General features: G+C 51.3%; 112 protein-coding genes and 1 pseudogene (1 of these 113 running past the window's edge). 53 read left to right on the plus strand and 60 right to left on the minus strand.

Annotation, left to right across the window (positions count from 1 at the left end; genetic code table 11):
* From DWX62_RS06475 to DWX62_RS06490, 4 genes are all read right to left on the minus strand, one after another.
* Nucleotides 1-1093: fimbrillin family protein (locus DWX62_RS06475; RefSeq protein ID WP_133303665.1), on the minus strand; the 1093-nt coding region annotated here is incomplete at its 3' end.
* Nucleotides 1094-1213: 120 nt separating this feature from the next.
* Nucleotides 1214-2245 (minus strand): fimbrillin family protein, encoded by a 1032-nt coding sequence (locus DWX62_RS06480; protein ID WP_004318997.1) that lies wholly within the window; start codon nucleotides 2243-2245, stop codon nucleotides 1214-1216.
* Nucleotides 2242-2946, minus strand: a complete 705-nt coding sequence (locus DWX62_RS06485; protein ID WP_243636249.1) for a hypothetical protein — start codon at nucleotides 2944-2946, stop codon at nucleotides 2242-2244. The genes DWX62_RS06480 and DWX62_RS06485 overlap by 4 nt, the downstream gene beginning before the upstream one ends.
* 3 nt (nucleotides 2947-2949) lie before the next feature.
* A complete protein-coding gene (locus DWX62_RS06490) occupies nucleotides 2950-3528 on the minus strand; it encodes a hypothetical protein (protein ID WP_009017588.1) in 579 nt (192 codons plus the stop codon).
* A gap of 298 nt (nucleotides 3529-3826) precedes the next feature.
* On the opposite strand from DWX62_RS06490, the gene DWX62_RS06495 reads away from it, so the two are divergent.
* Both DWX62_RS06495 and DWX62_RS06500 read left to right on the plus strand, forming a co-directional pair.
* On the plus strand, nucleotides 3827-5482 hold the full coding sequence (locus tag DWX62_RS06495; protein WP_228026201.1) for an AraC family transcriptional regulator: 1656 nt from the start codon (nucleotides 3827-3829) through the stop codon (nucleotides 5480-5482).
* 247 nt (nucleotides 5483-5729) lie between these two features.
* A pseudogene (locus tag DWX62_RS06500) lies at nucleotides 5730-6943 on the plus strand (transposase).
* A 13-nt stretch (nucleotides 6944-6956) separates the two neighbouring features.
* On the opposite strand, the gene DWX62_RS06505 reads toward DWX62_RS06500, so the two are convergent.
* The 3 genes from DWX62_RS06505 to DWX62_RS06515 are packed head-to-tail and all read right to left on the minus strand — an operon-like array spanning nucleotide 6957 to nucleotide 10636.
* On the minus strand, nucleotides 6957-9086 hold the full coding sequence (locus DWX62_RS06505; protein ID WP_009017585.1) for a C13 family peptidase: 2130 nt from the start codon (nucleotides 9084-9086) through the stop codon (nucleotides 6957-6959).
* Complete coding sequence (locus DWX62_RS06510; RefSeq protein ID WP_005832166.1) at nucleotides 9067-10086, minus strand: BMP family ABC transporter substrate-binding protein; 1020 nt, start codon at nucleotides 10084-10086, stop codon at nucleotides 9067-9069. The genes DWX62_RS06505 and DWX62_RS06510 overlap by 20 nt, the downstream gene beginning before the upstream one ends.
* A 1-nt stretch (nucleotide 10087) precedes the next feature.
* On the minus strand, nucleotides 10088-10636 hold the full coding sequence (locus tag DWX62_RS06515; RefSeq protein WP_009017583.1) for a hypothetical protein: 549 nt from the start codon (nucleotides 10634-10636) through the stop codon (nucleotides 10088-10090).
* 59 nt (nucleotides 10637-10695) lie between these two features.
* Between DWX62_RS06515 and DWX62_RS06520 the strand changes: the two genes are divergently transcribed.
* The 16 genes from DWX62_RS06520 (at nucleotide 10696) to DWX62_RS06595 (ending at nucleotide 32717) form a co-directional block, all read left to right on the plus strand.
* Nucleotides 10696-11676 carry an IS982 family transposase gene (locus DWX62_RS06520; RefSeq protein ID WP_034522583.1) on the plus strand — a complete coding sequence of 327 codons (981 nt, stop codon included), beginning with the start codon at nucleotides 10696-10698 and terminating at the stop codon, nucleotides 11674-11676.
* 92 nt (nucleotides 11677-11768) lie between these two features.
* Nucleotides 11769-12212, plus strand: a complete 444-nt coding sequence (locus tag DWX62_RS06525) for a hypothetical protein (protein WP_018665640.1) — start codon at nucleotides 11769-11771, stop codon at nucleotides 12210-12212.
* Nucleotides 12209-13036, plus strand: a complete 828-nt coding sequence (locus DWX62_RS06530; protein WP_009316582.1) for a hypothetical protein — start codon at nucleotides 12209-12211, stop codon at nucleotides 13034-13036. Before DWX62_RS06525 ends, DWX62_RS06530 begins: the two co-directional genes overlap by 4 nt.
* A gap of 135 nt (nucleotides 13037-13171) precedes the next feature.
* Nucleotides 13172-13765 carry a DUF2625 family protein gene (locus DWX62_RS06535; protein WP_009316581.1) on the plus strand — a complete coding sequence of 198 codons (594 nt, stop codon included), beginning with the start codon at nucleotides 13172-13174 and terminating at the stop codon, nucleotides 13763-13765.
* Nucleotides 13766-14035: 270 nt separating this feature from the next.
* Nucleotides 14036-19651, plus strand: a complete 5616-nt coding sequence (locus DWX62_RS06540) for a DUF4253 domain-containing protein (protein WP_117515205.1) — start codon at nucleotides 14036-14038, stop codon at nucleotides 19649-19651.
* A gap of 31 nt (nucleotides 19652-19682) precedes the next feature.
* The gene (locus DWX62_RS06545) at nucleotides 19683-20558 is read left to right on the plus strand and encodes a DUF4261 domain-containing protein (RefSeq protein ID WP_009316579.1); all 876 of its coding nucleotides are present in this window, start codon (nucleotides 19683-19685) and stop codon (nucleotides 20556-20558) included.
* Between the two features lie 29 nt (nucleotides 20559-20587).
* On the plus strand, nucleotides 20588-21919 hold the full coding sequence (locus tag DWX62_RS06550; protein WP_004328519.1) for an SWIM zinc finger family protein: 1332 nt from the start codon (nucleotides 20588-20590) through the stop codon (nucleotides 21917-21919).
* Nucleotides 21906-23381 carry a DUF5691 domain-containing protein gene (locus DWX62_RS06555; RefSeq protein ID WP_004328518.1) on the plus strand — a complete coding sequence of 492 codons (1476 nt, stop codon included), beginning with the start codon at nucleotides 21906-21908 and terminating at the stop codon, nucleotides 23379-23381. Before DWX62_RS06550 ends, DWX62_RS06555 begins: the two co-directional genes overlap by 14 nt.
* Nucleotides 23382-23395: 14 nt before the next feature.
* Nucleotides 23396-24475: an AAA family ATPase gene (locus tag DWX62_RS06560; RefSeq protein ID WP_004328517.1), complete on the plus strand. Its 1080-nt coding sequence runs from the start codon at nucleotides 23396-23398 to the stop codon at nucleotides 24473-24475.
* 28 nt (nucleotides 24476-24503) lie between these two features.
* Nucleotides 24504-26726 (plus strand): DUF5682 family protein, encoded by a 2223-nt coding sequence (locus DWX62_RS06565; protein WP_004328516.1) that lies wholly within the window; start codon nucleotides 24504-24506, stop codon nucleotides 26724-26726.
* 14 nt (nucleotides 26727-26740) lie between these two features.
* Nucleotides 26741-27871: a VWA domain-containing protein gene (locus DWX62_RS06570; protein ID WP_004328515.1), complete on the plus strand. Its 1131-nt coding sequence runs from the start codon at nucleotides 26741-26743 to the stop codon at nucleotides 27869-27871.
* A gap of 6 nt (nucleotides 27872-27877) precedes the next feature.
* Nucleotides 27878-28303, plus strand: coding sequence for a tetratricopeptide repeat protein (locus DWX62_RS06575; protein ID WP_004328514.1), 426 nt, complete (start codon nucleotides 27878-27880; stop codon nucleotides 28301-28303).
* Nucleotides 28304-28324: 21 nt separating this feature from the next.
* A complete protein-coding gene (locus DWX62_RS06580; RefSeq protein ID WP_004328513.1) occupies nucleotides 28325-28948 on the plus strand; it encodes a hypothetical protein in 624 nt (207 codons plus the stop codon).
* Nucleotides 28949-29104: 156 nt separating this feature from the next.
* Nucleotides 29105-29845, plus strand: a complete 741-nt coding sequence (locus tag DWX62_RS06585) for a hypothetical protein (RefSeq protein WP_004328512.1) — start codon at nucleotides 29105-29107, stop codon at nucleotides 29843-29845.
* A 6-nt stretch (nucleotides 29846-29851) separates the two neighbouring features.
* On the plus strand, nucleotides 29852-30784 hold the full coding sequence (locus DWX62_RS06590; protein WP_117515197.1) for a hypothetical protein: 933 nt from the start codon (nucleotides 29852-29854) through the stop codon (nucleotides 30782-30784).
* Nucleotides 30785-31358: 574 nt separating this feature from the next.
* Nucleotides 31359-32717, plus strand: a complete 1359-nt coding sequence (locus tag DWX62_RS06595) for a transposase (RefSeq protein ID WP_117677899.1) — start codon at nucleotides 31359-31361, stop codon at nucleotides 32715-32717.
* A 213-nt stretch (nucleotides 32718-32930) separates the two neighbouring features.
* Here DWX62_RS06595 and DWX62_RS06600 read toward each other — a convergent pair whose 3' ends face one another.
* Genes DWX62_RS06600 through DWX62_RS06610 form a run of 3 tightly spaced genes read right to left on the minus strand, consistent with a single transcriptional unit; the run spans nucleotide 32931 to nucleotide 36221 of the window.
* Nucleotides 32931-34040, minus strand: coding sequence for a fimbrillin family protein (locus DWX62_RS06600; RefSeq protein ID WP_117677900.1), 1110 nt, complete (start codon nucleotides 34038-34040; stop codon nucleotides 32931-32933).
* A gap of 43 nt (nucleotides 34041-34083) precedes the next feature.
* On the minus strand, nucleotides 34084-35004 hold the full coding sequence (locus tag DWX62_RS06605; protein ID WP_117677901.1) for a DUF5119 domain-containing protein: 921 nt from the start codon (nucleotides 35002-35004) through the stop codon (nucleotides 34084-34086).
* Nucleotides 35001-36221, minus strand: coding sequence for a DUF3575 domain-containing protein (locus tag DWX62_RS06610; protein ID WP_117677902.1), 1221 nt, complete (start codon nucleotides 36219-36221; stop codon nucleotides 35001-35003). The genes DWX62_RS06605 and DWX62_RS06610 overlap by 4 nt, the downstream gene beginning before the upstream one ends.
* A 304-nt stretch (nucleotides 36222-36525) precedes the next feature.
* Between DWX62_RS06610 and DWX62_RS06615 the strand changes: the two genes are divergently transcribed.
* Nucleotides 36526-37584 carry a LuxR C-terminal-related transcriptional regulator gene (locus DWX62_RS06615; protein ID WP_018665648.1) on the plus strand — a complete coding sequence of 353 codons (1059 nt, stop codon included), beginning with the start codon at nucleotides 36526-36528 and terminating at the stop codon, nucleotides 37582-37584.
* A gap of 288 nt (nucleotides 37585-37872) precedes the next feature.
* Here the strand turns inward: DWX62_RS06615 and DWX62_RS06620 are convergent, their stop codons facing one another.
* From DWX62_RS06620 to DWX62_RS06710, 19 genes are all read right to left on the minus strand, one after another.
* Entirely contained in the window at nucleotides 37873-38466 is a 594-nt protein-coding gene (locus tag DWX62_RS06620) for a DUF6549 family protein (RefSeq protein ID WP_008860767.1), read from the minus strand.
* Nucleotides 38459-38665 carry a hypothetical protein gene (locus DWX62_RS06625; protein ID WP_008860768.1) on the minus strand — a complete coding sequence of 69 codons (207 nt, stop codon included), beginning with the start codon at nucleotides 38663-38665 and terminating at the stop codon, nucleotides 38459-38461. Before DWX62_RS06625 ends, DWX62_RS06620 begins: the two co-directional genes overlap by 8 nt.
* A 22-nt stretch (nucleotides 38666-38687) precedes the next feature.
* Nucleotides 38688-38987: a hypothetical protein gene (locus DWX62_RS06630; RefSeq protein ID WP_004322861.1), complete on the minus strand. Its 300-nt coding sequence runs from the start codon at nucleotides 38985-38987 to the stop codon at nucleotides 38688-38690.
* Nucleotides 38988-38990: 3 nt separating this feature from the next.
* Nucleotides 38991-39149, minus strand: coding sequence for a hypothetical protein (locus tag DWX62_RS21900; RefSeq protein WP_008860769.1), 159 nt, complete (start codon nucleotides 39147-39149; stop codon nucleotides 38991-38993).
* The gene (locus DWX62_RS06635) at nucleotides 39130-39651 is read right to left on the minus strand and encodes a hypothetical protein (RefSeq protein ID WP_009316566.1); all 522 of its coding nucleotides are present in this window, start codon (nucleotides 39649-39651) and stop codon (nucleotides 39130-39132) included. The genes DWX62_RS21900 and DWX62_RS06635 overlap by 20 nt, the downstream gene beginning before the upstream one ends.
* Nucleotides 39620-39979 carry a hypothetical protein gene (locus tag DWX62_RS06640; RefSeq protein ID WP_009316565.1) on the minus strand — a complete coding sequence of 120 codons (360 nt, stop codon included), beginning with the start codon at nucleotides 39977-39979 and terminating at the stop codon, nucleotides 39620-39622. Before DWX62_RS06640 ends, DWX62_RS06635 begins: the two co-directional genes overlap by 32 nt.
* Entirely contained in the window at nucleotides 39976-40743 is a 768-nt protein-coding gene (locus tag DWX62_RS06645; RefSeq protein ID WP_008860772.1) for a 3'-5' exonuclease, read from the minus strand. The genes DWX62_RS06640 and DWX62_RS06645 overlap by 4 nt, the downstream gene beginning before the upstream one ends.
* A gap of 6 nt (nucleotides 40744-40749) precedes the next feature.
* Nucleotides 40750-42927 carry a DNA polymerase III subunit alpha gene (locus DWX62_RS06650; protein ID WP_009316564.1) on the minus strand — a complete coding sequence of 726 codons (2178 nt, stop codon included), beginning with the start codon at nucleotides 42925-42927 and terminating at the stop codon, nucleotides 40750-40752.
* The gene (locus DWX62_RS06655) at nucleotides 42924-43466 is read right to left on the minus strand and encodes an HNH endonuclease (RefSeq protein WP_004322855.1); all 543 of its coding nucleotides are present in this window, start codon (nucleotides 43464-43466) and stop codon (nucleotides 42924-42926) included. The genes DWX62_RS06650 and DWX62_RS06655 overlap by 4 nt, the downstream gene beginning before the upstream one ends.
* Nucleotides 43459-44226, minus strand: a complete 768-nt coding sequence (locus DWX62_RS06660) for a site-specific DNA-methyltransferase (RefSeq protein ID WP_009316563.1) — start codon at nucleotides 44224-44226, stop codon at nucleotides 43459-43461. The genes DWX62_RS06655 and DWX62_RS06660 overlap by 8 nt, the downstream gene beginning before the upstream one ends.
* Entirely contained in the window at nucleotides 44192-45949 is a 1758-nt protein-coding gene (locus tag DWX62_RS06665) for a PHP domain-containing protein (RefSeq protein ID WP_117677904.1), read from the minus strand. The genes DWX62_RS06660 and DWX62_RS06665 overlap by 35 nt, the downstream gene beginning before the upstream one ends.
* On the minus strand, nucleotides 45946-46986 hold the full coding sequence (locus tag DWX62_RS06670) for a toprim domain-containing protein (RefSeq protein WP_117677905.1): 1041 nt from the start codon (nucleotides 46984-46986) through the stop codon (nucleotides 45946-45948). Before DWX62_RS06670 ends, DWX62_RS06665 begins: the two co-directional genes overlap by 4 nt.
* Before the next feature lie 634 nt (nucleotides 46987-47620).
* Nucleotides 47621-48976, minus strand: a complete 1356-nt coding sequence (locus DWX62_RS06680) for a DnaB-like helicase C-terminal domain-containing protein (RefSeq protein ID WP_117677907.1) — start codon at nucleotides 48974-48976, stop codon at nucleotides 47621-47623.
* Nucleotides 48973-49590, minus strand: coding sequence for a hypothetical protein (locus tag DWX62_RS06685; protein WP_117677908.1), 618 nt, complete (start codon nucleotides 49588-49590; stop codon nucleotides 48973-48975). Before DWX62_RS06685 ends, DWX62_RS06680 begins: the two co-directional genes overlap by 4 nt.
* A complete protein-coding gene (locus tag DWX62_RS06690; RefSeq protein WP_008672743.1) occupies nucleotides 49568-50185 on the minus strand; it encodes an RNA polymerase sigma factor in 618 nt (205 codons plus the stop codon). Before DWX62_RS06690 ends, DWX62_RS06685 begins: the two co-directional genes overlap by 23 nt.
* Nucleotides 50186-50314: 129 nt before the next feature.
* Complete coding sequence (locus DWX62_RS06695; protein WP_117677909.1) at nucleotides 50315-50800, minus strand: hypothetical protein; 486 nt, start codon at nucleotides 50798-50800, stop codon at nucleotides 50315-50317.
* Entirely contained in the window at nucleotides 50775-53099 is a 2325-nt protein-coding gene (locus tag DWX62_RS06700; RefSeq protein ID WP_117677910.1) for an AAA family ATPase, read from the minus strand. The genes DWX62_RS06695 and DWX62_RS06700 overlap by 26 nt, the downstream gene beginning before the upstream one ends.
* A complete protein-coding gene (locus tag DWX62_RS06705) occupies nucleotides 53087-54154 on the minus strand; it encodes a phosphoesterase (protein WP_117677911.1) in 1068 nt (355 codons plus the stop codon). Before DWX62_RS06705 ends, DWX62_RS06700 begins: the two co-directional genes overlap by 13 nt.
* Nucleotides 54155-54228: 74 nt before the next feature.
* The gene (locus DWX62_RS06710; RefSeq protein ID WP_117677912.1) at nucleotides 54229-55488 is read right to left on the minus strand and encodes a hypothetical protein; all 1260 of its coding nucleotides are present in this window, start codon (nucleotides 55486-55488) and stop codon (nucleotides 54229-54231) included.
* Between the two features lie 14 nt (nucleotides 55489-55502).
* On the opposite strand from DWX62_RS06710, the gene DWX62_RS21905 reads away from it, so the two are divergent.
* On the plus strand, nucleotides 55503-55661 hold the full coding sequence (locus tag DWX62_RS21905; protein ID WP_004322843.1) for a hypothetical protein: 159 nt from the start codon (nucleotides 55503-55505) through the stop codon (nucleotides 55659-55661).
* 108 nt (nucleotides 55662-55769) lie between these two features.
* On the opposite strand, the gene DWX62_RS06715 is transcribed toward DWX62_RS21905, so the two are convergent.
* From DWX62_RS06715 to DWX62_RS06775, 13 genes are all read right to left on the minus strand, one after another.
* Nucleotides 55770-56264 carry a hypothetical protein gene (locus tag DWX62_RS06715; protein WP_117677913.1) on the minus strand — a complete coding sequence of 165 codons (495 nt, stop codon included), beginning with the start codon at nucleotides 56262-56264 and terminating at the stop codon, nucleotides 55770-55772.
* Nucleotides 56265-56378: 114 nt separating this feature from the next.
* Nucleotides 56379-58961: a hypothetical protein gene (locus tag DWX62_RS06720; protein ID WP_118261700.1), complete on the minus strand. Its 2583-nt coding sequence runs from the start codon at nucleotides 58959-58961 to the stop codon at nucleotides 56379-56381.
* Complete coding sequence (locus tag DWX62_RS06725) at nucleotides 58958-59524, minus strand: hypothetical protein (protein WP_008860779.1); 567 nt, start codon at nucleotides 59522-59524, stop codon at nucleotides 58958-58960. The genes DWX62_RS06720 and DWX62_RS06725 overlap by 4 nt, the downstream gene beginning before the upstream one ends.
* On the minus strand, nucleotides 59514-60407 hold the full coding sequence (locus tag DWX62_RS06730; protein WP_117677915.1) for a hypothetical protein: 894 nt from the start codon (nucleotides 60405-60407) through the stop codon (nucleotides 59514-59516). The genes DWX62_RS06725 and DWX62_RS06730 overlap by 11 nt, the downstream gene beginning before the upstream one ends.
* Nucleotides 60404-61336: a hypothetical protein gene (locus DWX62_RS06735; RefSeq protein WP_018665656.1), complete on the minus strand. Its 933-nt coding sequence runs from the start codon at nucleotides 61334-61336 to the stop codon at nucleotides 60404-60406. The genes DWX62_RS06730 and DWX62_RS06735 overlap by 4 nt, the downstream gene beginning before the upstream one ends.
* A complete protein-coding gene (locus tag DWX62_RS06740) occupies nucleotides 61329-62030 on the minus strand; it encodes a hypothetical protein (RefSeq protein WP_018665657.1) in 702 nt (233 codons plus the stop codon). Before DWX62_RS06740 ends, DWX62_RS06735 begins: the two co-directional genes overlap by 8 nt.
* Nucleotides 62031-62117: 87 nt before the next feature.
* The gene (locus DWX62_RS06745) at nucleotides 62118-62441 is read right to left on the minus strand and encodes a hypothetical protein (RefSeq protein ID WP_018665658.1); all 324 of its coding nucleotides are present in this window, start codon (nucleotides 62439-62441) and stop codon (nucleotides 62118-62120) included.
* On the minus strand, nucleotides 62441-62734 hold the full coding sequence (locus DWX62_RS06750; RefSeq protein ID WP_018665659.1) for a hypothetical protein: 294 nt from the start codon (nucleotides 62732-62734) through the stop codon (nucleotides 62441-62443). Before DWX62_RS06750 ends, DWX62_RS06745 begins: the two co-directional genes overlap by 1 nt.
* A gap of 49 nt (nucleotides 62735-62783) precedes the next feature.
* Complete coding sequence (locus DWX62_RS06755) at nucleotides 62784-67550, minus strand: hypothetical protein (protein ID WP_117677916.1); 4767 nt, start codon at nucleotides 67548-67550, stop codon at nucleotides 62784-62786.
* Nucleotides 67551-67685: 135 nt separating this feature from the next.
* Nucleotides 67686-68996 (minus strand): hypothetical protein, encoded by a 1311-nt coding sequence (locus DWX62_RS06760; RefSeq protein ID WP_018665661.1) that lies wholly within the window; start codon nucleotides 68994-68996, stop codon nucleotides 67686-67688.
* A gap of 4 nt (nucleotides 68997-69000) precedes the next feature.
* Nucleotides 69001-71271 (minus strand): hypothetical protein, encoded by a 2271-nt coding sequence (locus tag DWX62_RS06765; RefSeq protein WP_117677917.1) that lies wholly within the window; start codon nucleotides 71269-71271, stop codon nucleotides 69001-69003.
* Between the two features lie 3 nt (nucleotides 71272-71274).
* A complete protein-coding gene (locus DWX62_RS06770; protein WP_117677918.1) occupies nucleotides 71275-72963 on the minus strand; it encodes a hypothetical protein in 1689 nt (562 codons plus the stop codon).
* Nucleotides 72960-73850 carry a hypothetical protein gene (locus tag DWX62_RS06775; RefSeq protein WP_004293592.1) on the minus strand — a complete coding sequence of 297 codons (891 nt, stop codon included), beginning with the start codon at nucleotides 73848-73850 and terminating at the stop codon, nucleotides 72960-72962. Before DWX62_RS06775 ends, DWX62_RS06770 begins: the two co-directional genes overlap by 4 nt.
* Before the next feature lie 81 nt (nucleotides 73851-73931).
* Between DWX62_RS06775 and DWX62_RS06780 the strand changes: the two genes are divergently transcribed.
* Nucleotides 73932-75122, plus strand: a complete 1191-nt coding sequence (locus tag DWX62_RS06780; protein ID WP_224200102.1) for a toll/interleukin-1 receptor domain-containing protein — start codon at nucleotides 73932-73934, stop codon at nucleotides 75120-75122.
* Between the two features lie 9 nt (nucleotides 75123-75131).
* Here DWX62_RS06780 and DWX62_RS06785 read toward each other — a convergent pair whose 3' ends face one another.
* The 5 genes from DWX62_RS06785 to DWX62_RS06805 all read right to left on the minus strand — a co-directional run bounded on the left by DWX62_RS06785 (nucleotide 75132) and on the right by DWX62_RS06805 (nucleotide 81927).
* Nucleotides 75132-76457 carry a hypothetical protein gene (locus DWX62_RS06785; RefSeq protein WP_004293594.1) on the minus strand — a complete coding sequence of 442 codons (1326 nt, stop codon included), beginning with the start codon at nucleotides 76455-76457 and terminating at the stop codon, nucleotides 75132-75134.
* A complete protein-coding gene (locus tag DWX62_RS06790) occupies nucleotides 76448-77425 on the minus strand; it encodes a DUF6046 domain-containing protein (protein WP_004293595.1) in 978 nt (325 codons plus the stop codon). The genes DWX62_RS06785 and DWX62_RS06790 overlap by 10 nt, the downstream gene beginning before the upstream one ends.
* 12 nt (nucleotides 77426-77437) lie before the next feature.
* Entirely contained in the window at nucleotides 77438-81280 is a 3843-nt protein-coding gene (locus tag DWX62_RS06795) for a phage tail tape measure protein (protein WP_004293596.1), read from the minus strand.
* A 93-nt stretch (nucleotides 81281-81373) separates the two neighbouring features.
* Nucleotides 81374-81559, minus strand: coding sequence for a hypothetical protein (locus DWX62_RS06800; protein ID WP_004293597.1), 186 nt, complete (start codon nucleotides 81557-81559; stop codon nucleotides 81374-81376).
* A gap of 11 nt (nucleotides 81560-81570) precedes the next feature.
* Complete coding sequence (locus DWX62_RS06805) at nucleotides 81571-81927, minus strand: hypothetical protein (protein WP_008860783.1); 357 nt, start codon at nucleotides 81925-81927, stop codon at nucleotides 81571-81573.
* Nucleotides 81928-82151: 224 nt separating this feature from the next.
* On the opposite strand from DWX62_RS06805, the gene DWX62_RS06810 reads away from it, so the two are divergent.
* The 3 genes from DWX62_RS06810 to DWX62_RS06820 are packed head-to-tail and all read left to right on the plus strand — an operon-like array spanning nucleotide 82152 to nucleotide 84666.
* The gene (locus tag DWX62_RS06810; RefSeq protein WP_004303975.1) at nucleotides 82152-83129 is read left to right on the plus strand and encodes a hypothetical protein; all 978 of its coding nucleotides are present in this window, start codon (nucleotides 82152-82154) and stop codon (nucleotides 83127-83129) included.
* Nucleotides 83123-83905, plus strand: coding sequence for a hypothetical protein (locus DWX62_RS06815; protein WP_004293600.1), 783 nt, complete (start codon nucleotides 83123-83125; stop codon nucleotides 83903-83905). The genes DWX62_RS06810 and DWX62_RS06815 overlap by 7 nt, the downstream gene beginning before the upstream one ends.
* Nucleotides 83902-84666 carry a metallophosphoesterase gene (locus DWX62_RS06820; protein WP_004293601.1) on the plus strand — a complete coding sequence of 255 codons (765 nt, stop codon included), beginning with the start codon at nucleotides 83902-83904 and terminating at the stop codon, nucleotides 84664-84666. Before DWX62_RS06815 ends, DWX62_RS06820 begins: the two co-directional genes overlap by 4 nt.
* A gap of 84 nt (nucleotides 84667-84750) precedes the next feature.
* Here the strand turns inward: DWX62_RS06820 and DWX62_RS06825 are convergent, their stop codons facing one another.
* The 10 genes from DWX62_RS06825 to DWX62_RS06870 form a co-directional block, all read right to left on the minus strand.
* Nucleotides 84751-85242, minus strand: a complete 492-nt coding sequence (locus DWX62_RS06825; protein WP_004293602.1) for a DNA N-6-adenine-methyltransferase — start codon at nucleotides 85240-85242, stop codon at nucleotides 84751-84753.
* Between the two features lie 6 nt (nucleotides 85243-85248).
* Nucleotides 85249-85704, minus strand: a complete 456-nt coding sequence (locus DWX62_RS06830; RefSeq protein ID WP_004293603.1) for a hypothetical protein — start codon at nucleotides 85702-85704, stop codon at nucleotides 85249-85251.
* 3 nt (nucleotides 85705-85707) lie between these two features.
* Nucleotides 85708-87060, minus strand: coding sequence for a DUF2586 family protein (locus tag DWX62_RS06835; RefSeq protein WP_004303973.1), 1353 nt, complete (start codon nucleotides 87058-87060; stop codon nucleotides 85708-85710).
* Entirely contained in the window at nucleotides 87060-87407 is a 348-nt protein-coding gene (locus DWX62_RS06840) for a hypothetical protein (RefSeq protein ID WP_004293605.1), read from the minus strand. The genes DWX62_RS06835 and DWX62_RS06840 overlap by 1 nt, the downstream gene beginning before the upstream one ends.
* A gap of 75 nt (nucleotides 87408-87482) precedes the next feature.
* A complete protein-coding gene (locus tag DWX62_RS06845; RefSeq protein ID WP_004293606.1) occupies nucleotides 87483-88532 on the minus strand; it encodes a hypothetical protein in 1050 nt (349 codons plus the stop codon).
* A gap of 126 nt (nucleotides 88533-88658) precedes the next feature.
* Complete coding sequence (locus DWX62_RS06850; RefSeq protein WP_004293607.1) at nucleotides 88659-89897, minus strand: Clp protease ClpP; 1239 nt, start codon at nucleotides 89895-89897, stop codon at nucleotides 88659-88661.
* 283 nt (nucleotides 89898-90180) lie between these two features.
* Nucleotides 90181-90885 (minus strand): hypothetical protein, encoded by a 705-nt coding sequence (locus tag DWX62_RS06855; RefSeq protein ID WP_004293608.1) that lies wholly within the window; start codon nucleotides 90883-90885, stop codon nucleotides 90181-90183.
* A complete protein-coding gene (locus DWX62_RS06860) occupies nucleotides 90882-91460 on the minus strand; it encodes a hypothetical protein (RefSeq protein ID WP_008860784.1) in 579 nt (192 codons plus the stop codon). Before DWX62_RS06860 ends, DWX62_RS06855 begins: the two co-directional genes overlap by 4 nt.
* Nucleotides 91441-92076, minus strand: coding sequence for a phage minor head protein (locus DWX62_RS06865; RefSeq protein ID WP_008142943.1), 636 nt, complete (start codon nucleotides 92074-92076; stop codon nucleotides 91441-91443). The genes DWX62_RS06860 and DWX62_RS06865 overlap by 20 nt, the downstream gene beginning before the upstream one ends.
* Nucleotides 92077-92300: 224 nt before the next feature.
* A complete protein-coding gene (locus tag DWX62_RS06870) occupies nucleotides 92301-93623 on the minus strand; it encodes a DUF935 family protein (RefSeq protein WP_008142945.1) in 1323 nt (440 codons plus the stop codon).
* Between the two features lie 243 nt (nucleotides 93624-93866).
* On the opposite strand from DWX62_RS06870, the gene DWX62_RS06875 reads away from it, so the two are divergent.
* The 6 genes from DWX62_RS06875 (at nucleotide 93867) to DWX62_RS06900 (ending at nucleotide 97099) form a co-directional block, all read left to right on the plus strand.
* Nucleotides 93867-94364 (plus strand): hypothetical protein, encoded by a 498-nt coding sequence (locus DWX62_RS06875; RefSeq protein ID WP_004303968.1) that lies wholly within the window; start codon nucleotides 93867-93869, stop codon nucleotides 94362-94364.
* A gap of 10 nt (nucleotides 94365-94374) precedes the next feature.
* Complete coding sequence (locus DWX62_RS06880) at nucleotides 94375-94713, plus strand: hypothetical protein (protein WP_004303967.1); 339 nt, start codon at nucleotides 94375-94377, stop codon at nucleotides 94711-94713.
* Nucleotides 94700-95833, plus strand: a complete 1134-nt coding sequence (locus tag DWX62_RS06885) for a phage antirepressor KilAC domain-containing protein (RefSeq protein ID WP_004303966.1) — start codon at nucleotides 94700-94702, stop codon at nucleotides 95831-95833. The genes DWX62_RS06880 and DWX62_RS06885 overlap by 14 nt, the downstream gene beginning before the upstream one ends.
* Nucleotides 95834-95835: 2 nt before the next feature.
* Nucleotides 95836-96273: a hypothetical protein gene (locus tag DWX62_RS06890; protein WP_004293615.1), complete on the plus strand. Its 438-nt coding sequence runs from the start codon at nucleotides 95836-95838 to the stop codon at nucleotides 96271-96273.
* Nucleotides 96274-96429: 156 nt separating this feature from the next.
* Nucleotides 96430-96669 (plus strand): hypothetical protein, encoded by a 240-nt coding sequence (locus DWX62_RS06895; RefSeq protein ID WP_004293616.1) that lies wholly within the window; start codon nucleotides 96430-96432, stop codon nucleotides 96667-96669.
* Nucleotides 96656-97099 (plus strand): hypothetical protein, encoded by a 444-nt coding sequence (locus DWX62_RS06900; RefSeq protein WP_004293617.1) that lies wholly within the window; start codon nucleotides 96656-96658, stop codon nucleotides 97097-97099. The genes DWX62_RS06895 and DWX62_RS06900 overlap by 14 nt, the downstream gene beginning before the upstream one ends.
* Nucleotides 97100-97250: 151 nt before the next feature.
* Here the strand turns inward: DWX62_RS06900 and DWX62_RS06905 are convergent, their stop codons facing one another.
* The 3 genes from DWX62_RS06905 to DWX62_RS06915 all read right to left on the minus strand — a co-directional run bounded on the left by DWX62_RS06905 (nucleotide 97251) and on the right by DWX62_RS06915 (nucleotide 100431).
* On the minus strand, nucleotides 97251-97883 hold the full coding sequence (locus DWX62_RS06905) for an RloB family protein (RefSeq protein WP_004293618.1): 633 nt from the start codon (nucleotides 97881-97883) through the stop codon (nucleotides 97251-97253).
* On the minus strand, nucleotides 97858-99105 hold the full coding sequence (locus DWX62_RS06910; protein WP_004293619.1) for an ATP-binding protein: 1248 nt from the start codon (nucleotides 99103-99105) through the stop codon (nucleotides 97858-97860). The genes DWX62_RS06905 and DWX62_RS06910 overlap by 26 nt, the downstream gene beginning before the upstream one ends.
* A 534-nt stretch (nucleotides 99106-99639) precedes the next feature.
* Entirely contained in the window at nucleotides 99640-100431 is a 792-nt protein-coding gene (locus DWX62_RS06915; protein ID WP_004293621.1) for a hypothetical protein, read from the minus strand.
* Between the two features lie 1910 nt (nucleotides 100432-102341).
* On the opposite strand from DWX62_RS06915, the gene DWX62_RS06930 reads away from it, so the two are divergent.
* From DWX62_RS06930 to DWX62_RS07045, 23 genes are all read left to right on the plus strand, one after another.
* On the plus strand, nucleotides 102342-102914 hold the full coding sequence (locus tag DWX62_RS06930) for a hypothetical protein (RefSeq protein WP_004293623.1): 573 nt from the start codon (nucleotides 102342-102344) through the stop codon (nucleotides 102912-102914).
* A gap of 65 nt (nucleotides 102915-102979) precedes the next feature.
* A complete protein-coding gene (locus tag DWX62_RS06935; protein WP_004293624.1) occupies nucleotides 102980-103351 on the plus strand; it encodes a hypothetical protein in 372 nt (123 codons plus the stop codon).
* A 270-nt stretch (nucleotides 103352-103621) separates the two neighbouring features.
* On the plus strand, nucleotides 103622-104014 hold the full coding sequence (locus tag DWX62_RS06940; RefSeq protein WP_004303960.1) for a hypothetical protein: 393 nt from the start codon (nucleotides 103622-103624) through the stop codon (nucleotides 104012-104014).
* A gap of 16 nt (nucleotides 104015-104030) precedes the next feature.
* Nucleotides 104031-104288, plus strand: a complete 258-nt coding sequence (locus DWX62_RS06945; RefSeq protein WP_004303959.1) for a hypothetical protein — start codon at nucleotides 104031-104033, stop codon at nucleotides 104286-104288.
* A gap of 149 nt (nucleotides 104289-104437) precedes the next feature.
* Nucleotides 104438-104650, plus strand: a complete 213-nt coding sequence (locus DWX62_RS06950; RefSeq protein ID WP_004293628.1) for a hypothetical protein — start codon at nucleotides 104438-104440, stop codon at nucleotides 104648-104650.
* Nucleotides 104651-104654: 4 nt separating this feature from the next.
* Nucleotides 104655-104894 (plus strand): hypothetical protein, encoded by a 240-nt coding sequence (locus DWX62_RS06955; protein ID WP_004293629.1) that lies wholly within the window; start codon nucleotides 104655-104657, stop codon nucleotides 104892-104894.
* Between the two features lie 5 nt (nucleotides 104895-104899).
* Nucleotides 104900-105427, plus strand: coding sequence for a hypothetical protein (locus DWX62_RS06960; protein ID WP_004293630.1), 528 nt, complete (start codon nucleotides 104900-104902; stop codon nucleotides 105425-105427).
* A 40-nt stretch (nucleotides 105428-105467) separates the two neighbouring features.
* Nucleotides 105468-106565 (plus strand): hypothetical protein, encoded by a 1098-nt coding sequence (locus DWX62_RS06965; RefSeq protein WP_004293631.1) that lies wholly within the window; start codon nucleotides 105468-105470, stop codon nucleotides 106563-106565.
* A gap of 10 nt (nucleotides 106566-106575) precedes the next feature.
* Complete coding sequence (locus DWX62_RS06970; protein WP_008860787.1) at nucleotides 106576-107466, plus strand: hypothetical protein; 891 nt, start codon at nucleotides 106576-106578, stop codon at nucleotides 107464-107466.
* Nucleotides 107463-107921: a hypothetical protein gene (locus DWX62_RS06975; RefSeq protein WP_008143016.1), complete on the plus strand. Its 459-nt coding sequence runs from the start codon at nucleotides 107463-107465 to the stop codon at nucleotides 107919-107921. The genes DWX62_RS06970 and DWX62_RS06975 overlap by 4 nt, the downstream gene beginning before the upstream one ends.
* Nucleotides 107922-108014: 93 nt before the next feature.
* Nucleotides 108015-108212, plus strand: coding sequence for a DUF3846 domain-containing protein (locus DWX62_RS06980; RefSeq protein WP_229076194.1), 198 nt, complete (start codon nucleotides 108015-108017; stop codon nucleotides 108210-108212).
* A 4-nt stretch (nucleotides 108213-108216) separates the two neighbouring features.
* Complete coding sequence (locus DWX62_RS06985) at nucleotides 108217-108696, plus strand: hypothetical protein (RefSeq protein WP_120172661.1); 480 nt, start codon at nucleotides 108217-108219, stop codon at nucleotides 108694-108696.
* Nucleotides 108697-108701: 5 nt separating this feature from the next.
* Nucleotides 108702-109022, plus strand: coding sequence for a hypothetical protein (locus DWX62_RS06990; RefSeq protein WP_004303957.1), 321 nt, complete (start codon nucleotides 108702-108704; stop codon nucleotides 109020-109022).
* Between the two features lie 10 nt (nucleotides 109023-109032).
* Nucleotides 109033-109212 carry a hypothetical protein gene (locus DWX62_RS06995; protein ID WP_008143020.1) on the plus strand — a complete coding sequence of 60 codons (180 nt, stop codon included), beginning with the start codon at nucleotides 109033-109035 and terminating at the stop codon, nucleotides 109210-109212.
* Nucleotides 109213-109224: 12 nt separating this feature from the next.
* Entirely contained in the window at nucleotides 109225-109470 is a 246-nt protein-coding gene (locus DWX62_RS07000; RefSeq protein WP_004293638.1) for a hypothetical protein, read from the plus strand.
* Nucleotides 109471-109498: 28 nt separating this feature from the next.
* Nucleotides 109499-110146, plus strand: a complete 648-nt coding sequence (locus DWX62_RS07005) for a hypothetical protein (RefSeq protein ID WP_004293639.1) — start codon at nucleotides 109499-109501, stop codon at nucleotides 110144-110146.
* A 43-nt stretch (nucleotides 110147-110189) separates the two neighbouring features.
* Entirely contained in the window at nucleotides 110190-110828 is a 639-nt protein-coding gene (locus DWX62_RS07010) for a hypothetical protein (RefSeq protein WP_009316558.1), read from the plus strand.
* Nucleotides 110821-112083, plus strand: coding sequence for an RNA-directed DNA polymerase (locus DWX62_RS07015; protein WP_008143026.1), 1263 nt, complete (start codon nucleotides 110821-110823; stop codon nucleotides 112081-112083). Before DWX62_RS07010 ends, DWX62_RS07015 begins: the two co-directional genes overlap by 8 nt.
* 869 nt (nucleotides 112084-112952) lie before the next feature.
* Nucleotides 112953-113432: a hypothetical protein gene (locus DWX62_RS07025; RefSeq protein WP_004293642.1), complete on the plus strand. Its 480-nt coding sequence runs from the start codon at nucleotides 112953-112955 to the stop codon at nucleotides 113430-113432.
* The gene (locus DWX62_RS07030) at nucleotides 113429-114517 is read left to right on the plus strand and encodes a hypothetical protein (RefSeq protein ID WP_008143029.1); all 1089 of its coding nucleotides are present in this window, start codon (nucleotides 113429-113431) and stop codon (nucleotides 114515-114517) included. Before DWX62_RS07025 ends, DWX62_RS07030 begins: the two co-directional genes overlap by 4 nt.
* Nucleotides 114518-114719: 202 nt before the next feature.
* On the plus strand, nucleotides 114720-114905 hold the full coding sequence (locus DWX62_RS07035) for a hypothetical protein (RefSeq protein ID WP_008143031.1): 186 nt from the start codon (nucleotides 114720-114722) through the stop codon (nucleotides 114903-114905).
* 1 nt (nucleotide 114906) lies between these two features.
* Nucleotides 114907-115059, plus strand: a complete 153-nt coding sequence (locus DWX62_RS07040) for a hypothetical protein (RefSeq protein ID WP_009316556.1) — start codon at nucleotides 114907-114909, stop codon at nucleotides 115057-115059.
* Nucleotides 115060-115071: 12 nt separating this feature from the next.
* Nucleotides 115072-115343 carry the 5' portion of a hypothetical protein gene (locus DWX62_RS07045; protein WP_004322729.1) on the plus strand. Its footprint extends 16 nt past the window's final position, so the window shows 272 of its 288 coding nt (coding positions 1-272); its start codon is at nucleotides 115072-115074; the stop codon falls past the right edge of the window.

Genomic DNA, 115343 nt, shown 5'->3' on the forward strand with positions numbered 1-115343 from the left:
CGGAGTAATCGGAGGCATCGTTTTCGTGATGACCGGCATGGAACACGATGGCGATAACGTTCTTACCGTTCTCCGGCTGCGGCTTGGTCTCTGCCCACTCCATCGTGCCGTCGGCATAGAGCTTGCGCAGGCCACCGTCTCTCCAGGTGCCGTCGGAGTAGTAATAGTCGCCGATTTTCGGTTCTGTTTCCGTGCCGTCATAGGTGATGGTCACGCCCACATTCTCGCTGCCGCCGGCGTTCCACGTTCCGCCCTTGGCTGCGGTCACCTCTATGCCACTGGCTTTCACGGTGATGGTGTAGGCATACCGCTTGCCACCGAAAAACCCAAATTTGCCGGCAGCTTCTGTTTCGGGAGTGTAGGTAAAGTCATTGCTGCCTATGCTGATTCGGATGAGCGGCTTGCCCGTCATATCCTGCGGTGGCACTAACGCCTCGTATTTCTTCGTTGCGGCATCGTAATAGGGCTTTATCTCGCCGTCCGATTGGTCACCCGGTGATACCAAGCCGGCGGTTGAGTGCGTTAGCGGGTCTCCGAAAATGGTGACGGTCGCACCCTCCAACTCCTCTTCCGTAATGCCTTCGCCAGCTTTGAGAATTACTTCGATTTTCGCCATGCGGTGGATGAAACGGAGATTTATGGCTTGGTCATAACGCCCTATGGCACTGGCGTACAGGACATCGAAAGCGGCGTACCCGCCACTTTGGTCGGAAATATCCGTTTCCGATTCTATGTCCGGGGTCCATGCACTGACGCGGGCTTCATCGGTGTTCTTCCAATAGAAGGCATTATCGGCATCCTTCGGGCTTGCATTGCCCGATGCGTCCATCACGTATGTTTTGTTACCAAACACGCCTTCCAGTGACACTCTAATCTCCTCGCCGCCCGTCCACGCATCCTTACCTCCGGCGCGGGTCTGCGGCTGCGCCACCTCCGCCGTCAGTTGCAGCGGGTACTTGCCGTCGGGCAGGGGCGCGGTGCTTTCATCCTCACTGCTACAGGAAGCGAGCACCCCACAGATGAGCATCACAACCGGCAACCAGTCGCCGATGCGCGGCCACGGCCTTCTCGCTATGTTCCTTATTATTTTCATATTGTCTTTATTTATTTCGTTTTGTGCCACTGCCCGTTGCGACGCGGGCTGCCGCACCATTTATTATATATGGCGTGCCTCCGTCTTACGCCTGATGCACGGCAGTGGCTTTCAGACACACTACATTTTTGCATCACCCGCATGGCTACCACCGTCGTTCCAGTTTTCGATGGTGCTTCCGCTAAGGGTCAGCCCCGTCTTCTTCACCGTGATGGTGTAGGTATAAGAATAACCGGCCTCCAACGCGGGTTTGATCATGTCCTTGTTGGAGTAGCTCTGGTATTCCCCGTCATCGGGAGATATCTCAAGCACCAAAGCGTTGGCGAGTGTCTGCGGGAGCAGGATCATGGTGAAAGTCATCACGCCCGTGGCGGCGTCAAAGGTTGCCACGCACTTGTCCGTGGCCGTCTTCGGGGCACCGGTGCACTGGCGTAACATCCAGTCGCTCACAACGCTGCCCGCGGTCGCGGCGGTACCGGTCTTCACATCGAACGTTCCCTCGTGAACCAGGCCGCCCAGCTTGTAGTCGGCGAATTCCAGCACGGCAGTGTCGTCGAAACCGTCGGTGTTCGACACCTGCACCTTGAGGATAAGACGGGCCATCTTGTGCTTGAAGGAGCAGTCGCTGCCGCCCGCGGCGGTGTTGTCCGTGAAGCTGACGGTCGGGCTGTCTTTATCGGCCTTGGCTCCCGTGGCATGGATGTAGTCCACCTTCTCCTGTTCCGTGGTCGTGGGCTGGTTGCTTGTATTTACCGTAATCTTCCCGTCTGTACCAGGCAGGGTGGAGGCGTTTGCGCCCGATGCGTAAGGCGCGTAGGCGGCAAAAGTAAACTCGAGGAAAGCGTCCTCGAAGAAGATGCCGCCACCCGCCGTCATCGGGGTGAAGTCCGCGTTGGTGCCGGTACTCGTGGTTGCGTATCCCACGTTCTTGTACTTGCCGCCCATGGTCGTGGTCGTGCCAGGGGCATCCACCACCATCACGCCGATTCGGTCGGCGTTCCACCCGTTGTCCACAGCACGGGTCTTCGGCCCGCTCACGCCTGCCGTGATTCGTGCTTCCACCGGATTGTTCTGTACCTCGTTCTCTTGTGTACACGCAGCCAATAGCGTTGCCGCTGCTGCAATAATGAAAAACCTCATGTTCATTGTCATAATCTTGTTTTTTTTATTAAAAATTTATCGAAGAACCGATTTGGAAGATTTGGCATCAACTTATTGTTATTCGCTTTAATTAGGATTACAATTATAGAAAAAACTTTTATTGTGCCATAGATTGGATACTTGCGATTACAATATCCTCCTACGTAAGCTGACAACTTGCGCAAAGTAGAGGTAATCGCACTTTCCTCTGTTTCTATCCATGCAACATCTACGTCGGAAATCTTAAACATCGGACTAGCTATCACTTCCTCGGTTTGTGAATCTTTGAATTGCAGGGTAATTCCCACCATGGCTTTATAGTATGTGTTAACACCATTCTTGGTAGTAGTTATTGATTCCGTTTTAGTCGTGGTGGAAATGTTATTTATTGTTGCATCCACATAATAGTCAAAAGTGGCATTCGTTTGTTCACCAATATTCCCCATGTCGGTAGCGATTGTGCGAAAGCCGGAAGTCAATCCTCTCACAATAGCTGCCCTAACAGCATCCTTGTATTGTGGTTGTTGTGTAGTATTCTGCCCAGTAATCAAGACGTTCGCAATAGAGCCTAATGCGCTTCCAACCGTTTCCTTTCCCTCTTTCGGAGTATAGGTGAAGTTGCGCACGCCTAATGCGATGATACGATTGCGGTCTCCAGCCCAAGATACTCCGATTGATAGAAGAAGGACTAATGTGATGATGCTGCTTCTCATGTATTATTGCTTTAGATATTCGATGGTGAAATAACTATCTTGCGCATTCTTTTTCTTATCTAAAACATAAGAATAATAAGTATTAGAACTCTCTTTTTTGATATATTCTTCTACTTTGTCTTTTCCTACAGATAAATATGAATTAGTACTACCAGATGTAGCAGAATCAACAGTCTTTTTGTTTTGATCAAAGATAGCGACTGTGATTAATAGCGAATGACTACTAAATTGATAAGACTTCTTCTCTAATTCCACATTTGCTTTTAACGTACGTTTGATGGAAATCAATCCTTTGGCAGGCAAACTACTAAAATTGATTTGTTTTTTCCATTTTGTAGCAGTGATAGCTTCTGTCTTAGTCGCTCCATTCTCATCTGTGTACTCCGCAATCATGTCGCATATAGACAGTTCATCCTCCGTTGCTGCATACAAAAAAACAATAGCCCCTGTTGTTGGAACTTTAGTTTCCTCTACAGGGATATTTTTGTCATCATCATCACTGCTGCAACTGACTAAACCGGCAAATAACATAACTATCAAACCGAGCATCGAGGCTCTAAAAGTCATTTTCTTGTAATTCATAATTTGGAATTTTAAACGTTAATATTTAATGTATGTGTCTGCAAGAATAAATAACGCCAAATAAACAAGCAAGCGATTGTTTCGTTTAACAAACATAAGATAGATTTACTGAATTACTCAGAATACACTCTTTCGCTTTTTCAGCTGCCATTCCCGATTATTAATTTCCCTCCCAAATCTTCATAATCTTACCCAGATATTACCAAAAAAGAAGTAAAGCATCCTTAATTTTAGATATAAGTTGTACTTTTGATAATCATAACAACATAGTATAATGAAAAGGCATTTGCATAGAAAAATGAGAATATGGTTATGTTCGCTTGTTTGCGGATTGTGGGCGATGCCTTTGCTCGCCAACCGGTCAGCCTTGCCCGATAGCCTGATAACAGAAGATAAAGTGTACGAGTTTACTTTTTCGGACACACCTTTGGCTGAACGCATCATGATGGAACTACGGAAGAAGGGAAAGCAAGCTACTCATGAACTCGATATAACGGAAGGTGACTTGTATTATAACACCGGCCGCTTCATCATAGCTGCCAGCTTCTATAAAAACGCCCTTGCTGCAAAGGCGGTGAAGCGAGATGAGCAGATGACAATGAAGCTGCTTCATCGTTTGATTTCATGCTATGATGGCTTATATGATGAAAAGCGAAAAGCAGAGACGGTAAAGCTTTTAATGCAAAATGCCCAAGAAGCTGGAGACAGTGGTATGGAGTCGATTGCCCTATTTTATTTAGGCAAGAGCCTTCATGAACAAGGCACGAAAGAACGTGGTTATGTCTATATGTTGCAAGCCACAGAGATGATGGAGAAATCGCATTACGACAGGAAATATGACAATTTGCGTGCAAACTGCAACGATTTGCTTATCTGCTACGAGCGTGATAAAAGATACGGGGAAGCCCTTCAAGTACTTGATAAACTTGAGAAATACTTGTATGCCAAAACTCCAGGCGAGGCTGAAATGGAAGGACTCTATGAGCAAGAAAAATGCAAATGGCTTGCCCATCGTGCTGTCGTATGTTCCAAATTAGGGAAAGAAAAAGAAGCGAATGAGGCATATTCTGAATTTCAGAAGATGGGGCGTATCAATCGCCGGTACGCCTACTTGGTTGTGCCTTATCTCTTTGACTTGCATCGTTATGATGAAATCGTGGATATGTGCAAGCAACGTGAAACAGAGATGATGCATAAGAAAGATACTATCAACCTCTACATGTCTTCCACCTTAAAATTCTACGGCATGGCATATCAGGGATTGGAACAATATGACAAGGCGGCAAGCTATTTTGAGCGACTAAGCGTATTGCGGGACAGCCTGCGTGTAAGGGAGTTGCGCAGTTCCTCACAAGAGTTGTCCATCATCTACGATGTCAAAGACAAGGAGGCTCAAATCACTCACCAACGTTGGGAGCTTGTGATAGCCATCTGCATCTTGATTGCTTTAGCTATCATTGGTTGCGTGCTGGGATATAACAACCGCATCATCAGAAAGAAGAACATTTCTTTGGTTGCCAACGTGAAAGAGGCGATGAGATATAAGGAAGAGCTTGAGAAGTTAAACCGTAGTACTCTGTCCGAAAATATTGCATGGAATGACGATGAGGATCCAGACTTACTGCTGTTCGAGCAAATCAAAGTAAAAATCATTGATCAGAAATTCTTCCTCGACAACACTTTCTCCCGCAAGGCGCTCATGGGCGAATTCAATATTCCTGCTAACAAGTTCGCCGGCTTGTTCCGTCAGTTCACAGGTAAAAGTTTCAGCGAATATATCAACGATTTGCGCATCGAATATGTAGCGGAACTTTTGCTTTCGGGTAAATACGCCAGTGTAGAAGAACTATTGAAAGAATGCACTTTCATCTCCTCCACCTCGCTGTACCGTCTCTTTACAAAGAAATACGGCATGACTCCACAAAAGTTCTTGCGGAATGCACGGTTATGTTAAGCAGAAGAAAAAAGTAAGTAAAACAACGGTTGCTGTTTTTTGCTGAAAAATTAAAAGTTAAACAATAGAACCGGCAAAAGCTGGTTCGAAAACACTAAAGAGGTCATTGAAATGTTGTCAAAAACGAATGGTTAAGCATGAAGAAATGTACTGAAAAAAGAGTGCTAACCTGCTGATAATAAAGGTGGAAAGTATTGCATAATTCGTTGATTTTTAGTAAATTAGAAGTCTCCCAACTCTTCTGATTATGACTAAAGAAACACTCCTTATGCAATACCAATCCGAGTGCCTATCGGCTCTCAAATCAGTCGTGAATATACACAAACCTTTTGAAAAAACGTTCATGGATGCAATGAAATTATTCATGGCCATCCCTGATCGTATAAACTTCCTCCAATTGGGTAGGTATGGACGTTTTTCGGAACAGACCTACCGTAACCTTTTTGAGCATGAAACTTTCGACTGGTTTGCGTTCAACGGCTCTATCATCAGCAAGCATCTCACAGGTAAAAGAAAAGCCATCGCCATCGATCCTTCCTATATCCCCAAATCAGGCAAGAAGACACCTTGGATAGGTTACTTCTGGTCTGGTTGTGCAGGAGAGTACAAGCGTGGATTGGAAATCATGGGCATCGGTGTCATAGACATCGACAACCATGAATGCATGACTTTAGGTTCCATTCAGACACCGGATTGTAAAACCTTGGATAATATGGACAAGAACCTCGTTGACTGGTACAGCAGCTATCTTATCAGTAGAAAAGACAAGATACAGAGCATATCAAGAACGGTGGTTGCAGACGCATTCTTTTCCAAGGAAACATTCATAACGCCTATGTGTGAGAACGATTTCCATGTCATCAGCCGCTTTCGGAATGACGTAATCCTGTACTATCCGACATTGGAACAGAAAACAGGAAAACGTGGCCATCCAAAGTGGTTTGACGGAAGAATCGACTTTGCCAATCTGGATCTGACCCGGTGCAAGGAATACGAGGTGAACAAAGGAAAGCTATACGGATTGAGGGTATATGCAAAAGCTCTCAAAAGGTATGTTTCCTTAGCCATCTGGTATCCGATGGACGGGAGGACAGACAAGTGGCAGCTTTACTTCTCTACAGACGATTCGATGGATGGACGGGAGGTTCTGGATTATTACAGAACCAGGTTCCAATTGGAATTTTGAGAGATGGTAAGCAACATGCAGGAATCACCAACTGTCAGTCAACCGACTTCAGAAAGTTGGATTTTCACTTCAATGCATCGCTTGCTGCTGTCAACTTGGCCAAAGCGGCATGTAAGAGGCTCGGAATAACCTATTCCATATCCTCCTGCAAGTCTTTTATACACAATGCTTATATGCTTGAACGATTTATTTGCGTGTTCGGGATTAACCCAGACATGCAAGTTATTGACAAACTTTTCAAAGAACTCATTTTATTTACTGCCAGAGCCGCTTAGGCGTGGCTATTTTTTAACGAACTATTGAATTTATAAATTCTGACATATTGGCTGAATAAAGATTGCCATAGTTTTCAGCATTATACACCATAACATGGCTTCCGACAGTATTGATGAACAGCCGGTAATAGAGGTCGCGCATAGCCACCTCCTTGTTATCGGTTATTTGTTCGATAAAGGTGGAGGTGAAACGGTTGCTCATCCACACTTTCATCTCTGAGTTGAAGACATCAGCCTTGGATGTTTCGTCGCCGTTGGCCGCAGTGACGAACAGCATCCCGGGGATGCCCTCGCACTGCTTCATCACACCGCCCGAAAAACAAGCCTCCACCATCATGAGAAGTTTACGGTAACGCCTTTTGCGGTTCATATCCTCAAAAACAGAAGACAGTTTATCGCCTGTCATGGCGTAAGCTTCCTCATCCCAACACATGGCCCCCGGCACACCGTGTCCGCTCCAGAAAACGAACAGGTTGTCGTTCTCAGTAGATTCGATTACCGTGGGCAGTTTTTCGCTTTTTTCGCCACTGAGAATGGCAAGTATATCTTTTGTATTCAACGATGACATACGATAATCAATCTCTACATTTTCGTATACATTGTTTCCCCCGATAGTCACCTGTATGACTCCCTTGTTGGGATTTGATATATTATCGGCTATGTCATCCTCGACAATGAGAATGATACGGTCGTCGGTATATCCGGCTTGTCTGAGCTGCTGATAGATAGCGAGCACATCTGCCTGATGGCGGTAATTGGTCCATTCCTTGGAGGAAGCGACAAGGAGTGCCCAGTTGCCGGTATGTGCAGGGTAATTGAATTCTCCTGAATTGTCGAAATCCTGCATCCGGAAGGCTTTCCAGTTCCAACCGGCAAGTGTCGCATCCGTGCGGTTCCCCCCGTCGCTGGTGTTATAGTCAAGGATGATGTACTGTCCGTTGTAAACCTTGAAATTATAGTAAGTGGTGGCAAGTACATTGGTAAACACCTTGGCATCGAACCTTAAATGTCCTGACGCTCCACGGACATAGGGCGACTTTCCGGCAGCGAGCGCATCCACCACAAGCCCCATATCCTCACCTGTCCAGCTGCCCATGTTCAAGCCTTCACCCGAAACAACGGCCCTTAATGATTTCTGTAACGACAACTCCGGTCTGAACTGCTGGTACCATGCGGCATAGCCGATGAGCATAGCGGCATCGTAGAGCTGAGATTCTCCAAGAGTAGGCGTAGCATTGAAAAAGGTCCTGTAACTTACGTCAAACCCCGACTCAGGGTCGGCACCAAATGCGACTCCCTCTATGCCTTCGGCGGCATCACCGTGAATCTTGAGTACATCCGCACCGTAGGCGGTATCCGAAAACAACATCCGCGGTACACTGCGCCCGTTCAGACTTTGTGCTTTATGCGCTTCAAGCATCGGCTTCATCTCTTCTATTTCAGAGGGGATACATATCACATACTCTGCACCTGACTGCATGGCTTGGCGAGACACATCAGCTATATTGTCAGAGGTGTAAGCATAGCATCCCATGTTTTCCAAGCCCAGTTCGCGTGCTTGAAATGCGAACCAGTCAATGAACGTTTGTCCGTAACCGTCGTTCTCCTTGACCAAAAGTGCCACACTTTTACCCTCATAGTTAATCACCTTGGAGAGAAGCACCTCACATTGCGTAATGTCGGTCTCGGTCATCGCCCAAAGATAGCCTGTCGATGCGTATGCACGAACCAGTTGTTCGGCGGTGGCGAGAGTGAAGAATGTTTTGCCCACAATAGTCAGTTCCGCCGCGAGGATTGCCGCATTGGAAGAATACAGCCCGCCGATTACGGCATACACCTCGTCGTTGAATGCCAGCGACCGGGCAAGTTCCCGCACATCGGTCTTTGCCTCATCGTAGTATTCAAACTTTAACCTTATACCCGCTTCGTGGTTCTTGAATGCACGCTCAAAGTTGGTTGTAAACATTCCCAATGTCCTTTTCCAATGCACATCAAGCCCTTTCTCCATGGGAAGCACCACGGCAACAACCTTCTCTGTCCACTGCTTGTTGTCAGGAGACAGGGAAGGCTCATCGTCCGAACAGCTCCACAGACCAATCAGGCAGAGGAGCGGTGCAATAAGTTTAATAACCACTTGTTTCATAATACTCTTTCTCAAAAATCATAGCCTGAGGGCGCATTCCATTGACTAAGCTGCTGAAATCATTCACGTATCGGGGTGCGACCAGCCAGTCGGCATACCCGCTTTCAAGACCGTAAAGTTGGTTCTCCGGCATATCCCCTGTGACGACCCATTCCGTCAGATACCTGTAAATCAATTGGTCAATATGCTTAATGACCGAACCCGTAATCCGGTTGGAGAGGCTTGACTGATCGATGTCCATACCTGCAAGGTACGGTGAGACCTCAAATTCACGGGAGTAGCGGTATATACCGGCGTTGGAGCCACCTGCCACCGGAAAGATGAAGTCGTAATCAACCGCCCAATCGCTCATTTTCCGGTAAGCGAGCGAAGCCGACACATATCCCGTCCAATCATCCGCCAGATACTCCACATCGCAGTCGCTGCCATAGCCTGCAATAAAACCGTCCTTGGCTATGTTGATGGGGCTGTCGGTATTATTGGCAAGCAGCACCAGAGGTGTCATCTCAGAACATTTTCTTGCACATACTCCTGCAAGGTATGAAGCCCCGAACATCGAAATCTGGAAGGTATGGATGTTCTCGTCCTTATACTGTTTCCGGCTTTCAAAAAGCAGAATACTTTTGTTGGGTGTCAAGTCGTGTTCTGCCAGATAAAGTTCCGCCATTGGCTCATAATCACTGCTACCCAATACAAAAAGCACGGGTATGCTGCTTTGGGGACGTTCAAGCCAGTCCGCAAAAATTTTCTCAGCCTCTTGCAGGGATTCCGGGGAGTAGATATAGATGTCTATATCTCCGTTTTCCATCTTGAATCTCTGAACACCCTCAAGTATACGGTCATTATAGCTCATGTCACCCAATCCCCCCGGAGAGAAGAGAAAAACAATCTGTGGTGCCGGAGATTCCGGCTCCAACTCATCGGTATGATTACAGGATGACAACGCTCCTGTTACCAGGAACGTTGTCATTGCCAAGATAGCGCGGAAAGTATTGTGCATACTAATCAAACTTATGACCACATTCGGAGCATGTATATGGTCCGGATGCAAATGTTTTCCACTTATGACCACAATTGGGACATTTTTCAGTCCATCTTGCCGGGAAGTATTGGTCTATAGCAAGATTATCCCCGTCCATGTATTCCTCCGGAACGATTACGACTGTCATGTCCGGTTCTTTGAAATTCTTGAGAGCATTGAACGAAACGGTGTAAAAGATACTTTCGTCCGAACCGGGTGTGAGTGAGATTCTGCCGCAGTTGTCAGGGAGTTTGACAGTGCGTTGCTTTACGTCCCACTGATCGAGAATGAACTTCTCACACACTCCATGGGCAGCCTCCTTTGAGTCTGCTACCAATATAAACCGGGCAGCATCATCCTTTTTCTGATAGAGATTTCCGGCATCAGCTTGGTCGACTATTATCTTGTCGATATTCTCCAACATTTTTTCTCCAAACGGTCCTTGTGGCTCATCGTCGTTGCTGTAAGCAGTGAAAGCGAGCATTGCCATCACTGAAGCAAACATGATTGTTAAAAATTTCTTTACCATAACAAGTTGTTTTTTAATTGATTGTTACCCGTTGGCGGAATTAATTTAAGTTGATAAAGATGAGTAAAAAGTTGCACATATCGTTGATTTTTAGTAACTTAGCGACAATCAAAACATTAAGTTCAAACCATCGTATGTACAACCTTTATACAAAATTCGTCAAAATACTTGAGATATGCAAGCAATTCTCTGAAAATCTCGTCAATGAATCGGGTAATGTTCCACGCCGTGGTCCTGTTCCTAAGTTTTCTGACTTGGAAGTAGTGGCACTGTCCCTGACAGCAGAGACAGAGAGCATTGATAGTGAGAAGTGGTTGTTCGACTATAAATTGCAAGAGTACAAGGACTGCATTCCCAATCTCATATCAAGGAGACAGTTCAATGACCGCAGGAAGAAAACTGCAGGCTTGTGTGAGGAACTGCGCAAAAGGGTTGCCATGGAAATGGATGGTGGAGAGGAACAATTCTTTGTTGACTCCAAGCCAATAGAGGTCTGTAGGGTTGCAAGAGGGAAACGATGCAAGATGGGACGTACCGGTGATTTCTCGCAAGCTCCAGACTTCGGTTTCTGCGCTTCGCAGAACACGTATTATTTTGGTTATAAGTTACACGCTCTCTGTTGGTTATGTGGAGTTATCCATTCCTATGATCTCTCAAAGGCAAGTGCGGCTGATCTCCATTATATGAAGGATGTGAAACATGCTTATCACGACTGTAGCATCTATGGCGACAAAGGGTATATTGGAGCTGATGTACAGCTTGACTTGTTCGAAACCGCACACATAAGACTGGAGTGTCCGTATCGGCTCAACCAGAAGGACTGGAAGCCGACATTCATTCCGTTTGCAAAGGCAAGAAAGAGGATTGAGACAATATTCTCACAACTTACAGACCAGTTCTTGGCCATCAGAAACTATGCGAAAATAACGAATGGTTTGTTTGCCAGAATCATCGGCAAAATTAGTGCACTTACCATTCTGCAATACGTAAACTTCATCAACAACAAGCCCATTGGCAGAATTAAGTATGCACTAAATTAATTCCGCCAACGGGTTTATGATATATATTTGTAATTGAGCGAAATGAAAAGATTGCCATAAACAGCGATTGGCTGCCGAACATTATGTTTAGAATGAAGAAACAGGAATATAAAGAGCAAGAACGACATTATTATTTCTTCGACTATCTGTTTTGGTTGGGAGAAATAACATGGGAGCATTATCACAAGGTCAGTTTCAAACAACCCCGTGGGAGTGATATGCTGTGGGCCTGTATCACGTTTTTTATATTCATGCCGGTTCTGACCATAGGCGGTCATTTTCTGGATGACTTGGCATTCGAGGTGTTTGGAGCCGTTCTTCTAATCGTGTTCTCCGTTTCTGTCTTCATGACAGACCGTCTGTTCGGCAAAATATACCCGCCTTCCCGGCGGAAAGCGGTCATGCAGCATTATGCGGGACGCAAGTTCAGTCCCTTCCGGCGCAACCTGTTCTTTTTCCCTCTCTATTTGCTTCTTATTCCCGCAATGGTTTTATTAGGAACTGCTCTGAAATGGATAACTGAAATACTCAAATGACAAATAGAAGAAACATATTCAGCCGTTTTTTCCGCCTGTTGGTGATGCTGCATAAAATTTCCTACGCGCATTTCACGGAATGGAACAATAAAAGGAAGCGAAAGGCATTTGCTGCCGGAATATACTTCCTGAGCATCCTCCCGGAATTCGTCCTGTTGGCCGGCACATTTCTGGCGGCAAGGGGACAAGACGGGTATGTACATCTGGTAAACGTGCCACAAAAGGTTGTTTTCTACGGTCTGGCGAGTCTGGCGGTGCTGCTGTCAGCCATCCCTCTGGGATTTTTTGACGACAAGAAGATATGCAAGGAAGTCCGGCAGGAACTCCGTGAACGTCCCCGTTACTGGAAACGAGCAATAGCAGTCTATTGGGCAGTTATCGTGGCTATGGTGGTGGCGGCGAATATTGTGTTTCCCACTTTTTCGGACAAGACAATGCCGCCGGAGAATGAGCGGACTGAAGTACCGCAAAGGTGGAGGGATTACCTTTCACTACGTTTTGCCATAGTAGCCCGTCAGGAAACGCCCAATGAAGTCTTGCAGCGTCTGATCGACCAAGACGGGCGCACGACACGCTACGGGAAACCAGTCTATGCCATGCAAGTAAGAAAGGAGGACATGGCTGGAGAGTTCCGTGTAGGGTTGCTGAGCCATGCCACATTCGAGGAAATCAGAGACGGCAGACGAAAATTTGTAGAATGTACATGGGTTAAGGGATATACGCCTGACAGCATTAGGATATTGCTGACCGTTTGGTACGAAATGAAGAAAGTAGAGCTTTGTCCGGTGGACTCTTTGGAATGGACGGAGGATATGGAGTTTTAAGATTTACAGAAACATGAAAAAAGTAATAACGGCCTCCGGCAAATGCTATGGGTATAACGTTCAAGATAAATGTGCAATTTATTTTGAATGAGTATGATGAAAAGTAGAATTTTAAGCAGAAAAAAAATAAAGACTATGAACGATGAAATGTTTCAGAGAATACTTGATGAAATAAAAAGTTCGTCAAAAACGATAAATGTGCTGCCTCTGGATGAAGCAGCAAGGCAGGCAATGAAAGAGAAGTACCGGATCAAGAGCGGTAGCCTGATGGCTGCAATCCTTGAAAACACAGGTGGTATAGTCATTGACAACTGGATAAGGCTGTACGGTTCGGGAGAACTAAACTTTGTCACTAGAAACAGTCTGTTCCCGTTCAACGAGATAGTGATCGGCGAAGACATACTGGGAGGATTGTTCATCTGTCTTGACGACGGCAATATCGGCTATTTTGCCCCCGACTGTCTGGAGATGGAAGATATGGAGATAAAATTTGGACAATTCGTCTATTGGTGTCTGCATGGCGATACGGATAAGTTCTATACCGATTACAGATGGGACGGCTGGCAGAACGATGCTTCGAAACTGAAGAGCAGTGAGGGCGTAGCTTTTTATCCTTTCCTTTGGGCTGAGGCGGAAAGTCTGGAGAGCAGAGTCCGAAAAGTCGTTCCGATGGATGAAATCCTGAGACTTCAGTTTGCCTTTCTGGGCCAGAATGACAAGAATGAGTGAATTCATTGCTATCCTCTGACACAAAGCTGCAAATGCGCTTAAATTCCTCATGATTTTCATGGGAGGGGGATTTTTTGTGTTACGGAAGAACTTGTACCCCAATGTAGTGAACTGACAAAATGTTGCTAAACTATGATTAAAAGCATGGATTTCCATGTGGAAGGCGTATTGTATTACAATAGTGCCAAATTTCTGTTATTATTAACAAATTAAATGTGACCAGTTGGAATAAAATCGGTATCTTGCATTTATAAACAAAATAATGAAATTATGGGACTTGGATTCACCATTCACACTAAAATCAAGGATATTGAAAAGTTTCAACAGACTGTAGAAAGTCAGGCTGTTGAGTCCGGTTATAATGCAGAGCACGATGAATCATCTTCGACGGTAAGTTTTTGCAGGCTGGGCGACTTGTTCCTAAATTATCAACATGAGGGAGAAGGAAATACAGACAACGTCATTTCCGTAAACGGAGACTGCCAGACCAACATGCTTGGTCCCGGCTTCCACAAGGCAGCAATAGAGTTCATCGACAGACTTCAACAGGCGACCCGTACCCGGTTTGAGGTTGAAGACGAGACGGACTATTACACGGAAAGGGACTTTGAGGCCATGAAGAAGAAACATTTTCACAAGTGGCTGGCCAAACTGTTTGAAATCATCCAGGAGCAGAAGGACAAAGGCAGCACGTCTTTGTTATTCTGTTGGGATATCAATAAATATTACCCTCAATCAGACAACGGCATTGTCATTTCACCTTTGGGTTCTTTCTGTCTTTCAGAGGTCGTTAGGCGTATCCGGGAAGAAGGAATCGAATCTTTTGCCGATGATTTCTTCATCTGGAACAATTCGGAACGTGATGCACGTTTTCATAGAGGCATGGCCCTGAATGCCATGTGGGAGGACTGCTATTTCATGCCGTCAGAAAGAAGTGAAGAAGATGCCCGTATCAACGGGTACATCATAAGCGAGCTGGAAACGACAGCATCACTTGACCCGTCTCTTCCTTTCCCCAAAAAGGAATACGAGGAACTTTGCAGACTCCATGGTTGTGTTCCTGTCCCGACTGACGGGATACCGCCCTACGAAACGGAATTTGCCATCGGCTACCGGCGCGGAATTGTCAACCATAAGGTCGGGAAGATCAGGTTCAGCCTACCGGGCAGCTATCTCGAAGATACGGATGAAGGCACCCTCGTCTATTATGATGCGGCTGCAGACAACTGGCACACGGTTAGATGCACCGGATACTCTACCGATGGTGAGCCGGATTTCCTTGATGTGGAAGAGGAAATGATTGAAGAAAGGGAATTTGACGGCGGAAAATACCGCCTCTATGACATGGGTATCGACCAAGATTCAGAGGATGAAGAACCTTATCCCGTTTACAGCTGTCATGCACTGTGTCCCAACCAGTACACCCTCTTCACGTTGTGTGCCTCCCGGTTAGAGGACCTGAAAAAACTTTCAAGTGAATTCCTCCCGACTTTGGTTGCAGACCAGCCTATAGAACCGGAAAAAAAGCAAATCATATATACCGGAGAGAACATGAATGACGAATTGATGGAGCAGATAGACGAATGGCACAAGGCCGAAAAGCATCAGGAAATCATCGATGCACTGGAACAGATTCCGGAAGCCGAACGGGATTTTGAAACGACCGGCTTTCTTGCAAGGGCGTACAACAATATTGAGGAATATGCCAAAGCCGCGGAACTGCTCGAATCCGTCAGGGAGGAAGGCGCTGAAGATGAACGGTGGAATTTCAGAATGGGATATGCCCAGTATTTTCTGAACAATTATCGGGAGGCCCTGGATTATTTCAGCAAGGCAAGGGAACTTAATCCGGAAGATGAATACACCCTGAGTATCATCCGTCAGTGCAATATGCACTTGCCGTTAACCAGACGAGTGAAAGAATTCTGGAACTGGTTTGTAGAAAACGAAGAAAAGCTGTCTGGCATGATGAATCCGAAATCCATGGAGGAAGCTGATGCCTTCATGGAGTTTATCAGTAAAGGAACCAATCTGATATCGGAAGACATGCACTTCAATATCGGAGGTGACCATGAGTTCACGTTCTCGGTCGAAGGATGGCCGGATCTCTTCATCATCTATCCTTACATCATATCCTGTATGCCGGAGTGTCTGAAAGGCAAATGGAAGTTCTTCCCCTTCAACCCGGGCAAGGTCGGGTCTTTCGCATACCGTGTACACGATACCGATGTCGATATGGGCAAGATCATGGTAAAAGCATCCTATGACGAAAAAAGAGAAAACTTCAACATCAGGTATTACGACAAAAATCTTTGTGCCTTACCGGAAGAAAATAGTGACGGAAACTTTCATGTCATTTTGGAACTTGTACTGGGAGAAGGTGTCTCATTCAAATATGTCAATGGTATAGAAAGAGCGTCAGGCATTGAGGAAGGCATGATTGCCTTGTCCGGGTTGAGACAGCACATAGAGGAAACCGTGAAATCCCACGGCCATGAATTCTTCGAGAATCCGAAGGACGTTTATACGGGATATCAACTGACCCCGAAGGAAAGTGATGAACTGCGCTTCGATGTGATAGTAGGATCTACCTGTCTGAGCTCCATCGTAGCTGACTATTATCATGGTTCAACCGAGATATTTGACCATGCCAACGGTTTCGGTGCACAAGCTCTTTACATAGTCTTCCAGAATGGTGCTGGCGAAGATAATATATTGAACTTCCGTCATGATCTTGAAGACAGGATAACAGAAGAGATTCTTGAACCGGGCAATCTCGGTGTGATAACAGGGGGTGCAACCGGAACGGAATACAGCTATATCGACCTGTTTGTCTATAACCAGCAAGTATTTATCTCAACTTTGCTTCCTTTGCTTGATGAGTATCCTGAGTATTCTTTCTACCTTTCCGAATTCTGTAGGCAGGGTCAGTTATGTAGACTTTCAGACAGCGAACCATGGAAAGGAGAAAGTCCTGATGGCATTTCGTACAGTCCGGGAGATGATACATTCTTCAGTCAGATAGAAGAGTGGAATGAGAAGGACGAATACACGAAGTCTATCAGGGCTTTGGAGGCAATACCTGAAGAGCAACAAGACTACAGGATAAAAATGTTGCTTGTAAGTGCATATGAGAATTATGCCATTATCGGTGACAATGATGAAGGAACAGAACGCTGGAAAGGAGACAGAGTTCTACTAAAGGCAATAAGACTTATGGAGACCGTGCGTGACGAAGGTGAGAAAAATGCGAACTGGAACATGCGTATGGCATACGCATACCAATATCTTATGAGACAAGAAGAAAAAGCGATAGAATATGCCAAACGCTGGGCGGAACTTGATCCGGAGGACAGCAGTGCCAAGGAAGTCATCGAAGAGTGTATGGAGGAGATTTCGAAGCGGGAGAACAGTTCAAACGTGAAGGAATCCGATACAGTGGAGCCATGCGCCACAAGCAACACGCATATTGAAACAAGAGAGACTGAAAATATCGAACTAAGGGATAAGAATATGGACAACAGACAGAAAGAAGCAGCTCTGGCTGCAATGATAGCCTGGCTCTCGCACTCGCAGGAGTTGGGACATAAGCCAGCGGAGATCGAGTGTACGGGAACATTCGTACTGCACGATATGACCTACTACATTTTCAAATACAAGGATACCAAGGACAGTGAATGGCTGCTGGGCGTGAATGGTGGATACGAAGGAGACAGCTTGTCAGACTGCGGCCATACCTTCAGTGAGATGGAACCCTATGACGAAAAGACGGCTGTCAAGGATGCTACGGCCCTTGTCGAGATGGTGCGTTCCTACTGGATGGAACAGGCAAAGCAGGCCGAGGAACGTGAGAAAAAGGCCGGCACATTCGTGGGATTCGCCTTGCTCTCCGACAACAGCTGGGACAAGGAAAAATACATCAGAGATCTGAAAGAACAGTGGGACATCACCGCTGAAGAGAAATCTGACGAGGAACGGAACCCCGAGTCACTGGTCTTCGACGTGGGTGACATGATGGCGGCGGTAAGCCTGATGCCTGCCCCCGTACCTAATGGCGAAGCCGAAGAATGCGCGAAGAACAATTACATGTGGTCGGAGGCCGAAAAAACAGCCAAAGAGCATAAGGCTCACATCATGGTTGCCGTTATCGGCAAAGAGGAGTCCCTGATCGAAAGAGGTAAACTGTACGTGAAGCTGTTGTCTGTCTGCTGCCACCAGAAGAATATAACCGGTATCTATACCAGCGGTGTCGTTTTCCAGCCCCGTTTCTATGAAGGCTTTTCCGGAATGATGAAGGAGGATTCGCTGCCTATATACAACTGGATATGGTTCGGGCTTTACCGTACCGAAAAGGGAATCAGCGGCTACACCTATGGAATGGAGTGTTTCGGCAAGGACGAAATGGAGGTCCTTGACGTGGATGCCGACCCGTCAAAGGTGAGAGACTTCCTGGCCAGCATGGCAGGATATGTTCTGGAATACGATGCAGTTCTCAACGACGGAGAAACCATAGGCTTCTCTGCTGTCGATAAACATAGGATAACACGTGGACAGGGTGTTGCCCTTCCGGACAAAGTGACTCTGAAAATCTCATACGGCAGCGAAGACGATGCCGATGGCGGTCCCGATTTCCCGGATGACACGGATGAAGTGATGGACGATGCGGAAGGCCATCTGGAGAAGTTCAAAGAGAAGGATCTGCCGTTAGATACAATTACGGCCTACAATCATCTGGCAATATATCTACGCTGGTGCATGGTAAATGACCTTATGAGGGATGATTTTCTTGAACAGTTCGGAGACCTTGTGTCCCGGATCAAAAGCGGCTCGGCCGATGATGACCTGAGGGTGTTCATAAAGGACAACCTGAACGGGCAGCTTACAAGATTCCTGTTCAATAAACAGGGCCGTGCATTTGCCGACTACTATTATGGCAGTTACTATGGCGCCAACGAAACTCCATTTTATCCCGGAGACATTGACAACCACGCCCTGGATTATTTCGGTCCGGAAAGGTATCATTCCGATGAGTTCAAAGAGGAAGCATACCTGTTTGTCCCGTATGACGAGGATTATTACCAGGCAATGTCACAACGCATAGACAGACGCTTCGCCAACTGGCAGGGGCTGCATATAGACAAAGATACCGTTGAGCCAGACGAACTGGCCCGTGCCTTCATGGATTATCTTGATTGTGAATGCACCTATTTCCCATCCATGAGTGACGATGACCCTATCATGTCAGCCTATACCTATGCCCAACGGCTCGGCGTGCGGGAAGGCTTCATCCCCGTTCTGGTCAATGTCGATGAAGGTTTGTGGGAAAACATAATCGGGAACTCGGATCCTGACAGCGAAAGCTCGGATGATTACACATTCAACCGGGAAAAAGTCAATGAATTCCGCAGAAGGCTGCTTGAGGCTCCTGTCATGGACGGGAAATCCATCCTTGACAAGCTGACCGGGCAGGACAACGATGATATTGATGAAGAGCCTGAAGGCGGATTCGACAACAACCGTTATTCGAGCTACTGGAATACCGATACGAACATGACGCATCCGCTGATCCTTGCCCGTATTCCGGTCACGGAGCCGTGGAAAATATTCGCGTACCTGCCATTCGGCAACTGGAACGACTGTCCTGCAAACCCCGAACTGATGGCCATCTCAAAGTATTGGTACGAGGAATACGGTGCTGTTCCGGGAACCTTTACCAGCGACCAGCTGGAGTATGAACTTCCAGCTCCCGTTCCGGAAGACAGAGCAATGGAAGCCGCAATACAGCAATATGCTTTCTGTCCGGATATGGACCAGAGCTGTGACGGCATAGGCAGTCTTGCCGACACGTTGCGTCAATCCAGAATATGGTATTTCTGGTGGGATTAACCGATTCTTTCACATTCAAAAGCATTTCAATATGAATCAAGTATTTCAACAAGACCTAAATACAAAGGAACTGCAGCCCGGAGGACCTTTACTTATAAACCTTCTGTTCAAGGAACCGGTTGAATTGCCGGATACGCAGAGGGTGGCTGATGTATGCCGGAAGCATTTCGGCAATGTAGAATGCCGCGAAGGTGATGACAAGTCTGTCTTCATCACCGCCCTGGACCACATGGTGGAGTTTGAGGACGGGAAAGCGCCCGTGCAGTTCCTGATGACTTCGTGCATGGACTTTGACGGAAAGACCGTGGACGACTTCACCCGGAGCCAGATGTGGGACTGCCAGGAAAGCCGTGACCGTATCCTTGAGGAATGCCGGTACAGTATGCTCGCTACGGACTTCCTTGCCCGCGGCCTGTCTTCTCTGGAACGTGCCAATCTGGAAATGGACTACCTTGAAGCGCTCGCCGAACTGTTCCCGTCCTGCGAAGCGTTCTTCTTCAGCGGCAGCGGGAAACTGTTCGAGGCGGAGGAAATCCGCGGCAATCAGATAGAAGGTCCTGACCGGTTCATCCGCTATGCCGTAAACGTCCGTTTCTTCACGATTCAGGGTTCCGACGACATGCTGGTCGATACACTCGGGATGAACACGCTGTTCCTGCCTGACCTGCAGTACCACTTCCGCGGACTTGATCCGAACTGGATAGTGAACCATGCCTACAACGTGGCTTCCTATCTGCTTACAAGCGGCAACGAAATAGATTCGGGAGAAACCATCGATGGAATCAAAGACGGTGATATGGACCGCAGCATCCAGTGGAAATGCCAATACGAAGACGCGCTGATACAGCCCAAGCGTCCCGTACTTGACATCAACACGGGAGAATATGCAGCCGGGAACAGGGAATGATTTACCAATGACCAATTAACTTGTTGCGTATGCCATTGAACTTGACAGAAGAACAGATATTGCAGCTCGCTCCCGACGACTCATCTGTAAAGGCTGGCAAAGGACTTGCGACCTTGAGCAAATGGGTACTGAAGGAATGCAGCGGACGTGCCGTCTGGGGTCATTGCCAGGGAAGCGGAAAGAATCCCTACCAGACGGTGATAGACTTGAATGACATTGCGTTCAAGTGTTCCTGCCCGAGCCGCAAATTCCCGTGCAAGCATGGGCTTGGCCTGCTGTTGCTGTACGCCCGCCAGCCTGACCAGTTCACGCAGGCGGAAGAGCCGGAATGGGTGACGGCGTGGCTTGCCAAAAGAACGGAGAAGGCCGAAAAGAAGGAGCAGAAAGCCAAAAGCGAAACCCCTGTGGATGAAGCGGCTCAGGCCAAGAGGCAGGAGAAGCGGCACCAGAAGGTACTGGGAGGCATATCCGACCTTGAGGTATGGATGAAGGACCTGGTGCGCAACGGATTCCTGAATGTTCCGGAACGTGCCTATACCCTGTTTGACAACATGGCCCGGAGGATGGTGGATGCCCAGGCACCGGGACTTGCGGGGAGACTGAGAGCCATGGAGGCTATAGACTTCGACTCGGAAAGCTGGAAATCCGACCTGACGGAAAGCATGGGCAGGCTGTACCTGCTCATGCAGAGCTACAGAAACATGGACGGCCTTCCCGAAGAATGGAAGGACGAGATACGCACGCAGATCGGATATCCCCAGTCCAAGGACAACGTCCTTGCCGGAGAGCCGGTGGCGGACAGCTGGCTCGTGCTTCACAAGCAGTCCCGTAAAGTCAACGATATCAATACCGACATCTACTGGTTTTACGGAAAGGAAAGCAGACTTTTCGCCAGATACCTGAGTTTTGCCGTTGCCGGTACCTTTTCCACCGAGAACTGGATTCCGGGCAGTGCCTATAAAGGGGCGCTATGCTTTTACAACGGCACGGGTACATGCCGGCGTGCATTGTTCCGGGAGTCCGTACTCGCGGAAGAAAACTTTGTGCCGGCGTGCAGCCCTAACCTGAAGCAGGCTGCCGCGGTGTACCGCACGGCCATGCTGACGAATCCGTTTTTCGAGGACGTCCCCCTGCTTGTGGATGACGTGAGGGTTGCCCGTAACGGGAAAGACTACACGCTGCTGGACAACGCGGGCAATGCCGTCCGTGTGGCGATGCCCGAGGAAACCTTCATCGACATCCTCGCCATTACCGGCGGCAATCCGTTCGCCTCGCTGGTCATTGTAAACGGGGATATATGGGAACTGAAATCCATTTGGTACAACAAAGAATATCATACTTGGAGAGATGAACGTAACTGAACCTATCATACAGGCTGCACTGCTTGGAACAGCCAACCGTGAATTCGTTCCCGGAGCCTTTCCCGAGTCCCTTCAGACTCTGGTTGACGGGATCCACGGGAAAGCCGAAGACACGGAATCGTTCCTGTACATGACAGCCGCATCCGCCTTCGCCTACAGGCGTGCCGGATGGGAACCGGCCGGAGCGGAAGGCATTGTCCCCGTGAAAACAGCCCCGGAAGAGGAACTGCCGTATTTCGACAAGGACCGGAGTCAACTCTTTTCCAGACTCCACGGTACACGCTATATGCTAGCCTACGCCTACCGTCTGGCGCAGGGGTCGGGAAAAATCATTTCGCCCGAATACCTCCAGCCGCTTATCCGGCGTGCCTATGACCGCAACAATCCGTTGCGGTTTGAAGAACGCAGGCTGCTGAAAAATCTCGTCGGGAACAGAGGCTTATGGCTGATCAGGCAGATGGGCCTTGTCGGAGAGGAATGCGGGATCACCGATTCTTGGGATACGGCCACCCACGGCGAGCGTAAGGAGATGCTTGCCAGATTCAGGCAGCAGGATTCTGCCGCAGCCCTTGAACTGCTGCGGAAAGACTGGAAGAGCGAACCGGCCAACCAGCGCAACGAGCTGCTTGAATGTCTCCGGATAAACATCAGCAAGGCCGACGAGCTCTTCATACAGGAAGTGCTGGAGTCGGACCGCAGCTCCATTGTCAAGGAAACGGCACGGAAACTTCTGTGCATGATTCCCGATTCAGCCATGGTGATGCGCTGCTGCGAACTCCTGCGTGGACATATCAGACACAACATGCTTACCGGATGGTCATACGACGAGATCGGATACACCCCGGAGATGAAGGCCATGGGGCTGTCCGAGGTAAGCTCCAACAAGAAAGAGGGCGATTCCGAATTCATCCTGAGGCAGCTCGCCGAACGGGTGCCTTTGAGTTTCTGGTGCGAGGTATATGGCTGCGGTAAGGAAGAGGCCGCGAGAAAATTCGCCAAGCATCCCCCTTTCAGGAAGTTCCTGGAGCTGGAGGACCCGATACTCAACTTCTCGGACGGGCTGTGGGCTTTCCACACCCTGAAGGAAGACCCTTCCTATCTGCGCAAGCCGGAACTCGTGGCGATGCTCACTCCCTCCCAGCGGGAGGAAATCAGCTGGCCGGAAACGGTCCGGGATTTCGGATTCATACCCGACTCATGGTACGGCAACGACTACGAGGCATGGGGCCCGAAATTCTCTTCCAGCGTCATGTCTTGGATTCTGAAAAAGGATTACCTGTACTATGCCGCAGACATGGCGGAACGGCTTGCCATGCATATCCCGTCACATCTAAGGAACCTGATCAAGGCCAAGGCCGCCTCTTCGGCGGAGGCTTCGCCGTCCATGAACGAGTTCTGCTCGAAGATGCTGGAATTCATGGATCTTAAATCTGAAATAGACACTTTGTTAAATGAAAAATAAATATTGATATTCATATGAGCACTTTACTGAGACAACATGCCGAGCAACAGTTTGCAGAGGAACTTCATGAACTGAAAAAGAACGAGACCAACCCGATTCCCGAAAACTGGGAGATGTCACCCCAATCCGTGGTCACCTACCTCATGGGAGGGATACTGAAGAACGGTTTTGAGGTTTCACCGAAATACATAGGCAACCGCCGCCTGATGGAGATTGCCGTGGCCACCCTTGTCACCGACCGGGCGCTGCTTCTGTACGGTCTTCCCGGTACGGCCAAGAGCTGGGTCAGCGAGCACATGGCGGCAGCCATATCAGGCGATTCGACGCTGATAGTACAGGGTACCGCCGGAACGGGAGAAGAGGCCATCCGCTATGGCTGGAACTATGCCCGTCTTCTCGCCGAGGGGCCGAGTGAGGGTGCCCTGGTACAGACCCCGGTGATGAAGGCGATGCAGGAAGGCAAGATCGGCCGCATTGAGGAGCTTACCCGTATCGGTTCTGACGTGCAGGATACGCTCATCACCATCCTTTCGGAGAAGACCCTGCCCATCCCCGAGCTGAACAAGGAGGTGCAGGCCATCCGCGGATTCAACATCATAGCCACGGCCAACAATAGGGATAAAGGTGTGAATGACCTTTCAAGCGCACTGAAACGCCGTTTCAACACGGTCATCCTCCCGTTGCCCGACACGCTTGAGGAAGAAGTTGACATTGTCCGCCGCCGCGTGGAGAGCTTCGAGAAAGTGATGCAGCTGCCGGCAGAGAAACCTGCCCTTGATGAAATCCGTCGTGTCGTCACCATTTTCCGTGAGCTGCGTCAGGGAGCCACCGGCGACGGCAAGACGAAGCTCAAGAGCCCGAGCGGCACACTGAGTACGGCAGAAGCCATATCCGTGGTGAACAACGGCCTTGCCATGGCCGGCTATTTCGGTGACGGCCAGATCCATGCGGAGGACCTCGTTTCAGGCATCCTCGGTGCCGTGGTGAAAGACCCTGTACAGGACAAAGTGGTATGGCAGGAATACATGGAGACAGTGGTCAAGAACCGTGAGGGCTGGAAAGACATCTACAGGGCTTCAAGAGATATGATTTGATTGACGTATTTTGCATGAGACAAGTAATATGACAGACATTCATCTATTGGGAATACGTCATCACGGGCCGGGCTCCTGCCGGAACATCCTGCAGGAACTTGAGCGTATCCGTCCCGACCTCATACTGCTTGAGGGACCGGCGGAGGCCGAGGCTCTCATGCCGTTCGTCTCCTACGGGCAGATGAAGCCTCCGGTAGCCCTGCTCGGCTATCAACCCGATGTGCCGCAGAATGCCGTATTCTATCCGTTTGCCGACTTCTCGCCGGAATGGCAGGCTTTGCGCTATGCTCTCCGGGAGAATGTCACCTTACGCTTCTTCGATCTCCCGCTTGCCCATTCCCTTGCCTTCGAAGCGGAAAGGAAGGATGGCAACGAGCCTGTAGAAGCGGATGATGAAGCTATTAAACAGCCGGGTGATCCGTTTGACCTGCTGGCAGAAGCTGCCGGCTATACTGACGGTGAATCGTGGTGGAACATGAACATAGAACAGCGCAGAGACGGCAGCGGCATCTTCGAGGCCGTCAAGGAAGCTGTGACCGCGCTCAGGGAAGCTCTCCCGGAACATACCTCCCGCAGGAACCTTGTCCGTGAAGCGTGGATGCGTCGCATGATACGAGCGGCCCAGAAGGAACCTTTCGGGTGCATAGCCGTAATCTGCGGGGCATGGCATGTCCCGGCACTGGAGAATATGCCGAAGGTGAAGGATGACAACGAGCTGCTGAAAGGGCTCCCGAAGGTAAAGGCGGAATGCACGTGGATTCCGTGGACGTATGACAGGCTCACCTTCCGCAGCGGTTACGGGGCCGGCATAGACTCTCCGGGATGGTATCATTACCTGTGGCATCATCCGGAAGATGACGGCACCTGGTGGGTCAGCCGTATAGCGGCCCTTCTGAGGAAGAAGGACATGGACATCTCGGTGGCCCACGTAATCGAGACAGTCCGTCTGGCGCAGACGACAGCTGCGTTGCGTGGATTGCCCGCCCCGACGCTTGAGGAATACAACGAGGCGGTGACCACCGTAATGGGCTTCGGGGACGATATGCTGCTGCAGCTCGTCAGGGAATCGCTCATCGTGGGCAACTGTCTGGGCAAAGTGCCGGAAGCGGTACCCAAAGTCCCTCTCCTGATTGACGTGGAACGGCAGCAGAAACGCTTGCGTGTTCCTTTCACGGCGGAAATAAAGGAGATGACACTTGACCTGCGCAAGGAGACCGACCTGGAACGCAGCCTGTTCTTCCACCGCCTGGCCCTGCTTGACATAGACTGGGCCAAGCCGGAAACCGCAGGCGGCAAGGGTACTTTCAAGGAAAAATGGAGTCTTTACCATAGACCGGAACAGATTGTCTGCATCATAGAACGGGCAGTCTGGGGCAATACCGTGGAGGAAGCCGTGCAGAAGTACGTCTCCGACCGCATGACCGGAATCACCAGAATCCCCGAACTGACGGGACTTCTTGACCGGGTCATTCCGGCCAACCTTCCGGAGCTTGTGGAAGCGATGACCATCCGTCTTGACCGTCTGTCGGCGGCATCCACAGACATTGTGGAGATGATGGAAGCGGTTCCCGACCTGGTGAACATCGTCCGTTACGGCGATGTCCGCAATCTGGATTTCAGCAAGGTGGGCAACATGCTCCGGGCCATGGTGGCACGTATCCTTGCAGGAGGTCTGCTCGTCTGCATCAACATCGACGAGGAGGCAGCCGGAGAACTTCTTGAACACCTGTCGGCTACCAACTATGCCGTATCCACGCTTGATGACGAAGAGCTGAACGGCATGTGGTATGGGTTCGTGCAGCAGATCCGCAATTCATCAGGAGCGCATCCGCTGCTCTCCGGGTACGCGGCACGCATACTCTACGACAAGGGCAGGATATCGCGTGAAGAGATGCGTGACACCTTGAGCTTCTATTCATCGGTGGGCAACGCACCTTCCGACATCGCATACTGGTTTGAGGGATTCCTGCGTGCATCAGGTTCGGTACTGCTGCTGGACGACAACCTGTGGCAGCTCGTGAACGGCTGGCTCTGCGGTTTGAGCGACGCAAATTTCATAGAACTGCTGCCGGTGATCAGACGTACATTCAGCAATTTCACTACAGCCGAGCGCCGCAAACTCGGCGAGAAGGCCAAAGGATTCGAATTGAACGGAACCGATACCGGAATCGCCTCCGGGGAACATTCCTGCAATGACGGGGATGCATCCAAAGTAATACCCCTGCTCGGCAGACTTCTGGGAATCGGATAAAAAAGGAACAGAACATGGAAACAGAATATTTGAAAAGATGGCGTATGGCTCTCGGCGGGAATGCCGCTGACGGGACGGGTGTAACGCTGACGGTGGAAGAACAGCGCCTTGACAGTTCGCTGGAAGCCGTCTATGACAGTGACCGCCGCGGCGGACTCGGGTCGTCGGCCCCAAAGGTAAGCCGCTGGCTTGGCGATATCCGGGAGTTTTTCCCACAGACCGTCGTGCAGGTCATCCAGAGGGATGCCATCAAGCGTCTGCATATCGATTCGCTGCTTACCGAGAAGGAGATGCTGGCAACAGTTGTCCCTGACGTACATCTGGTAGCTACACTGATGTCACTCGGCAGGGCCATTCCCGAAAAGAACAAGGACATGGCCCGTCAGGTTGTACGCAAGGTCGTGGATGACCTGCTGCGGAAGCTCTCTTCCCCGACCCAGCAGGCCGTCACCGGTGCTTTGAACCGTTCGGCGAGAAGGCGCAATCCCCGTTACAACGAGATAGACTGGAAGACGACCATCATAAAGAACCTGAAGAACTACCAGCCCCAGTACAAGACCGTCATTCCGGAAGTCAGGATAGGCTACGGCAGAAAATGCAAGGCTCTGAAGGACATCATTCTCTGTCTCGACCAGAGCGGTTCGATGGGAACCTCTGTCGTATATTCCGGCATCTTCGGTTCGGTACTGGCCTCCCTGCCGTCCGTCAATACGCGTATGGTGGTGTTCGACACTTCGGTCGTTGACCTTACCGATGACCTGCAGGACCCGGTTGACCTGTTGTTCGGTGTCCAGCTCGGCGGAGGAACCGACATAGCCAGGGCCCTGACTTACTGTCAGGGTGTGATCACACGGCCGCAGGACACTGTGCTGGTACTGGTGACCGACCTCTATGAAGGCGGTGACGAGAAGGAGATGCGCAAGCGTTTCGCCTCCATTGTGGCCAGCGGTGTGCAGCTGATTGTGCTTCCGGCCCTGAACGATGACGGGGCGCCCTGCTACGACAAGCGTAATGCCGAGTATCTTGCCGGTCTGGGTGTTCCCACATTTGCCTGTACGCCTGACAAATTCCCCGACCTGATGGCTGCGGCATTGAGCAAGCAGGATATCGGGATGTGGGCATCAAAGAATATCAAAGAAAAATAGAGGAATATGGAACTTTCAGATGAACTGTACGACAGAATCGAAGAACTGTCAGAAACGGGAAATGAGGCGATGGAAAGCGAAGATTACGCGAAAGCCATCTCCTGTTTCCAAGAGGCACTGGACATCCTTCCTGAACCGAAGGAAGACTGGGAAGCATATCTCTGGCTCGTCGGCTCAATCGGTGACGCCCATTTCATGATGGGGAACTACGGCAAGTCGCTGGAGTTTTTCCGCAAATGCTACAATATCGGAGAGACAGACAATCCTTTCATCCTGCTGCGCCTTGGCGAGAACTATCTGGAAATGGAGGATGAAACCAATGCAACTGAATTTCTTCTCCGCGCCTATATGCTCGAAGGGGAAAAGATTTTCAAGGAAGACTGGAAATATTTCCAATGGCTGTCCGGGCATGTGAATCTCAAACAAAAATAATAACAAAATTATACGGCACTCATGAAAAAGGAAATAACAGACAGAATCAGGCTACTGGGCGGCAACGTAGCAAACCTGAAAGGGAATTCACTGAAAGAGGATCTCTGTGCCATTACATTCGATACGGCCTTGTTCCTTAAACCGGTGGACACGCCCTGGCTGGCTGCCGAAGATACAGAGCCGATTGAAGGTTTGGGCGATTGGGTGGATGAGCATATGGAGTTGTTCAATTCTGACAGGGAGGCGTTCTATAAGGAAATGACAGATACGTTCTTTACCTTGGATGAAGAACCTCGCCGCCAACTGTTTTGGGTTGCCAGACCATTTACGCCATTCCAAAAAGGGACACCGGATTTTGAAGAATGGAATGGTTGGTTTACGGATAATGCAGAGCTGGGTGAAATCATCAAGTATTCAAATTGTGCCACTCCGGATTTTGTAGAGCTGCTTTATACGGACGGTTATCCCAATTACTATCTCATCTGCCTGTCAGATAACGACCCTGAGAATCCTGTCGTCTGGAGTACGGATCATGAGGAATTTTTCACGGAAGTAACCAATGAGGGACGACTGAATGATTTTCTCGACAGGTTCATGACTAAGGAGGAATTCCTGAAATTGGTGAAAAGTAAACTTGAAGAGTGAATATAATAGTTGGATTAATGCTTTATTTTATAGCAAAGCTATAAGAATGGAGAAATTTCTTCAAAATAAATATAATAAGCGGTTTGCCCCCCCCCCCCCTGAAAATCAGTTTGCCACAGAACATTATCAACCTCGAAAAATAAAAATATACGACATATGAATAGAATGTTGATACTATACATTTTTTTGTTGCTTTGCGGCACGGTTTCCGCACAACAAACAGTAGAATGGAATGATTTGCAGCCCCTGACGGATGATGCACACCGCACAGTATATTATAAAAAAGACAGTAAACGGCCGTTGCAGGGAAAATATCGCATTATACGAGGGCTTGACGAAGAACACGTGAAACTTTCAGACGGCATGATAAACGGTGACTATCATCGCTACCGTGACGGGGTATTGCGTGAGTCGGGCATATATGTCAAGGGCAAGCGTAACGGTACATTCACGGAATACTACCAAGACGGCGTTACTCCTCGAAAGGAAACACCCATACTACAAGGCAAGATAGACGGAACTGTAAAGACCTATTTCCGTAACGGAAAAATAGAGATAGAAAAGGAGTACAAACAGAGTGTGGAGAACGGGCGGGAACGTCGCTTTGCCAACAAGACGGGTAAGCAGATTTTTGAATCTCATTATATCGACGGGAAAAAAGATGGCGAGGAATGGGAAATCTTCGAGGACGGCCGCGCAATACGCAGCAAGACTACATGCCACTACCGTAATGGAAAACTCGACGGTTCGTATCGTGTGGAATCAACATGGGAGGGTAAACCCTATATAACCATTGAGGGACAATACACCGACGGTGAGAAATCAGGGCAATGGATACAGCATAACTATCAAGATAATACCCAAACCTGCACATGGCATGGTGAAGGTGGGGCTTAAACTTAGATGAAAACCGTCATCATAACACTACTTTTGACGGCTGCATCGGTCATGAGTTGCAAGCCGCCTATGCCTCCGACAGACAATGAGTCCGCCTGCACATCTTCATGCAAACAAGACCAACGGACAGCGGATGTTATTGGCGAAGCGGATATAATAACGGGGATTGCTTCCGATGATTTTCCCTCCCTTTTCATACAAGGCAATCATTTCCAGTTCCAACGCAAGAATGGATTATATGCTCCTTTGGGTATTGGGTTCATGGAGGTCATAGCCGAGCAGAACCCCGTCATACCATTATACCGGACAGCAACGTGCAAGGAGCCGGAAGATAGCATTGCACTGCATCAGTATCCGTTTGACAAGGATATTGCCGAGCGGAAAAGGAAGGATGACAATCCGCAGGAATGGCAGGACGGACAGAATAACGCTTCATGCAAAGATGGCAGATATTACTATCGTTACTCTTCGGAATCAGATACGTTAATGCCCTTGGCATGGAGATCCGGAAGCAACATACATGAATACTTAGAAGAGACGGCAAGTCTGACCTACACTTTTCCCATGCTCCGTTTTAGAGTGTTGGGCTTAATGGCGGGAAGGGCTGAAATTGTACTGAACGAGGAAAGCGGAAAAACGGCATGGATCAACTGTTCATCTGGGCAGATTATGATGCATGGAAACAGGATGCAACGCAACCGCAGCCTCATGCGGATAAATGGTATTCCAGCGAAAAGAACGCATGACTTTGACACCTACTATATCTCTTGGGAAGACTATCTTCGCATGGTGACGGTAGTCTGCTTCAAGGACAATACAGAAGTCCGAAAACCGTTTGAGGTACAAGGCGATACAATAAAGAGTGAACAAGGCTGGAAATTATGGAAACAAGGAGAAGAGCTACTGATAAAAGATATTATAGAATACTACCTTGAATAATGTCGGCTGCCGGACAAACGCCGGGGAACTCTTTCGGGCGGGACGGGGCGCGGGAAGTTTCGGCGAACAGCCGAAGCCCCGTGTGTCAAAGTGCAAGCGCAAGATAGTGAAAACCCTTTCACCCACGTTAGGGATTGCAGGGGAAAAGCCACAGCATAGCGAGGACTTGTAGCGGAAAGCCCGACCCGAAGGGGGAACGCCCAAACAACCACCCGAACAAACTGCTTTTTGGCAAGGATTGCATTTATGGAAAAATACGAAGTAGATTATAGTGAGTCATCCTATTTTGTTTTTTAATACAAACAATGCGATTTCGCCCAATAGCAAAGTCAAAAAGCTACCTATCCAAAGATAATAACCTGTTGACAAATGAAAAACTCCAAGAGTGCTTTCAATGCCCCGTTCCGGGTCTACGAATATCGGATTACAGTTGGGAGATTCAGTAAATAGTATAAAATTAGCCAACTAATTCATACACAAAGTTTTGTGAATTAGCTGGTTTTTTTGTATCTTTAGGTATTCCCCCGAAATTAAGGTTTGGCATCCAAAGTGGGGGAAATTCCTAAACCAAGATATGGCTAAGATACAAAATATTTCCGAAATTCACCCAACTTTGGGCTTTACAGAATTTGATATTCTGGAAAAATACCGCAAAAGTTTTAATGAGAGTGAGCTTGGCAGGCTTCACTCAGTGTTCCCGTTTGAACGCATGGCAAAAGCCGCAGGCCTGTCGGAACAGCGTCTGGGGCGCAGGAACATTTTCAGCCCTTCGGCAAAGATTGCCCTCATGCTCCTGAAATCCTACACCGGATTCTCCGACAGACAGCTGGTGGAACATCTGAACGGCAACATACACTATCAGATGTTCTGCGGAATCATGATAGACCCGTCCTTCCCCATAACCAACTACAAGATAGTCAGTGCCATCCGCAATGAGATGGCATCCCGTCTTGACATTGAATTCCTCCAGGAAGTGCTGGCCTCACACTGGAAACCTTATCTTGAGAACCTTCACGTGTGCATGAGCGATGCCACATGCTATGAGAGCCATATGCGTTTTCCTACGGACATGAAACTTCTTTGGGAAAGCATTGAATGGCTTCACAGACATATCTGTCAGCATTGCGGGGAGCTTGGCATAAGGCGTCCGCGCAACAAATATGCGGATGTGGAAGCGTCTTATCTGTCCTACAGCAAGAAAAGAAAAAGGAAGGTTTCACGGACAAGGATGCTCAAGCGCCGTATGATCAGGCTTCTTGAAAAACTCCTCATACAGAGGGATGGAATCCATAGGAAGTACGGTGTCTCACTCCGATACACACCGGATTACCGGAAACGGCTGTCCGTCATCAGAAAGGTCCTTGTACAGGAGAAGGAAATGTTTGAAGGCCGGAAGGTCAGTGACCGCATCGTCAGCATTGACCGCCATTATGTACGTCCTATCGTAAGGGGAAAGGAAACCAAGTCTGTTGAGTTCGGTGCAAAAGTGAACAATATACAGATAGACGGCATATCGTTCATCGAACACCTCTCGTTCAAGGCTTTCAATGAGGGTATACGTCTGAAGGACTGTATCCGTATGCAGCAGAAACTCATGAACGTGAGGGTAAGATGTGTGGCTGCCGATTCCATATACGCCAACAATGCCAACAGGAAGTTTTGCACGAAATACGGAATATCCACTTCCTTCGTGTGCAAGGGAAAGGCGGCAAAGGATGAGCAGTTGAGAAGGGTTCTCAGAAGTGAACTCTCAAGGGAGAGGGCTACCCGGCTTGAAGGCAGCTTCGGCACACAGAAGCAGCATTACTCGCTCTCAAGGATAAAGGCACGGAACAGGAAGACGGAAATCCTGTGGATCTTTTTCGGAATACATACGGCAAATGCCGTACTGATGATTGACAAGATCAGGAACAGGACGGTTAAAGCGGTATGATATGATTTTACTGACAGAATCAAAAGAGGTCATCAGACTTCTTCAGGAAAGTCTTGTCTTGACGGATAAAATTATGTGAGAAAACAACGAAAAACTACAATAAAAATGGCATAGGAAGTGATGATGCGCCATCATCTTCATATGCCATCTTATTTTTTAGGGACATTTACTGAATATCCCTACAGTTTAACCTGCCAACGGGTACGATATTAATTAAACGTTTACGTCTTTTGCCGCATTAACCCAGCCTGTTGTCTCTGCATCAAACTGGATCGGATTCAACACAGCCTCTCCCTGATCAGTATAACCACCACCGAAAATCAACGTGTAGATATGACGCTTGCCCTGTTCCCATGTATCTCCGAACGGAACATAAATTGTTTTGTATTCGCTTGCTGAACCCAACAGATAAGCTCCGGACTGCCGGATTTTGCAGGCGATCTCCAGATAACATTGCTTCGCATCGTCGGCACCCTTCTTGGTTTTGCTGGCTCCGGAAACAGTCCAAGCAGTCAGCTCCTGTGGTATATTCAGCATAGGAGTATCTGTGGTAATATCGGTAGCTTCGGTATTGCTATTGACCGTGATGTTTGCGTTTTTCACTACGGTAAATGCGTGTGGAAATGCTAAATCAGACGAACTCCAACTTCCCGTTCCATCGGCTGCCGCAGGCAATGTGAAGGCGCCGGCAAATTTGAAATTATGAATCTTGATCACGTCGATGTCCACCTGCATGTTATCGTATTGGGTCTTTGCTTTGAATACGACCTGTGACAGAATATGTTTGAAATTAAATTTCACTATTCCGTTGTTCATGTCTTTTGTCTGGCCTTTGGCCATGGCATACATCACGTCGTAGTTTGCATGAGTACCGGCTCCATACTCATCCATGCAGGTATAACTTATCTTTTGGACATCCTTGGTGGCTTCCCAACTATAAAACACCATCATGTCTTCACTAACCGTTCCGGGATTGAACGCGTAAAAGTCCAAAGCCTCGGTAGGCCAATAACGAAGGTCGTTCGCATCGTCATAATCCCACTTACCATTTTTGTACACGATCTTCACTCCGTCATGTTCAAATTCCGTGTCGTTCTTTCCCATGAAGGCAGTACCATCCGCCGTAAAAGCGAACACGTCGAAATCGGTGTTCTTCAAGTTGGTGTTGGTAGTAGGGGTAGCCCTCGTTTCCGCCGCATTACTTAACACGTTAAAACCAATCGCATTTCGTGAGGAGGTTTCCACATTCGCAATCTCCTCTTCTGAGCAACTCATCAGTAGTACTCCAAAAATTGCCCAAAGCATTACTGTACTTTTTTTCATAAAATGAATAAAATTGTTAATAAATATAATTAATAAAACTCGATTACAACACTATATCCACATTCACATCATCCCAATCATCAACGTCCACATCAAATCCCGGACCGCCACTTCCCGGCTCGGATGGTACCTCATAATCAAAATTCAACACCAGATGCACATCACCGACATGCCCCGCTACCGGGACATCATGCACTTGGTCGCTCACGTCCTGTTCCAATACAGACATGCTGCCGGAACGGTTCTTGAGATACAGCCGGAAAACATTGGGCTCTCCTTCAAGTGCGGAATGTCCAAACGTATAGAATCCGCCTATAATCTGATTCCGTGAAACCATTCCATCAAAGAGCAGGCTCTCCGAAAGACCGGCGGGCAAACTGTCGCCGGACATGTTAAGCGAGCCGGACATGCCGGAAAGAGCAGCCCGCAAATCCGCCACCCTGTCCAGTCCCCGAATTCCGTTCACCTCATACGTGTAGTGACATACCATGTTTACGGGAGTTAGCCGTATTATCTTCGTGCTTCCTTCCGGAATGTCCTTGAGGATAACTCTGTCTATATGGTCGCCACACAGCCAGGGTGGGGTGACGGCCATTGTCTGGTTATCCGGCGACCGAACATCACGCGTATCGGCAGTAAAAAGCGTGTAACTGCCGTTTTCTTTCCAAACCATCCCGTCGGTATCGTAGTTGAAGCAAATTACCCGGTAATCATTCTCGGGGAGCTCCACTTCCCCATCCTCTCCTCCGGGGAAATCAAATATCCACGTGTTGCTTTCATCATCGGTCGGATAAAATACGACCCTCATGCCTTCAGGCTTGTCATGATTGGAAATCTTGGTCCAGTCGAATACTACCCGCACCGTGGCAAAGTGCGGATGATCGTAACATAAATCCTTATGCTCACAAGCCGTCAGTCCCATCCATAAAAATATGAACACCAGACTAAAGCGTATCAGTATCACTGCCTGCCTCCTTTCTTCCGGCTATAATTCCCCCGCCCGATCAACCACACCAAAGAGATACCCGCCTTGGTCGGGCCGAACCAGCAGCGTTTTTTAGTGGTCTGCCATACATAGTGACCGTCCAAAGGGATGTACTCCTTGTACAATCCTCCAAGGTAGCCGATTCCCAACGTGAAATCCACATTGAACCGATGTCCCACAGGTAACGAGTAGCCGTAAGCCACGCCTCCCCCGTAACTCCATTTATCCCCCAAGTAACCTTTCCCACCCAATTCGAAATCATAGGTGACGATCTGCCCGTACAATCCGACATGATGCCCGGAAAACGGTTTTTCCACCGCTCTCCGACCGAACCAGCGGCGCAACTCCACATCTCCCCCATAGATACGCCAATAATTATGCTTCCGATCACTTTTCCACCAGGCATACATCCAATTCCCGGCCACAGACCAGTTCTTCCCCAAACAGAACTCAACCCCGATGTCAGGTATCAAAACAGCGTCATAAAGCAAGTTTGTTTTCACCGCCATGCAAAACGGCCGTTTCTTTACCGGAGCTATGACGGTAACGGTATCACGGATGCACAACGTATCACGTGTATGTATATATACCGTATCTCTGACGGGATTTATCGGATCACTATCATAGCATATTTTCACCATCGACGAACGAAGTTTCGGAAAATGGAATTTATACAAATATGAGTATGGCCTCCCCCCTTTCAGTCTTTTCAGTTCTCCCCCCAAATAAGGGCTGTCCTGGTTTTCCAAACGGACGATCTTCTCCAACAAACGAAGGACATCCTCCCTCTCCGGAACATTCACATCCGCTCTCACCATCGTTATAAGTCCGTTCCAGTCACTTCCCGAAAAATGAAAATCCATCTCCAATACCGGAATCTTTATATAAGGTGATATATACCGCCACAAAACCTCTGCTCGTTTTTCAGACAGCCTTCCATTCAACAGCCCCCCTCCTTCCGGGGAAGCTCCTCCTATTATTTGAATTTTCCTGATAAGACGGACGGAGTCGTTCAATGCGGAACAGATTTTAGCAAACCGCTCCATCTCGTTCCCATTGTCAAGTAAACATGTATCTATATTTACCTTTCCTTGATGAAAATAGATCCTTACCGAATCACGCTTCTCCTGAGCGGATATTTCTCCGCTTATACTCAACACGAGCACGAACAATACACATTTAATATAAAAAAACATCTTTTCGTCATTTAATCATTTGTTAATATGACAATCCAAACCCAGGCTTTTACACCCCTTGAATTTCGACCGCAAAATACACATCTATAAACCAACCTCCAAAGCAAAAAACAAGTATTTTAAACTTATAAATACTTAAAAAGACGACCACACAACAACTACAACACTTACCACAGCAGCCAATCATGCTTACACAACAACTAAAAATACTTAACATCATAAAGAAAAGTACTTAAACATACAAAAAAAACAGTTATCTTTGCAAGAAACATCATACTTAATAACACTTAAAACAATAAAATACATGATATTCAGCACAAAAGCCGCCTCTTTTCTAAGTTCAATAAAAACTCAAACTTACGACAAAAAAGAAAGAGAAATGATAATAACGTATCAACAAAAACGAGTCTTTCATCTATCCCTGCTCATGCTGGTCTTATGCGCACCCATATACATATATTCAGTTCCATTTCCCAATGAACAGTTTTATTATATTAACAGCGTATTATTCCTGTTTATCATTATGTGCACTCTCGCTTATTTTAAAAAGAGAGTAAATCTGACCACGACCTTTTCCATTATACTGATAGCCATACATATCGAGATTTTTATCGAAATAATTTATTGCTCAATATGTAGCGGATATGAATATAGTTATCAAAGAGCATTGATAATGAGTAACATTACTATCTCTCTCTTATTTACCATGCTTTCCATCTGTGCCTATATGAGTAATATCTCCATCCTATTGTCCTCCCTTACCATAGCTTCCTATACAATCTGCACACTTATCACCGACGAACCGTTCCTATACAGTTATCTGCCTTTGATCATCATCATATACACCATGATCCCCTTATTAGGAAGATCCTTACACAGTAATATCAGCAGCTTGCTAAAAAGTAGCAACTTGCTAAAAGAGGAAGAGGAAATGCTTTTGAAACGTCTCCAAATGAAAAAGGAAGAACTATTCGCGTTCGCCGAGTTGTTAAGCGAGAATAACCCGGAAGAAAAGACAAGCTCCCTGTTAAACATAATAGGGGAACAATCCAAAGAAAATCTTTTTACAGCCCTTGCCGCATACCAGAAAAAGGAAAAAAGTAAACTTGATACAATCAGGAGAATATATCCCAATTTATCCCCGTCCGAATTAAACATCTGCCGTTTAATACTGCAAGACAAGACCGTCAGCCAAATATGCGAATTATTACATCGGAGTAGCGGAAACATAACCAGCCAACGAGCGAACATACGTGCCAAACTCGGACTGAAAAAAAGCGACAATTTAAAAGAAGCATTACAAGAACGCATGAGGCTGTATGAAGAAGAACACCGGCAAGAGGACTTTTCAGCCATGCGTTAGGGATTGCAGAGTAAAGCCCACAGCCTTTAGGCGAGGACTTGAAACGTAAAGCCCGACCGTCCCACGGGAACGCCCAAAAGAAAAAAAATCCCCCGAACATTCATCCGGGGGACATTCAGGTCGTCACGTCAATTGTAATATATCTGTTATTTAATTTTTCACCTGAAAACTAATCCCGGGGAAACCATTGCATGAATATTCATCTGCCTTTAACACATCTAAAAGCAAAAAGTCCCTTGGCGCACCGGCGTCACAGGAACTTTTCACATATAAAAGACACATGTTCTTTCACTGTATGCGTATATATTCCGAATACCTGATTTCCACATACGGGTTGTCACTGGAAATGGACTGATGGATAGCCTTTACACGCTTCCAGAACCACCATCCCTTGTATTCTACCCAAACCGCCTGATTGAGGGTTACCGGAACTTTGATGTCGCCTTTGAGCCGTTTGTTCTCGATCAACCCGGTAAGTTGGATATACGGTGTAACCATCTCCACCTTCTGCCGCAGCAGTGGAACGGTATCACGGATAATGAGCGTGTCACGGATGGCGGCATCTATCGGGGCTTTCACTTCGACTTCATGCCGTGCAGCCACTTCGAGGTTCCTGATTTTCACGCCTAGCCTTTCGATGGTCTCGGCATCCTTGGCACGGAACTCTTTATACTCATCTATAGTCAGCCGCAATGCCTTGGCATCGAGGACCATCGTCGCTGAATCGATCTGCATCCGCTTCACATCGGAAAGCAGTGCGGTGCTGTTCATGCGGAATCGGTCGCGTTCTTCCGTGAGGCGTATTGTCCGCCGGTGCTGCAGCCAGAGGATGCTACAGAGCAGCAACACCGTTGCCAGAAGTATTCTGTTTAATCTACTCATATGATACTGATTCTTCGGGGATGAACCACAGAAATTCATCCATATAGATTTCTTCCAACAATACAAGGCCGCCCCGGTTCTTTTTTCGGTTCTGCGGGAGGTCTTCAACGACCAGTCCACGGCGACCGACCAGTTCGTCCAACCTCATTTCGGAGAGTTCAGGCGAAGCGATGATGGTAACGTATGCATTCTTTTTCATAACTGGTCTTTCCACGATGTTTTTACTTGTGCGTTCCCTGACATTTGAGAAGTTCACGGATATCGGCACGGATTTCGTGCAGGTCATTCTGTACCGTGTTGAGCTGCATCATGGTTGCCTCGAACACGGACTTGTCCAGCTTCATGGCGTTGATACGGTCATACTGGTTCTTGATTTCCACTTCCAAACCGATACATTTGGTTTCCAGTTCTGCAATTTGGGCGGTGTTGTTGACATGCTGTATGTACAGTGTCAGCGAGAACGAGAGTACCACGACAATGATCTTGAAGTACTTCATTACAAATTCTTTGAGTTGTTCCATATCTTATTCCATTAAAAGTGAGAATGCGTCCCTGATAGCCCTCAGCAGAGTCTCGGCTGCCGCACTATCCCGGAACCCATAGATGACAAGCGCGATCATCATCGCCAGATAGACCCACCAGGCGATTTCTTCCTTAGTGATTTTACGTTTCCGCTTCGCCATCTTTTACAGGATTTTGGGGTACGATTACATTGAAGATAACATTGCCGTCGCTGCCTTCGATACGCAGGCGGTTCTCCTCCTTGTGCCTGATGGGGAAGATATCCATCAGCGCCTTGGCGGCATTGACCGACACGGCCCTGAGCGGTGCCGGAGAGAGCGGCACACCGAAACGGTCTGTATAGTCCGAAGTGGCCGTCTCGTCCATGATTGCCTTGAGAGTCTCGGTCACCTGCAGCTTTACAGCCATCGTCTCCATCTCGAACCGTTCCGAGGAGAGCAATGCCTTGATATGTGCCAGCACATGCGGTTTGTTCATCAGGTAATTGGCCGAAGCATACGGGTTCTTCACCGTATCCTCACCGAATACCTCCACAAAGCATTTTTTCGGCCGTCCGGCATATTCCAGCCCGCCGTTCACATAGAGGTTGCAGAATTGCAGCTCCTGCTCCGTGAGCGGTTTCTCTTCCGGCCTATCCTGCGTGTTCGTTATCTTGTCTGACATCGGTTCTTCCTTCCTTTTCTGAAAGAGTAGCGGGTTTGTATCCCGGAGGTTTTACAAAATCCGCCTTTTCATTGAGCAACTGCTCCATTAATGCGTCATAGAATACCTGGGCCAACGCATCGGCACACGCCTCCGCATCCGCTAGCGAGTTGATGAGCCGCAGGTTGAACTTGATTTCCAGGTCGTAGCCCGATATGAACGCCATCAGTTCGTTCCCGTCATAGCCCAGCGCCCCGTAGGTCATCCGGTCCGCCGTACGGAATGTAATGGTCTCGGGAATCTGTTCCCGGTCAATGCCTTGGGCTTCCTTATTCGTGTCCATACTCATATCTTGAAATATTTACGGGTTTTCTCTTTCTTCTGCGTAGCGATTGCCGCCCCTTCCGTCTGGCGCAGACGGGAGGTATAGACCCCCAGGATGTCAAGCGTGGCCGTCACATCCGCAGCCGCATCGTGGGCATCGTCCAGTTCCACCCCCAATTTTGAGGCTACCAGTTCCAGTTTATACGAAGTAACCTCCGGATCAGCGGCAAAAGCCAACCGTCCCATGACAAGCGTGTCGATGTAGTGCGGCTGGAAGTTGCCGTAATAGTCCTTGGTACCGGAAAAGGTCTTTTCAAACTCGGCGGCCAGTCCGGCATAGTTCATCAGCTGTTGCAGGAATCCGATATCGAAAGCGATGTTCTGTCCGACCAGCACGGGCTTGCACTGATAGCCCTTCGAGAGGGTGCTGCGTTTGGCGAAGGCGATGACTTCTCCGGCGACTTTCTTCATGTCCACACCCTGTGTGCGCAGCATCTCCATGGTAATGGCGGAATAGTCCAATGCCGTCTGTTCGTACTTCATCGGGACATATTCCGGTTCTTTCGCCTGTTCATGGCGGGTACGCAACACCTTGCGTCGGGGAAGCCCCGCGTCCTGTTTCCCGTAGGGGGCGATATACGCCTGATAGCGGTCGAATACCTGCCATGTGTCGAAACGGACGGCTTGCAGGGCGATCTGTGTACAGGCGCATTCACGGCAGTCCAGCCCTCCGGTCTCGAAGTCCAGCCCGATGCCTACATATATCTTCTGTTCTGTCTTGGGTGCCATATCTTTTCAGGATTGAATGAATAACAATGAGTTCCTATAGGTCTGTAATGTATTGCATCCGTTGTAGTCGCTGTAACGGATGACGGCAGTGAGGATGACCACCCGGTCTTTGAGCGACTGGATCACGGTGTGGTGTTCCATGTAATAGTCGTTCCAGCATACACATTCCGCCAGACGGTTGTTCTGGGAGAGTGTCAGCTTGGCGAAACGCTTCCGGCTTCCCGTCTCCCTGTCCTTGTAGGTATGTTCGGTTACATCCACCACCGTGGCGCAGACAGTCGCACGCCTGCCGTCGTTCTCGTCCCGTGCCACCTCGTCCAGGGTCAGGTAAGAGGCTTTTCCCTTGACCTGCCTGCGGGCTTCCGAATTGTTGAAGATGCGGCGATAATCGATGCTGCCTATGCCCGACACGGCAATCTGCTGCTGCGACCAGAAGAAATGCCGCCCGCGCATGTCCTGCGGGAAGTCTTTTTCAGAAAGGGAGAATCCCAGTTCCCGTGCTGCGCGTTCGAGCAGCGCGCAGCGTTCGGTAACCGCCCCGACTTTTTCGATACGGTCGAAGCATCCGGCAAGGATCATGTGCTTGACATGCCGGGCGTTCACGGGGACTTTCACGGCCTCTTCCGCGTTGTCGGGGTCGTCCCAGTAACTGTATTTCTTGAGTTTGTAACGGAATATGCGGTGGATGAAGTTCTCGATACCGGTATATGCCCCGCCCCGGTCGCGTTCCGTGACGATGTATTCCACTGTCTTGACACCGACCTGTTTGATACGGGTAAGCGACCAGAAGATTTCATCGGTGGCATAGTCGGTGAAGAACTCCGTCCCGGAGCGGTTGATGTCCGGCGGCACGATCTTGGCCGACGAGCAGCGTTCCATCTCCGCCATCAACGAAGGAATCTCCTTGTCGTCCGCCCATTGCAATGCCACCGTGTAGAATGCCGAGGGGTAATTGGCCTTGAGCCATGCCCCGCAATAGGCTGTAAGGGCGTATGCCGCGGCATGGGAACGGTTGAACGAATATTTCCCGGCTACCTCTATCTTGTGCCAGATTTCCTCCGCCTCATAGTCCGGGCATCCGTTCCCGACGGCTCCGGCAATGAAATCCGCCTTCAGCGTGGCCATCAGGTCGGCTTTCTTCTTTCCTATGGCCTTGCGCAGATAGTCGGTCTTCCCGAGGTCGAATCCCCCGAGCGTATGAGCAACGGACATGAACTGCTCCTGGTAGACCATGATTCCGAAAGTGTTCTTCGTTGCTTCATAACAGCCGTAGTTATAGACCGGGGCCACTTCGCCACGCCTGAAACGGACATAATCATCGGTGGCACCGATGTCGAGTGTGGCGGGACGGTACAGGGCATTGATGGCGATCAGGTCCTCGATACACTCCGGCTGTACATCCTGGATAAACCGGGTAATGCCCGGCGAAGAGAACTGGAACACATTCTGCGTGTTGCCGTCCGAGAGCAGTCGGTAGGTCTTCCCGTCTTCCAGCATATCCTGCGTAATACGCCCGATAGTAAGTTCCTGCCCGAAATTCCGGTTGACCAACGCGATGACGGCACTCAGTTTGGCAAGTTCCTTTGTCGCCAGCACATCCTCCTTCAACAATCCGATCTCATCGACCGAATAGCCGTCGAACTCCGATACCAGTGCCCCGTCCATCTTACGGACCGGCAGGAAATCGAAGCATTCGGCGGGCCTGCCGTCCCGCGTGTCCGGTGTGACAACGATGGCCGAGGCGTGTATGGAGGCCGCTTTGGGCTGTCCGAGCAATCCTTGCACGTCCTCGATGACCAGCGGATAGGTCTGGATAAAGTCCCGAAGTTTTCTGTTGAAGGCAGCCTGTCTGAACAGTCCTGTCCAGTCCGTGCCGTCATCTATCATGGCGGTAATATAGTTCACGATGGAGTGAGGCACGCGGTGTACGCGTGCCACGTCCTTCAAGGCGGCTTTCAGTTTCATCGTGGTAAAGGTGCCGGCGGAAAAGACACGCTGGCGGCCGTCCGCGTTGTACCGTTCTTCCAGGTAATCCTTGATCTCCTGCCGCCGGTCGGAGGCATAGTCGACATCTATGTCCGGCAGCGAAGCGTGGCCGCCTTCTGTCAGTCCTTTGTCCACAAAGGCATCCATGACCGTCAGCGGTCCGTCTGCTTTCCTGATTCTTATATGTGTTACTTTCATCTGATATATTTCTTGTATCGTATTATCGCGCTTACCGTCTGGCGGCTGACACCGTACTGTTTTGCCAGGCTGTTCTGGGAAGCCTGGCCGGAGGAATACCTCACCCGTATCTCTTCCGCCTGCCCGTTGGTCAGTTTGGCGTTCACGCTTTTCTCGCCGTAATCCCGTTTGAGGCCACCCGCTATGGCATGTTCCATATTCCGCTGGTGCGTACACATTTCCAGGTTATCCGCACGGTTGTTGTCGCGGTTCCCGTCGATATGGTTCACCTCCAGTCCCGGATTCCAGTCGGGCAGGAAGTGCTGTGCCACCAGACGGTGCACGGAGAACTTCTTTCCGACACCGCCCTTGTAGAGTCGGACACAGTCATAGAGCGAAGTCGTCCCACACCAATGACACATGATACGTTCGGGTTGTGTCCAGGTGATACCGTCATGCGAAACTTGCCGTTCCAGACTCTTGACACGCCCGAGGTTGCTGATCTTGTACTTTCCTTCATAGTTCTTGATATCCACCCAGATTTCCCGGGTGTCAGCCATGGGTTATACGGTTTAGTGCTGTCTGAAAAATTCCCAGGTCTATCTCCACGCCGATGAACCGGCGTCCCGTATTCCGGCAGGCCACGGCTGTACTGCCGCTGCCCATCGCAAAGTCGAGGACGATGTCTCCTTCGTCGGTGTAGGTGCGTATCAGGTATTCCAGCAGGGCGACAGGTTTCTGTGTCGCGTGCAGGCAGGAGAGCTGCTTGTCCGTCTTGAATTTCAGCACACTGCGCGGATAGCGTTCCGTGGATATGTAATCCCGGAAATTATCGTGCTTCCGGTATATCTCGCCGGCATCGCATTTCCGCTGGTGTTCGGCCATCACGACCTTGCGCTTGTGCCCGTCCGTCTTGATCGGATGATACTTCGGCAACCTGTCGTAAAAGACCAGAATGTCCTCGTGCGCCTTCATCGGCATACGCCTGGCGTTTAGGAAGCCTGTCGCCTGCGTCTTCTCCCATACCCAGGCATACCGCAGCCTGCGGAGATTGGAGCTGCCCAGCAGGCTCGTAAAAGGATGCTGGCAGAACAGCAGTACGGGAGTGTCAGGTCTGGATATGCCCTGTACAGCATTCCACATCCCGGGGATGTCTATCACGGCGTCCCATCGACAATGTGTCGTACCGTATGGAGGGTCTGACAATACCATGTCGGCAGTGATGCCTTCTTCAGCCAGCAGGGGCAGCACATCGAGTGCATCGCCCCGGTAAAGGTCGCAACCGTCATAGGGACGGTGGTGTTCGTAGGTCGGATTCATGGGTTTCGAGTTCCTTTAGGTTCCACAAGCAATCTCGGCGGTCAAAAAGGATTTCGTCGCCACACATCAATTCATCTGCGTATATCGTCCGCTCTTCTCCGTTACGGATTACCCGCATCCGGGCATCCGTGCACAGACGGTAAGTCTTGCCTTCAGATTCCATCTCCACATAGCGTTCGCCCTTGCCGAGTGTGATGTCCGGGGCAAGCACCGTCAGTTCGTCTTTCCAGCTGAGCCCGCAGCGTTCCGGCACGAGGAAGCGCGAGAAGATAAGGTCGTATTTCAGCGGGTCGATGGAGGTTATGCCAAGCAAGTAGGAAACCAGCGAGCCCCCGGCGGAACCGCGACCTATACCAGTTGCGATGCCTCTCCGGTGCGCCTCCCGCACCATATCCCACTGCACCAGGAAATAGTCCACATTGTCGGTCGATTCAATGATATAGACTTCCTCGTCCAGCCGTTCCCGATAGCGTTCCCGCTCCGGTTCCGGCACTTTCCGGTCCAGCCCGTCGTCAAGCAGTCGGAGGAACATCGTACGGCGGTCACCATACCGTTCCCGCTCTTCCGGTCGCATACGGTATTCCGGCATGAACATTCGCCCGGTCTCGAATGAGGCGTCCGCACGTCCGGCAATCTCCACCGTGGGACGGCACATGCGCCTAAACAGGGAATCGAAGTCCCATTGCCCGGAGAACAGAGGACGGAGCGTGTCATACAATTCATCCGCTGTCTTGAAATACTGGTCATCGCTCTGTTCATGGGCGGTTCCCGTGGCAATCTTGTTCACCACGATTCTGTACCCTGCATCGTCCTTGTCCATGTAGTAGCAGTCCGGAATCAGGACTGGTTCTACTGTAAATGAATCCGTGTCGGCATCATAACAGTTGCCGAAATAATATTTCAGGGCTTCCAGTTGCTCCCTGTCAATGCGGTCCGCCTTGTATTCGTTGGCATCAATCTGGTAATAGACCGCTTCGGCACCTTTTCGGATACGCTCCACCTGTTTGGGATGTCCGGTCATCCAGTAGACTGAACGGGTGGCAAAGACCGGCACACAACCTGCGGCATACATCAGCAGCTGTTCATAGCGGAGGGTGTTGTCTTCCGAATCGACCATGACGGCCCGTTGGATGCGCAGCAGATTATGCAGTCCCTCGTTATCCAAGGCATAAATCTTCAGCCCGACACGTTCTTCTTCGTGCGTCATTGTCAGCGAGTAGCCGAATATATGTTTCAGCCCGGTATTGGCGCACTCCTTCTGAAGGTTCAGCGTGGCGGCCATTGTATTACGGTCGCAGATGCCGACAGCCGTATGCCCGAGCCATTTCGCCTTGCGGCACAAATCTTCCGGCGAGCCGCAGGCGTTCAGCAGTTCGTAGGAGGTATGGATGCCGAGGTTCACGAAAGGTACATCGTGTACTGGAGGCTTGGGTCGGCCGATATATCTCAGCAGGTTGAAACGGAATTCTTCCCGCAAGTCATAATAGTACCAGTTCCTGCCGAACGGGAAGGCCACATGGAAGATTCCTTCTTCCATCAGCACATCCGGACTTTCCATCAGGTTGAACACGAGCTTGTCCCCGTCGCTGCGGAAAATGGATTCCACTCCCGACAGGTCGGCCGTGAAAAGCCGCCCGAAGCCGGGAATATCCACCACTTCCGTATCGACCGGGATATAGGTTATCCGTTGTGCATCGAGCCATGAGAAAAGTTCTTGTATCATCTTTCCTGTACTTTTTTGAGTTTGTATTCAAGGACGGACAGCAGGCGGCAGGCGAAAATCCCGTAGATTTCCGCTTCCGTGAGTTCGTCCCAGTCTTTGGCGGCATCGGCAATGTCCGCGATGAAAACCTCGAAATAGGGTTTCAGCCGTTCCGCCGTCCGCTTTACCGACTCGACGGCATCACCATCGTAACCGATGACTACAGTTCTGACGCCTTTCGATTGCAGCTTGTAGATCTGTACATCGGATATTTTCTTTCCGAAAGTGGCCACGGCTGCGACATGGGAATTGTCATAGAGTTCGAGTCTGCGGGTCAGGGCGATGACATCGAAAATACCTTCCGCGAGGATGACCGTATCGGTTTCATCCATACGGACGGCATCGTAGTTATAAAGGAGTTTGGAAAAGTCGTTTTCCGTGGAGTTCCGGTAACGCAGGATCCTGTACCCGCCGCTATGTCTGGTCTTGCGGTTGTGGGCGTCTATATCCTCTTTCGGCCAGGTATGGCGGGAGACATAGCCGACAACCGTACAGTCATCGATGACCGGAAAAACGACATAGTCAGCGTAGCGCGGATTGAGCCTGCCGGTTATCCCGACCGGGAAATACTCGTAATCGTCGAAACAGAAGCCGCGCCGCTGCAAATACGGATGCCGGAAAGTGCGCTTGTAAAAGTCCGGCAATTCGACCGGCACCAGTTCGTCGTCTATTTCTTCCGCCTCGTCCTTCTCCAGCAGGTGCAGGTTCAACGGTGCGGCAATGTCGGCTGTCTGCAAAACCATCAGGTCCATGCGACCGATAGCCGCCAGAAGTTGCTCCAATGTACGGGTGGATGCCCCGCAGGAGAAGCAGTGGGCCATGAAAGGCCAGCGGTGGGCAGTCGCCTTGCCGATGTAGATACCGAACTTACCGCCCGACTTTCCGCAGAACGGGCAGCGCGGAACGATAAGGTTCTTACCGCTCCCGTCCCGTTTGGCACCCGTCTCGCGGGTTATCTCCGAAACCAGATATTGATATTCCTGTACCGACAGTTCCATATTAAGGTATAGTCGTGACCGCTACAGGTTGGTTTGAAATGTTTGGAAAAAGAATCCGGATTAGCCCAATAAAAATAGACCGGCAGAATCATGGAAGGTCTGTTCCACCCAAAGGAAAAGAGAAATTGTCTTCCCGGCTGGACAAAAAAGACTGCTTTTGTCCAATCGATAAAACAATATATAAATAAGGAGATTGAAAATCAGCATTGGCTGATTTTCAGGTGTAGAGATGTACTTTTCTAAAATGATCACTCTCTACATAAAAAAAGCGTATTTTTTGTGCAGTACAATAAATATACTGAATGAAAAGTATCGTTTTCCAATTACTACAGATAATGGATTTGTATTTGCGAGGTCATTCGAACTTTCCTCGAACAAAGGTCGTATGATATCTCGAACGCCAAGACCCGTGAGCGGAAACTGAAAGCCTTGGAGGCGGCAGAGGAATTGAAATGTGAAAACCTGCTGTTGATAACATGGGGAACGGACGATATGGCGGAATACAAAGGGCATACAATAAAAATCGTATCTGTCCGGAATTGGTTTTACGCATGTAAGCTGCCATATATTCTCAACATTCCAGTCGTTACAAGTCAAAAAGCCACCGACACACCGCATCCGGATCGATGGCTTTTTATTCCCTGTTCAGATTCAGTGTCCTCTGCCCGTCATAGAACACCTCATTGTCGTAGTCGGTGGCAATCCTGATAGTGTCTCCTTTCTTGAAGAACCGGCTTTTGGCCACGTGCAGGCGCATAACGTTCTCCTTTCTTTCAGCCGATGACTGGTTGAGCGAAACAAGGTGCGTGCACGGGCGGGCCAGACCTTTGGCCTCCGAACAGTTGTACTCGGTCAGCACGTTCCGCTCGTCATTCAGCCACTCCCGGTCTTCGATGGTAGACTGGTAAGTCACCACCATCCATACCTTTTCGTCCGCCGCCAGGTCCTTCAGGTCATTAGCCACCGCGATACGCTTCGCCCGTTCATGGTCGGCTCCCCATGAACGGCGGTTGGCATCCGTCAGCAAGTCCATCGAATCCACAATCACGATGTCCGGATTATATCCTTTGAGCTTCCTGTATTCCGAAATGCCGTTCTTGATGTCGAGTGTCGAGACCTGGGCATTGAAACGCGGGTAACTGCGCACCGTGATGCTTCCGGCATACGAGGCGACCAGTTTTTCCAGATGTCTCATCTCCGTATCCGAAATCTTTCCCCGCTCGTAATAGTAGGCGTTCCTGGAAATCAGTCCGCCGGAATAGGCGTTCAACGCCTCTTCTTCCGAACCTTCCAGCTGGAAATGCAGCACATGCAGCCCGTCATCGATATCCGCCCTGACACCGATCCATTTGGCGATGTGTGACTTTCCCACGCCTGTGCTGGCCAGGAAACAGGTCAGCTGACCTCGCAGGTTACGTCCGGCATTGAGCGCATCCAGATACGGGATATAGAAGCGGGACACACGAGGGGCGGCCGAGCGTTCCTCTTCCTCCTCGCGCCGGCGGTTCCTCTCGAAACGCTCCTTGAAAGTCGCGGCCACATCGACGAACGAGGTGCTCTTCAGCGTGAACCCTGCCAGCCACTCGGCATATTCCCGAAGAGTCTTCTCCGCCTTGTCCTGTTTGTTCTCGTTATACAGTTTCCCGACCTCCGCATAGACCGACTGCAACCGGACCCCCTTGATGTAGGACTCCAGCATGTCGGTCATCACCTCGGCACTCTGTCCCTCGTCATACTCCCGGAAAGTGTCTATCAGCTCGATGGCGTCGTAATCCTCATGGAAGGTCTGTGCCAGCACGGCATACGACGGCGGTGTCTTGTATGTCTTGAAGTGTACGGCTATCGCCTCCTGTACCTGCTGGAACGAACGGTCCGGCAGGTATTCCTTGCGCATATGCCGGGCTAGGACGGCACACAACGGTTCCTGTCTGAGCGCCGTGGCATAGAGTTCATACAGGAACTCGGCACTGAGCGGATTGACGGCACTCATGGCTTCGCCTCCTTTTTCCGCCACGCCTCACAGCGGATACGGTACAGTTCCGGATAGCGCGCCTGTGTCCTTCTGCGGCACGGCTCCGCTTTCGCACATTTTGAGCATGACGGGGAGAAAGGCGTCCACATCAGCGTGGAGAGCGCACAGATGAGATATCCCGCTTCGGTGGAGAGCAGTCGCCGCTTGGTCGTCTCCTCGTATTCCGGATAAATAAAACGCCCGAACGGATGGCTGCGGCGGTCTTCCACTGCCCGCGCCAAATCATGCCGTGACAGCCCGAAACTCTTCAGCCACCGGTCCTCCCGGTAGCGGCGTTCCTTTCCCGAGCGGAGATAGCGGTCGATGGCTTTCTTTCCGAATGAATGCGAGACGTTCCATTTCCTGCGATACGCGGTATCATATCCGGAAATGGCATATGTCTGGCAGATACAGAAGTCGGACAGGCGTTCCGCACTGACGGAGACGACCTCCCGGCACAAGCCGTCGAAACACATCCCGAGCTGCCTGTCCGACTTGCCGCCGGTAGGGAACACAAAATCCGCCCACACCGTGGTGCGGACCAGCCGTGTAAAGAGCCTCCGGCATCCGTCAATCCATTCTTTTCTCTCCATCGCGTGTCAATAGTTTGCGCAGCTGCGTCTTGGCTAGGAAGATGCGGCTTTTTACCGTTTCTACGTTCCTGGTCTGCAAAGTACCGTTGTTATAGGTGATTTCCATGATTTCCCCGAGTTTGTAACCAGCCTGCTGCAAGAGCAGGGCTTCCCGGTAAATCGGTTTGAGCCGGTCCAGTGCCCAGAGGATGTCATCGTTATAGAACTCGCGGTAGTTGTCCATCCCCATGCTGTTTCCCGACGGTTCGTCCTCATCCGACAGCGAAGAGGATATTTCCGAAATGTCGATATTGTCGTCCGGGGGCATGCGGTTCCTGTTGCGGTTGTTCAGGTCCGCCACAAGCCGTTTGGTCACGGCATAGATCCAGGTCTTTACCGGACGGGCCGGGTCATAACTGTCCATATACTTGAAGAAGTTGGCCAACGCCTCGAGGTAGTTGTCCTCGATGTCCTCCTGGTTATAGGTATATTTGATACAAATGCTGTATATCAGATTCTTGTGCGGCATCACATATTTTCTGAGAAGTTCCGCCCTCTGTCTCGCGGATTCGTCTTCAGGCTGGAGAACCGCAATAAACACATCTTTCTTTTCCACGTTTCCACTGACTGAAAAGGTTGATAATGAATCTCATGTCCTAATCTGTCAGCTACCGTGAGCGTCAATTGAAAAAACGGGCGGCAGCATTACCGCCGCCCGAAAAAAATCCAAACCGTTGTCGGCTTGTCACAGCCTGTGCCTGCGGATGTAATAGTAGAAGAGGTGGCAGGCATCCGCCGCGTTGTCATCCACCGGGACAATACCGTACCTGTCCTTGCAGGCCGCGACCATCTGCGTCTTGGTGGCGTGTCCGTCTCCCGTCGCCCATTTCTTGAGGACAGCCGGGTTGACGAACTCCGGTTCCGGGATATCCAGTTCATCGCACACTTCGAGCAGGACGCCCCTGAGTTCCGAGAGCCGCCGCATGTCGTAGAAATGGCGGTTCACGCTCACATCCTCGGCCACGACGCGGCGGATGCCGTAACGACGGAGTAGCGAGAGCAGCGTAGTCCTGAAAGCGCCGTGCATCTTGTTGCCGTTGCGCCGTTTGCTTTCGGTGAAGTTCCATGTCCCGGCCTCATGCAGGGAGAAGTATCCGGTATGCGTGGCAATGTCCAGCGCCAGTACCTGCTCCCGGGTCAGTACGCTATTCTCCGAGTCTTGATTCGCCATTCTCTTTCACGATTACCAGTTTATGCGGATACCCCTCCGCCACATTCCCGTGCGAGACGACCAGCACGGTACCGCCGAGCGAGTTCAGCGCCTCGAACATGGAGGCCAGCCCCGCTTCATCGACCGCCTCAAGTATCTCGTCCAGCACGAGCAGGTCCAGTCCTTTGTCCCCGTCGCAGTTGCTGTTCACGAGTTTCTGCATGGCAAGGATGGTCGCCAAATTCACACGGGCGGCTTCGCCTGCCGAGAACTTGCCGAACGAGCCGCAGTCCATGCCGTCGCGCAACAGCGAGATGGAGATTTTCTCCCTTACCTTACCGCTCTTGAGAATGGTATACCCGTCGAAGCGGATACGGATGTCGCTGCCGATGTTTTGCAGGAACTCGTTGGTAATACGGCTGAGCGCCTCGATTTTCGTGTTGGCCAGATAGGTCTTGAACTGCACGAACCGTTCCCGCTGTATCTCCAGTGCACGGACCCGGGTATCGACGGCCGTCTTGCGCCCTGCCGCCTCGTTAGACTTTCCGCGCGTTTCACGGAGAGTGTCCTTGAGCGATTGTATGAGGTCGGGTGAAGCCGCCTCATCCAGCTCCCGGATCGTGGCCTGCAAAGTGTCGATGGCGCAGGCCGCGGCCTGTATATCTTCCTTGCCTACCCGTATGCCGCGGTTCAGTGCGGCATTGCGCTCGTCTATGAATCCGAACACCTCGTCGAATACCTTGCGGCGGACACCTTCGATTTCACTTTGCAGGGCGGTAATTTCGGAAGCGATGCGTTTATGCCCGCTTTCCACCTCTTCCACGTGGCGGGTGGCATTCCTGACGGCCCGTTCGTGCCCGGCCAGCTGCTCCTCCCATCCGGTGCGTCTGCCTTCCAATATCCGGCGCTCATGGTTCAGCCGGTTCTGCTGCAACTCCACGGCATCCGTCTCCTCCTGCTTCTCATCGATACGGCCGTTGATTTCCGTGAGCTGCCGTTGACGGAGCTTCAGTTCCTTCATGCCGGCCTTGATGTCGAACTGTGGTTCTGCCACCAGAAACTCATACCCGCAGAAAGGACAGGTGATGGAGCCGGCCAGTTTGTTCGAGAGGCCGTCAATACCGGCAGAAACGATACGCCGTTTATGGCGCAGTTCCTCGATGCTGCCGGACAGGTCGCGCAGACGGATGTCGATTTCCCGCAGTCTCTCCGCAGTCGTATCGGACTGATCCCTGTATGCCTCACAGAATGCGGCATACTCCTTCTTGAACTGTTCCCAGCCGTCAGTCCTGTTTTTCAGTTCCTGTTCCGCCTGTTTCAAGACGGCATCGCAATCCTTCAACCGCTCTGTGGCGGTCTGTAACCGTCCTTTCTTTTCGGCAATGACCTTGTCCCAGTCCGTCTGCCGGGCATCGGGAAAGAGGGACATCATTTCCGCTATCTTTTCCAGACATGCTTCCAATGCGGTATCTCCGGCTTCCAGTTCCTGCAAAGCCTCGTCCGCCCGCTGCACTCCGGCAAGCTGTTCCTCAAGCCTGTCCACGTTCTCGTGCCCGGTACGGATCTGCTCCCTCTTGGCCGCTATGGCCGTTTCCAGTCCCATGATACGTTCCACACGGGTACGCCCCCGCTCGGCTCCGGCTTCCTCCTCCTTGCGTATCTGCTCCTGTAACATCCCGATACGCCCGTCCAACCCGGCCAGTTCCAGTTCCACCTGCCGTTTCTTTTCAGAGAGCGGCACGATGTCTTCCTCCACTTGGGCTATGGCTTCATCCACCAGGATACCGTTGGAAAAGCGGTTGATGACCTCTTTCTTCTCCTTGTCCGATGACGAGAGGAAATCCTCATACCGGTATTTGGAAAGGATGAAATTGTTGAGCAGCTCGTCGCGTGTGACACCCAGTTTGTCAAGAATATACCGATTATAGGCGTCAACCGAAGGTTGTACCGCCTCGTCGGTCATCACCTGCCTGCCCCCACGGTAAAGCGTGCAGCTGACAGAGGAGGCCCCCTTGCGCGGGATACGGCGGTTGACGAGCAGTTCCTCGGCGGCGGAATCGTTGATGAAATGTAAGGCGACGCGGCATTCTTCCGCCGCATCGTTGATAATCTCCTCTGAGCGTATCTTTCTAAGCGGGCTGCCCGTGATACCCACGGCGATGCATTCCAACAGGGCAGACTTGCCGGCCCCGTTCGACTGCTGGGAGTCATTGTCCCGGTTATCGCCGAAAATCAATGTCGTCACGCCTTGCCGCAGCGTGTAGGACAGCGAACGGAAGGCGCAGAGATTTTCGGCTTCTATCGTCTTTAATTTCCACATGATCTGTTTTCTATTTTAGATAAATACTCCAATCCCATCGACACATCCTCGATCTGTTTCTCCCGGCAGAAGTCCTCGTAGGTTTCCCGGATGCGGCGGCTGTCGAATTTCTCGAAGAGCGAAGAGGATACCGCTTCCGGCGGCTGCTCGTCATCGGCAACCAGTTCCACCTTCGCCGCTCCGGCTTCCAGCAAGACGGCCTTGTCCACCGATTTCATCGCGGCGGCAGGTGCATGGATACGCACCTTGACCTTGTAGCGGCCGTCGGCCTCCATTTCACGCAGCTCGTCCATCAGGTGCAGCCCGGCACGTTCCGCCGGCACATCCATGACACGGTACCGCATGTTCACGCGGTTCTTGACAAACTCGTGCGTGCCGTCCGTGTACAGCACCGTGTATCCTTTCTCCTCGTCCTCCCCGAAGTTGTGCTGGCGCGAGGAACCGATATATTCGATTCCCGTCCCCGGAATGACGGTACGGTTGTGGTAATGGCCGACAAAGACCTTGTCGAAAGGAGAGAATATCCTGGCAGGCAGCTCCTTCTCCGAAGGCTGTGCCAATGCCCCGTTGATACCCTCATGGATGTAGAGGAAGTGCTCCGGTTTTCCGGAAAGCGCTTCCGCAGCCAATCGTCCGAGCCTTTCGGCAAAAGAGCCGTCTTCCGGAAAATAGCTCATTACATGGAGCGTGAACTTCCATTCCGGGCGGCACAGGGTCAGGTACTCATCCACGACAGTCACATTCGGATGCCGGTCGAAGACATGACAATATCCGCGCAGGGATTCCTGGTTCACCTTGTCGTGGTTCCCTTCCGCCAGCGTGACATGGATGCCATGGTCCGCGGCGGATACAAGCATATCCCTGACGGCCAGCAGGACATCGAGTGTCTGGGCGGCACGGGAAAAGAACAGGTCTCCTCCGACAACCACTTCCCGGATATCCCGTTCCCTGCAAATCCCCATGGCCTCCTGCCAGTTGGCCTGGAATGCAGGGATGTTGTCTTTCGAGATGTGGATGTCATTCAATAACAAAAGGCAGGGTTTGTTCTCTTTCATACTAAGCGATTGTGATTAGGACGGGAGGCCCTGATGCCTCCCGTCGGATTAGAATTCAAGAACTTGTGAAAGGCTTATCTGCGGCGGCGGGGACGCCCGGCACGCTCTTCCGTTTCCTCCGGCTGCTCTTCTTCCTCCCCGGGGGCATCCTCCGGTTCGTCACCGGGCTTCGGACCCTCCATCTCGCTTTCGATCAGGTCGAGCAGTTCACGGTTGCTCGTGGAGCGTGTGACACGCACGGAGAGTCCTTCCTGCTCGATGTAGCCGCGGATCATCGCACGCAGCTCCTGGCCCTCCTCGGTCTTGTCACCGAGTTCCTGCCGCTGAAGCTCGTCATAACGTTCGAAAAGGTCGTCCAGCGAGATGCCTCCGCCTTCACGCCCGTTTTCCCTGTTATCTTTCGTACGGCGGTCGAACGAGAACGCGGATGTGTCCTCCTTGGGCAGTTCACCGTCCAGCGTGTCGATGACCGTCTTCATTTCATCCGTCTCCATGAGCGACATGCCGTAGATGCCGTCGCACTGTTTGAGGAACTCGACGGTGGCTCCCAGATGATAACGGGTGTAGCGGTAGATGATTTCCGGGATACGCGGCGCACCCATCAGGGCGGTCAGCTCCTCCTTGGTCAACGGTACCGGTTCCGATTCGTTGTCAATGGAAATGACATACTCGGTCTTGGCTCCGTTCTTGCGCTTTTCAATCTCCACCGGATAGGCGTCATACACCGAGGAAACCGGGCACGGGTAAGACGGATTCTTGGCCAGTTTCTTGCTCCACAGCTTGAACTTCCTCTCATCCAGGTCCTTAAACTGGGCATGGGAAAGGGTCATCATCTGCACGCCTTTGGCACGTTCACCCAGGTCGAATACATAGAGACAGTGGCCATAACTGTATTTCAGACCGCCTCCGAACGAGCCCCCGGCAATCTTTTCCGCCAGTTTGTCGTCCCCGTCCTCTTTTGCGGCTTCGACGGCCATGCGGCGGTAGGTCTCGATGGGATCAACGCTATATCCGGCATCGGTAGCGCGGGTGACAGTGACATACATCTTCTGGGGCTTGTTCCCCGTAGCGGGTTTCTCCAGCTCCAGAAGCAGCTGGTGGACGGGATACTCATAGCCCGGACGTGTCGGCGAGCCGTCCGGATTGGGAGCGATGGGCAGGATACGGAGACGGTAAGTCCCGAACTTGTCCATGCGGAAGAACTCCGTACGGGCGAAAGCCCTGTTCTCCTCCTGGGCACGCAACTGTGCCTCCTGATAAGATTCCTGAACGCCGAGGAACATTTCCTCGACAGACATGCCTTCCATGCCGTTGTTCTTTTCTTCTTCTTGCATAAACGCTTTGTTTTATGGATTTAAAAATGCCCGAAGAATGCGACACGGCATACCCGCATCGCAAAGAAACTGGTAACAGGACGGACGGGTTCGGTTGCACCGTCCGCGTTCAACTGATAAAACTGGGAGAGGATGTCTCGCTGACCGTATCCCGAAAGAGGATACTCATTTGATAATATGGAAAGGTCTTGCAGCGACCGTGGAATACAAAATTAGGCAAATCACCCGGAACAGCCATACATGTACATGAATGTTTGTCACCGGTATTGTCCTTCAACGCATTACCGTTTCATTTTAAGAATGCTTTTAATCTCCCCGAGCAGTCTGTCGCCGCCCGGCGCGTTCCGCGCTTCGGCAAGCAACCTTCTGCGGTTCCGGCGGATATACTCTTCTCTCTTGCGGCGGCATATGCCTTCATAGTAGGCTTTGCGCCCCGGCGTGAGCCGTTTCCCGCGTCGGCAATAGACCCCGTCCCGGCGGTACTCGTCCAGGTAGCGGCGGAACTTCGCCTTGCCGCAGGAAGGGTCTTTCGATGCCTCCGCCACCGACCGTATGACCTGCCAGTCCGGCTCGAAGGGCTGCTGCGTGGCGCATAACCTGCGGAGCAGATGATAGACTACCGGCATCTCATACCGGAGCATGAAGCCTATCCGTGTCTCGTCGAAAGGAAAGCGCTTAAGCGTCCCCTGCGGTCTTCCGTCTTCTCGCTTTCGGGGCTTCTGCTGCCGGGGAGACGGTTTCTTCTGCGGCTGCCGCCTGATTTTCTTCTGTTTCATGATGTTGCGGTTGAATGGTTTGCTGTACGGTTTCACGGACGGGAGCGTTCCTGCGCTCCGCAATCCTCCGTCGGCTTTCGATATCGCCGTTTACATTGAGTTTATGTTTCATGACTATACAAAATAGGTGAAGTTGAGTTCTACATTGACATTGTACATACCGCGCTCGTAAAGCTGTATCCTGCGCGAACCGCCGTAGATGGTGAACGAGGAGCCCCGGTTGTACTTGTGGTCATCGTTCCAGTCAGCGGCGCTGCAGCGCACGCTGTATCTCGGGGGCTGTATCTTGTTCGGGATGACGGCCACGATGCCGCCCCAGTTGCTGCCGTCCCTGCGTGCGGTATTGATATACCCCTGTATGGACACGATATTCCCGATCTGGCGGACAAACAGCCCCTGGGTATCTGTTCCCGAGCCGCTGTTTTCCATCCGTATCCATCCTGTATCCGCCAGCAGGGGCTGGTATTCTTCCGCATAGGCGGCACCGATAGCGCGGCAGGCCTGCCGTTTCGCCTCCGCTGTCGGCAAGGACAGGTCGGAAAGTTTGCCGTCCTTGCGCAGGTAGTCCTTGACGATTTCGTCTTTGGACAGCACGTCCAACTTGTTCCGCAGGAGCTGCCGGGCTTCCATGGGGGATTTTCCTTGCCCGGTCAAAAAGTCGATGTAATCCTGGAACAGGTTTTCAAGCGCGGCGAAGCGGGCGTCCGCCCCGGCCTTGGTATACAGGTTCAGGTTGGTAGCGATGGTATCCTTTTCGGAAGCGTTGTAGCCGCCCATCAGCCGTTCCGCCTTTTTCTTGAGTTCCCTGACAACCTGCGAGGTCATCACGTATCCCTCGACCTGCGCGTGCGAAATGCCACCTTCATCTATGTAGGCGAACGAACCGGTCTTGATTTCCAGCAGTTTGTCCCTGAGTTCGGGTGTGAAGACAATGCCCTCGTAAGCGGAGTCAGTCCCGAGCTTGCCGTCCATCATCCGGTCTATCTCGGCCGTGGAATAGACTTCGAGGTTCTTGCGTGCCTTGCCCTTGTCCGGAAGGTCGGACAGGTTCGAGGTCTTGGCCAGTTTCAGCTCCCCGGTACCTTTCTTTTCGGCATCGAGGGTATCCCTGACGGCCGCCTGCCGCTTTGCTTTCAGTTCGGCGGCTTCCTCTGCCGTCAGCCCGCTGATCTCGTCCGCCGTCAGGCGCACCAGCTCCTTCAATCCTTCGGAGATTTCCAGAAATACCTCCCCGGCTTCCGCTTTGGAATAGACATCGATATTCTTCCGGGCGGCAGCCTTGTCCATGACATCGGAAAGGTTCCCGTCGGCGGAGAGTTTCATTTTCAAAGCCGCCGCGACGGTTCCCGATGTGACATAACCTTCGCCGCCCTCCGTCAGTTCTCCGGTAGTGATAGCCGCCAGTTTCTTCCTGTATTCGGTCGTGAAGTCTTCGGTAGAGAGCTGTTTGCCTTCTACCACATCCACTTTCTTTCCCATCGCCTCCGTAAAGGCCCTGACGGTCACATAGGTGTCGGACACGGATTTTCCGTTGATTTTAAGCGTACCGAGCACATCCACCGCTCCCAAAGGGGCAAGCACGATGTCGCCCAGAGCGTTCCTCAGCGCAAAACGGAAACTGTCAGCGGTGTCGAAGCCGACGGTGGCGAGCAGCGCGGCGGCACTGTCGCGCCAGGTAATCAGGTTTGTCAGCCTGGCATTGTCTTTCGTATAGGCGGTATTCTGAATATCGATACCCCGTCCGGTGCTTTGCAGGGAGAGCAGTCCGCCGACCTGCAGGGTGGCGGTACGCCCGATGACTTTCAAAACAGGTGTGGTGCAGGCTTTTCCGTCATGCACGGCAAAGTCACGGTATTTTGTTCCGCCGCCCTCCGTGCCGTGGTAATTGATACGGATACAACCCTCATCCGTCACATCCGAGGTGTTATAGATGTCGTATCCCTTGATGCGGACAGCCCCGATCCGGGCGTTTTCATTCAGCGAAGTACCGCAGGATATGCCGTCTTCCGTAACCCTGGCCAGTTCCTTGCCTTGTTTCATGAAACTGAACGTGCCGTCCGTCCGGATGACAATCTCGTTGACAAGCAGACCGTGCAGGTAGGCACCGATGGCGGCATGGCCGTCCGCCTTGACGATGCCTTTGAGCATGTAGCCGTTCCCGCCGCTGACGGAGACGGCGGTCTTGGAGCTGATTTCTTTCTGCCCGGTGAACGTTCCGGCCAGCACCAGATCCTTCTTGACGGTCTGCCGGGCAAAAGGTGTATCGAGCAGGACAGCATAGCGGCCGAAGAACTTGTCGATGAACCGGGGTGCATAGCTCTCCGTCACCTCGATGGCCGCCGGCAGTTTGTCAGTAACCGGATCGACCGTATCCGGGACAGCCTTGGCTCCGGCACAGAGATAACAGGTACGCCCGCGCTTGTTGACCTCATTGGCGTAGACCACCGATTCATGCCGGTTGATTTCGTATATATAATAGGGATAGACAGCATCGGCGCAGCCGTCGAAACGGCGTACCTTTCCGCCGAGCCAGACATAACCCGGGGAGACGCGGGGACCCTCGATCTCGCATCCGGAGATGATGAAGTCCGAGCAGCCGTCAAAAACGGCACTCATGCTGAGAGCCAGTTCCTGCAAGTTCAGGATATCGTCCGAGTAGGTATACCGTCCGCCGGTTTCCGCAATATATTCTTTCATTGTCCTGTATTCTTATTGGGGGTGTATTCGTCTTCGTCGATCTTGATCAGGTAGGTCTTGCCTGCTGTCTTATAGGTGTTCACCACATAGGAAAGCATATAGACCAGTTCCCGCGGAGGTATGGTGACGGGCGGGACGCAGACCATGAAGCTGACCTTGTTGATCAGCTTCTCTTCCGCCAGCAGGTAGAACGGACGGGGGCGTTCCGCCTCATTGTCCGTTGTAACCTGTTCCCCGTTGTACCATACGGTGAAAGGACGCTGGTATTCCGCCCCTTCGTGGTACAGGTCCACACCGACACTCGTGCTGTCCTTGATGAAGATGCGGTCCTTGCCGTCCTTGATGTATTTACCGAACCGGTAGTTCAGGAACCACTCGAAATAGATGACCTGTGAGGTCATGCGCGCCTCGATGTGCCGTTCCCTCGTGAAACTGCGGAACCACTCGTTGGTGCGTTGCAGCGGGTAGAGGCAGCTCTGCACGAACAGGATGAATTTCCGTCCCGACAGATAGTGCGGGACAAGGCGGTTTACGGTGCGGTCTATGGATAACTTATACCTCATGGTTTTCTATTTTCAGGATGATGGCCTCACGGAAGTTGGGCAGGCCGGCCTCCTCGTCCTTGCCGGATGATTCTTTCAGGTATCCCGATGCGGTATGGGTCATGCGGGCGACACGCTGCGGGGGCCGGATATGGCCGTCGGTATCGTGGCTGGCTATGAAGATTCCCTGTTCGGGTACCGCATTCTCGTCAATATGGACATCGGTCACATGTTCCGCACGACGTACGGCATCCGTCAGACGGGAGACATAGACGGCGGCATCGAAGTCGATTTCCATCATATAGGCGTTCAGCTGCTCCTCGATGGCGTCATATACCTCGGATTCAGGTACGGCCCCGTCATGGAAGACCGTCAGGCGCGGTATCAGCACATCGCCCTTGGTGGAGATGACCTCCACCCGTGTTCCGGCAAACTTCAACTTGCCGATATAGGCATTGATGGGTACCAGGTCTTCAGGCGGTATGGCGGAAAGGTTGCCTTTCGTGCCGGTAGCTACTTTCAGGATCAGCTTGCTGTCCAGGTTCCGGTCATCGGTACTCTCCACATACGATACCTGTGTGATGATGCGTTTGGTTTCGTCGACATTCGGATAGCCGAACGCCAGCCCGTCTTCCCGCACCGTCAGTTCGTCTCCCTGCTGGTACTGCAGCAGGGCGTTGGCATAATAGGCAGGCGTACCGTTGATACGCCCGTTGATGGCTTCGGAAATATCCACCGCGAAGACATCCAGCAGGGTCTCGAAACTGTATATGGCTGCCGCCACTACCCACAGGATGCCGTTCATGACGGACAGTTTGGAGTCGCTGGCAAACTCTGCCAGCTCCAGCCTCTGGTTGCGTTCCGCAACGGCCTCGTTGTATATTTCCTTGATCGTACGGCTCATTCCACTGTATAAGTTTTATTGTCGATGATAAACTCCCAGGCTCCGCCCTCGTTCCAGCTCTCCTCATGCAGGATGACCCATATGGCCTCCATACCCGATATGATACGGTAGCGTCCGGTCGTTTCGTCCCGGTCCGGCTCCCTGTAAGTCCCCGTCGGGGAAACAGGCAGTGTCATCCGGCAGTTACGCCGGTTGCCGTAGCATTCCACGATAGCCATCAGGTATTTGTCCAATACGGTCGGTTTGATTCGCACCTCCGACAGGTCGAGTTCCATCAGACCACGGCATTCGATGAGCGGCAAGAGGTCGGATACCATGCTTCCGGACAGGTCTATCCGGTAAGTGCCCGACAAAATCCGGAAACCGTCCAGTGCAAGCGTGCACCCCCGGAGCGTCAGTTCTTCCACATGCAGCTCACGGAGAAGGATGACGGACGAAGGGGTCATGCCGCTCCAGTCGATATGGCGGAACGAGGCATCGGCAAACCATCGGATTTTGCGCTTGTGGCGCACACGGCTGTCGAACGTATGGTGTAGCGTGTACGGTATATGGCCGAGAATGACGGTTTCCGCTGCACTATCATCGCCCCAGTCGATTTCCAACGTTCCCGTTCCGGAAACCTCGCACTGCACGGACACAAGTGCCGCTGACAACGAAAAAACGGCCGTCTGCGGGCAAGTGAAATGTTTGGGATAGACATGTCGTTCACCGTTGGAGGGTACAATGCCGTGCATCTCGTTATAGGCGACCACATCGGCATTGATGATGAATCCGTCGGTATAGGTCAATTCCTGCCCGGTGCGGAGTTCCGTTTCCAGTGAAAGACCCGGATTGTTGATAAGCAGGTCCACAATCCCTTCGATGCTCCCGTACAGATGCAGGGCGACATCATAGATATTTTGTCCGGTGATGACTCGGTAATTACCCATGGTTGTCCTCCTTCTCCTCGGTTTCCAGCAACAGTTCTCCCGTTGCCGAGTCTATATAGGCGTTCTTGATGACGACCTTGTCCGCACCAAACTCCGCCTGCAGTTTGGCAGCCAGACCGTTGTTCTCCATGTTGGAGTGCAGGAAGTCTATCAGCCCCACACCGGTAGTCGGATGCTGGTAGAGATTGCCGGCCACGGCCTTGAGCAGGAATGTCCCGTTCTGCATCTTGGAGGCTCCGATCCCGAAGTCCGTCTCCTCGCCGCTGTAGACAACCAGGCAGTCTTCCCTGATCAGCAGGTTATAGAGGCCGTCTTCATTCAAGGCATAGAGCGAAGGCAGGGTCACCGCCTGCCTCGTCCCGTCACCATATTCCTGCATGACAGGAAACCAGCATTTGCTGGTGGCTGCGCAACGCACATATTCCACGCCGCCGGACCCGCTTTCCATGGCAATCCGTACCGTCAATAACCGGTTGTCGGGCGTATAGGGAATACGGATATGAATACCTTTTGCATCGCTATACGATGAGAGGAAGTCCGCCGGTACGGTTATCTCCCCGTGGCGGAAGTCCGCATTGTCGGCATCTTCCACGCTGTCAAGCAGGCGGAAGTTATGGAAAGTCTTTCCGGCAACCCGTCCGGACATTTCCACTTCCCCGTATTCGGCATCCATTATGATATCCTCTCTGGCCATGGTGTTGATATAAAAATCCCGGCCGCACCCAAGAGTACGACCGGGGTACTCTTTGTGTAAAGAGTAGCGGCAGACAGAAATTTCGGTTTATGCGTTGGAGATTTCGTTATAAATCGCCTCCACGGTGCCCCACATATCGTCGGGCAGTTCCTCGTCCGAGATCTTCTCGCAGGCGGCTTGCAGGTAGGCCATCTCGTCGGCGGAGAACTCTACCTCCAAGGGATGCTCTTTCTCCACGTCCCACTCGATACGCTTGTCTTCCGCATTTTCACGAAGGTTGATGGCTTTACGTTCCTCGTCACCGATGGCGATTTTACGCAGGATTTCCTTTTTGAGGTTGAATTCCTTAAAGTTGCCACGTGCCGGCAGGAAGGTCGGCAGGTAAAGGCGGTCCTTGACACTCAGTTCCATTATGATTCTTTTTTAGGATTGATACTTTCACGGATATATTGCTGCATCTTGTCGAAATCCCGGAATATGGGACCCAGTTCCCTTCCAGCGGGAAGATTACAGGAGATGTTCCCCTGTTCCATGTAGATAATCCCGACGGGGGGTATGTTCCCTTCCGTATCGGCTTCCTTCTCATTCACGGAAACATGAAGACGGTTCAGCTCGTCATTGACAATAGAATACTCCAATACATAGGAGGCGTTCTCCGTTTTTTCTTCAGCGGTCTTGGTGACAGTGATGTTGGTAATGTTCATACGCTTTGGCTTTTTAATAAGTATAGGGCAAGGCTATGGATTCCGGTTACTAGCTGTTGTAATTTAATGCCTGATAGTGGAATGACGGGTAGTTGCAGCAAAGAAGGGTCAGTGAATCCCCTCTCTCCATACCGTAGTTTGTCGTGCCCCCGTTCTGGTTCCTCACATTCATGATATTCACGTGTCCACCCCAGTTATAACTGTAGAACAACGTGAACACGTAAGCGAAATCCGATGGAAGGCTCGAATACCCGAACATGCTCGCGACTGACGATGCGCTGGGGAGGCTGACATTATAGGTGGCATTGGCATAGATGCAGAAGATGTTGGCGGCGGAGAAGTCAATGGAATACCCGGAGCCCGTAAAATATACGGTCTTCATCTTGATGCCTATGGCGGCAGGACCGACCAATGCCGCGTTGGACCACACACCATAATTCCTGTATCCATTCTTTACCTCGATATACAGCCCGTAGTTGTTCAGGTATGAATTATACTTGTTGTTCACGATTCTGCCGGTGGCGCATGTACCACCTGTGGATGCCGGAAACGTGTTCGCCCCGAAAAGGACATAGGAGGTGGTGTTTCCCACGCGGAACAGGTCATTGTAAATGGCCAGTCCACCCCCGGAACCGCTACCCGAAGCGGTAGAGCCGATACGTCCCTGACCGATGGAAAAGCCCCCGATGGTCCCGGCGTTGGCATTGATCGTTCCGGTCATGGTCACGTTACCGCCGGCGTCCCACTTGATATTCTGGTTGGCAAGATACCCGGAACCGTCAGCTGCAAACGAGATCTTCCCGCATCCGAACGTGGCGGAACCGTCAGTCTTCAGACCCCAGTAATCTTTTCCCGAGGAAGGATTGTCATGATAGATATAGCCGGATGCACTGATGACAATGCGGTGTCCGGAACTTGGGGCGGATGCTGTAAGCGAGCTTGTTCCGATTGCCCACCCGCCGATCTTACCGGCCACGGCCGTGATGCCTGTCCTGTCAAGGGTCACTTTGACAGCGTTGTTCGCATCCCTGACGGAGACACTTCCGTTATAGGAACTTCCGCCAACCACCAACGCACTGTCCACGATTATCTGGTTCGCCTTCACGGTACCGGTGTATACCCCATTAGCGTCAATGGTGGTGGTATATTTTTCCGTCGATGTCAGGTCAAAGACCGTTGCATAGGCCACATACCAGGTCAGCGGGGTGGAAGCCGTTCCCTGTGCCCCGTCGATATAGAAGTAATGGGTGCTGGAGAAATTCGAGGTCCCGCAGACGACCTTGTAGATGTACTCCTTCCAGTCTCCCGTACCGGCCGTGGGGGTGAGCCAGCGACTTGAGCCGCCTGTGCCGATGCTGTTGGTCGCCCAACAGATGTTGCGTCCGGCCGGTATCTTGGCGATGATACGGGCGACCAGTACCTTGCGCGAGCTGCAAGTCGTTCCGAAATAGAATCCCCCGTTGCCGGGGCTGGCCGTACCCTTGGTTTGTATCTTCAGTACGTACTTGCTGTCATTGGGGGCGGCCGTGTCCTGCTCCCGGGTAATCGTCACCATGCCGTTACCGGAATTGTTATAGACGGCAGTGCCGTTGTTCCCTTTCCAGAAAGTGGGGTCACGGTAAAGCATCTTGCCGAACGCCATGGCCGAGGCAAGTTCCTGGGCGGTCGTGATTCCGGTCGTCCATTGGGCAGACACGGAAGAGGCGAAAATAACGGAACCGGAAGCGTTCCATGAGATATTACCTCCCGCAATCTGCCCGCTGCCGTCGTTGTTCAGTTTCCATTTTGTACCGTTCGTGATCGAACCGTCCGAGCCCAACGAGATGTTGTTCTTCCAGATGTGGTTATGGTCGAATGCCCACCCAGCAATGCGGTTATAGACCTCCTTCGCTCCGCTTTTGGTATAATTGGCCGACAGGCAGAAGTATTCCAGATGGTCCCAGGACATCATCTGTATGCCGATGAATCCGGTCTTGACCGTATTCCCGCTTGCCGCAATCTGTCCGAAGACAATATGGCCGGCATTGCTGCTCTGATGCCAGGTCAGCGTAATGCCCAATGGTTTGTACCCTCCCGTGTACCAGTAACCGCTTCCGGCTGATGCCGAGCGGATCTGCAAGGGTATGGCACCGGCTGTTCCGACACTGCCGACGGTGATGTTGTCGCTCCCGATGGTAAAGCCCCCGATTTTCCCCTTGGTGAAGGTACAGCTCAGACCGTTGATATAGGCCGTATTGATGATCGAGGATTTGATACTGGCCGCATCAAGTTTGGAGGCATTGATACTGCCCGCCGCAATACGGTCAGCCGAGAGTGTCCCGGCCTTGATGCTGGATGCGTTGATGCTGACGGCATTGACCTGCGCCGCCGTCAATGTTCCGGTGTAAATTCCCGTAGAGCCGATATAAGTCAACGGATGGGCGGCAAGGGTACTGTCGCTGCCTTGCGCCAATGCGATAAAGCGCCTGCGCCGTATCTCTTCCTCCACGGAAGCGGTCAGCGTACGGGGAGCCGGGGCGTTCGCTTTCGTGGAACCGCTCTGGAAAATCAAATCCGAGTTATAGGCGATTTGGGGAGCCGCCGGTATGGGGGACGGGCTCATGGCACTGCTGACGATCGGTTGGTCGGAATAGATATGGTAGACCGCACCGCCCGTCCCGCCGCCACGCAGGAACACGGCGAACATGCAGTTGTTACCGCACAGGGCGGCCCCGGCAAACATGCGGCAGTACATCTCGGAAAGCTCGTAGATGTCCCAAGAATAGGCGATACCGCCCCAACCGCCGAAATTGGCCTTGACAAGCAGGATCAATCCGCCTTTATGGGTGGAGGTGTTCCAACTGTCAGGAGCCTGCTCGCTATAACCGCGACGGATCAGGATATCCCGCTTGACGGTTTGCTCGCCGCCTTTGAAAATGACAGGATAATACACGTCTTCCTCTCCGTTGATGACAATCTTATGGTAGTAAGGATAGCCGTAATTGGATTTCCGAGCCGCCTCTATGTCGTTTTTCCACAGCAGGGAGACAGCGGGGGAAAACGAGACTTTCCCGGCTGCATCCCACGAAATGTTTCCGGAAGCGATCTGACCGCTGCCGTCATTGTTCAGCTTCCATTTTGTACCGTTCGTTATCGAACCGTCACCGCCCAACACCACGTTGCCTTTCCGGATGGAAGACACATCTATCGTCCACCCGGCGATATTGTTCTGTGAACCGAGACGGGCGATACATGCCCCCGCGCTGTTGGTCGCGTACAGCCCGAAATCACTGTCGCTGCCATAATACAGCTGTACCCGTTGTCCGGCTGTCGCGCTGGAGTTCAATCCATAGACCACCAAGCGCCTGTTCCCGCTGTCAAGCAGGATATGGCTGCCGCTCAATGCCGTCGCTCCGATCATCCAGCCTCCAATCTTGCCCTTGGTGACATTCAGCGTAAGGGCTTCGATGTTGCCTGCCGTAACCAGCGAGGCTTTCACGCTGGCCGTATCCAGTTTGGAGGCATTGATGCTGCCCGCCGCTATACGGTCGGCGGAAATGGTACCGGCAGTAATCTGACCGGCGGTAATGCTCCCGGTATAAATACCTGCCGCGGTGATTTTGGTCAGTTTGGGGTAGGTGTTACCACCCAGAGCGGTGGTTATGGAATCAATCGGGGCTGTCCATTGAAGGGAAACGGAAGCGGCGAAAGTAACATTTCCGGAAGCGTCCCACACGATATTGCCGCCCGCCACCGCACCGGCTCCCGTCGATTCAAGACGCCATTTATAGCCACGGATACCCGTTGATCCGACAGTCATCGATCCGGATGCCGCCGTATAGGTATTGGCAGCATTCTTCTTCGTTCCGCGATAGATGCTGTCACTGTCGATACTCCACCCTCCGATGCTTCCCTTGGTGGTCGTGAGGGTCAGGGCATTGATGTTTCCGGCGGTGATGAGCGAGGCTTTCAGGGAGGCCACGTCGATACGAGAAGCTGAAATCGTGCCCGAGGTGATTTGTGTGGCATCGAGATGCAACGTTTTCACGGTATCGGCGGAGAGTTTTCCGGTAAAGATGCCGTCCTTATCGATATAGGCCGCACCGGCCCAGTTCAGGCTGACATCAGCCCCGAACTCGATTTTGCCGGTGGAAGCGTTGTATTTGATGGACTGGCTGCCGTTGCCTAACTGCACGTTGCCCCCGTTGTCCACGTAGAAGGTCTTGTAACCGTCCTTGAAGCCATAGATGCCGTTGACAGTTTCGACAGTAACCGTTCCGGAAGCTGTCTTTACGGAAAGTGGGAATGAACCGATGGCGATACCGGAAACAGTGCCGTCGCTGTTCTTGATGCCGGTGAACAGTTTCGGGGTAATGACCGTGTTGTTGTTGATAAGTGTCTTGCCCGTGTTCCACTCCTTGACCCAGTCGAGCATGGAGGCATCTGCACCGTCTTTTCCCGGCGTACCGGATTTGGCTTTCGACCAGACAAATGACAGGGTATAGGTAGCTCCGGATATGATGACGGGAATGGAAACCGTACCATGGTCGGCCAGCGTGGCCGTACCCGCCGCAATGTTATAGGTAATGGTCTTGTTGCTGTTGTTGACGGATATGGAAGAGAACCCGGCAGGTTTGACAACCGGTCCGATGGAGAATCCGTAAAAATCGGAATCCCCGAGCGTTACCTGGATGGTGGAAGTGACGGATACGGCGGAGGGTATCTTCCCGTCCGCATCCGCGGGGAAGACATATTCTCCGAGCGACTGGCTGATGGTATAGCCGTCTTTCTGTATGTGGATTGTCGCCTGCCCCCGGGCGACCAGTGTCTTTACCATATATGCTCTTTACGGAAAGTATAGGCCAAAAGAATGGTAGCAGGTTGCCGTCACAAATAAGAATATTGCCATTCAATAAATACGGCGACCGATTCATACCGGTCACCGTCCATTAAAATCAATAACGTTTCTATATTATTTCGATACCTCGCACATGAGTACGCCCTTGCCGGTCACATCCGCTTTCGATACGGTGATGGATTTTCCCGTATAGGTCTTTATGACCGATGTTCCGGCCGAGTTCCACAATTTCCATGTATAAGTATAGGCTGTGCCGTTCGCATCCAGTTCCTCTCCGTTGCGGTACAGTACCGCCTTGGCATCGACATCGTTGCCGTTGTTCTTTATCGTGAACCCTTTCTGGCTGACAAGATCCACCGTGATGGGGTCCGACATGTCCGTGAACGAGATGATATCGCAGACCACCTTGTTTGCCGAACTGTTGCCCGCTGATGTATCCGTATCCTTGATGGCGCATTTGAATGTCTCGAAATTCAGCACGGCATCCGCCGTAATGGTAATCTCGTTCGTGGTCCAGCCTGCCGTCACTCCACGGGGATTGGCGGAAGTCAGGCAGGCCCATCCGGCCCCCAGCATTGCATTGTAATACGGACAGGATACCGGACTGCCAGAAGCGCTGGTTCCCGTGAGTGCCGAAGTCAGCGTTACCACTTTGGTTGAAGCGCTTACTGCCGATATGGTGTACTGCACGGACCCGATAGAGATTTTACCCCCGGCTTCCATATTGGTGACGGAAGCGACGGTAACGGTGGTCGCACCGGTTTTTGCCTCGGCTGTAAGGGTCGTGTTGGCGAATACCGCAGAGTCCTTGATGCCCCAGGCATAGGTCACATTGGTCGTATCGATGGTGGCGCCCCGCCACAGGTCGCAGTGCGCCTTGAGCGTAGCCACTTCATCGTTCTTGAAGACAATGCCGTCGGGGGCATAAGCCACGGCGGCAATCATCGCCCCCGCGTTCAGATGCTGGGTGAACTGTACCTCCGCACGGAAAGGAATCTCCAGCCCGTTGGCATCGATGTAGATTGCCTCGAAAGTATACCGTACCTGCGGGGCGGAAACGGTCATGTGGTTTGCCTTGACGGTCAGGGCGTATTTGGCGGAAGCGGCGCCGATCGTGCAGCTGTCCTGTCCGGAAGTTATGACCGTGCCGTCCTTGTACCATTTGGCGGAACCGCTCTTGACACCGGCTGTCAATGTCGCCGCGTTGCCGACGGATGAGATCTGGTCTACGGCCGCCTTGCCGCTGACAAACAGAGAAGGGGTCAATATCAGGTACGGGGATGCCGCCCACGAGGGGGCATACGCGCCGGTATCCTTGTTGAATACCTGGGTCAGCGGTTGCGAGGAACCGATAAACGCCTGTAAGGAGACAGCATCATTCTGGTCGATGATGGTGACTTGTCCGCGTGCTACTTTGATTGCCATATGCTTATTGTAATGTTGTTGATATATTCACTTCACAGTCGAAAACGGCCTTGCACCACACGTCCCCGCCGGTTATCTCTATCTCCCTGCCGTAACGCGGTGCGGCGTTCCATATCCTGTCACTCTCCGTATCGCGGCTCGTCCGTATCCAGCGGAAATTGCCGTCGGGAATGAGCGATGTAATCTCTTCACCGCCCCTGTACACCCTGGCACGGAGTACCGTCGAGACGATTCCGTTGCGGAATGTCGTGCCGTTTTCAGACTCCACATAAACAGTATAGGAGGGAGATCCGTCGTAAAGTTTGAAAAAGGTATGGGTCGCACTGATTTTTTCATTACGGTATGTTGCCGTGTAGCGGAGGGTCAGCACGTCGCGCCCTTCCCAGCCATGAAACGGGGGTGTCATTTCAAATACGGTGGCATTGCATCCGGCATCTTTCCATATGCCGTCAACGGCAAGGTATTCCCACTGCCGACTTTCCGGCTCGAAATTGTATTCGGTCGCCACAAGCGGGATATTCTCCGGCTCGCATGCGCCTGAAAGCTCGTCCTTGAAATGGAACGCCGTGCCGCCTGTCAGGGAGACGGAACGGGGCTTGAGCAGTTCCTGCGCCTCCTCATCGAGGTCTTCCCAGCGGATGGTCACATCGCGCAGTTCGATGGTATCCTTGCCCCACTTGAACCGTCCCGAGGCGAAATGGCCCGTCCCGTCCGGATGGATGACGAAAGAACCGTCCCGTGAAACGATCGAGCCGTCTTCGTTCAGCCGCAACAGGGGATTCTGTATGGTACCCCCGATACCTCCCTTATTGAACCAGGCACCGTAATCGTCCGTGTAGGACAAGGCTTCATCGGTCGCCTGATAGGGGGTCACGTTCCTTCCGGCCTCCAATTGAGGGGCGGACAACGACAGGGGGACGGAAGCGGCAATGCCGAGACACATGACGGGGGAATCTGACCCGCGTATGAGGAACGGGACATTATAACGGACCCATCCTTTACCGGCAGCCACCGTCCGATCACCGACAAGATGTTCATCCTGATAGAACCGGATGGCTGCCGTATCTTCCGCTTTTATCCAGACTGAGAAACAATAACAGACTCCTGTATGAGCCTCCCGCCAGGCGGCACTTTGCGCACCAAGAAGACTGTCTCCGGCTATCCGTACACACCGCCCGAGTCCGGCGGGAGATGTTTCATCCAGCTCTTCCGAATGGCTGAACCGGCAGGACAGGCTGTCGGGTATGACATTCTTGTGGATTTTGCCCACATAAAACGTGCTTGAAAAACCGTTCTCGTCTCCCGCGGTAAGCGTGCCGGCTATATTGACATTGCGTGTGGCATAGAGATTCTGGAAATAGGCCCCGTAACCATCCAACATGCCGAAGACCGGATCGATGATGCCGCTGACCTTTCCCACACGGGCCTTGCTCGCCTCGCTGAAAGCGGATACGGAGGCAAGACGAACAATGTTCAGGTCGGCGACCTCGCACCAGTCCCACTCGGAGGCCAGGCTTGATGTCAGGTCAAGAAACAGGCTCCGGCTGTACTGTGCCGGGTAATCCACGGTGATGACCCATAACTTGTACTTCCATTCCCGGCCGATGGAGATTTCATCTTCCGCATCCGTCTTTTCACGGTTCGTATAGCCGAATCGGATCGGTACGGAACCTGATGTTTTGGAAGACCTGACCTTGAACGATACCAGCAGGCGCTCCGGGTATCCGACCGGTTCTTCCAATGTCAGCATCAGCCCGAAGGAATCGTTTCCTGCCGGTTCCGCGTTGCGGATAATGCGGACAATGCGTGTCGCTTCCGAATCGGCATCCAGATATTCCGTTTGCAGCATGCTGCCATAAACGGCGTACCTGGACTTGTCCGGCACTCCCGCCATGCCTCCGTCCATGACGGGATAGCACAGGGAGCGTTCGGTCGCCATGCCGTCGATGACATCCATATAGGGTGAATCGCTGTCAGAAGCCGTCAGGTACAAGGCGCCGCTACGTGCCGTATCGAACAGGTTGGTAATCCGCACGAAGTCCAGCAGTTCACCGCCCTGCGGTTCGTCCCCGTCCAGCAATGCCCCGATGAAATAAGGGGCGTCCTTGTCTCCGACAAGCTCCGTTCCGGTTTCTGTCACGCACATCAGCGAATAGACGGTACGCTCCCGTTCGGCATATTGCCTGCGGATGATATCCCCGGCTTGCAGTCCCTGTGTCTTCTGCGAGTCGGGGGCGATACGGATCTTGTATGTCGGATAACGGAATACGGACATGGATTATGACAGTTTTTCCACGGTGTCTCCCGAACAGCTGTCGCTGATCCAGAAGGAACCGTTGGTTACCGAAGTCTTTTCGACCTCGAACTCATAGGCGCGGAACTTACGGCGGGCCACCACCTCGTCGAATGTGGCGGAGACGCCTCCTGTCGTCCGGTTCCGGCGGACAGCCCATCCGCTTCCGGAAAGGCCCGGGGAAAAGAACTCCGAAGAGAGCGACCCGGTAAAGACGCTGTTTCCGTAATGCCGGATACCGTCCTCCACCGCTTGCAGGCGTAACGCCTCTGTCAAGTATAGGATTCTGTCAGTAATCCGGGTGGGCGACGCATGGATTCCGATATGCCCGGCTGCTTCCAACGGAACAGCGACCGTAACGAAATCGGCATCGGTGCGGATATGGAACGATTCGCTGTGACGGTTCTGCGGGGCATAACAGCTCACGGACGGACGGTGTGAAAAATCCGTGCTGTGAGGGATAGCCGTCCTTACGTCCTCTTCCTCGTAGATTACCTCGGAAGAAAGCGATACGCGCTCCCTGTCGCCTGTGAACATAAATCCCTCTGCTGTGCCCATCCGCAAGCGCTTGTGGATAACGATACCTTCATCGGAAGTGTCTACCCGGTATGAGGAGAGCAGGTCGGCGCCGTAGTTGTGGCGGACAGTCAGCGAGCCCGGAAAACAAGCCTTTCCGTAAGGGGAAAGCATCAGACACTCGCCGTCCACGTCCGATATGCCGGAGAACAGGCGTATCTTCGGGGTATGGTCGCCGCCTAAAAGAAGGTCACCACCGATACTCCCGAGCTGTATCTTGTCCTTGTCGGTACAGAGCAGTACGGGAACATCTCCGATCCGGATGCCGAACCCGTCCAGGAACGAGAGGAACCCGCCGAGCGCGACATCCTCTTCCGAAAACGAAAGCAGACATTTCCCTTTGTCGCCCAGTTCCACGCCTTGCAAGGCTTTCAGTCCGCCATCCATGACCGTACTCCCTCGCACCGTCAGATTCCGTCTCACCATGCCGTCCCGCATCATCCAATCCACCGTGTCCGTATTGGCGTTGCCACGATGATAGACATCCTGCCCGCCCACGGCCAGCCGTGTCGGGGAGATGGATATTCCTGTATCCTCGTCCCCGATAATCCATGCCCCTTTGGAATGTACCGTCGCATCCAGAAAGTCTATATGGGAAGCGTTGATTGTAGCGGTGGCCTTGTCCGCGTCGTAACGGAGCAACTGCCTGCCGCCGATATGCAGGCTGTCGCCCCCGACTTTCAGGTTGCCGGTAATCCTGATACCGTACTCGATGGCAGTTACCACACCTTCCGGATCGGTAATGTCCTGCGAATAGGTTTCCAGGATACGGGTGTTTCCAATGCCGGCTTCGAAACCGTAATTGGCACTGAGCTTGCCGGTCATGTCACCGCCCGATTTTTTCAGGTAATCCAACAGCAAGCCACCGCTTCCGGAACCGCCTTCTCCCGTAACGGCTCCGGCAATGGCGGATGCAAAACCGTAAGCGGTATTCTTCAGTCTCAGGCTGGTCTCGTCGCCTTCCTCGATGCCGTAAGGATGCTCGTCGTCCTTTTTCTGCTGGGCATTGAAAAAGTTATGGTACAGCTGTGCATAGATGGAATAGCACAGGCTCTCCTTGTCGAGGGTTTCTATATCGGGATGCAGTTGTACGCTCATTTGGTATAGCTGGTCTTGGAAAGAAATTTCTGGATACGTGATGTCAGCGAGATGAAGTTCGGCATATTGATCGGCGACATCGTGCCCATCAGTGTGGGAGTCATGATTTTCGAACATTCCGTCAGGAAGTCGAGCATCAGCCGGGCAAGCTCATTACCCAGAACCAGCGGCTCGGTGGCATTCTCGTCACCGAGCGTCACCTTGTTGTCGGCAACGGCAACGGTCGTGGAATTGACCTTTTGTACCACTTTATCTGCTGTCTGTCTGACTTCAGACTTGTCCACCGTATGCGTGATGCTTTCCGCATCGATAACGGTTGTCGCTTCCTTGTCCTTGTCATTCCTAACGGTTGTTGTGACGGCCGTCGGCGTATAGTGGGTGGAGGTCTCGTTACCGGTGGTTTCCAGTTCGTCGTAGTCCGGGGAAGAGTCGTTTTCCGGATCCAGTTCCTCCATTTCGGTCACGCCGATGACGGTTTCCGTGCGGGCATTGAGCCGCAGGATATCCACATGGGAGAAGTTAACCACATAGGCATAACGGGTGGCGGCATCCATGAAGATGGTCACGTCGGAAAAAAGTGCGGGGACGATCAGGAAGCCGCCTTCGCTGTTGGTGGCGGCCGAGAGCAACACGCCTTTATGGATAACAGGTTCGGCGGAGGCCGTCTCGTCCGGGTACTCGCCGACATCAATGGTACCGCCGTAGTCGGAAAACTCCTCGTCCGAGGGGTTGTCGTGTATCTTGGCGACATAGCCGTGTATCATGCGGGCCGTACCGATACCGGACATGCCTCCGGGAGCCAGATTGATACGCTCCATACTCCGTCCCAAGGCTATCTTGCGGATAGCCTCACGGATAAGCAACTGGTTGGATTTGTCTGAAGACATGAGTTTTTTGAAAGAATAGGAGGAGCATAGTTTATTGGTTGCCAATTATTTTGTACTTTTGCAAAGACAATGATATTACTTATGAAACAAGAAATTTTAGAATCCTATATTACATATATATTTGATTTCTTTCAAAAATCAAGATGCTTTAAAGCCGGGCAAGGTAACATGCTCAGAAATTTTAGATTTGCAGCTGAAAAGCAATTTACTCGTAATCAATTGGGTATATTGTATTTCCTGGTAAATACCCTCATTGATAATGGCTATCTCTACTTAAAAGATAGAGATTTTATAGCTCTTACGGAGAATGGTGCCGATGTTATAAATGGGGGAGAGTGTGTTATTCCTAAAATTTCCCTTGAGCGGACAATTTATGAAAAAGAGACCAGTAGATCAGATATATATGAACAGCTTTGGAATATTATCGGATCGAACAAAGAAAATGATTATGCGCCGCTGTATGTAGATGGACCATTGTTTTATAATACAATCAGGCCATATTTAACAACATTGTCGTTACCTCATACATATGGGGAATATATGGCAGAATTGCGGGAAAAGGAAGAATTTACATCAAGAATTAAATGGTATAGGACTTTATTTTTAGCTCTTGATGAGAATGATGTACAAAAATTCCTCAAAGATTTGTCTATCAAAATAAACAGGCTGCTGCTAATGAATACTCCAAAAGATGCGATACAAGAAGCTTTGAATCCTTGGGCAGATGTAGACATTCCTACAATCGATAATACGCCTCTGCCTGAAATTCTCAATAAAGTGGCGGAAGAACCAATTGTGAATAAAAACAAGCCGTTTGTGTTGATTTCGTATGCGTGGGAGGTAGAAGACAATGTCTTTATGAATTGGATTCAAACTTTCGCCAAAGATTTGCGAAGACGAGGGATTGATGCTCAAATAGACCAGTATCAACCTCATGGAACTGACTTGCCTAAATTTATGCTTGAAAGCATCCGTAAGGCAACTAAAGTTCTGTGCATTCTGACTCCAAAGTATAAAGAGAAAGCTGAATCCGGTAAAGGAGGTGCCGCTTATGAAGGGGGTATAATATCACATGAAATATATAACAATCAGGGAACCACTAAATTTATACCGGTTGTACGCAAAGGGTCTTTTGAAACTTCGACACCGGATTTCATTAGTGGAAGAAAAGGTTTTGATTGCTCTACTGACGATAAATACAATAGCGAACTTCCGAATATTATCAAGGTAATAAACGAAGAACCATTGATAGAAATTCCTCCTGTTGAATAACGGTAAATCTTATTTCCTAATTTTATACGGAATACTCAGTTGTTGCCTGTATCCACCCACCCCGAAAGTAGTCGTTACCTCTTCCACGAGGTATACGCCGTTCTTGGAAGGATTACGGTAGTCGATCAGTTCCACCTGTACGGCAGGAGACAGTCCGAAATCCCCGAATACTGTCACATTGCCGGTGATTCCGTTCAGATTGTAATTCCGAAAGTATTCCGTCGTCTCTTCTACAAGCCGGTCGGAATTGATTCCGACATGAGGTGACATATATGGTACGATGGTATATGTGGATAAATCCACCTTGGTCCTGGTCTTCGCTCCTGATGCCGTCGTGTTGCCCGTTACTTTGTGCGTCTTTTTTGAAATCTGCGTGGCATTGACCGTCTGAAACTCCTTGCTGCCCGGCGTCGCCGGGTCGTATTCAGGATTCATGCGTACTGTCACCTCAAAGAATTTTTCATCCGTCCCGAGTGCCTTGCCCGTCACCGCCAAAAACTTCGGATCGGTCTTGACCACTTTCAGGTTGCTCTGCGCCACATGCTCGTTGAAGTATATCCTGTACGGTCCTGTCGATTCATCCTCCGGGAATACCGGCTGAGCCTTGCTGGACGAATAAGGACGCCCGACGGCAATGGACGGTATGGCCCCGTCATCATCGGCATCGTATTTTAAAAAACAGTAGACCTTGTACTTCGACCATTCGGAAAGGATATCCGCTACCGTGAAGTTGTCCGTGACCTTTACCTTGCCGATATGTATCTCAAACCGCTTCGTATCCGAGTGTATCCTGAAGCCGGTATCTTTCAGGATATTATACTTGCCTTCCAGCACCTCGTTCACCGTCGTCCCTTTCGCCGGGGTCTCGAAATGAGGTGCCTGTTTCAGTTTGAGTTTGTAGGCCATATTCTCACACTGGATTTCCAGCGTGCTGTCCGAATTGTATCCGGTAATGTATCCGTCGAACATATTTTTCAGCACGCCGTTGTAGCCCAGCTTGATATTGATGCGCTGTCCGACCTTGAATGTCGTCTCGTCAACCAGACGCTGCGCGCTGCGTTTCTCGATGATGACACCGTCCTGCATCACCTCCGTCGTTATCCTCGACACGTCCTTGCCCTCCAATGTCACGTTCCCGATAATCGTGGAGCGGCATACCGACCCTTTCGGGAATATCACTTTGGCCGTTCCGATCAGCTTCTTGTAACTCTCGTTGATTTCGAGCGACTGGACTTCCGTAATCTCCACGCCGTTCTGTATCCTCATCGGATTGGATGGGTCGGCATCCCCGATGGTGATGCGACAGCAGAGGATATCCATTGCAGCTATACCCATAAACGTGTCAGTTTAAGCAACGAGGCGGGGTCGATGACCTCCGTACCGAATTTAACATACTTGATCCACTTGTTCGTGTGCTTGATGGCCGTGTCCACCTTTTCCTGTTCCGCCAGTTTCAGTTCCACGGCTTCCGATGGCTCCACGGCGACACAGTTCAGCGAATACGGCTGCACGTTCCGGCAATCCGTAGGCTGTAAGGTATAGCCCTGTATAATCAACCGTGAAATGTTGAACTGGCGCAATACCGTGTTGTCGCAATCGATGACACCCTTGTATTGTACCAGCCTGATAAACTTGGACACTTCCGCCTCGGGATACACGTCCGGGTATTTGGAGGTGATCTTGCCGTTGATGGTAATCTCGAGGTCACCCCCGGATATATATTCCTTGCGGGTATAGTCCCGCCCCTGTACCCGGGTCAGCAGGATATTGTTCCGGCTGCTGACCTGTACCTGCGGTCCCAGGTCCACGAATGTCACCAGTCCATACCGGCTGTTCGGCAAAACCTTGCACTCGCTGTTGTCATAATACTTCCCCTCCTCTGATATGGACAGTTCCAGAAAATCCGCCACTGTCCGGCCGACGATGGAATCGATATGGTTTTTCTTCTGCGCCACCGCCTGCTGTTCCCTGATGAGCTGGTAGTACTGTCCGGTCTTGTTCGCAAGGCTGGACTGCGACTGTGTCTGAAGATATTTGTCCCGCACCTGCTGTTCCCAGTATTTGAGGTATCGGGGATAGGAACGTAGCAACCCGTAAGCCGTCTGCGAGGCAACCTGTATGGCTGCCCGTTTGAGCAGGTCATGGTGCCTGGAGAAGTAATGTACCTGCCCGTCCTGCAATTCGGCAAGCCCCATGCCCAACGCCAGACGCGTGGCGTTGCTGATGTATCCGCCAAGCGAACCGTGGTTGAGTATGCCTCCGCTCAACAAAGTCGAGGCCGCGATTTGTATCAGTCTTCCCATAATCCTTTCATTTTATGCGTTCCAGGAGGCATCGAAGTCATGCACGACATCGATGAGCGCCTGTGCCAGTTGTTCTTTCAGGTTCTGTATCTCTTCCGTCTGCCCCTCCTTCGACTTCATCAGGTCGATGGTCCTGACACTGAGCAGGCTCTCTATGTTCACGATGACCTGTTTAGGTGCCGCCGAGGACAACCGCCCCGTGCCGGAATAGTTGCCGCCGGCCCCTCCGTCATCCAGATGCGTGTTGGTAATCGGGTTGGCAGCAAACGGACGTGTATCGTTGGAATCCGGTTCGTTGCCGTACTGGTCGGGAGTGAAGCCCGCCACGCGGAGGATGTTCTCGGCTGCCTCCGCCGAACCTCCGAAAGTCTGCCGGAGCGATGAAAAGAACTTCACGAGTGTCGTATGTGCCAGCTTGCGATGCGCGATGTTGTCTATACGCTGCGCATCGGTGGCGTTCTGCCCCAGTGCCCGCTGTTTCCATAGCCCGTTTTCGTCCTGCTCGAATCCCCAGGCCCTGAACTGGTCAAAGTCGAACCCTCCCTTACGCATCAGCTCATGCGCATTGGCGGCACTCGATATGGCATTCCGATAAGCGGTGGCGGCACGCACAATCTCCGGAACGGTCTGCGTGTTCATGTACCGGGCATAGTCGTATGTGCGGGCGGCAACCGCTTCCGACCTGTCCCCGATATCATTCACATAGACGGCCTTGCCATCCTGCATACGCCACAAAGACTTGTCGAGATCCTTCTCCTGTTGCCCGAAACGCTCCTTTACCGTCTTGAGGAAAGCGTCCACTTCCAATACCGTACCCATCTTCCCGAACTCGGCGTACGCGGCATCGATACGTGTCTGGCTGTCGCGTTTGGCAAGGGTGACAAGCGCATCCCTTATGTCATCCTGACGGGCTTTGTCCATGTTATACACATGGTCTCGCGATACCATCCCCTCAGATGAAGCGATGGCAAATTCCCCCAAGAACCCGGCCCACCAGTTGGATGTGAAGGCTCCGATTTTATGTCCCGAAGCCTCTTCGATACTTTTGCCGGCAACGACCTCGTCCACGGCACGCTTTGTCTTGACAGCCATGTTATAGGTCTCGCTCAGGGAGGAGTAAAGTGCCTCTATGGACGGATAACGGTACTTGCGGTTCGATTCGATCTCTTCCAGTACGGCATCCTTCGCCTCCTTTATCTTCCAGGTCTTGTAAGCCACCCATCCCAAAGTCCCGACCAATGCGGCTATACCTGCCGTGGCGGCAACCGCGCCTGTACTGATGGCACTCAACGAGGCGGCAGCACCGGTCAGTCCGCTGCCGGTAGCCACCTGTGTGGCAAACAGCGACTGCAGGACTCCTTTGGCTCCGATGACACCGCCCCCGGCCATCAAGGCGCGGTTCATCGCTCCCCGTCCCGCCACGCCTGCGGACTGCATGGCCGACACGATGGCCCGCTTCTGGGCAAACGAAACCTTGCCGATACCACCCGCCCCCAGCAGCCCCTGCACGGCACTGATTGATGTCGTGGCCGCAGACTGTTTGCCGATAAACCCCATGGCGATGCCGATATTCGTCAGGGCTCCCGCCACCTTGAACAGCCGGGTCGCGACAACGCCTGTAAAGACAAGCGGTTCTATCCAATGGAAATTGCGGGTCACCCATGCGCCGATATTGCCGATCACGGTGAAGATGTCCAACAAGGCATTCCCGATGGACACCAGGCCACGGGTAAATTCCGGAGCCTTGAACTTTGCCAGAAAAGTGCGGAGCACAGTGCGGATAGAGGGTTCCAACACCTCGTATGCCTGCATGAACCCTTCGGTCAGCTGGGAGGTCACCTGCGCCCACAATCCCTTGGTCGTATTCTGCTTTACCAATGCCAGTTCTGAGGAAACGCCCTGGGACCCCCGGTTATATGAAGTCAGTTCTCGTAGTTTGTCGTAGTTCTTCAGGAACATCATCGCCGCGTTACCGCCAATTTTCCCGAAGATTGCCTGGACATCCGCCATCGACGCGCCCTTCTTGTTCAATTCCTCGAAAATGTCCGCTATAGGACGGAGTTTCTCGACCTGCACCCCCTCGATGTCGCGCATTTCCGTGAACCGGATGCCCAGGCGGTCCAGAACTTCCTGTGCCTCCTTGGTAGGTTTGGCAAAACGTGTGGAAAGAGCACGCAACGAGGTTCCCGCCAGCGTTCCCTTCAGACCCATATTGCCCAAAAGACCGATGGCGGCACTGCTTTCCGTGAAGTCCACGCCCGCCATACGCAGGTAACCGGCAGCCATCTTGTATGACTCCGCCATCTCCACGATATTCACATTCGAGCGGGAAATGGTGGAGGAGATAATGTCCGCCACGCTGTCCATGCTGTCGTTATGGATATCATAACCGGCCATGATGTTCGTGGCCAGGTCGGCGATATACGACACGTCGTTGTCACCGATAAGTGCCAGGTTCGTGATCGGGCGGATGGACTTGTTGATTGTCTCGATATTCATGCCCGCCATCGACAGGTATTTGACGGCACCGGCAATCTCCACGGCTGTGTATTTCGTGTCGATGCCGATTTTACGGACATGACGGGCCATACTGTCAAAACGGGTCTCGAATGTCTTGAGGTCGCTGTCCGCCACACGGAGGATGGAATGTGCCGATTCCATGATGTTGGAATAGTCGATGGCCTTCGTCAGTTCCGAACGGATCAGGCTGTAACCCATATAGGCATTGAGCATCGAAGCGAACGGGAGGTTCCTGAGTGACGGCGCTTTCGAATACTGGATACGGTTGATGGCGGCACGGCGTTTACTGCGGTAGAGCGTACCGGCTGCAGTATGTTCCCGCTGCATGAGCCTGACGGACTGCATCGCATTGCGCTGTTCCTGCCGTCTTGCAGCCTGCTCGGCCTTTATACGTTCCGTTTCTGCCTTACGGCGTGCCTGTTCTGCCTGCCGGCGTATTTTCTCCGCAGCACGGGCGGCATTCTTGCACTCCCGTTCTTTAGCCCGCGCTTCATCGGCACGCCGCTTTTCCGCCGCGGCGGTTTCTGCCAGAGCCGCCTTACGGCGCTGGTCTGCGGTAAAGAGCTCCTCCGCGTGGACCAGTTTCTGGCGATGCAGCTGCTGTCCTGCATAAAGCCGTTCCATCAGTTTTTGCCGGGCCTTTTCGGGCATTACGAAGGCCTGCGGAGCATATGGCACCGGAACGGAAGGTGTGAGTCCTTCGGATGGTATGCCTCCCTGCATGTTGAAAGAAATGACAGAAGCACTTTTGATACGACCCAATAGGGAAAGTATCTGCTGCAACCTGTTTTCCGCCGTCCCGGTCTTGATTTGCAGTTCCCGGTCACGTTCCATGGAAACCAGGGCGGAGTTGATTTTCCCGATGGCTTTGGTAATGCGTTTCTGCGCGTCTGCCATCGTGCCAACGGACGAGGCGGCATTCTTTTCGATCTCCGCTTTGCGCATCTCGGCAGCCTTTTTCTCGTAAAGGCTTTTGGCGTTGGCCTTGATTTTCTTGCTGTCCAAAGCCTGACCGGCATTGATGGTCAGGCTGATGCCTTTGGAAAGCGTGGAAATATCCGTGAGTAACCCCTTGATACGTTCCAGCTTCTCTTCGCTTTTTTTCGTATCGATGGTCAGGCGGTAATCGAAATTACGTTTCTTGCCGTTCTTGGTGCGGAACACGCGGTCTATCTCGTCCATCATATTCTTGATGTTCGTGACGGCCGGAGTCAGGGACGCTTTCGCCTGTACCAGCTTGCCTACCGCCTCACCGAAGGCGATAACCTGCTTGGTGCCCTGAGAGGCATCCACGTTGATGGAGTAGTTGACCTGATAGTTCTGTTCCTGAGCCATGGTAATGGGTACTGCGTTAAAAGAATAGTCTTTCCGCAAGGGCGGAGATTATGAAACGAAGGCCGCCGCAAACCGGAAGCTTACGGCGGCAGGTCAAGGAGTCCTCTCCGGCAATGACATCGGAACGGGCATACGGCTGATGAGCATCTGCTCGTGCAGCCACAACGCCTCTTCGGAAAGCATCGCGAACTCCTCGTCGGAAATCGTGTCGAGGTTGACGCCGGGAAAGTAGTGGCGGACATAGATCATCCGCTGGCGGATGCGCTGCTCGTCGGTCACTACCCACCGGCTTATAAGTTTACCAGGACACTCTGGCGGGTGGTGATCAGCTCGGAAAGCTGTCCCATCAGACCGAACAGGAAGAGCGACTCGTCGTCCACGAGTTCCTTATCTCCGTCCACGAAGCAGTCGCGGGCCAACGTGCGCATGGCGATTACCTCGTCCTTTTTGGAAGCGGCCATGAATTTGCTGAACTGCGGAAAGCTCGGTTCGGACATGTAGGCCACATAAATCTCTTTCTCGCCGTTTGCGGTGTCTCCGAAAACGACCATCGGACAAATCTTGCGGAGTTTCTTCTCCTCTTTCAGTTTGAGGGCTTTTTCCTTGATCTTGATCTCCTGTTCCAATGAAAGCATTTTTTCGTCCATATCGAATTTGTTTTGATTCACCGAAAGAGTAGGACAAAGAATCGTGGAAAGGTTGAAGACACGGTTCTTATTCACTTGTAATCCATATGTTATACAAAAAACTTCTTTGCTCCTGATATTCCCAGATCAGTCTTTAAAGGAAATTTCGCTGAATATATTTCATATATTTCTTTGATATATAGTATATAATCGTTAATTTTGCATATTCTCAAACATAAATGATTATGTGCAAAATAGATGATTTTATAGATGTGACAAGCCGGTACATCGCTGAATTGCTTGATTTGAGGGCGGACATCAGGCCGGTCGAAAAGGATGTCTTGCATACATTCCCAGCCAATATTACTGCCGGTTATACATTTTGTACGGCTAACTTGTTGGGGCATGACGTAGTTCTTCTGTATAGTGCAGACAGTTCTGCATATACTCCGGGGCAGATGCGGAAACAAAAAGAACTGGTTGAGCGAAAAGCCCAATGCCCGGTAATATTTGTATTGCGTACAGTGGCGGCCTATAATGTACGGCGTCTTGTCAGACATCGTGTAAATTTCATCATACCGCAAAAGCAAATGTTCATACCGGATTTGTTGATAGATTTGAAACCGCATAAAAATAATATCGGGGGAGGTGAAGAAACGCAGATTCCTGCAATTGCCCAATGCATAATCCTTTATCATCTTGAAGTAAAGTCTCTCGAAGGGAAAGGAACTTATGATATTGCAGATCTTTTCAACGTGTCGTATGCCAATGTAAACCGGGCGGTCAGATGGCTGAAAGATAAAGAAGTTATCGCTTTATCCGGCGGCAAGACAAAGAGTATGATATTTCAGTTCAAAAAGCGTGAATTATGGGACAGGATGTTGCCGTTCCTGGCGAACCCCATCGAGCGGATTGTATATACCGATAGTCTGCCTGATGAAGTATTTTGTATTAGTGGAGTAAATGCCTTGTCGGAATATTCAATGCTGAACAAGGAAAAAAATGACACTTATGCCATTGCAAAAGAAGAAGCTCGACGGTTGCAAATCCGGACAGACAAGGAATATGGCGAGACCCGCATAGAGATATGGCGTTACAATCCATGTTTTTTCTCAAAAAACGGCATTGTAGACAAATTGTCTTTATTTCTGGCCATGAAGGATATGGATGATGAACGCATTCAAATAGAATTGGAAACTATGATAAATAATATGATATGGTAAGAGGAATTGATAAATTCAGGGAGTTTTTCACCGGATATGAAGGAAACTATGTCATCATAGGTGGTACTGCCTGTGAAATGCATGAAGAAATATATGCACAAACTCCAAGGGCGACCAAGGACATAGACATTATACTGATTGTGGAGGCGCTGTCTTCGGATTTTGCTGCAAAATTCTGGGAGTTTGTAAAAACCGCAGGGTACAGACAAAGGAATAAGGGAACCGGGAACGGGGAATGCAGGCATGAATATTACAGGTTCAAGGAACCGGGAAATCCGGATTTCCCGTATCAGATAGAACTCTTTTCACGAAATATCGGGGTTGTCAAATTCCCGGACGATGCCCACATTACCCCCATTCCGGTTGATGATGACCTGTCAAGTCTGTCAGCCATTTTGATGGATGATGACTATTATAATTATACCATTGAACACAGCACGTTGGAGGAGGGCGTACATATTGCGAACATTGAAAGTCTTATCTGTCTGAAATGCAGGGCCTATTTAGAAATGACCGAGCGGAAAAGCAATGGAGAACAAGTGGACAGCAAACATATCGTCAAGCACAAGAAAGATGTATTCCGGCTGGTTGCCATGCTTGCTCCTGCCGACACCTACGAAGTTCCTGATTCGCTTAAACAAGATGTTGACAGGTTTTGCCTGGCTGTCAAAGAAGAAGTGCCAAACTCTGATTTTTTCAAATCGGCAGGACTTAAAAGCATTTCCGGAGAACAGTTATTGGAACAACTTGAAGCCAATTTCATAACACAACAATGAGAATCCAATACGCATCCGACCTGCATCTCGAGTTTCGGGAGAACAGCAGTTTTTTGAAGCACAACCCGCTGGCTGTTGCCGGAGAAGTGCTTGTCCTTGCCGGAGATATAGGATATATCGGAGATGAGAACTACTCCAGACATCCGTTCTGGGACTGGGCTTCCGGAAATTACAGCCGGGTCATCGTGGTTCCCGGAAACCACGAGTTTTACAAGATGTTCGACATAGACAAGCTGTATAACGGCTGGTCGCTCAAAATCAGGGAAAACATCACCTGCCACTATAATGCCGTTATCCCATTGGGTAACGATATAGAATTGATCGCTACCACACTGTGGTCACATATCCTGTTGCAGGATGCCTATGAAACTGAGGCAGCCATCACGGATTTCCGCAGGATGCGTTACGGCAGCGAACCGCTGGACTGGACAAGGTTCAATGACGAACATTCGCGCTGTTTCCGTTTTCTGGAACAGAGCGTAAAACAAAGTACTGCCAGACATCTCATTGTCGCCACTCATCATGTACCGTCATTCGAACTGATGGCGCCGGAGTTCAAGGGCAGTCCGCTCAATGGGGCATTTACCGTGGAGCTTGGCGGTTTCATTGCAGACAGCCCGATTGAATACTGGATATATGGCCACTCGCACCGCAATATCAATAAGGTCATCGGAAACACCCGGTGCATATGCAACCAGTTGGGCTATGTGTTCAGTAACGAGCATACGTCATTCGATAAGGAAGCGCATATTTCGATTTAAGTCTGCCATACATAAATCCCGTCTGTCAGCCAAGGTCAATATCCGGCAAACAGACGGGTTATTATGTAACAAATTTATGGTTGACTATTGAAGTCGTGGCTTCACCAACTTCCCGTCGATACCGCATGTTTCCAGAACCGCGGTATTTTCTTTGTTGAAGGCGATCAGGCATGACGGCGCTCCGGCCGTACCACCCTGTTCCCCCGTAACATGGTAAAAACTGAGCCGTCCCTTGATAAAGAGTATTGAATCGGCGTTTGGGAATATCAGTTCGTGGAACAGGCGCGTGTCCGTGCGGGCAAAAGTGAGCGCGACGGCATTCCTGTGTTCGACACACCTGCGGATAAACCGGACAATCAGTGCAGTGTCATAGGGAGGATTGCAGAACACACGTCCGAACCAGGGTTGTTGCAGGCCGTCATCCTCAATGGTATAGTGATGTCGCGCCGTATCCCATGGGCGGTTTACGGGCGAACACGGATCCAAATCGAACGGCCCCAGCCTCCGAAGCAGGCAGGGAGGCGTGAGCCATTCGTTCTTTCCGGTAGAAGATTTCCCCTCGAAAGTTACATCCATGACAGCTTAGATTGTATCACCCGAGCCGATTTGGATATCGAACGGGTTGAGATCGAATTCATGGGTGATATTGGTATCATCCTGCTGTGACTCGAGACAATCCTCCGTGAAGATGCAACCTTTGAGCGTTACGGTCGTCGTTGTCCAGTCCTCGCCGGCCATCGGGTTGGCAAAGCTGATAATCAGGTCGAACTCGCCGATTTCGAGCAGCGAGCCGTACACCGAACGCAACAGCTGTTGCGTGGCATAGTCCATCGTGATGCTCGCCGTATAGGTAATGTTCCCGAACCCCCTCGACACCGGCCGTCCTCCCATGCCGTAGTTACTTTCGACCTTGCGCTTCTTCGACCATTTGATGGCCGACACGCCTTCAAGGGTCGTGGAACCTTCATCGATTCCCAGGGCGGTCGATGACAGGGTTATCATCGACCACGAGTATGCTACATTGTTGATTATTGCCATATGCTATGTCTTATTTGCGGTTAATGACAGTCCTTCCTCTACATAAATCTTCACGGCCACGCCCACCGGGACAAGGACATAGGAGATGCGCAGCGTGTCGTCCACCAACACGTTCTGGTTCGGGTCGATAGTGACGGCGTATCCTGAAATTTCCTGCGCCGCCTGCATCTTGGCCAGTATATCCCCGATGAGTGTCTTGAAAGCTGTAATCTTCGACGGGGCGAGGAACCCGGTTGAAGGATTGACCATCAGCGGTGAGTTCACATACGGCAGCAGGGCTGCACGCACGGCACGGCGGCTCTTGTTGATGGTGCGGTTCCGGGCAATGGTACGGAAATCCCCATGTGAGCATGTCTGGTCTTTCGAGATGTAGATCCCGTTCTCGCGGCCGGCATACTTGATGGGAAAAATATACCCCTTATCGTCGAGTTCGTCCAGCAGTGACGGGGAGAGTGACTCGTACCGGTTCAGGCTGAGGAAGTTCTCCTCTGCCTCGTCGAGGTTGATGTCCCCGAACCCCAACTCTATTTCCTGGAAATCGTCCGCGAAGAGATTGAACTGCTTGACCCATGCGATGGATTCGTGCACGTTGGCCTTTGCTATGGCTCCCATAACCGCTCCCAAAAATCCCACGGGCGTATGGTTCCTGTTGCACATCTGCATCGTGGAGATCTTTTCGTGATGCGCCTGGCCGAATATACAGCTGATACGGCTTGATTCACAGATGCATGAAGGTATTTTATTCAGGTCAATCTGACGCCCCTCAGTCGTATCCGCCCCCGTATTGGAAGGATTGGCGGAAAGGATGAGCGAGAGCGGCTGGTTCTGCTCCGCAAGCCCCACGGCCACGTCGTTGAGCCCCTTTACCAGATTGAGGTTGTATTGTTCCGATGCGCCGTTCGCTTTCCACAGCGGCTGTTCCGTCCATATGCCTATCTGGTTGATCATACCCCCGGCAGCACGCTGCATGATTTCCAGCGCATCCCAGTTCGCCGAACAGTCCGCGAACATCACGTAGAGTTTTCCTGAACCGCCCGGATTGCCGGACATGCGGAAAAATTCACGGATATGGTATGCCGGGATGCCGTGCAGGAAATTGACATTCATCTCCTCCTCGTCGGTTGCCTCCACACGTTCGATGATACCGAAGTCGTTCACGGCGGACTTGAACGAGGTGATGTAGCAGACATCGCCAGGCTTGAGCCTGGTCTCATTGGTTTTACCATACCCCTCCGTGAAAAGCGTCGGCTGGAGGGACACGTCGAACAGCAGTCCCGTCACCTTCTCGCCCGACGAGCCGGTATCGTAAGGAATATTGCCGTCCACATCCTTGATAAATACATTACCGAGTGCCATTATGATTTCTTTTTAAGTTCGTTGTAGAAAGGATTCCTGTAGAGTACGGCCTTGCCCCTGATGGCGGCCGCCGTGTCCGGCGCATAGGTTCCTCCGTGCGTGTCGATGTACAGCGACGGATATGCCGGGAACTTTTTCAACAGGGACAGGATGTGAGGCTCTGTCGTCTCCTCCGACCCTGCATTCCCTTTCCCCGCGGTCTTGGCCGGCAGCCTGTCTTCAGTCTCGCCGCCTGTCCCGAGGTTTTCCGATGCCGTTTCCGGAACGGGCACCGCCTGAGCCTCCGGTGCAGGAATATTATTGTTGTCTGTCTGCGGAGTTTCCTCCGTGTTGATTTTCTTTGCCATAACAGTAGAATGAAAATGGGGAACGGGGCCTTGCCTCCGCTCCCCGGGTGGATATTGAGAATGAAGAAAGGTGTGTTATTCGCTCTTCTTGTAGGCGGTATGGACCACGATCTCCGCCGGGCGGACGATGTTCACGTCCATTTTCATGCGCATCTGGAAAAAGAACAGCTCGGAGTTGGCCTGCAGACGGTCGATTTTCAGGATGTCCGTGTCGTTCGCGTAATCCACCCCCATCCACAGGTTGGAGTCCATGCCGGTGGAGAACTCGCCGAGCACCATCGTGTGTTCGGGGATTCCCACGACCGGGACGATGCGCTTGCCCTTGAAGCGATAGCGGTTGACCTCGGTATTCTCGGAATACTTGACCTGCTTGTCCGAGATATATTGGTCATACGCGTCCCAGGCGTCCCATCCGACCACAAAGGTCAGAGATGTCTTCTTTCGGATCTGCTTCGGACATTTCCTCCACATCGCATAGAGCGCCGCCTCCACCGCGGCCCCGTCCGTCAGCTCGGTCGTTCCCGAAATGATGCACTGCCCTCCGGCAACCACCTCGGCATCGGAGGAGTTCACATTGTCGAGGATCCGTTTGATGACCCCGTCAAAATATTTCTCCTTGTTGGCTCCGATTTTCGTGCAGCCTTCCGGTGCGGTAATCTTGGCCACCGTCTCTCCTCCGCGGGCGGAAGTCCAGATGGCGTTTCCGATATACTCGTTTTTCTTGTCCATAAGGAGACGGAGCATCGTCGCCTGGATTTTCGGGTCGAGCTCGCGGAACACGAGATTGCCTTCCGGCTGCGCGAAACGCCAGTACTTCTCGTAGTCCCTCGGGTTAAACTCGAGATAGACCATAAAATCGGACGGCTCAAGATGGCGTTCGGTGAACTGGTACTCGTTCGTGCCGTCATCGCCCTTGGCTCCGTGGATGGGTTGTGGGGTCGGCACGTTGTCCTGGATAATGTTGCCCAGCTTGATGGCAGGAAGCGTATAGCGGTGCTGGATGCCCGTCTTGATATGAATCAGTCCCTCGCGGACTGTATCATTGCCCTGCACGGTATAGGTCAGCAAGTCCTCAAGTACTTCGCCGCTATACCCGTTTTGAAGAAAGTTTACTGTATCAGCCATTGTCGTTTTAAGTTTTCCGTTGAAGAATGAAACTCGGCCGACTGGCGGATACCTGCTGTTTCCGCGCGAGACACTGCGGTCTCCGGCATGTCAGTTAAAATCGGGCGGACGCCCGCGGATAGTCTGTCAGAGCTTTCGGAACTTGAAATCCGCACCGACCACTTCCGCCACCTTCTCGGCCATCAGCTGTTCGGCGGTCTTTGTCGCTTCCGCCGTGGCCTGGATGTTGGCAGGGTCATCGGCGATTTCCTTCGAGATTTTCTCCCGCGCGGGAATGGAAGCCAGCGTGCTTTCCGCCAACTCGAAGTTGGAACCGGCCATCTCCACCCACTGCGTTTTCGCCTCACGGTCAATCTTGCCTTCTGCAATGGCATTCTCCACCAATGTCTCGATACGGGAAGCCTGCTCGTCCTTCTCTTTCTGCTCGTAGGCGGAAAGGCGTGCCGTCGCTGCGGCCAGGTCTGTCTGCAAGTTCCGGATGGAGGCGTCTTTTCCGGCGATGACGGTCTGCGCGTCGCTCAGTGATTTCTGTATTTCTCTGTATTTGGGTTCCATCGCGGCCAGTTCAGAGATACGTGCCATCACGTCCTTGACCTCACCGTCCTTCATGCCCAGCGAGGCTGCAATCGCCCCGTACTCAAAGCCTTGTGTCTTGTTTTCGTTTGCCATATCGTTTTCCGTTTCTGTAAGAGTAGGTTCAATGCCTTTGAAAGGTTTATTTCCCGCGCTGACACGGCTCATCAGTTCCTGGATGGCGGCCGTATCGGTCAATCCTTCTATCTCGTCATGCACTTTACGGCAAAGCTGCTTCGAGGTATGGATGACATGCTCCGCAGGTATGATGCCGGCCTTGACGGCAGCCTGTGCGTCGAAATAGGTCCCGTCCTTTCCTGCCTGTCCGTCCATGATGGCCCGCACATGCTCCGCTTTCAGGCCGAACCGTTTCCGGTAAATCGTCTCGATCTGTTTGGTAAAAGCCGTTACCATGTCCGACGGTTCCCCTCCGTCATCGTCCGGCAACATCGGGTTATGAATCATCAGTATGGCATAATCACGCATGAGAGAACGCTTGCCCGCCGCCCAGATGATGGAGGCCATCGATGCCGCGACCCCTTCGATGATACATTCCGTATCCACCGTGGCATTGGCGATGGTGGAATAGGTGGACATGCCGTAAAGGACACTGCCGCCCTCCGAGTTGATCAACACGCGGATACAGGAGGGACGGATGATATTTTCCAAAAAGTCGAACTCGTCATTGAAACGTGAGGTCGTCTCTTCCGTCACGCGACCGAAGAAACGGATAACAGCCGGCTGGCCTGCCTTCGCCTCTCCGACGACATATTGAAGTGTGTTCATATCCATATGCAAGGGTTATTTGAACAAGAGTAGGCGGTGGAAAAAGAAAAGGTTTTGCACTGCTATTTATGGAAGTGGAAATATGAGAATCCATCCATTTATGGAAATGCGATTATCTTTACAGTATAATAGATTGTTCAAATTACAGACCGGTTGCAACTATTTGTATCAAGACCGGCATGCTGAACATTCTAAATTCAGCAAGTACAGAAAATGTATCATGAGTCTTGTATTATCTGCTGATTCATGTCTGTTTATACGCAGTGCGGATAAATCTCCTGCATGGATTTCAATTTTCCGATCCAGTATCCGAAAAACCAGATACTTCGTCATGTTCCGGACGCGGATGGAAGCCGTGTCCGCCGCTGTCATGTTGCGGCGCATCGCTGTGTTGGGTGAACGGGGGCATGACCACATACCTTTTTACCCAGTCCCTGTATTTCCACGCGGAAGATTCCCTGAACCATACCTCGTAGTCTATCCAGTACGCCTGCAACATATTGGTTGAAAGCGGCATGTCGAAATAGGTCAGGTTGCACCGCTCGCTCAGCGCCGGCTCATGGTTCTTGGCATCCTGTATGGCTACATTGAGCCGCTGGAAGACCAGAAACGCCTCGCATTCCTTGTCTTCGTCCGCATTGTTGAGCGTATTCAGGATAAACCGCACGCGCATGGTGGCGCGTCCCTCACCGATACGCTGTTGCTGTACCAGGTACCTCACGTTGATAAAGTGGATGAACACGGCAGGGAACACAGTCTCATACTCCGTGTTATCGTCACGGACAATGCGGGCGAACTGGCCGTTGTCGATAGCGACGGTTTTGAACAGGGGCGGCGACAACGGGTCGTCCGGATTCTCCCGCAGGGTCAGGACAGCCCGCTTAACGGCCCGGTATATCTCCACGAAAGGGTTCGCGGAAACTTCTTCAGGCAGGCTCTCCGCCGGTGCCGACGGTTGTGCGGGCTGTGGTGCTGGGTGTTTGTCTTTTATCATAACGGCTGGTGTGGAAATCCTTTAAAAATCATATCTATGAAATGGGCGGCGATATAGTCGTCCGTCTTCGGTGAGAATCCGATGAACTGCCGGTGTACGGGACGGCGCGTGGAATACTGGTTTACCGTGTACAGCCCGAACTTCGGATCGGTATTGTGTATGGCGGCATAATGCCCGTAACGCTCCTTGCTGCGTCCCCGCTTGCCCTTGACTGGAAAGCTCTTTTCCGTAGTCCACATGCAATACCTGGCGCCTTTCCGGAAGATGCGCGTACGGTCCGAACGCCGTCCCACTATGTCTGTCCGGCCGGCTTCCGACTGTATGCTCCGGGCCAGAGTCCCCGTATCGTTCATGAGAGGATGGGTGAACCTCTTTCCCCATTTGGAGGTACGAGGCGCCCATTTGCTACCGTTGAATCCCCCCGAAGCGAATGAGGACACGAACTGCTGCCTGGTATAGTCACCGGCAGCAGTTGCGAAGTCGAATACGTTGAACTCCAGCCGGCTGGCCATGACGCGCGTACTGGTCCTGCTTACCCAGTGGCTGCAAAACTCATCAAGCGTTATCTTGGGCATAGGCGAACTTTCCTTTAATGCGTTTCACAATATCATTCATGTAACCCGGAAGCGGGACGGAGAAATAGCGGTGCGCATCGGAAAAGATACGCCCGCCGGTTGCCAGGCTCTCCCGGAAGACCGGATCCACCTTTTCCAGATAGTCTCCCTTATCCGGCAAAGCCGCCCGGACAGCGGCGAACCCCTCCGCGACCAGAAAGCAGCGGCATCCCCATTCGATCGGCGGTATCAGCTCCGGAGGAAACTCGGATTTGCGGAAGGAAATCCCTTCCAATGAAAGATGCCAGGCACGTACCCGTTCATCGCCTTGTGTCATGTAGGTAAGCACGGTATCCATATCCACCGCCATCCACCATGCGGCCATCGAGGCCGCGAAGAATACCTGGTTGTTCTCTTCCTCCGCATGGACGAGGTTATACCTGCGGCATATCTTTTCGTATGCTTCCATGTCCTGTTCATCCGCTGTCTCGGGCAGTTCCCCGAGCATGGCATACTCCTCTGCCGCGGCAAAATCCACCAGGTTGTCTATAGCTGCAATCAGGATGTCACGCTGCTGCCGTTCCCTCTCTGTTGTAAAGGAGTTGTGATTTTTCAGTATCTCCAATGCCCGGTCCATATCGATTCGCAGACCTGTCAGCGCACGGTCTATGAGGAAAGAGGCACGCAGGGTGATGATGTCCTCTATAATGTCGAGACGTTCCGCGCTGTTCTCCCAATAGAGGATCAGCCTGCGGAATGCATCGAAAATGACACGATACTCCTTTTCCGTATCGGATTCCGTGGTTGCAGATGCCCTGACAGCCCTGAACGGAGCGTTGTCCGGGAGCGGAAGACGGGCTTCTATTCCGCTCCCCGCAGAAAATTTCCGACCTTCGCCCCCCGGGGGCGTCCGTAACGCCGGAAATACTCCTCGTCCGACATGATGCCCCGGTCGTTGTGGCTGAGACCGGATGAGCCGCCTTCGGCTCCGAAACCTAATCCCGGGATAACATTGAGCTGCCGGCCCACATTGATACCGAACTCTTTCTCGATCTCATCGGCCGCCACTTCATATTTGTCCGTGATCAGCGAATAGAGCTTGATGCGGTCCTCGTTGCTCATCTCTATCCGGTTCGAATACCGGAACTCCAATCCTCCGGGGATATACCCGATAGCCACCAGGCGGGGGATTATCTCCTCGTTCATGACGTTTTCGATATACCGACGGTAGACTTCGATACGGTCGCGGAAAATGTCCTGGTGTGCTTTCGTGGAACCCACGTACGACTGCATCCCTCCGGCCATCGACTCGGAGCCGAGCACGAGGTTGGCAACTTCCTTGTTCACAAACTCGATAAGCCCGGTATATATCTTTTCCGAGTTGGACATGGTGAATGTCTTGATATCGACCTCGTCCTCAATGCCGGTAACCACCACCTTGTTCTGTGCCGCGTTGGCTATCTCGTTAGCCAGCCTCTTGCGGTCGGCGTTGCTCTCGCTGACCGTCTTTCCGTGGATAATCGGCTGTCCGTAAGTATGGGAAAAGTTCACATAGTTGGCCACCGTGAATTTCTTGGCCAGTATCAAAGGGGTCGTGGCGGAAAAAAGTCCCAAGTCGCCGGAGTTTACCAGTACATAACAACGGTAATATGCCGGGTCATGTAAATCCCAATGCGGCTCCCACAGTCCCTGCCGCTTCAGTACCGTTTTCTGGTCCGGCAACACATTACGCCGTTCGATGATGTTGACTTCCGCCAGCCTGCCCGTTCTGGGGTCAGTATGCGGCATGATTTCAAGCAGGGTGTACCCGTAGAGCTTGGATTCCACTATGCCCTTGATTATCTTGTCGAACTGCGAACCCTGTATCTTCAGGGAGTTCGCCACGTCCTTGATGTATTTTCCCTTTTCGTTTACACGGGCAAGCATATAGCGGTCGCCGAGAATCTGGCTTTCCAGTGTCTCGACAACGGAACGTATATGAGCGTCCTGTTGCAGGCAGGCTTCATACAGGTCAATGAGCCGGGCGCGGTCATCGAGAATATATCCCGAGCCGGTATCCTGACGGCATGAACGGTAGCGGTTGTTGCGCTCGATTTCGCGGACATACTCCTGAATTGTCTTTTTGGAGGTCTTAAAAATACTCTCCAAGAGTTCCCCGTTAAATGATTTGTCCGATGTAGCCATAATTTTTTTGTTTCTTGTTCAAAGAGTAGAGACAATCCTCAAGAGAGGTTTTTACGGCTAAAAGAATATATGGAGAACGGGACTCTTAATGCTTGATTTACAAACCGAAATATACAACTTAAATATATAGATATTTCGGTTTTATTTATGTTGTAAATATCTTATTATCAGTGATTAACAATTTATTAAAAGTGTAATTTATGTATATATTTATAGTGTATTTCATATTAAAAAGATATATCTTTGCACCACGTTAGATACAAATCCAAGAACAATGAAAAAGAGAACATGAAAGAAGAAAAGATTCCCTGCCGGATAATCCGGTACAGGGAGTTCCCCGATCTGCTTTTCGGAACGTTACGGGAAGACGGACCGGTCTATTTCGACGCGACACGCTTCATCCAGGCCAAAGGAGATGCACGCCGGCATAATGTCCGTGATTTCCGTGTCGCTTTCCATCACTGGGCAACGGCGTTGGCAGACGCCTACGGAATAGACAGGGAAAAGATGATCATCCGTGACGAGGCGTCGGGACACCTGTTAATTGATGAATGTCTGGCTCTATTATTTGTCGTTTACATCGATCCCGCGTTCGGTGTCTACCTTCTGGAGCGCGTGGACGAACTGCTGTCCGGTGGATTTACGGTTTCAGACACTTGGCTGGTACAGGCTGCCGGTCTTAGATTTACAAAGGAGGAATTAACGCAAATTTTAGAACAACATGAGACGCAGCACATTTAAACGACCCAAGATGGTGCTCATCTTCAACGGGGCACAGGTTCTTGTAGCGGTCACGCGCTCGCTGCACAGCGCGGCGGAATTGACAAAAGGCAACTTGCAGGCTATCTCATTCTGTTGCACGGGCAAGTATGTATGCAGCGGCGGACTCTATTTCAGGCATCTGCATCCGGATGTGGAAATCGAGCTGGCCGACCTCGGCACACTGATGCTGAAAGATTATGACGCCCTTTGCGGCGAGAAACGCACGTACTATCCGGTGCGCAAGATGGCACATAAGAGAGCCTTGCTTGAAAACAAACGTAAGTCTGATAACCAAAAGAAAGGAGGAAATACCTATGAGGGAAAATAGGAATGTTCCGTTCCGGGACTGGAACATAAGGGTTTCCCGGAACCATAACGGCCAGCTCCATATCTGCGCCGTGGATATATGCGATATACTCAAGCGGGACGAACTGCTTGAAAACGGCGCCATCGCCCGTGTTTGCCCGACGGCATTGAAAATCAGTTTCCGGAAAAACGGCAGGGAACAGTGGGGTTTCCGTCCCATCGATATGCGCCGGCTTTTACAACTGGTACGCAAGGAGACTATTATACCCCGTGACCTGCTTGATGAATTGGAAGTGTGGGGCAACAAGCTTCTGGAACTGGAAGCCGGGGAGCTGCACGCCGTCCCGCAGGACGACATCGTCATGCACTTCGAGGAAGGGTTCCCCGTCACGTTCCGGCGTGTCGGCGACAAGCTGATGGTCAACGCCACGCAGATCACGATGCACTTCGGGAAAATCCCGTCTGAATGGCTACGCATCGCTTCCACGGATATGCTCCGCAGGGAAATGGCCGGCAACGGACATACCGGGAAATACGAGTCGCAAGTCTTCACCACACGGGGGCGGGGGCACGGTGCGACCTGGTTGGAATCACCGCTTGTCATACCGTTGGCCAGATGGATCGCCCCTGACCTGTCTTTGGCGGAATGGTTGGGCGAGGCTATCGGCAAACTCTCCGTGAAACGAGGGAAGACAATCGTACGCGAACGCCCCAGGGTGGCGGCACCCGGTCTGCCCTGTATGGATTGTCCCATGCCGCAGGATATGGAATCGGCGACGAGACTGATTCTGGAACTGCGGAAGGTGGTGAGTGAATCCCTGCCGAAAATCGTATTCTACGAGGAGTTTATCGAGAACAGGGACTGGTTCAAGAGCACGCGCATCGCTGACGAACTCGGCATATCGCCGCGACAGTTGCACCAGTTCCTTGCCGAAGAGGGCATCTGCAAGTACGAGAAGCGGCAATGGGTGGTCTTTCCTTCCTGCCGGGCCTGGCAATGCGATGTGCCTTACACGTGGGAGAACAGCCGGGGCAAGGTATATACTTTCGGATCCACCAAACGATGGACACAGGCCGGACGGGAGTGTATCATAGAACTGTGGCGCAAGAGGAACCCTGAATACTGCCCACCGGGTGCATAGCGATGGAAACGGCATTACAGCGGATCATCCGCAAGACAGGAAGACGGCCGGTAGAGTGCCGTTGCCGTCTGTGCAGGCAGCAATGCCGGATACCGTGCCTCGGTACGCCGGAAGACATCCTCCGGTTGCTGAAAGCCGGATACAGGGAGCGTCTTGCACCCACTCGGTGGGCGGTAGGCCTGCTGTTAGGAAAAATCCCGTATATCGTGCCGATGGTACAGGCGAAACAGGAAGCAGGCGGGTGCACATTCTTTCAGGACGGACTGTGTGAACTGCATGCGGCAGGGCTCAAGCCCACTGAAGGCAGGTTGTCGCACCATACCATCACCATGGAGAACCTGAAGTTCGGAATGTCGCTCTCGTGGAACGTGGCCAAAGAATGGCTGGACGAGCGGAACTTCGACACGATACGGGAGATTGTCCGGATAATGGGAAAATAGATGAGGGACGGTTTCATGAATGAAGTATCAGTATAACCGGTTGATTCCTCCTTTGCCGATTTCATGGAACCGCCTCTTATTAATTCATACCATTTGCAAACAGTTCGTATTAGTCGCGGCTATCCTTTATCAGGAAAACATTTAAACGCGAATGATATGAAACTGAAAAGCAGAATGACCGTCGGGGAGATGTCGGAACACCTGACGGAACATACCGGCAAGTTCGCCAACCGCGTATCCGTGGGGCGTTACGCCAAAAAACTGGGATACGCCGTGTATAAACCGATGATAAACGGCAGGATATGCCAGTTCTATGTCAATCCGTCGATTAAGGATGACGGGGAAGCGGAAACATTACGGACGAACGAACGCGAAAACGGACATGAAAGGGAATGACGACAAAAGGCAACACGTGATACCGTTTATGAAATGCTTCACCGGGCTGGTCGGCGCGTTCACCCCGGAAGAGGTCATCTTCATGCTGTACATGGCAGACCGTACACGCCTGCGTGAAAAAGGTTACGACACCTTGCGCAGCAAGCGGTACTACATGGAGAACATGGAGATGGGTTCGCGGATTTTCGACAAGTGCGTGGAAAAGACAACGCGTATGGGATTGCTTGAACGGGTGCCGGTCAGCGGGATGTACGATTACCTGTGGCACATGGATTCCTACAACCGGCTTGTAGGGATATTGGCGGAACTTGGAAATCCTTTTTCTACCAGGGCATTCTGTCATCGGATGTTCGATGTGGAAAAAAGGACCGTGGCATCCGTCTCTGACGAAGAGGTCAGCCAATGGAAAGAGAGACACCGAAAAGTTTGAGCGTATCTGTCCACGGAACGTAAATGAATAAAAACAGACGGCATCGTTGTGATTTGCCGTCTGTTTTTGTGTTTTTGCGACATAAAATCCGATAAAACCGGAAGGAGGTGGTAGCCGGGTACAATATTATCCGGGCAAACGACAGAATATGCTAAATATACTTATTCAGTTCTTCCACAAGAAGATGCACCGTTGTCGAAGATTCCGCCTGTGCCGGCGGTATTCCCTCCATTCGGCGCAATACGGCTTTTGCGTTCGTGATGGCCTGAGCCTGTTTACCGCCCAGCTCCCTGAAAACACGACCGCCTGTACCGGCTTCCTTGTTGTAGGAGAAGCCCAACAAGCCGGATAGCTTTGTTTCATATTGATTTCTGTGCATCGGGCCTTGTACCAGGTTATAGTGCAGCAAGAACCAATACTCGAAAGCCTGGTTGCTGTATGCCACCCTCATGCCACCGGCTTCCGCCATACCGATAGCCCGGTTGAAATCCCGATCGGGAAAGTCATCCTTGTCAAATACCACCCAGCACTGGTCATACTCGCGTCCTTTCTTCCGCTCTTCTTCTTTCATCCGTAAAGCCTTTTGGACAAGACCTACCGTATTGAGTCCCTGGCCTACCGCTTTAATATTGGCGGAAGTCAGGCGAAATGCATTGAAATAATCCGGTTCCGTATTTACCCCCTCGCAGATGATCAGGAAGGATTGTTTGACCTCACGGACAAAACTGATACGCCTGAGTGTCCGTGCCGCGCGTGGATCACGCTTGTTCGTCCGTGCTGCCATATTCTTCCTCCCTCAGGTCAAATAACCGTTCAAACTGGCCGATGACAGGGATACCGCCATATTTCCCCATCAGGTACTCCTTTTCGAAAGGTGCACTGTTGCGAACCTTGTATTCCGCCAACGAATAGAGTTCCGAGGCTCCAAACGAATCTTTCTGTGTAAACCAGATCTGATCCCTGCGGAACAGGCTTGCATTAAGCAGGTTGGTGTCATGTGTCGTGAAAATCAACTGTGCATTCCTGGGATTTGTCACTCTGGAATTGAACAGCCCGATGATGCGACTTGTCAACAGAGGGTGCATTTTCGAGTCGAACTCGTCGACAACCAGCCTTTTGCCATGATCCAACGCGTCGATTATAGGATAAGCCAGCGAGAAGTATTTGATCGTACCCTCCGATTCGTTTACGCGGAACGGGAAAGTGACCGTCTTCGTGGCGTTGCCCTCCTCGTCATATTGCTGGTGTGAACTGATGACTGTATTGTCAACCTTGCGTATGTCGTCGATTCCGAAGTCTGCAAACCGGGCAAACTCCACAATACGCCTTTTCATGGACGGATCATCGATCTGGGCTATCGCCATTTCCCAAATCCGCTCGTCGCTGCTGCCAAGAACAATCGTGGTGTTGGCCAACCATCCCATGATTTCCACCGAGACGCTTTCGTTGAACTGTGCTGCCACGGAAAGAAGCAGCGCATTGTCGCGCACCATTTTTTTGGCGACAACCTCTTTGCCGACCGAAAATTTGGGATGCAGTTCATACTCATCGCCGTCACGCAGGAACAGTTCCACCTCCTTTGCCTTGCGCTTGTTGCCCTTTTGATAAAGCCACTCCCGGTGTACACGTTTTTCATCGACTTCGAACCCATAGCGGTATTGGACCGTTTCGTCGGCAAAGACCGCCTCAAAATAACTGGGCTCCTGTTCCGTCCTCCGGTTGAGACGGAAACTTTCCACCCGTATGCTTTCGCCGGACTGCACGCCTTTGGAGGAATTGATGACAAACCATTTGAAGAAATCGAGTGCTTTGACTAGATTCGATTTCCCGCTGGCATTGGCCCCGTAGATGACCGCACTCTTCAGCAAAGAGAGGTTCGTACCTTCAAGCTCAAAAACAATCTCATCGGACCGGGTCTGTTTTTCTTTCAGCGCGGAAGCAGCCAAAGACAAGGTCGCCGGCTCCTTGAACGAAAGGAAATTTTCGACTGTGAACTGAATAATCATATTATATCGCAGTTATATGTAAATTTTATGCAAATATAGGGGATATTTTTCATATATAGATGTTTTATCGGATCTCTTTTTGCGGTTATTTTCCTGCACGTGAAAATCAGACCGTTTTCGTTCTTGCAATGCTGCCCTGCAAAAGGCGACTGCAATTTTCCGAAGCGGCAACATCGGCTTGCGATTCATGCTCCCGATAGTGGAATTTGGGTGGAAAGACGCGAAATTCGCCACATCTTTCCCCTCAATGTGGTACAAATGTACCGTGTATCTGACAGGAGGGGTGTTACAAATGTAGCAACAATACTATAAGTAGTATTATACAAGAAGAAAGAAGAAAGATGTACTTTTTTCTTTGACGCAAAGAAAAAAGATACCAAAAAAGAAACAAATCATGACAGACGGCACGCCGTCTGTTTTTTTGTTTTTTTGAATCGGAAAGTGTTGAAAACGGATAAGATGAGGATTAAAGGACCACTTCCTCCCCAGATACAAGAGAGAGAAACAGAACGAATACCTTATACCGTCACCCTCTTACCGTCTGGCATCCTTGTCGCGGTTCAGCCTTACGACAGAGCGCACGCAGTCACGTACCAGTTCGGCATCCCTCCGCTCCATGAAATAGTTCCCGCATTCCAACCGTTTCCTGTCCGCCGGCCTGTTGTTGTCCCTGCATTCACGGATTTCCAGTATGTCATTCAGGTAATAGTACTTGTCACCGCGTCTGACACGTGTTGCCAGCCGTTCGAGTTCCTTCAGCCGTCCGTTCCATGCAAGCCCTTTCTGGCGTAGAGCATCGGAAAGCCTGCTACGGCCACTGGTTCCGATAGGCAGTATCTGGAGATTCACCGCGTACCCGACTGTTTCATGCAGGGAATAGCGCAGGCTCCCGTCTTCGTCCAGCAGGCAATACAGCACAACACGTCCTTTTGCGTCGATTTCCTTGAAAGCCCCCAGTATTACATGCTCATCCAGGATACTGAGTTTTACCAACTGTCCGTCTTTGGGAGCATAGAGAGATTCCGAACATACACCCCGGCGCTTGTCCCATGCAAGATGGCCTTCGTTCAGCAGGCGTTGGAGGGCAATCTTTTGCTCTGCGCTCGCTTCCCGGCAATCATTCAGAAACATGACCGCGTCATCGGTAACGAGTTCTCTGCCCGCAGTCATCCTTACCGGAACCGACACGCAATTACCCGTGACATCTCCCACAAGTCCGGTTTCCGATGTCCCACCGTTGAAGACGACCATTCCCTTGCGAATGGACGACCCACCCGTGCTGTCTTTCGGAATACTCCCGATTTTCTTCTTATGATATGATTCCATTCTTTCGATTCTTTATCCAGATATTTCCTGTAACAGCAAAATGCCATACTTCATACATAAGTGGATACAATACGGCAAATATACGTATAATTCACCAAAAAGGCAGGTGACTGAACCCCATTTCTTCTGCATTTCCACGGTTTCCTGTATAAAGTCACAAAAACCGTACAAATAAGTCGGAATCCATGTGGATAGCTTCGTTCTGTATATTCTATATGATTAAGGAACAAAACATTACAAGATTGTCCGATTGTGAAAAGCATATCCGAACATACTGAATGACAGGAATACACATCCTCCTTTTCCGTCGTCCAATCCGGTTAAGAACAGTCAATATACCGACGTGTCTCTATATATTTTTTGATGCGTTTTCAGCGTATCTAAAAAACAACTTCAAGCCGGAACCCGGAAATCGTGCAGAAAGTCTGTACACCCGTGAAAATTGAAAGGACAGGCATCCACAAATGAGAATATTTCAAAAATATGGGACATGGTGAACACCAGCACCTTAAGCAACCATGATAAATACAAGTACTTTACTGTATATTTTTTGATACCTGCTTACAGTTTCAATCCGAAAGCCGCATTTTGAGCCATTTTGGAAAACCGGACTTGAAAAAACGGCCCGAGGACAGAGACCGAATCCGCACCCGAGGGTACACCCTCCCTAATCTTTTTATTTTTATTACACCATTGAATATCAATAATTTATTAGGTTTACTTTTGTATAAAGTAAGCCTAAAAACGTCTTTTACATTATCTTTGCTTACAAATTGAAAGTAAAAAAATCTTTTCAGTCCTATTTTATCCATTTTAAGCAGCTAATAATCTGATAATCAATAGACAAAACTGATTTTGATTTTATACATACGTTGAAACGGGGCTTTTTTGATTTTTGCAAAGGAAAAATTTTTTTCAAAGAAAATCATTTTTTCTATTTTATTGATATTCAACTATTTACAAATTCACTTCGCGCGCGTGCGTTCCATATTCGCAAAAAGGCTGTTTTTGGAACGTTCCAAATTTTTTTTCTCAAAAAGTTTTGCAGTTCTGAAAAACGGTTTTATAATAGTCATGTACTCGAAAGCCAAACAAACGGCAAACAAGTACGGAGAAAAACGAATAAAAAAATAGATAGTAAAAAACAGAAAAGCAAAGACCGCCGAGAGCGAGAAACAAAAACGGCGTTTACACGAAAGTGAGTTGTTGAGCCGTCAAAGGGTAACACCCGAAACAACACCGTGTGCGTTTAGGTACGCTTAAAGAGTGCGTTAAATAACCACGCTTCGCACGGGGCAATAATACCAGTATTGCCAACCTACGAAAGTAGGGAAATTTATGGAACGGGATAAATCGTATTTATTCCGAGTGCCGGAAATACGTCAAGACTTTTGCAAGTCGCTGGGAGTATTGAGAATACCGCCACTGAAAAGGACGTGCAAGAATAATGCCATAATTGCGCCCTTGTGCGCACGGAGATAAAATGCACGGTAGCGGAAAAACAGTCCGCACGGAGCTTGAGAAAAGAGCATTGCCAATGTTATGCCCATAATCACCAGCCGCCCACCGCCTTACTGTTAGCTGCCGGATTGGAAAAGATCCGGAACGTGCCAGAGAAGCGTCTTGCCGAAATTGGAGTAAAGCAGCGCAGAGCCACGACACGATGAGTAGAACTCGTGCAAAGATACGATATGCCGAAAATGCGCTCATTTGGATAGCTCTGCTATGGGGTACGTTTTAAGTGCGACAAAGTTACGAAAAATTTTGCCGTGCAGGGTGAAATGCACGGCAAATTTTTGGGCGCGTGGCAGGAAATGCCACACTTTGCGCTATGGTGCAAAGTTCGGGGTTCGACTCCCCGAGTGCCCGCAATGCGTGATTTTGCGCAGTGTTTCTAAAATTTTATCATTATGGCAACTTCTAAATTGAACAAGGAACAGTATGCAAACATCGGTTCGTTTGCAGGTATCATGTTGGTTTACAACTCTACCAACAAGGACGGTGAACTCGTGCAGACGGCACAGCACTTTTTCGGTGCGGACTTTGAGCCTGCCGACAAGTCGGACAACGAGATTTTCCGTGTGATTAAAAACATGGTCGCAACTATGTGGCACACCATTGCGGAGGAAAAGAAACTGCGTGCCGATGCCGACGGCATACGCTCGAAATTCCGTGCCACAACCCCTGCGGAAATCATCATCTGCGAGAAGTCGGGAAATCGTATCAAGAAGTACGACCTTACCGACAGCGTTTGGGCGCGTATCGGTCTTGTGCCGACCAAAGTAGACCTCGAGAAGTCAAACCGTGATTTCCAAAAGACAATCCATGCCGCTGCAAAGGCTATCCGCAACGCCATGGATTTCGCCCCGAACCTCGCCAGCCTCGAAAAGCCAACCGAGAAAACGACCAAGACCGGCAAGGCTGAAAAGGTGGCGGAACAGCCTGCCGGAACGGTTGCCGACGAAAGCAAAAAGGCGGCATAAGGGCAACGGAGTAACTGAAACCTGCCCGAAAAAGGCAAAAGGACGGCAGGCAGCCCGCTGAACGTGTGGGACTGCCTGCCCTTTTCGTATCTGCCGTCGTAAGCGCGTGTTCTTGTGACGTATGCCACGGATACGCGCTTTTCATTTCGGGCGAAAGCAACTGTAACGTGATAGGCGAAAAGAATTTCCCGGCAAAAAACGGTGCCGGGACTGTACCTCCGCCGCAGGACGGGGAGTACACCGTGGACGACCTGAAGACCGCTCTGGAAGAGTCCGAGCGGTCGCTGCATGATGCCGTCTTCATAGCCCGCCAAGTGTGGGAGAAGGACTGCGATGCCGTGAAGTTCGACATCGACGACCTTGTGCAGATAGAATCGGCATTGCAGGAGATATGCAACATCACCGCAGGAATTGACAGCGGGGACGATGGCGAGTGACATGACGCGCACACGTGCTGCGGAAACTGCGGGGCGTGCGCGCTTTTTCGGGCATTGATATACACTGTGTCAGGATTGCACCCTGAAATGCCCGCACTTTTCTAAAATTCCCTCCGATATGACTTCCTTGCGCCGTGAGGCGTTGTGCCTACCTTGTATATAACACGGTTAAGCACGGTCTGGCGTTCTGCGGAACCGCCTGCCGTGCTTCCGCTGTTATCCTGTGCGGGGAAGCGGAGAACGGATGTGCCAATAATAAAACGAATAAATATGATAGAAGTGTTTGACGCAAAGCGCACCCGCAGTTACGGGTGCTTTGCCAGTTTCAAGGCTGCCACCGATACGCTTGACAGCCTTGCCGCGACGGGACAGCTCGGAAGTGTGCCCGCTGTCAGCGTGGCGGCGTATTGCAGCGGCGTGTTACAACGGGAATATGAAGCGGTGTTTGTCGGTGGGAAATGGCGTGTGCCGAAATCTCCGAAAAGGCGGATGCCGGAAACGAGACCTGCCCGTGGGAGACGTCGGCGGAAATGGTGCAAGGAGTACGCTACGGCGGAGCTGATGTTCCGAGAAGGGTTTCCCGACCATTTGAACCGCAGTTATCCGCTCTCGGCGGACAGCCTGAGACGGTGCAACCGGAAATGCAGAATTTATATGCAATAATAAAAACGCAATGAGTATGAAAACATTAGCAGACGTGAAACGGAAAATGACGCTTGGCTCGAAGTGGCGGTGTGTCCGGCTGTTCGAGGGCGGAAAAGACCTCGGCGTGCGTGAGGTCGGGAAAGTGCAGGGTAATGCCGTGGCATTCCTCAAACCCGACGGGAAACTCTCGTGGCTATGGTGGCCAAAGGCAAAGGACGTGCAGGTGGAAGAAAACGCCTTCACCGTGCTCCAGAACGGAGTGCCCAAGCTCAAGTACATCTATGCCGGATAGGTGTTCCGGAAAAAATCATGCAAAATAATATGAATTAATAACAACTATGGGGGCGGAATGCCCCTATGCTTTTATAAACGGATAAAGAAAATGACAGAAATAACGAGAAAGCAGATATCTGGTCTGCGGGTAAAGATGTATTAACGGCTATGGGAGAGGAACATAGAATCAACGAGATAAAAGGTGTCATCATCAGCCGTGCCCTGCTCAAGGAATACGGGTATGATGGCGATATGCCCACCGACAAACAGATGCAGGTCATCGGCAACGGGTTACTTGAATACTGGGGCGTAAGCGACGGTTTCAAGGAAGCCCTCGCCAGTACAATGGAGAACATGTTCGGTGTAAAAGCAAAAGATTAGGTCTATGGAAACGAAAGAACTTACTACCCACCAGCGTGGTGTTATTCTACGCGGCATCTGCGGCGGGGCTGCATTGAAAGACAAGTCGCCGCAAATATCTGAAAACAATACCGTCATAACCTGCGCCGGAGGGTTGGAGATTTGGGACATCTGCTGCATCAGCAGTGATGCCGAAGCCTTCGGCCTGAAACCGTCCTTCGGTTATGACGGGCACACGAGAATCACTTTCACCCCCAAAGAATAAGCGGAATGAAATCATATTACTACTTGGACTACCTGCACCGTGAAATCTTCCTTGAAGAGGAGGATATTCAGACCGTTCCGGAATCAGGCAGGGCGGACGATGCCTGTTCCGCCATTGCCGAAAAGCCGTATGTCGTGGAGCAGTTCATGGCGGACTCTTTCCGGACACTCAAAGATGTGGCCAGCCGCCTGTGCGATTCCCCTGATATTAAAAGCCGCCACGATGCGCTGATGTATATCGTGTGGAGGGTGGCACTGGACATCAAGGAGTGGCGGACTCTGAGCCATAGCGAAGCCGCCGTCAAGGTAACCCGTGAGGACGGTTTCGTGTGGCTGCTTGTATCGGCGGAAAATGCCCGGAAGCTATGGGAGGCAGACGTATTCTCCCTGTACAGGCTTTATGCCGATGATTCGGAATCCCTGATCGAAAGCGAGGCGGAGCTGGAATCGACTATCAAGGGCGGATACCAGATAGGTATCGAGGTGGGGTTCGCCTCTGTAATGGACCATGCCGCCCGGATGAAGCAACAATAAAAATCGGAAACAATCAAATAACGAAATCAAGAAGAAAGGTATGGAAACAACATTATTGACAAAGGAAAATGCCCATCGTGTGACCATGGTGCGGCGTGTGGATGCCCCGGAAAGCGAACCGGTAGCGTTTCTTTTCAGGGGAAAGAGACACGGGTATTGCAGCTATTCCCATCTTGTAGGGAATCCGGGCAAGGAAGAAATCCTCGCCCCGGCGGACTTCAAGGACTGGGAAGTTGTGGAAGTGGCGCACCCGGGCTATCTGGAAGAATATTTCAAGCAGGCGTGCAGCTCCTACAACCTCACCTCCTTCTCACCCGACGAGCGGGGTGAGTCAGACATCGCCTCGCACGAAAAGGAACTGCACGAGGATTTGCAGTCGATGCCCGAGCAGCAGCGGGAACGTTACATGGAAAACTACAAACGCTATTTCTCTGCCATGATCGCCGCCAACAGCCGTTGTGCCAGCGCGATGATTACGGGACCTGCACGCTTCAACACGGGCCGCAACGAAAAGGCCTGCAACAGCCACGCCAAGAGCGTCACGGCGTTCCGGGAATGGCGAGAACGTGCACTCGAAGCGATTCGCAAGGCTACCGAAGCGGCCAAGCCCGAAGAACAGCGTCTCGAGGAGGAGTGGCAGAAGGTCAAAGCCTTTATCGACGATGCCGCCTCGACCATTCACGGTATCGATACGGGTACGGCACGAGGCTATAGCCGGGCTCTCTTCGTCAGCAACCTCGCCGGGCGACTCTCCACCTATGTCAACCATGGCAACGTGGAAATCATCGACCGTGCCGTCGCTCGTCTGCGAGAGTGGAACGACAAAGTCAAGAAACCTGTCGTCACGGCACGCCATTCAATCTTCAAGTATCCCGAACTCGTCCGCAAGGTGCGGGAAAAGCAGCAGGAACGGGCAAGCCGTGAAAATCGTGAGATTCCGTTCGATGGCGGCAAGGTGGTCTACAACTTCGAAGAAGACCGCCTGCAAATCCTCTTCGACAAAATACCCGATACCGATATGCGTACAACCTTGAAGCGTAACGCTTTCAAGTGGGCGCCACGCAACCAGGCATGGCAGCGCCAGCTCACCCGCAATGCCGAATATGCCGCCGGTCAGGTGTTGAAAATAACCATTTAATCCAGTGCCCATGAGATACATCATCGATTCACGTTATTTCGACGGGACATGCCTCACGTCGATGTCGGATGACATGCACAGCGACTACGGCGGCGAGACGCTGGAAGCACTGCGCGAAAGGGAGAAGAACCCGTACCTGGTCGCTGTATCACCGGTACGCATGACACTGCTTGTGAAGCGTTATACCCGGGCACTTTGCAAGCCCTTCCATGAAATTACGGAGGAACGTTATTACGAACTGCTGGAATGCCTGCCTCCGGCCCGCATGCAGAGCGACTGGTTCTTTGTCGGGGAACCGTATTACCGAAACCTGTACGCGCTCTGTTTCGAGTCGGACGGCAGGTATTTCCGGGCGGAACGTCCCATACGTCTTTCCAATGCGGAAATCTACCGCCAGATTCGGGAACACATGGAGAAAGTAAACCTGCATCCCGCCATCGTCAAGAAGGCTTCCTTTGTCAAATATGTCAATTGGTACAAAAAGACGGTCACCTACATACCGTACTATTTCGAGTATGGAGGTAAAATATATTTCCTGAAGAACCTCGCCACTCGGACGGGATCCGAATTTGGCGACCGCCGGGAACGGAACGAGATGGCGGCATTGCTGAGGAACCTGCGCGGAAACCGCTACGAATACTGCACTTTCTACTCCCAAAAGAAGGACATCTTCGAGTTTTTTGACTGGCTACGGAAGAACAAATACACGCTGGAAATCCAGGGCGACTTGTTCGACTTTGCGGATGACCGCTCCCACGTGGACTTTCACGGCAATGTATGCGAGTATTCGGCTGTGTTCCATTACCGCATCTATTCACGCGAGCTTTTTGGCCATATCATTAACCAGCTACGCACCGTGAAACGGTATCACGCGTGGCATAAAAGGAGGGAAATACGATGAAAATCTCAAATGAACCTACCCCATACCTCCTGCTCAAGGCAGGAACTGACAGTGCATGGGATTGCTGCGACTTTGCAATCGTGTACCTGTCAAAAGAGTGGAGACAGACACAGTCCGGCAGGCTGGAAGCCGTCAAGCCATTCAAGGATGACATCAGTTTCCAGTCTTTGAACTTTTATGACATATCGGTTGGTTTTTACCAGCCGGACGAGGACGGGATACTGGGCAGCGAGGACTTGCCGGAAGACAATAACTGGTGCTTCGTGGAACTGACCGAAACGGAACTGGAAAGGTTGGTTCCGCCGGACAATGTGCTGGTCAGCCATATCTTGGCGGTATTTGCAAACGGGGAAGCCAGATACCGGGCGTACGGCAAACATACCGACGAGCGATTCTATACTGAAAAATTCCCTTTGCAACAGATTTTGGATATACTGGCGAGTCATGAATCTTAAAATTTCAAAGCAACTATGACAGAAATCATCAAAACGGACGGAACACGCCAACCCGTGCAGCCAGCCAATGGCTCAGACTTCACGCTGGAGGAGATGCAGGCGATTGTCGGCGGCTACATCGAACTGGTGGAACTGGACGGGAGCACGACAATGGTCGTCAACGAGGAAGGCAAACTTATCCCTCTGTCCCTCAATCTTGAAGCGAGCAGGATATTCCGTGCTCATCACCCGGCGTCGAAAGACTTCATCGTTGGGGACGTACTTGTGTGCAATAACAATCAAATCAGATAAAATTATGGATAAAGAGAAAGCAAAAGCGCTCAGCAAGACCCTCGCATGCTACAAAGAATTACAAGAGAATAACAGTGTAAACCTGATCGAGTTCCATACCGCTGACGGGCAGAAACACGGTATCGGCAACCCGGAAGCCATCAAGCTGTTGCTTTCGGTGGCCGTCATCGAACTGGAACGCCAGCTCCGGACCGCACAGTTCGGTGATATTCCGGAAAGCCTGGAGAACAGCCGCGAGTACAAGGCGGCCAAACAGCTGGAATACGCCATGAACGATTTGGAATTCAAGTCCGAACGTTTCGCCCAGGCTCTTCCTTATTTCCACAAGACACTGGAACAGACATTCTTCAGAACGGTAAAGGCTTCCATTACCGCTATGGCAGGGCGTGATTCACGCTGCATTGACGACCGCAACCGTGCTTCATACGAGATGTGTCAAATGCTGGCCTCCATGCTGGAAGATACCCGTCTGCCCTTTATCTAAATGCCATGTTCATAGACGAGAGGACACAAAACCGCCTCCATGCCGTGCCGGGAGAGAGTATCTCCCACGGCACGATGCGCACGCAGGACCTGATTCCGGCGTTCTTGGACGTTATCCGTGACACACCGGAGTACGTGCAGGTGATGAATGCCATCCCCGCCCATGCCATGGAGGACAAAGAAGCAGACTGGTGGAACAGCGATGACGCGGCGGGATTGCTGGAATCGCTGTTCGACACGCTCGATAGTTACTCACCGGAGGGGTACTATTTCGGTGCTCATCTCGGTGACGGGTCCGATTACGGATTTTGGAAAATGGACAAGTGAATGTCGGAACATGGTACGGATTACAAAAGACAAGCGGCATGACATTCTCAAAGACGGGATTTGTATCGGGCAAATCTATCTTGCCCGTGCCGAAAGCAGGAAATTAAGATACTGGGCAATCTCTTGCATGAGTGGAATCGGCTTCAACACTTTCAATGAAGCCCGCAGTTATGCCAAGGATTTCCTTTAATAAAAGAATCGCATGAAAAATTGGATACAACAGATGCTTTTGTGGCGTAAAAAGACGGACAAGGGCAGAATGACACTCGGAAAGGTGCAGAAAGAGTATCGCGAGAATGACGTATGCATGGGAGAACTCCTTGATGCCCTTCCCGCCGACGGCCTTTCCATAGAGGAAGCTTTCGAGCTGGCTATCACCGCCAAGAAGTGGGCGGACGGAGACCGTTTCTACCGGAGTATCAACGATGGAGAACCGGAAGAATTGTAAGGTAAATAACAATAAACAATAATGACAAATGAGCAGATATGATTTTATAAGATTCGGCGGCTTTGTCAACTGGGCGGACGAGGACACGGACACGTTCCGGAAAATGAAAGTCTGCCTGCCGGTAAAGGAGCCTGTCGAAGATGACACGAAAATAGGACTGATTTCCACGGACGAGGACAATCCGGAAGAAATCGCGGTTTCCTATTCCGTCAGGGCAGCCGAACTCATCCCTTGGACGGACTCATTCCAGGAAGGATACTGGAAAGCCCTGATAGTGGCAGAGGCAAACGGAGCAGGCACGGACGTATTGCTGCCCATGCTCAAAGATGCCGGACTATGCCTGATGGAATGTGTCTTCCTGATGCTCCGGAGCGATGCCTGCAAACTGTTTCCGGTCCTGTGCCGGCTGTTCCCGGAAGTGGAGGAAATGTTTGAGATTATCACATGGAATGACAGGGAATATTTTGTCAGGGAACTGACGCTGTTCCGTGGAACGGGCGGGGAATACAAAACCCTAGTCTCTGTAACGGGTCTGCAAGACGTGCTGGTCGGCAAAGACGGCGCACCCATATCGGACGAGGCGGAGGCCGTGGACCGGAAAATCTGCTATTACTTCACGGACGAGGAGTTCCTGCTGCCGGAAGAGCGGCTTGTAGCCCTTGCGGAGGATGCGTGAGAAATCATAATGTATGTACAAAGACCAGAAAATGAATAAAAGAATGAACAAACAGCAAACCACTCCCGTTACCGACACTTTTAAGGGGATGCTACTTATGTCAATGGGTGTCCCTGTAGGAAACATCCGTCCCTACCGTTTGAAGTCGGCACCTTCCTGCCTCGGCGGTTTCGAGCGCATGAGCGTAGCGGCAGCACGAGCCTCGGGAATGGATATCCCGGAGACGGAGAAAGAGAACGATGAAGTTTACATATGCCGCTTGGGACCCGCCGTCTTCCATAAATGGATGCCTGTCTGGATGTTCGAAACCGCTTTCGAACCGGTTCCCGAGCAGAGACGCGGTGACCGCATCCGAACACTTACGGAAGAGATGAACAACCATCACGTGGCGGAGAAAGCCCTGAATGAAAAATGTTACGCCCTGTCCGTGGAGCTGCTTTCCGAGTGTGGCGGCAGCCTTGATGACAACGGTGAACAATCCTCGACCTATCTCCATGTTGTGGACCGTGACCCCGTGGAACTGGTCATCACGAACGCGTCGCTCCGGAAAGACGGGAAAATCTTCATCATGGGTTACAGTTACTACACGGGCGAGGAGTACGAGCAGGAATGTGACGTAGAATCCGGCATGGACATACTGAATTTTATCCTTTCCCAAAAAAGTTTTGAGTGCTATGAATGAAGACAAGATATTGCAAATGTTCTTCGACATAGGCCAGTGGACGAAGGCCATTGAGAAAGGCGTGCTGAAAGACATTAGGAAAGACCAACTTATTCGGCTGACCGACGAGCATACCCGTATGGCGATGGCCTATGCCATGCGCCGGGGAAAGTACGAGATTTCCCCTCCCCACACGGCGCAGATACCCAAGGACAACGGTGAGTTCCGCACAGTGTACGTAAACGAGCCGATGGACCGCGTAGTACTGGGTATCGCCAACGACCTGCTCTTCGAGTTGATGCCGGAGATGCTGCACTCTTCGTGCAAGTCCTACCAGACCGGTATAGGGTGCGGCAAGGTAGTTACGGAAGTCAGCCACCGGATGACAGAAACCGGCAATAGCGGCTGTCTGGGCTGGAAGTCCGACCTTTCCAAATACTTCGACAGTGTTCCGATACGGTTCATCGACGAGGCGTTCGACAAGGTGGAGGCCAAACACGGCCAGTCTGCCCTGATAGACGTACTTAGGAAATATTACCACTCGGACCTCTATTTCGATGAAGATAACCGGTTGCAAAGCAAGTATCAATCCTTGAAACAGGGTTGTGCTGTGGCTAGCTGGCTGGCGGATGTACTGCTCTACGACCTAGACAGGGAACTGTCACAAATGAACGGCTACTACGTCCGGTATTCCGACGATATGCTTTTTATCGGCAAGGATTATGAAAAAGCGATGGACACACTCCAAAAACGCCTGGAAGATAAATCCATGAAGCTAAATCCCAAGAAAGTGGAATACCTGGCAGCCGATGTCTGGTTCAAGTTCTTAGGATTCAGTATCAAGGGCGGCATGGTCTCGCTCTCGTCATCACGCATCAAGACCTTCCAGCACGAGATCGAGCGGCGGACAATCCGCTGCCGGGACACGACACTGGCAAAAGCCGTGGACGCCGTGAACCGTTACCTGTACAAGGGCGAGTTCAGCTGGGCGATACAGGTATTGCCGGTCTGTAATGTGAAGAGTGACCTCAACGAGCTGAACAAGTTCGTGATGGACTGCTTTAGAGCCATTCAGACGGGCAGGTGCAAGATCGGCGGTCTGGGATATGTCCGAACCAAACCGGATGGCTGCATCGTCCGGGGACGGGGACGCAACGTGAAGGCCAACCGCGATAAAACAGACCGGGACATACCGGGTTACCTGACTGTCGGCTGCATGCGTAACGCCCTTCTGACCAGCCGGGCGGTGTACAACACGCTGGTGGCATCGCTATAAGTTACGCCGGGCACACGGCAGAACGGGTGGACGGGCAGGCTATTCAACGTTACAGGCTTATAACCAGAATCCATATCGAGATTAACCGGTCTAACACCCGGTTAATCCCATCTCGATTCTGGCTGCGCCTGTAATGTATCGGGAAATTAAAGTCATGTGCCGTCTGTCCCGCACCCGTTACCGGAGCACACCGGGAAAGTTCAAGGAATAGGTTTGGGCATCCCGCGTACCAACGTCTTCTTTCCGAGTCTGAAGGCGGCTGACCGTCGCCTTCGGACTCCGCAGAAGACCCATACGCGGGATACATCGGAAGCATAAAGCCATGTGCCGGTATTATGAGAACTTTCAGTCTTTTCCAGCACGGGAACGTGCGGTTCGGGGGAATGGATTCAGCCTGCTGTCCCCGATAAGCCCGTCTCGCGCCGTCGTATCCCTAACGTTATACGACGGCGCCATTCCGGCTTCCGCCACAGCAGACATCGGACCTGTAAAGGAACGTGCCGGCATTCCGGGAACCGCAAAAAGAACAGCACAGGGCAAAGGGGGCAAGGCCGGGATTTCAACAGAGCCGCAATTCACACGGCTGGAGCCTGTGTCATCTCCTGCTAACACGACAGATGACACAGGTTCCAGCTGTACTCGCGGCCCGTATCAGGTTTTTAAAGGGATGTGCCGTCCGGATGAGTCCCCTGAACAGAAGGTAGCGCGACCGCATATGCACGAGGGACCCAAATTCAAGATACAGTATTCAAGCTTGGTCCTGAGCCAGGCAACTACCTGGTTCAGGACCGAAGTCCTACTGTATTTATCAGGACTATAAAGATACGCGCTAGGGGTTTGAGTGCCATTAATTGTAAACAGGTGAGAAAATGGAAGATATTTACCGAGAAACCGTCACCGCCATAGAGAACGGCGCAAATTTCCGGATTGATTTCCAGTCCAGAAGTTTAAAAGTAAACGGGAGACACATGATACGGAACGGCAGGTATGATGGCGCTCCGTGGTTGCCGGAGTACGGCTGCGGGGATTTTTTCACGGATGTGGAGGAGCTGTACCGCCGCTATAAACATTCGATACCATCGGAGCGCAGCCAGAGCAAGTCCCGCCGGTATTTCATGGCATTGCCCGAAAGTGACCTCGAGGACGGGGACATGCTGTACGGGCAACACCGGGATACCGCGCAATTCGAGCTGGAATTCTATATCCTCTGCCGGATTATAGGCGGGTTCACATGGAATCCCGAAACGATGGGCAAATGGTTCTGGCAAAGCGAAAAAGACAAGGACCTGGTGATACTCAGAAAATGGGTGGAACCCGGAAGTAATCAACTATTAACAAATTCACAATGAGCAGAAAGAAACAAGAAACAAAAGTCCTGTGCCCCGGATGCGGCACGGAATTCGCCATCGCGGACAAGGAATTTGCCGCCACGGGCACCGTTATCGGCAAGAATTCGGATTTGGGCACCGTCTATCCGGTGGTGGCCGGCCATAATTCTCCCGCCGGACTTCCCAAAGGGGCGCGGGAGCGTATCGAGGCACTCCGCGGTGCCGGTGTGGACGTGAGCTGCCTGTTCGCCATGCAGGGAGCCGAGGGCGGCGAGTATATCGCCTCCAACAAAGACGGGAAACTTACCATCCTGGATGACAACGACCCGATATTCGGCAGCATCATGGCACAGGGTACCGTTCCCAACAACCGACTCTTCCGCCGGTGGGTCATGGCACAAATGTTCCATATGATGTCATACACGCATTACCGTGAAAAAGAGCCGGCAGGGGTGACCGAGATGATTCACCGGAAAGGCTATGATTACCAGTGGAAAATGCTCTTGAACGAGCTGCACGCCCAGATGAAGATGGAACACAAGGACATCACGGGTTTTGCCGAGAGAAACCGCTGGTTCAACCGTGATGTGGTTTTGGCCATCGCGAGCGACTATGTCAACGCGCTGAAAAAACACGTGGGCAACCTGGAAACAAGAAAATGCAAGGGAGTTCCCTACAAGCGTATACACGGCCGTAATATTTTCGTGGAGGACCTGCAATCCAAACTGTACTACCCGCTTTCCATCGCGATAACCCACATCAGGCACGCGTTGGACGCCACACAGCTTTACAACGCGGTCAGACAGTTCAATGACCGTCGTATCCGGCTGCCATGGGGCACTCCTCAAAGCAAGGCATGGATGGATGCCTATAAGGGAGCCGGGGCGTTCTTTACCATGCAGAACCTGATTCGTTTCCACGGTTGCACGGCTGTCAATGACCGGGGTCGGCGTCTGGACAAGTACCAGTCACTGGCGTTCCTGTCAGCCAAGGCGGAAGAGTATAAAAACGGAGAAGGCTGGCGGTTGCTGGCAGTCCTGAAAAAAATGCTGGCGGACAACAATATCAACATCAAAAAGAAGATGGCGGCATGGCGTAAGAAATAGGCCGTCATCTCCATCCGCCCGGTAGGCGGCACGGTGTGGCGGGTCAGAATAAATTAGTACTCCCTCCATTGAAATGATGCTCATCCCTGTTAACACAAGATGAGCATCTTTCAATGGAGGCATTACATCGAAAACGTAAAGAGATGCCCCTGTTTGACGACCACACCGCTATTCTAATCAAAACGACATAATCCTTTATACGATGAGCAAGAAACAACTACGACGCAGGGCCTACCTGCTGTACCGGTTACGAAAACAGGGTATCCGATGCCTGACACGTTGCCGGACCATCTTCTACCCTTACGGGGAGGATCCTAAATCAGTACCGCAGATCTGCAGCCTGATAAGCGAATTCCATTTCCATGTCCAGTTTGAAATACCCGCCTGACATGAAACCGGGAGACATTGCAACGCTGAAAGTGCCCTACAAGGGCTATCGCCGTATAGAGCTGTTGGAACGGCTCCAATACACCTGGCTGGTACGCATCTGCGAGAGCGGGAAGGAGATCGAGGTCTATGAAGACGAGTTCGAAACGGATTAAAGGCACGGAACAATGAAAGGAGAACAACAGGAAGAACGCATACCGAACTTTATCGGCAATGCCGTCATTATCCTCACAGCCGCCCATCTGGGCTGCGAGGTGGAGATGCTCGCCACCGCACAGGAGGTGTGGCGGACGAAACGCCTGCCCGAGGCGGTACTGCTGGGCATGTACGAAAAGGCCGCATGCGATGCCGTGTCGGCTGTCCGGAAGAGAGGTCTGGCGGAACAGGCTGACCGTCTCGGAGAGATATTTTACAGGACGGGGGAATTTCCCCCGCCGGA

Origin of the sequence: Bacteroides sp. AF20-13LB, assembly GCF_003603065.1 — a bacterium.
In the GTDB taxonomy this organism is placed as follows: Bacteria; Bacteroidota; Bacteroidia; order Bacteroidales; family Bacteroidaceae; genus Bacteroides; species Bacteroides uniformis.

Excerpts from the sequence above, each read along its gene's own strand:
- DWX62_RS06945 (WP_004303959.1), top strand. The coding sequence starts at position 104,031 with ATGAAAACATTAGCAGACGTGAAACGGAAAATGACGCTTGGCTCGAAG.
- DWX62_RS06485 (WP_243636249.1), bottom strand. The coding sequence starts at position 2,946 with ATGAGAAGCAGCATCATCACATTAGTCCTTCTTCTATCAATCGGAGTA.
- DWX62_RS06670 (WP_117677905.1), bottom strand. The coding sequence starts at position 46,986 with ATGGAACTGTCGGTACAGGAATATCAATATCTGGTTTCGGAGATAACC.
- DWX62_RS06545 (WP_009316579.1), top strand. The coding sequence starts at position 19,683 with ATGAATCAAGTATTTCAACAAGACCTAAATACAAAGGAACTGCAGCCC.
- DWX62_RS06580 (WP_004328513.1), top strand. The coding sequence starts at position 28,325 with ATGAAAAAGGAAATAACAGACAGAATCAGGCTACTGGGCGGCAACGTA.
- DWX62_RS06850 (WP_004293607.1), bottom strand. The coding sequence starts at position 89,897 with ATGGATATGAACACACTTCAATATGTCGTCGGAGAGGCGAAGGCAGGC.
- DWX62_RS06845 (WP_004293606.1), bottom strand. The coding sequence starts at position 88,532 with ATGGCTGATACAGTAAACTTTCTTCAAAACGGGTATAGCGGCGAAGTA.
- DWX62_RS06710 (WP_117677912.1), bottom strand. The coding sequence starts at position 55,488 with ATGCAAGAAGAAGAAAAGAACAACGGCATGGAAGGCATGTCTGTCGAG.
- DWX62_RS06585 (WP_004328512.1), top strand. The coding sequence starts at position 29,105 with ATGAATAGAATGTTGATACTATACATTTTTTTGTTGCTTTGCGGCACG.
- DWX62_RS06520 (WP_034522583.1), top strand. The coding sequence starts at position 10,696 with ATGAGTAAAAAGTTGCACATATCGTTGATTTTTAGTAACTTAGCGACA.
- DWX62_RS06515 (WP_009017583.1), bottom strand. The coding sequence starts at position 10,636 with ATGGTAAAGAAATTTTTAACAATCATGTTTGCTTCAGTGATGGCAATG.
- DWX62_RS06495 (WP_228026201.1), top strand. The coding sequence starts at position 3,827 with ATGAGAATATGGTTATGTTCGCTTGTTTGCGGATTGTGGGCGATGCCT.
- DWX62_RS06830 (WP_004293603.1), bottom strand. The coding sequence starts at position 85,704 with ATGGCAATAATCAACAATGTAGCATACTCGTGGTCGATGATAACCCTG.
- DWX62_RS06700 (WP_117677910.1), bottom strand. The coding sequence starts at position 53,099 with ATGTGGAAATTAAAGACGATAGAAGCCGAAAATCTCTGCGCCTTCCGT.
- DWX62_RS07000 (WP_004293638.1), top strand. The coding sequence starts at position 109,225 with ATGAAAAATTGGATACAACAGATGCTTTTGTGGCGTAAAAAGACGGAC.
- DWX62_RS06635 (WP_009316566.1), bottom strand. The coding sequence starts at position 39,651 with ATGTCAGACAAGATAACGAACACGCAGGATAGGCCGGAAGAGAAACCG.
- DWX62_RS07005 (WP_004293639.1), top strand. The coding sequence starts at position 109,499 with ATGAGCAGATATGATTTTATAAGATTCGGCGGCTTTGTCAACTGGGCG.
- DWX62_RS06600 (WP_117677900.1), bottom strand. The coding sequence starts at position 34,040 with ATGAAAAAAAGTACAGTAATGCTTTGGGCAATTTTTGGAGTACTACTG.
- DWX62_RS06980 (WP_229076194.1), top strand. The coding sequence starts at position 108,015 with ATGCAGGCGATTGTCGGCGGCTACATCGAACTGGTGGAACTGGACGGG.
- DWX62_RS06665 (WP_117677904.1), bottom strand. The coding sequence starts at position 45,949 with ATGATACAAGAACTTTTCTCATGGCTCGATGCACAACGGATAACCTAT.
- DWX62_RS06490 (WP_009017588.1), bottom strand. The coding sequence starts at position 3,528 with ATGAATTACAAGAAAATGACTTTTAGAGCCTCGATGCTCGGTTTGATA.
- DWX62_RS06890 (WP_004293615.1), top strand. The coding sequence starts at position 95,836 with ATGGAAACGGCATTACAGCGGATCATCCGCAAGACAGGAAGACGGCCG.
- DWX62_RS06810 (WP_004303975.1), top strand. The coding sequence starts at position 82,152 with ATGTGCAAAATAGATGATTTTATAGATGTGACAAGCCGGTACATCGCT.
- DWX62_RS06735 (WP_018665656.1), bottom strand. The coding sequence starts at position 61,336 with ATGGGTAATTACCGAGTCATCACCGGACAAAATATCTATGATGTCGCC.
- DWX62_RS06640 (WP_009316565.1), bottom strand. The coding sequence starts at position 39,979 with ATGAGTATGGACACGAATAAGGAAGCCCAAGGCATTGACCGGGAACAG.
- DWX62_RS06610 (WP_117677902.1), bottom strand. The coding sequence starts at position 36,221 with ATGTTTTTTTATATTAAATGTGTATTGTTCGTGCTCGTGTTGAGTATA.
- DWX62_RS06570 (WP_004328515.1), top strand. The coding sequence starts at position 26,741 with ATGGAAACAGAATATTTGAAAAGATGGCGTATGGCTCTCGGCGGGAAT.
- DWX62_RS06615 (WP_018665648.1), top strand. The coding sequence starts at position 36,526 with ATGATATTCAGCACAAAAGCCGCCTCTTTTCTAAGTTCAATAAAAACT.
- DWX62_RS06630 (WP_004322861.1), bottom strand. The coding sequence starts at position 38,987 with ATGGAACAACTCAAAGAATTTGTAATGAAGTACTTCAAGATCATTGTC.
- DWX62_RS06680 (WP_117677907.1), bottom strand. The coding sequence starts at position 48,976 with ATGAGTGCCGTCAATCCGCTCAGTGCCGAGTTCCTGTATGAACTCTAT.
- DWX62_RS06860 (WP_008860784.1), bottom strand. The coding sequence starts at position 91,460 with ATGCCCAAGATAACGCTTGATGAGTTTTGCAGCCACTGGGTAAGCAGG.
- DWX62_RS06595 (WP_117677899.1), top strand. The coding sequence starts at position 31,359 with ATGGCTAAGATACAAAATATTTCCGAAATTCACCCAACTTTGGGCTTT.
- DWX62_RS06855 (WP_004293608.1), bottom strand. The coding sequence starts at position 90,885 with ATGATAAAAGACAAACACCCAGCACCACAGCCCGCACAACCGTCGGCA.
- DWX62_RS06695 (WP_117677909.1), bottom strand. The coding sequence starts at position 50,800 with ATGGCGAATCAAGACTCGGAGAATAGCGTACTGACCCGGGAGCAGGTA.
- DWX62_RS06940 (WP_004303960.1), top strand. The coding sequence starts at position 103,622 with ATGATAGAAGTGTTTGACGCAAAGCGCACCCGCAGTTACGGGTGCTTT.
- DWX62_RS07015 (WP_008143026.1), top strand. The coding sequence starts at position 110,821 with ATGAATGAAGACAAGATATTGCAAATGTTCTTCGACATAGGCCAGTGG.
- DWX62_RS06965 (WP_004293631.1), top strand. The coding sequence starts at position 105,468 with ATGGAAACAACATTATTGACAAAGGAAAATGCCCATCGTGTGACCATG.
- DWX62_RS06895 (WP_004293616.1), top strand. The coding sequence starts at position 96,430 with ATGAAACTGAAAAGCAGAATGACCGTCGGGGAGATGTCGGAACACCTG.
- DWX62_RS06750 (WP_018665659.1), bottom strand. The coding sequence starts at position 62,734 with ATGAACATTACCAACATCACTGTCACCAAGACCGCTGAAGAAAAAACG.
- DWX62_RS06510 (WP_005832166.1), bottom strand. The coding sequence starts at position 10,086 with ATGCACAATACTTTCCGCGCTATCTTGGCAATGACAACGTTCCTGGTA.
- DWX62_RS06815 (WP_004293600.1), top strand. The coding sequence starts at position 83,123 with ATGGTAAGAGGAATTGATAAATTCAGGGAGTTTTTCACCGGATATGAA.
- DWX62_RS06715 (WP_117677913.1), bottom strand. The coding sequence starts at position 56,264 with ATGAAACAGAAGAAAATCAGGCGGCAGCCGCAGAAGAAACCGTCTCCC.
- DWX62_RS06950 (WP_004293628.1), top strand. The coding sequence starts at position 104,438 with ATGGGAGAGGAACATAGAATCAACGAGATAAAAGGTGTCATCATCAGC.
- DWX62_RS06775 (WP_004293592.1), bottom strand. The coding sequence starts at position 73,850 with ATGTCTTCAGACAAATCCAACCAGTTGCTTATCCGTGAGGCTATCCGC.
- DWX62_RS06725 (WP_008860779.1), bottom strand. The coding sequence starts at position 59,524 with ATGAGGTATAAGTTATCCATAGACCGCACCGTAAACCGCCTTGTCCCG.
- DWX62_RS06780 (WP_224200102.1), top strand. The coding sequence starts at position 73,932 with ATGAAACAAGAAATTTTAGAATCCTATATTACATATATATTTGATTTC.
- DWX62_RS06985 (WP_120172661.1), top strand. The coding sequence starts at position 108,217 with ATGGATAAAGAGAAAGCAAAAGCGCTCAGCAAGACCCTCGCATGCTAC.
- DWX62_RS06550 (WP_004328519.1), top strand. The coding sequence starts at position 20,588 with ATGCCATTGAACTTGACAGAAGAACAGATATTGCAGCTCGCTCCCGAC.
- DWX62_RS06730 (WP_117677915.1), bottom strand. The coding sequence starts at position 60,407 with ATGAGCCGTACGATCAAGGAAATATACAACGAGGCCGTTGCGGAACGC.
- DWX62_RS06590 (WP_117515197.1), top strand. The coding sequence starts at position 29,852 with ATGAAAACCGTCATCATAACACTACTTTTGACGGCTGCATCGGTCATG.
- DWX62_RS06530 (WP_009316582.1), top strand. The coding sequence starts at position 12,209 with ATGACAAATAGAAGAAACATATTCAGCCGTTTTTTCCGCCTGTTGGTG.
- DWX62_RS06995 (WP_008143020.1), top strand. The coding sequence starts at position 109,033 with ATGGTACGGATTACAAAAGACAAGCGGCATGACATTCTCAAAGACGGG.
- DWX62_RS06970 (WP_008860787.1), top strand. The coding sequence starts at position 106,576 with ATGAGATACATCATCGATTCACGTTATTTCGACGGGACATGCCTCACG.
- DWX62_RS06655 (WP_004322855.1), bottom strand. The coding sequence starts at position 43,466 with ATGGCTGACACCCGGGAAATCTGGGTGGATATCAAGAACTATGAAGGA.
- DWX62_RS07010 (WP_009316558.1), top strand. The coding sequence starts at position 110,190 with ATGAACAAACAGCAAACCACTCCCGTTACCGACACTTTTAAGGGGATG.
- DWX62_RS06650 (WP_009316564.1), bottom strand. The coding sequence starts at position 42,927 with ATGAAAGTAACACATATAAGAATCAGGAAAGCAGACGGACCGCTGACG.
- DWX62_RS06820 (WP_004293601.1), top strand. The coding sequence starts at position 83,902 with ATGAGAATCCAATACGCATCCGACCTGCATCTCGAGTTTCGGGAGAAC.
- DWX62_RS06955 (WP_004293629.1), top strand. The coding sequence starts at position 104,655 with ATGGAAACGAAAGAACTTACTACCCACCAGCGTGGTGTTATTCTACGC.
- DWX62_RS06915 (WP_004293621.1), bottom strand. The coding sequence starts at position 100,431 with ATGGAATCATATCATAAGAAGAAAATCGGGAGTATTCCGAAAGACAGC.
- DWX62_RS06705 (WP_117677911.1), bottom strand. The coding sequence starts at position 54,154 with ATGAAAGAGAACAAACCCTGCCTTTTGTTATTGAATGACATCCACATC.
- DWX62_RS06555 (WP_004328518.1), top strand. The coding sequence starts at position 21,906 with ATGAACGTAACTGAACCTATCATACAGGCTGCACTGCTTGGAACAGCC.
- DWX62_RS06505 (WP_009017585.1), bottom strand. The coding sequence starts at position 9,086 with ATGAAACAAGTGGTTATTAAACTTATTGCACCGCTCCTCTGCCTGATT.
- DWX62_RS06765 (WP_117677917.1), bottom strand. The coding sequence starts at position 71,271 with ATGTCCGTATTCCGTTATCCGACATACAAGATCCGTATCGCCCCCGAC.
- DWX62_RS06870 (WP_008142945.1), bottom strand. The coding sequence starts at position 93,623 with ATGGCTACATCGGACAAATCATTTAACGGGGAACTCTTGGAGAGTATT.
- DWX62_RS06885 (WP_004303966.1), top strand. The coding sequence starts at position 94,700 with ATGAGGGAAAATAGGAATGTTCCGTTCCGGGACTGGAACATAAGGGTT.
- DWX62_RS06745 (WP_018665658.1), bottom strand. The coding sequence starts at position 62,441 with ATGGAACTGAGTGTCAAGGACCGCCTTTACCTGCCGACCTTCCTGCCG.
- DWX62_RS06960 (WP_004293630.1), top strand. The coding sequence starts at position 104,900 with ATGAAATCATATTACTACTTGGACTACCTGCACCGTGAAATCTTCCTT.
- DWX62_RS06660 (WP_009316563.1), bottom strand. The coding sequence starts at position 44,226 with ATGAATCCGACCTACGAACACCACCGTCCCTATGACGGTTGCGACCTT.
- DWX62_RS06560 (WP_004328517.1), top strand. The coding sequence starts at position 23,396 with ATGAGCACTTTACTGAGACAACATGCCGAGCAACAGTTTGCAGAGGAA.
- DWX62_RS06835 (WP_004303973.1), bottom strand. The coding sequence starts at position 87,060 with ATGGCACTCGGTAATGTATTTATCAAGGATGTGGACGGCAATATTCCT.
- DWX62_RS06880 (WP_004303967.1), top strand. The coding sequence starts at position 94,375 with ATGGTGCTCATCTTCAACGGGGCACAGGTTCTTGTAGCGGTCACGCGC.
- DWX62_RS06685 (WP_117677908.1), bottom strand. The coding sequence starts at position 49,590 with ATGGAGAGAAAAGAATGGATTGACGGATGCCGGAGGCTCTTTACACGG.
- DWX62_RS06840 (WP_004293605.1), bottom strand. The coding sequence starts at position 87,407 with ATGGCAAAGAAAATCAACACGGAGGAAACTCCGCAGACAGACAACAAT.
- DWX62_RS06625 (WP_008860768.1), bottom strand. The coding sequence starts at position 38,665 with ATGAAAAAGAATGCATACGTTACCATCATCGCTTCGCCTGAACTCTCC.
- DWX62_RS06975 (WP_008143016.1), top strand. The coding sequence starts at position 107,463 with ATGAAAATCTCAAATGAACCTACCCCATACCTCCTGCTCAAGGCAGGA.
- DWX62_RS06910 (WP_004293619.1), bottom strand. The coding sequence starts at position 99,105 with ATGATTATTCAGTTCACAGTCGAAAATTTCCTTTCGTTCAAGGAGCCG.
- DWX62_RS21900 (WP_008860769.1), bottom strand. The coding sequence starts at position 39,149 with ATGGCGAAGCGGAAACGTAAAATCACTAAGGAAGAAATCGCCTGGTGG.
- DWX62_RS07030 (WP_008143029.1), top strand. The coding sequence starts at position 113,429 with ATGAGCAGAAAGAAACAAGAAACAAAAGTCCTGTGCCCCGGATGCGGC.
- DWX62_RS06540 (WP_117515205.1), top strand. The coding sequence starts at position 14,036 with ATGGGACTTGGATTCACCATTCACACTAAAATCAAGGATATTGAAAAG.
- DWX62_RS06720 (WP_118261700.1), bottom strand. The coding sequence starts at position 58,961 with ATGAAAGAATATATTGCGGAAACCGGCGGACGGTATACCTACTCGGAC.
- DWX62_RS06755 (WP_117677916.1), bottom strand. The coding sequence starts at position 67,550 with ATGGTAAAGACACTGGTCGCCCGGGGGCAGGCGACAATCCACATACAG.
- DWX62_RS06740 (WP_018665657.1), bottom strand. The coding sequence starts at position 62,030 with ATGGCCAGAGAGGATATCATAATGGATGCCGAATACGGGGAAGTGGAA.
- DWX62_RS06620 (WP_008860767.1), bottom strand. The coding sequence starts at position 38,466 with ATGAGTAGATTAAACAGAATACTTCTGGCAACGGTGTTGCTGCTCTGT.
- DWX62_RS06575 (WP_004328514.1), top strand. The coding sequence starts at position 27,878 with ATGGAACTTTCAGATGAACTGTACGACAGAATCGAAGAACTGTCAGAA.
- DWX62_RS06565 (WP_004328516.1), top strand. The coding sequence starts at position 24,504 with ATGACAGACATTCATCTATTGGGAATACGTCATCACGGGCCGGGCTCC.
- DWX62_RS06865 (WP_008142943.1), bottom strand. The coding sequence starts at position 92,076 with ATGGACCGGGCATTGGAGATACTGAAAAATCACAACTCCTTTACAACA.
- DWX62_RS06790 (WP_004293595.1), bottom strand. The coding sequence starts at position 77,425 with ATGGGAAGACTGATACAAATCGCGGCCTCGACTTTGTTGAGCGGAGGC.
- DWX62_RS06770 (WP_117677918.1), bottom strand. The coding sequence starts at position 72,963 with ATGAGCGTACAACTGCATCCCGATATAGAAACCCTCGACAAGGAGAGC.
- DWX62_RS06905 (WP_004293618.1), bottom strand. The coding sequence starts at position 97,883 with ATGGCAGCACGGACGAACAAGCGTGATCCACGCGCGGCACGGACACTC.
- DWX62_RS07025 (WP_004293642.1), top strand. The coding sequence starts at position 112,953 with ATGGAAGATATTTACCGAGAAACCGTCACCGCCATAGAGAACGGCGCA.
- DWX62_RS06785 (WP_004293594.1), bottom strand. The coding sequence starts at position 76,457 with ATGGGTATAGCTGCAATGGATATCCTCTGCTGTCGCATCACCATCGGG.
- DWX62_RS06480 (WP_004318997.1), bottom strand. The coding sequence starts at position 2,245 with ATGACAATGAACATGAGGTTTTTCATTATTGCAGCAGCGGCAACGCTA.
- DWX62_RS07035 (WP_008143031.1), top strand. The coding sequence starts at position 114,720 with ATGAGCAAGAAACAACTACGACGCAGGGCCTACCTGCTGTACCGGTTA.
- DWX62_RS07040 (WP_009316556.1), top strand. The coding sequence starts at position 114,907 with ATGAAACCGGGAGACATTGCAACGCTGAAAGTGCCCTACAAGGGCTAT.
- DWX62_RS06760 (WP_018665661.1), bottom strand. The coding sequence starts at position 68,996 with ATGGCAATCAAAGTAGCACGCGGACAAGTCACCATCATCGACCAGAAT.
- DWX62_RS06900 (WP_004293617.1), top strand. The coding sequence starts at position 96,656 with ATGAAAGGGAATGACGACAAAAGGCAACACGTGATACCGTTTATGAAA.
- DWX62_RS06795 (WP_004293596.1), bottom strand. The coding sequence starts at position 81,280 with ATGGCTCAGGAACAGAACTATCAGGTCAACTACTCCATCAACGTGGAT.
- DWX62_RS06990 (WP_004303957.1), top strand. The coding sequence starts at position 108,702 with ATGTTCATAGACGAGAGGACACAAAACCGCCTCCATGCCGTGCCGGGA.
- DWX62_RS06525 (WP_018665640.1), top strand. The coding sequence starts at position 11,769 with ATGAAGAAACAGGAATATAAAGAGCAAGAACGACATTATTATTTCTTC.
- DWX62_RS21905 (WP_004322843.1), top strand. The coding sequence starts at position 55,503 with ATGGATTTAAAAATGCCCGAAGAATGCGACACGGCATACCCGCATCGC.
- DWX62_RS06825 (WP_004293602.1), bottom strand. The coding sequence starts at position 85,242 with ATGGATGTAACTTTCGAGGGGAAATCTTCTACCGGAAAGAACGAATGG.
- DWX62_RS06535 (WP_009316581.1), top strand. The coding sequence starts at position 13,172 with ATGAACGATGAAATGTTTCAGAGAATACTTGATGAAATAAAAAGTTCG.
- DWX62_RS06645 (WP_008860772.1), bottom strand. The coding sequence starts at position 40,743 with ATGGCACCCAAGACAGAACAGAAGATATATGTAGGCATCGGGCTGGAC.
- DWX62_RS06930 (WP_004293623.1), top strand. The coding sequence starts at position 102,342 with ATGGCAACTTCTAAATTGAACAAGGAACAGTATGCAAACATCGGTTCG.
- DWX62_RS06805 (WP_008860783.1), bottom strand. The coding sequence starts at position 81,927 with ATGGACGAAAAAATGCTTTCATTGGAACAGGAGATCAAGATCAAGGAA.